General features: G+C 67.9%; 108 protein-coding genes (2 of these 108 running past the window's edge). 51 read left to right on the forward strand and 57 right to left on the reverse strand.

Going from position 1 to position 112,600, the window contains the following annotated elements:
• The 3 genes from parC to DA69_RS06490 all read right to left on the reverse strand — a co-directional run.
• Window positions 1–786: the start of a DNA topoisomerase IV subunit A gene (gene parC, locus DA69_RS06480; RefSeq protein ID WP_025976767.1), read on the reverse strand. 1,428 nt of this gene lie to the left of the window's left edge; only the first 786 of its 2,214 coding nucleotides appear in the window; the start codon lies at window positions 784–786; its stop codon lies off the left edge, out of view.
• 116 nt (window positions 787–902) lie between these two features.
• Window positions 903–1,634 (reverse strand): DNA repair protein RecO, encoded by a 732-nt coding sequence (gene recO / locus DA69_RS06485; RefSeq protein WP_025976766.1) that lies wholly within the window; start codon window positions 1,632–1,634, stop codon window positions 903–905.
• Window positions 1,634–2,089, reverse strand: coding sequence for a nuclear transport factor 2 family protein (locus DA69_RS06490; protein ID WP_025976765.1), 456 nt, complete (start codon window positions 2,087–2,089; stop codon window positions 1,634–1,636). The genes recO and DA69_RS06490 overlap by 1 nt, the downstream gene beginning before the upstream one ends.
• A gap of 194 nt (window positions 2,090–2,283) precedes the next feature.
• Between DA69_RS06490 and DA69_RS06495 the strand changes: the two genes are divergently transcribed.
• The gene (locus DA69_RS06495; protein ID WP_025976764.1) at window positions 2,284–3,792 is read left to right on the forward strand and encodes an acetyl-CoA hydrolase/transferase family protein; all 1,509 of its coding nucleotides are present in this window, start codon (window positions 2,284–2,286) and stop codon (window positions 3,790–3,792) included.
• 144 nt (window positions 3,793–3,936) lie between these two features.
• Here the strand turns inward: DA69_RS06495 and DA69_RS06500 are convergent, their stop codons facing one another.
• From DA69_RS06500 to folK, 11 genes are all read right to left on the reverse strand, one after another.
• Entirely contained in the window at window positions 3,937–5,175 is a 1,239-nt protein-coding gene (locus tag DA69_RS06500; RefSeq protein WP_025976763.1) for a serine hydrolase domain-containing protein, read from the reverse strand.
• A gap of 4 nt (window positions 5,176–5,179) precedes the next feature.
• Window positions 5,180–6,145, reverse strand: coding sequence for a GTPase Era (gene era, locus DA69_RS06505; protein ID WP_025976762.1), 966 nt, complete (start codon window positions 6,143–6,145; stop codon window positions 5,180–5,182).
• Window positions 6,142–6,858: a ribonuclease III gene (rnc, locus tag DA69_RS06510; RefSeq protein ID WP_025976761.1), complete on the reverse strand. Its 717-nt coding sequence runs from the start codon at window positions 6,856–6,858 to the stop codon at window positions 6,142–6,144. Before rnc ends, era begins: the two co-directional genes overlap by 4 nt.
• The gene (gene lepB / locus DA69_RS06515; protein ID WP_025976760.1) at window positions 6,858–7,784 is read right to left on the reverse strand and encodes a signal peptidase I; all 927 of its coding nucleotides are present in this window, start codon (window positions 7,782–7,784) and stop codon (window positions 6,858–6,860) included. Before lepB ends, rnc begins: the two co-directional genes overlap by 1 nt.
• A 112-nt stretch (window positions 7,785–7,896) precedes the next feature.
• Window positions 7,897–8,298: a holo-ACP synthase gene (gene acpS, locus DA69_RS06520; protein ID WP_025976759.1), complete on the reverse strand. Its 402-nt coding sequence runs from the start codon at window positions 8,296–8,298 to the stop codon at window positions 7,897–7,899.
• A complete protein-coding gene (locus tag DA69_RS06525) occupies window positions 8,295–9,065 on the reverse strand; it encodes a pyridoxine 5'-phosphate synthase (protein WP_025976758.1) in 771 nt (256 codons plus the stop codon). The genes acpS and DA69_RS06525 overlap by 4 nt, the downstream gene beginning before the upstream one ends.
• Window positions 9,066–9,081: 16 nt before the next feature.
• Window positions 9,082–9,666: an orotate phosphoribosyltransferase gene (gene pyrE / locus DA69_RS06530; protein WP_025976757.1), complete on the reverse strand. Its 585-nt coding sequence runs from the start codon at window positions 9,664–9,666 to the stop codon at window positions 9,082–9,084.
• A gap of 45 nt (window positions 9,667–9,711) precedes the next feature.
• Window positions 9,712–10,491 (reverse strand): TIGR00730 family Rossman fold protein, encoded by a 780-nt coding sequence (locus DA69_RS06535; protein ID WP_025976756.1) that lies wholly within the window; start codon window positions 10,489–10,491, stop codon window positions 9,712–9,714.
• Between the two features lie 36 nt (window positions 10,492–10,527).
• Window positions 10,528–12,681, reverse strand: coding sequence for a RelA/SpoT family protein (locus DA69_RS06540; protein WP_167349656.1), 2,154 nt, complete (start codon window positions 12,679–12,681; stop codon window positions 10,528–10,530).
• A gap of 170 nt (window positions 12,682–12,851) precedes the next feature.
• The gene (gene rpoZ, locus DA69_RS06545; protein ID WP_003168108.1) at window positions 12,852–13,211 is read right to left on the reverse strand and encodes a DNA-directed RNA polymerase subunit omega; all 360 of its coding nucleotides are present in this window, start codon (window positions 13,209–13,211) and stop codon (window positions 12,852–12,854) included.
• Between the two features lie 130 nt (window positions 13,212–13,341).
• Window positions 13,342–13,896, reverse strand: coding sequence for a 2-amino-4-hydroxy-6-hydroxymethyldihydropteridine diphosphokinase (folK, locus tag DA69_RS06550; protein ID WP_029972400.1), 555 nt, complete (start codon window positions 13,894–13,896; stop codon window positions 13,342–13,344).
• 21 nt (window positions 13,897–13,917) lie between these two features.
• Here folK and DA69_RS06555 point away from each other — a divergent pair, with 21 nt between their 5' ends.
• The gene (locus DA69_RS06555) at window positions 13,918–14,499 is read left to right on the forward strand and encodes an NYN domain-containing protein (protein WP_025976753.1); all 582 of its coding nucleotides are present in this window, start codon (window positions 13,918–13,920) and stop codon (window positions 14,497–14,499) included.
• Entirely contained in the window at window positions 14,496–15,140 is a 645-nt protein-coding gene (locus DA69_RS06560; protein WP_025976752.1) for a uracil-DNA glycosylase, read from the forward strand. Before DA69_RS06555 ends, DA69_RS06560 begins: the two co-directional genes overlap by 4 nt.
• Window positions 15,141–15,177: 37 nt before the next feature.
• On the opposite strand, the gene DA69_RS06565 is transcribed toward DA69_RS06560, so the two are convergent.
• Window positions 15,178–16,386: an N-acetylmuramoyl-L-alanine amidase family protein gene (locus DA69_RS06565; RefSeq protein WP_025976751.1), complete on the reverse strand. Its 1,209-nt coding sequence runs from the start codon at window positions 16,384–16,386 to the stop codon at window positions 15,178–15,180.
• A 449-nt stretch (window positions 16,387–16,835) separates the two neighbouring features.
• Here DA69_RS06565 and DA69_RS06570 point away from each other — a divergent pair, with 449 nt between their 5' ends.
• From DA69_RS06570 to DA69_RS06580, 3 genes are read left to right on the forward strand one after another with little or no spacing between them, the layout of a single operon-like run.
• A complete protein-coding gene (locus DA69_RS06570) occupies window positions 16,836–19,550 on the forward strand; it encodes an Rne/Rng family ribonuclease (RefSeq protein ID WP_025976750.1) in 2,715 nt (904 codons plus the stop codon).
• Between the two features lie 54 nt (window positions 19,551–19,604).
• Window positions 19,605–21,029, forward strand: a complete 1,425-nt coding sequence (locus DA69_RS06575; protein ID WP_025976749.1) for a M48 family metalloprotease — start codon at window positions 19,605–19,607, stop codon at window positions 21,027–21,029.
• Between the two features lie 43 nt (window positions 21,030–21,072).
• Complete coding sequence (locus DA69_RS06580; RefSeq protein WP_025976748.1) at window positions 21,073–21,870, forward strand: thioredoxin domain-containing protein; 798 nt, start codon at window positions 21,073–21,075, stop codon at window positions 21,868–21,870.
• A gap of 134 nt (window positions 21,871–22,004) precedes the next feature.
• Here DA69_RS06580 and DA69_RS06585 read toward each other — a convergent pair whose 3' ends face one another.
• Both DA69_RS06585 and thiS read right to left on the reverse strand, forming a co-directional pair.
• A complete protein-coding gene (locus tag DA69_RS06585) occupies window positions 22,005–22,793 on the reverse strand; it encodes a thiazole synthase (protein WP_025976747.1) in 789 nt (262 codons plus the stop codon).
• 182 nt (window positions 22,794–22,975) lie between these two features.
• Complete coding sequence (gene thiS / locus DA69_RS06590) at window positions 22,976–23,173, reverse strand: sulfur carrier protein ThiS (RefSeq protein ID WP_003165397.1); 198 nt, start codon at window positions 23,171–23,173, stop codon at window positions 22,976–22,978.
• A gap of 684 nt (window positions 23,174–23,857) precedes the next feature.
• Between thiS and aroQ the strand changes: the two genes are divergently transcribed.
• The 4 genes from aroQ to aat are packed head-to-tail and all read left to right on the forward strand — an operon-like array spanning window position 23,858 to window position 26,900.
• Window positions 23,858–24,313 carry a type II 3-dehydroquinate dehydratase gene (gene aroQ, locus DA69_RS06595; RefSeq protein ID WP_025976746.1) on the forward strand — a complete coding sequence of 152 codons (456 nt, stop codon included), beginning with the start codon at window positions 23,858–23,860 and terminating at the stop codon, window positions 24,311–24,313.
• A gap of 40 nt (window positions 24,314–24,353) precedes the next feature.
• On the forward strand, window positions 24,354–24,839 hold the full coding sequence (accB, locus tag DA69_RS06600) for an acetyl-CoA carboxylase biotin carboxyl carrier protein (protein WP_025976745.1): 486 nt from the start codon (window positions 24,354–24,356) through the stop codon (window positions 24,837–24,839).
• Between the two features lie 5 nt (window positions 24,840–24,844).
• Complete coding sequence (gene accC / locus DA69_RS06605) at window positions 24,845–26,197, forward strand: acetyl-CoA carboxylase biotin carboxylase subunit (protein ID WP_025976744.1); 1,353 nt, start codon at window positions 24,845–24,847, stop codon at window positions 26,195–26,197.
• A gap of 7 nt (window positions 26,198–26,204) precedes the next feature.
• Entirely contained in the window at window positions 26,205–26,900 is a 696-nt protein-coding gene (aat, locus tag DA69_RS06610; RefSeq protein WP_025976743.1) for a leucyl/phenylalanyl-tRNA--protein transferase, read from the forward strand.
• Here aat and DA69_RS06615 read toward each other — a convergent pair.
• Entirely contained in the window at window positions 26,867–27,565 is a 699-nt protein-coding gene (locus tag DA69_RS06615) for a DUF2155 domain-containing protein (protein WP_025976742.1), read from the reverse strand. The two genes, aat and DA69_RS06615, sit on opposite strands and share 34 nt — an antisense overlap.
• The gene (locus DA69_RS06620) at window positions 27,562–27,954 is read right to left on the reverse strand and encodes an NADH:ubiquinone oxidoreductase subunit NDUFA12 (protein ID WP_025976741.1); all 393 of its coding nucleotides are present in this window, start codon (window positions 27,952–27,954) and stop codon (window positions 27,562–27,564) included. Before DA69_RS06620 ends, DA69_RS06615 begins: the two co-directional genes overlap by 4 nt.
• A gap of 219 nt (window positions 27,955–28,173) precedes the next feature.
• Between DA69_RS06620 and DA69_RS06625 the strand changes: the two genes are divergently transcribed.
• The 3 genes from DA69_RS06625 (at window position 28,174) to DA69_RS06635 (ending at window position 32,338) form a co-directional block, all read left to right on the forward strand.
• A complete protein-coding gene (locus tag DA69_RS06625; RefSeq protein ID WP_025976740.1) occupies window positions 28,174–30,795 on the forward strand; it encodes a hypothetical protein in 2,622 nt (873 codons plus the stop codon).
• A gap of 71 nt (window positions 30,796–30,866) precedes the next feature.
• Entirely contained in the window at window positions 30,867–31,361 is a 495-nt protein-coding gene (locus DA69_RS06630) for a pentapeptide repeat-containing protein (protein WP_029972396.1), read from the forward strand.
• Window positions 31,362–31,426: 65 nt separating this feature from the next.
• Window positions 31,427–32,338, forward strand: a complete 912-nt coding sequence (locus DA69_RS06635) for a pentapeptide repeat-containing protein (RefSeq protein ID WP_025976738.1) — start codon at window positions 31,427–31,429, stop codon at window positions 32,336–32,338.
• 62 nt (window positions 32,339–32,400) lie between these two features.
• Here DA69_RS06635 and aspS read toward each other — a convergent pair whose 3' ends face one another.
• Window positions 32,401–34,233 carry an aspartate--tRNA ligase gene (gene aspS, locus DA69_RS06640; RefSeq protein WP_025976737.1) on the reverse strand — a complete coding sequence of 611 codons (1,833 nt, stop codon included), beginning with the start codon at window positions 34,231–34,233 and terminating at the stop codon, window positions 32,401–32,403.
• Window positions 34,234–34,429: 196 nt separating this feature from the next.
• On the opposite strand from aspS, the gene DA69_RS06645 reads away from it, so the two are divergent.
• From DA69_RS06645 to DA69_RS06655, 3 genes are all read left to right on the forward strand, one after another.
• On the forward strand, window positions 34,430–35,089 hold the full coding sequence (locus DA69_RS06645) for a DnaA ATPase domain-containing protein (RefSeq protein ID WP_025976736.1): 660 nt from the start codon (window positions 34,430–34,432) through the stop codon (window positions 35,087–35,089).
• A gap of 223 nt (window positions 35,090–35,312) precedes the next feature.
• Window positions 35,313–37,544: an RNA degradosome polyphosphate kinase gene (locus DA69_RS06650; protein ID WP_025976735.1), complete on the forward strand. Its 2,232-nt coding sequence runs from the start codon at window positions 35,313–35,315 to the stop codon at window positions 37,542–37,544.
• Window positions 37,544–39,034 carry a Ppx/GppA phosphatase family protein gene (locus tag DA69_RS06655; RefSeq protein ID WP_025976734.1) on the forward strand — a complete coding sequence of 497 codons (1,491 nt, stop codon included), beginning with the start codon at window positions 37,544–37,546 and terminating at the stop codon, window positions 39,032–39,034. Before DA69_RS06650 ends, DA69_RS06655 begins: the two co-directional genes overlap by 1 nt.
• Before the next feature lie 161 nt (window positions 39,035–39,195).
• Here DA69_RS06655 and rnd read toward each other — a convergent pair whose 3' ends face one another.
• Window positions 39,196–40,350 (reverse strand): ribonuclease D, encoded by a 1,155-nt coding sequence (gene rnd, locus DA69_RS06660; protein ID WP_025976733.1) that lies wholly within the window; start codon window positions 40,348–40,350, stop codon window positions 39,196–39,198.
• Window positions 40,351–40,431: 81 nt separating this feature from the next.
• On the opposite strand from rnd, the gene purM reads away from it, so the two are divergent.
• Entirely contained in the window at window positions 40,432–41,469 is a 1,038-nt protein-coding gene (gene purM / locus DA69_RS06665; protein ID WP_025976732.1) for a phosphoribosylformylglycinamidine cyclo-ligase, read from the forward strand.
• 157 nt (window positions 41,470–41,626) lie between these two features.
• Here the strand turns inward: purM and DA69_RS06670 are convergent, their stop codons facing one another.
• Window positions 41,627–43,219 carry a S10 family peptidase gene (locus DA69_RS06670; protein ID WP_025976731.1) on the reverse strand — a complete coding sequence of 531 codons (1,593 nt, stop codon included), beginning with the start codon at window positions 43,217–43,219 and terminating at the stop codon, window positions 41,627–41,629.
• 205 nt (window positions 43,220–43,424) lie between these two features.
• Here DA69_RS06670 and purN point away from each other — a divergent pair, with 205 nt between their 5' ends.
• Window positions 43,425–44,015, forward strand: a complete 591-nt coding sequence (gene purN, locus DA69_RS06675) for a phosphoribosylglycinamide formyltransferase (RefSeq protein WP_025976730.1) — start codon at window positions 43,425–43,427, stop codon at window positions 44,013–44,015.
• Between the two features lie 109 nt (window positions 44,016–44,124).
• The gene (locus tag DA69_RS06680) at window positions 44,125–46,182 is read left to right on the forward strand and encodes a M13 family metallopeptidase (RefSeq protein WP_025976729.1); all 2,058 of its coding nucleotides are present in this window, start codon (window positions 44,125–44,127) and stop codon (window positions 46,180–46,182) included.
• A gap of 213 nt (window positions 46,183–46,395) precedes the next feature.
• Here DA69_RS06680 and DA69_RS06685 read toward each other — a convergent pair whose 3' ends face one another.
• Complete coding sequence (locus DA69_RS06685) at window positions 46,396–46,608, reverse strand: hypothetical protein (protein ID WP_025976728.1); 213 nt, start codon at window positions 46,606–46,608, stop codon at window positions 46,396–46,398.
• A 218-nt stretch (window positions 46,609–46,826) separates the two neighbouring features.
• Entirely contained in the window at window positions 46,827–47,246 is a 420-nt protein-coding gene (gene ndk / locus DA69_RS06690; RefSeq protein ID WP_025976727.1) for a nucleoside-diphosphate kinase, read from the reverse strand.
• 103 nt (window positions 47,247–47,349) lie between these two features.
• Between ndk and DA69_RS06695 the strand changes: the two genes are divergently transcribed.
• From DA69_RS06695 to DA69_RS06705, 3 genes are all read left to right on the forward strand, one after another.
• On the forward strand, window positions 47,350–49,236 hold the full coding sequence (locus DA69_RS06695; RefSeq protein WP_025976726.1) for an ABC-F family ATP-binding cassette domain-containing protein: 1,887 nt from the start codon (window positions 47,350–47,352) through the stop codon (window positions 49,234–49,236).
• Complete coding sequence (locus DA69_RS06700; RefSeq protein WP_025976725.1) at window positions 49,236–49,478, forward strand: DUF2164 family protein; 243 nt, start codon at window positions 49,236–49,238, stop codon at window positions 49,476–49,478. The genes DA69_RS06695 and DA69_RS06700 overlap by 1 nt, the downstream gene beginning before the upstream one ends.
• Before the next feature lie 196 nt (window positions 49,479–49,674).
• Complete coding sequence (locus tag DA69_RS06705; RefSeq protein WP_025976724.1) at window positions 49,675–50,067, forward strand: hypothetical protein; 393 nt, start codon at window positions 49,675–49,677, stop codon at window positions 50,065–50,067.
• 6 nt (window positions 50,068–50,073) lie between these two features.
• On the opposite strand, the gene DA69_RS06710 is transcribed toward DA69_RS06705, so the two are convergent.
• Genes DA69_RS06710 through DA69_RS06725 form a run of 4 tightly spaced genes read right to left on the reverse strand, consistent with a single transcriptional unit; the run spans window position 50,074 to window position 52,724 of the window.
• Complete coding sequence (locus DA69_RS06710; protein WP_025976723.1) at window positions 50,074–50,376, reverse strand: hemolysin; 303 nt, start codon at window positions 50,374–50,376, stop codon at window positions 50,074–50,076.
• A gap of 17 nt (window positions 50,377–50,393) precedes the next feature.
• Entirely contained in the window at window positions 50,394–50,804 is a 411-nt protein-coding gene (locus tag DA69_RS14885) for a hypothetical protein (RefSeq protein ID WP_235599232.1), read from the reverse strand.
• Entirely contained in the window at window positions 50,762–51,223 is a 462-nt protein-coding gene (locus DA69_RS06720) for a DNA polymerase III subunit chi (RefSeq protein ID WP_025976722.1), read from the reverse strand. Before DA69_RS06720 ends, DA69_RS14885 begins: the two co-directional genes overlap by 43 nt.
• Window positions 51,224–51,248: 25 nt before the next feature.
• Window positions 51,249–52,724, reverse strand: a complete 1,476-nt coding sequence (locus tag DA69_RS06725) for a leucyl aminopeptidase (protein ID WP_025976721.1) — start codon at window positions 52,722–52,724, stop codon at window positions 51,249–51,251.
• Between the two features lie 158 nt (window positions 52,725–52,882).
• Between DA69_RS06725 and DA69_RS06730 the strand changes: the two genes are divergently transcribed.
• From DA69_RS06730 to DA69_RS06765, 8 genes are all read left to right on the forward strand, one after another.
• Complete coding sequence (locus DA69_RS06730) at window positions 52,883–54,016, forward strand: LptF/LptG family permease (protein ID WP_025976720.1); 1,134 nt, start codon at window positions 52,883–52,885, stop codon at window positions 54,014–54,016.
• Window positions 54,013–55,116 (forward strand): LPS export ABC transporter permease LptG, encoded by a 1,104-nt coding sequence (lptG, locus tag DA69_RS06735; RefSeq protein WP_025976719.1) that lies wholly within the window; start codon window positions 54,013–54,015, stop codon window positions 55,114–55,116. Before DA69_RS06730 ends, lptG begins: the two co-directional genes overlap by 4 nt.
• Before the next feature lie 40 nt (window positions 55,117–55,156).
• Window positions 55,157–57,649 carry an LPS-assembly protein LptD gene (locus DA69_RS06740; RefSeq protein WP_235599233.1) on the forward strand — a complete coding sequence of 831 codons (2,493 nt, stop codon included), beginning with the start codon at window positions 55,157–55,159 and terminating at the stop codon, window positions 57,647–57,649.
• Between the two features lie 112 nt (window positions 57,650–57,761).
• Window positions 57,762–59,135 carry a peptidylprolyl isomerase gene (locus DA69_RS06745; RefSeq protein WP_025976717.1) on the forward strand — a complete coding sequence of 458 codons (1,374 nt, stop codon included), beginning with the start codon at window positions 57,762–57,764 and terminating at the stop codon, window positions 59,133–59,135.
• Window positions 59,132–60,151, forward strand: a complete 1,020-nt coding sequence (gene pdxA / locus DA69_RS06750; RefSeq protein ID WP_025976716.1) for a 4-hydroxythreonine-4-phosphate dehydrogenase PdxA — start codon at window positions 59,132–59,134, stop codon at window positions 60,149–60,151. Before DA69_RS06745 ends, pdxA begins: the two co-directional genes overlap by 4 nt.
• Window positions 60,152–60,159: 8 nt before the next feature.
• Window positions 60,160–60,972: a 16S rRNA (adenine(1518)-N(6)/adenine(1519)-N(6))-dimethyltransferase RsmA gene (gene rsmA / locus DA69_RS06755; protein ID WP_025976715.1), complete on the forward strand. Its 813-nt coding sequence runs from the start codon at window positions 60,160–60,162 to the stop codon at window positions 60,970–60,972.
• Entirely contained in the window at window positions 60,969–62,126 is a 1,158-nt protein-coding gene (locus DA69_RS06760; protein WP_025976714.1) for a pyridoxal phosphate-dependent aminotransferase, read from the forward strand. The genes rsmA and DA69_RS06760 overlap by 4 nt, the downstream gene beginning before the upstream one ends.
• Window positions 62,127–62,162: 36 nt before the next feature.
• Window positions 62,163–63,209 carry a L,D-transpeptidase family protein gene (locus tag DA69_RS06765; RefSeq protein ID WP_025976713.1) on the forward strand — a complete coding sequence of 349 codons (1,047 nt, stop codon included), beginning with the start codon at window positions 62,163–62,165 and terminating at the stop codon, window positions 63,207–63,209.
• Here DA69_RS06765 and DA69_RS06770 read toward each other — a convergent pair.
• From DA69_RS06770 to fabD, 8 genes are all read right to left on the reverse strand, one after another.
• The gene (locus DA69_RS06770) at window positions 63,206–63,658 is read right to left on the reverse strand and encodes a nucleoside deaminase (RefSeq protein WP_025976712.1); all 453 of its coding nucleotides are present in this window, start codon (window positions 63,656–63,658) and stop codon (window positions 63,206–63,208) included. The genes DA69_RS06765 and DA69_RS06770 overlap by 4 nt on opposite strands.
• Before the next feature lie 5 nt (window positions 63,659–63,663).
• Entirely contained in the window at window positions 63,664–64,305 is a 642-nt protein-coding gene (gene gmk, locus DA69_RS06775; RefSeq protein ID WP_025976711.1) for a guanylate kinase, read from the reverse strand.
• The gene (locus DA69_RS06780) at window positions 64,295–65,185 is read right to left on the reverse strand and encodes a YicC/YloC family endoribonuclease (protein WP_029972393.1); all 891 of its coding nucleotides are present in this window, start codon (window positions 65,183–65,185) and stop codon (window positions 64,295–64,297) included. The genes gmk and DA69_RS06780 overlap by 11 nt, the downstream gene beginning before the upstream one ends.
• Window positions 65,182–66,387, reverse strand: a complete 1,206-nt coding sequence (gene mltG, locus DA69_RS06785; RefSeq protein WP_025976709.1) for an endolytic transglycosylase MltG — start codon at window positions 66,385–66,387, stop codon at window positions 65,182–65,184. Before mltG ends, DA69_RS06780 begins: the two co-directional genes overlap by 4 nt.
• Before the next feature lies 1 nt (window position 66,388).
• The gene (gene fabF, locus DA69_RS06790) at window positions 66,389–67,669 is read right to left on the reverse strand and encodes a beta-ketoacyl-ACP synthase II (RefSeq protein ID WP_025976708.1); all 1,281 of its coding nucleotides are present in this window, start codon (window positions 67,667–67,669) and stop codon (window positions 66,389–66,391) included.
• Window positions 67,670–67,787: 118 nt separating this feature from the next.
• Window positions 67,788–68,027 (reverse strand): acyl carrier protein, encoded by a 240-nt coding sequence (locus DA69_RS06795; RefSeq protein ID WP_003165440.1) that lies wholly within the window; start codon window positions 68,025–68,027, stop codon window positions 67,788–67,790.
• Window positions 68,028–68,213: 186 nt separating this feature from the next.
• Window positions 68,214–68,954 carry a 3-oxoacyl-[acyl-carrier-protein] reductase gene (gene fabG, locus DA69_RS06800; RefSeq protein ID WP_025976707.1) on the reverse strand — a complete coding sequence of 247 codons (741 nt, stop codon included), beginning with the start codon at window positions 68,952–68,954 and terminating at the stop codon, window positions 68,214–68,216.
• Between the two features lie 107 nt (window positions 68,955–69,061).
• On the reverse strand, window positions 69,062–70,006 hold the full coding sequence (fabD, locus tag DA69_RS06805) for an ACP S-malonyltransferase (protein ID WP_025976706.1): 945 nt from the start codon (window positions 70,004–70,006) through the stop codon (window positions 69,062–69,064).
• Between the two features lie 269 nt (window positions 70,007–70,275).
• On the opposite strand from fabD, the gene rpsF reads away from it, so the two are divergent.
• From rpsF to alr, 8 genes are all read left to right on the forward strand, one after another.
• Entirely contained in the window at window positions 70,276–70,653 is a 378-nt protein-coding gene (gene rpsF, locus DA69_RS06810; RefSeq protein ID WP_024353035.1) for a 30S ribosomal protein S6, read from the forward strand.
• Window positions 70,654–70,664: 11 nt separating this feature from the next.
• Window positions 70,665–70,940: a 30S ribosomal protein S18 gene (gene rpsR, locus DA69_RS06815; protein WP_003167100.1), complete on the forward strand. Its 276-nt coding sequence runs from the start codon at window positions 70,665–70,667 to the stop codon at window positions 70,938–70,940.
• 1 nt (window position 70,941) lies between these two features.
• Window positions 70,942–71,526 (forward strand): 50S ribosomal protein L9, encoded by a 585-nt coding sequence (gene rplI, locus DA69_RS06820; protein ID WP_025976705.1) that lies wholly within the window; start codon window positions 70,942–70,944, stop codon window positions 71,524–71,526.
• Between the two features lie 387 nt (window positions 71,527–71,913).
• Window positions 71,914–74,364, forward strand: a complete 2,451-nt coding sequence (locus DA69_RS06825; protein WP_025976704.1) for a TonB-dependent receptor plug domain-containing protein — start codon at window positions 71,914–71,916, stop codon at window positions 74,362–74,364.
• Window positions 74,365–74,544: 180 nt separating this feature from the next.
• Window positions 74,545–74,919: a hypothetical protein gene (locus DA69_RS06830; RefSeq protein WP_025976703.1), complete on the forward strand. Its 375-nt coding sequence runs from the start codon at window positions 74,545–74,547 to the stop codon at window positions 74,917–74,919.
• 49 nt (window positions 74,920–74,968) lie between these two features.
• Entirely contained in the window at window positions 74,969–75,370 is a 402-nt protein-coding gene (locus DA69_RS06835; protein WP_025976702.1) for a hypothetical protein, read from the forward strand.
• Window positions 75,371–75,490: 120 nt separating this feature from the next.
• Window positions 75,491–76,993, forward strand: coding sequence for a replicative DNA helicase (locus tag DA69_RS06840; RefSeq protein ID WP_025976701.1), 1,503 nt, complete (start codon window positions 75,491–75,493; stop codon window positions 76,991–76,993).
• A gap of 220 nt (window positions 76,994–77,213) precedes the next feature.
• Window positions 77,214–78,263: an alanine racemase gene (alr, locus tag DA69_RS06845; RefSeq protein ID WP_025976700.1), complete on the forward strand. Its 1,050-nt coding sequence runs from the start codon at window positions 77,214–77,216 to the stop codon at window positions 78,261–78,263.
• Between the two features lie 28 nt (window positions 78,264–78,291).
• On the opposite strand, the gene DA69_RS06850 is transcribed toward alr, so the two are convergent.
• Window positions 78,292–78,909, reverse strand: coding sequence for a Yip1 family protein (locus DA69_RS06850; RefSeq protein ID WP_025976699.1), 618 nt, complete (start codon window positions 78,907–78,909; stop codon window positions 78,292–78,294).
• A 161-nt stretch (window positions 78,910–79,070) separates the two neighbouring features.
• On the opposite strand from DA69_RS06850, the gene radA reads away from it, so the two are divergent.
• From radA to DA69_RS06880, 6 genes are all read left to right on the forward strand, one after another.
• Window positions 79,071–80,444, forward strand: coding sequence for a DNA repair protein RadA (gene radA / locus DA69_RS06855; RefSeq protein WP_025976698.1), 1,374 nt, complete (start codon window positions 79,071–79,073; stop codon window positions 80,442–80,444).
• A 37-nt stretch (window positions 80,445–80,481) separates the two neighbouring features.
• Window positions 80,482–81,018, forward strand: coding sequence for a CvpA family protein (locus DA69_RS06860; RefSeq protein ID WP_025976697.1), 537 nt, complete (start codon window positions 80,482–80,484; stop codon window positions 81,016–81,018).
• Between the two features lie 81 nt (window positions 81,019–81,099).
• On the forward strand, window positions 81,100–82,605 hold the full coding sequence (gene purF / locus DA69_RS06865) for an amidophosphoribosyltransferase (RefSeq protein ID WP_025976696.1): 1,506 nt from the start codon (window positions 81,100–81,102) through the stop codon (window positions 82,603–82,605).
• 6 nt (window positions 82,606–82,611) lie between these two features.
• Window positions 82,612–82,953: a VOC family protein gene (locus DA69_RS06870; protein WP_025976695.1), complete on the forward strand. Its 342-nt coding sequence runs from the start codon at window positions 82,612–82,614 to the stop codon at window positions 82,951–82,953.
• Between the two features lie 38 nt (window positions 82,954–82,991).
• Window positions 82,992–83,753 (forward strand): SDR family NAD(P)-dependent oxidoreductase, encoded by a 762-nt coding sequence (locus DA69_RS06875; RefSeq protein WP_025976694.1) that lies wholly within the window; start codon window positions 82,992–82,994, stop codon window positions 83,751–83,753.
• 7 nt (window positions 83,754–83,760) lie between these two features.
• On the forward strand, window positions 83,761–85,071 hold the full coding sequence (locus DA69_RS06880; RefSeq protein WP_025976693.1) for an O-antigen ligase family protein: 1,311 nt from the start codon (window positions 83,761–83,763) through the stop codon (window positions 85,069–85,071).
• Window positions 85,072–85,249: 178 nt separating this feature from the next.
• Here DA69_RS06880 and der read toward each other — a convergent pair whose 3' ends face one another.
• The 6 genes from der to DA69_RS06910 form a co-directional block, all read right to left on the reverse strand.
• The gene (der, locus tag DA69_RS06885) at window positions 85,250–86,875 is read right to left on the reverse strand and encodes a ribosome biogenesis GTPase Der (protein WP_064108280.1); all 1,626 of its coding nucleotides are present in this window, start codon (window positions 86,873–86,875) and stop codon (window positions 85,250–85,252) included.
• A 31-nt stretch (window positions 86,876–86,906) separates the two neighbouring features.
• Complete coding sequence (locus DA69_RS06890; protein WP_025976691.1) at window positions 86,907–88,328, reverse strand: PQQ-like beta-propeller repeat protein; 1,422 nt, start codon at window positions 88,326–88,328, stop codon at window positions 86,907–86,909.
• Between the two features lie 24 nt (window positions 88,329–88,352).
• Window positions 88,353–89,117, reverse strand: coding sequence for a tetratricopeptide repeat protein (locus tag DA69_RS06895; RefSeq protein ID WP_025976690.1), 765 nt, complete (start codon window positions 89,115–89,117; stop codon window positions 88,353–88,355).
• Window positions 89,118–89,263: 146 nt separating this feature from the next.
• Window positions 89,264–89,686 carry a hypothetical protein gene (locus DA69_RS06900; RefSeq protein ID WP_025976689.1) on the reverse strand — a complete coding sequence of 141 codons (423 nt, stop codon included), beginning with the start codon at window positions 89,684–89,686 and terminating at the stop codon, window positions 89,264–89,266.
• Window positions 89,676–90,233, reverse strand: a complete 558-nt coding sequence (locus DA69_RS06905; protein ID WP_025976688.1) for an RNA polymerase sigma factor — start codon at window positions 90,231–90,233, stop codon at window positions 89,676–89,678. The genes DA69_RS06900 and DA69_RS06905 overlap by 11 nt, the downstream gene beginning before the upstream one ends.
• A gap of 25 nt (window positions 90,234–90,258) precedes the next feature.
• Window positions 90,259–90,639 carry a DUF6249 domain-containing protein gene (locus DA69_RS06910; RefSeq protein WP_025976687.1) on the reverse strand — a complete coding sequence of 127 codons (381 nt, stop codon included), beginning with the start codon at window positions 90,637–90,639 and terminating at the stop codon, window positions 90,259–90,261.
• Window positions 90,640–90,825: 186 nt separating this feature from the next.
• Here DA69_RS06910 and DA69_RS06915 point away from each other — a divergent pair, with 186 nt between their 5' ends.
• Window positions 90,826–91,062 (forward strand): DUF2188 domain-containing protein, encoded by a 237-nt coding sequence (locus DA69_RS06915; RefSeq protein ID WP_025976686.1) that lies wholly within the window; start codon window positions 90,826–90,828, stop codon window positions 91,060–91,062.
• Between the two features lie 14 nt (window positions 91,063–91,076).
• Here the strand turns inward: DA69_RS06915 and DA69_RS06920 are convergent, their stop codons facing one another.
• The 3 genes from DA69_RS06920 to DA69_RS06930 form a co-directional block, all read right to left on the reverse strand.
• Window positions 91,077–91,430 carry an ArsC family reductase gene (locus DA69_RS06920; RefSeq protein ID WP_025976685.1) on the reverse strand — a complete coding sequence of 118 codons (354 nt, stop codon included), beginning with the start codon at window positions 91,428–91,430 and terminating at the stop codon, window positions 91,077–91,079.
• Between the two features lie 372 nt (window positions 91,431–91,802).
• Entirely contained in the window at window positions 91,803–92,144 is a 342-nt protein-coding gene (locus DA69_RS06925) for an ArsC/Spx/MgsR family protein (protein WP_025976684.1), read from the reverse strand.
• 27 nt (window positions 92,145–92,171) lie between these two features.
• Window positions 92,172–92,630, reverse strand: a complete 459-nt coding sequence (locus DA69_RS06930) for a hypothetical protein (RefSeq protein WP_025976683.1) — start codon at window positions 92,628–92,630, stop codon at window positions 92,172–92,174.
• 117 nt (window positions 92,631–92,747) lie between these two features.
• On the opposite strand from DA69_RS06930, the gene DA69_RS06935 reads away from it, so the two are divergent.
• The 4 genes from DA69_RS06935 (at window position 92,748) to astB (ending at window position 97,954) form a co-directional block, all read left to right on the forward strand.
• Window positions 92,748–94,007 (forward strand): hydrolase, encoded by a 1,260-nt coding sequence (locus DA69_RS06935; protein WP_025976682.1) that lies wholly within the window; start codon window positions 92,748–92,750, stop codon window positions 94,005–94,007.
• 4 nt (window positions 94,008–94,011) lie between these two features.
• Window positions 94,012–95,019 carry an arginine N-succinyltransferase gene (locus DA69_RS06940; protein ID WP_025976681.1) on the forward strand — a complete coding sequence of 336 codons (1,008 nt, stop codon included), beginning with the start codon at window positions 94,012–94,014 and terminating at the stop codon, window positions 95,017–95,019.
• A gap of 14 nt (window positions 95,020–95,033) precedes the next feature.
• Window positions 95,034–96,449: a succinylglutamate-semialdehyde dehydrogenase gene (astD, locus tag DA69_RS06945; RefSeq protein ID WP_025976680.1), complete on the forward strand. Its 1,416-nt coding sequence runs from the start codon at window positions 95,034–95,036 to the stop codon at window positions 96,447–96,449.
• A 173-nt stretch (window positions 96,450–96,622) separates the two neighbouring features.
• A complete protein-coding gene (gene astB, locus DA69_RS06950; RefSeq protein WP_025976679.1) occupies window positions 96,623–97,954 on the forward strand; it encodes an N-succinylarginine dihydrolase in 1,332 nt (443 codons plus the stop codon).
• A gap of 339 nt (window positions 97,955–98,293) precedes the next feature.
• On the opposite strand, the gene phhA is transcribed toward astB, so the two are convergent.
• The gene (gene phhA / locus DA69_RS06955; RefSeq protein ID WP_025976678.1) at window positions 98,294–99,169 is read right to left on the reverse strand and encodes a phenylalanine 4-monooxygenase; all 876 of its coding nucleotides are present in this window, start codon (window positions 99,167–99,169) and stop codon (window positions 98,294–98,296) included.
• A 201-nt stretch (window positions 99,170–99,370) separates the two neighbouring features.
• On the opposite strand from phhA, the gene DA69_RS06960 reads away from it, so the two are divergent.
• Window positions 99,371–100,471 carry a Ppx/GppA phosphatase family protein gene (locus DA69_RS06960; protein WP_025976677.1) on the forward strand — a complete coding sequence of 367 codons (1,101 nt, stop codon included), beginning with the start codon at window positions 99,371–99,373 and terminating at the stop codon, window positions 100,469–100,471.
• A 168-nt stretch (window positions 100,472–100,639) separates the two neighbouring features.
• Here DA69_RS06960 and DA69_RS06965 read toward each other — a convergent pair whose 3' ends face one another.
• From DA69_RS06965 to gyrA, 5 genes are read right to left on the reverse strand one after another with little or no spacing between them, the layout of a single operon-like run.
• The gene (locus DA69_RS06965; RefSeq protein WP_025976676.1) at window positions 100,640–101,524 is read right to left on the reverse strand and encodes a peptidylprolyl isomerase; all 885 of its coding nucleotides are present in this window, start codon (window positions 101,522–101,524) and stop codon (window positions 100,640–100,642) included.
• Window positions 101,525–101,556: 32 nt separating this feature from the next.
• Window positions 101,557–102,378 carry a peptidylprolyl isomerase gene (locus DA69_RS06970; RefSeq protein ID WP_035302124.1) on the reverse strand — a complete coding sequence of 274 codons (822 nt, stop codon included), beginning with the start codon at window positions 102,376–102,378 and terminating at the stop codon, window positions 101,557–101,559.
• A 26-nt stretch (window positions 102,379–102,404) separates the two neighbouring features.
• Window positions 102,405–102,890, reverse strand: coding sequence for a pantetheine-phosphate adenylyltransferase (gene coaD / locus DA69_RS06975; protein WP_025976674.1), 486 nt, complete (start codon window positions 102,888–102,890; stop codon window positions 102,405–102,407).
• 54 nt (window positions 102,891–102,944) lie between these two features.
• Window positions 102,945–103,748, reverse strand: a complete 804-nt coding sequence (locus DA69_RS06980; protein ID WP_025976673.1) for an aminotransferase class IV — start codon at window positions 103,746–103,748, stop codon at window positions 102,945–102,947.
• A 6-nt stretch (window positions 103,749–103,754) separates the two neighbouring features.
• Window positions 103,755–106,529 carry a DNA gyrase subunit A gene (gene gyrA / locus DA69_RS06985; protein WP_025976672.1) on the reverse strand — a complete coding sequence of 925 codons (2,775 nt, stop codon included), beginning with the start codon at window positions 106,527–106,529 and terminating at the stop codon, window positions 103,755–103,757.
• 123 nt (window positions 106,530–106,652) lie between these two features.
• On the opposite strand from gyrA, the gene DA69_RS06990 reads away from it, so the two are divergent.
• Window positions 106,653–107,264 (forward strand): superoxide dismutase family protein, encoded by a 612-nt coding sequence (locus tag DA69_RS06990; protein ID WP_025976671.1) that lies wholly within the window; start codon window positions 106,653–106,655, stop codon window positions 107,262–107,264.
• A 6-nt stretch (window positions 107,265–107,270) separates the two neighbouring features.
• Here DA69_RS06990 and DA69_RS06995 read toward each other — a convergent pair whose 3' ends face one another.
• The 5 genes from DA69_RS06995 to DA69_RS07015 form a co-directional block, all read right to left on the reverse strand.
• Window positions 107,271–108,227 (reverse strand): DMT family transporter, encoded by a 957-nt coding sequence (locus DA69_RS06995; protein WP_051582061.1) that lies wholly within the window; start codon window positions 108,225–108,227, stop codon window positions 107,271–107,273.
• Between the two features lie 90 nt (window positions 108,228–108,317).
• A complete protein-coding gene (gene ssb, locus DA69_RS07000) occupies window positions 108,318–108,812 on the reverse strand; it encodes a single-stranded DNA-binding protein (RefSeq protein ID WP_025976669.1) in 495 nt (164 codons plus the stop codon).
• Between the two features lie 91 nt (window positions 108,813–108,903).
• The gene (locus DA69_RS07005) at window positions 108,904–109,326 is read right to left on the reverse strand and encodes a hypothetical protein (RefSeq protein ID WP_025976668.1); all 423 of its coding nucleotides are present in this window, start codon (window positions 109,324–109,326) and stop codon (window positions 108,904–108,906) included.
• A gap of 2 nt (window positions 109,327–109,328) precedes the next feature.
• Window positions 109,329–109,997 (reverse strand): hypothetical protein, encoded by a 669-nt coding sequence (locus DA69_RS07010; RefSeq protein WP_025976667.1) that lies wholly within the window; start codon window positions 109,995–109,997, stop codon window positions 109,329–109,331.
• 81 nt (window positions 109,998–110,078) lie between these two features.
• Window positions 110,079–112,600, reverse strand: the 3' portion of a protein-coding gene (locus tag DA69_RS07015; protein ID WP_167349644.1) for a transcriptional regulator. The gene runs 190 nt beyond the window's last position; 2,522 of the gene's 2,712 nt are visible here — the last part of the coding sequence; its start codon lies off the right edge, out of view; the stop codon is at window positions 110,079–110,081.

Genomic DNA, 112,600 nt, shown 5'->3' on the forward strand with positions numbered 1-112,600 from the left:
ATAGGCGCCGCGATCAAGCTTTTCCTCGACCCATTTAGCGCGCAGGCGCACCCCGCCGCGGCCCGTCTCATAGGCGTCCAGAATGGCGGCCTGGCTCTCCACCGAGACGCCGCCGGTGGGAAAGTCCGGTCCCGGCACGATCTGCATCAGGTCGACCGTCGTCGCGTCCGGCCGCTCCAGCAGCAACTGGCAGGCGTCGATCAGTTCGCCGACGTTGTGCGGCGGAATCGAGGTCGCCATGCCCACGGCGATGCCCGACGAGCCGTTGGCCAGCAGGTTGGGGAAGCCCGCCGGCAGAACCACCGGCTCTTCGTCCTGATCATCATAGGTGGGGCGGAAGTCGACGGCGTCCTGATCGATGCCGTCCAGCAGCAGGACGGCGGCGGGCGTCAGCTTGCACTCGGTATAGCGCATGGCCGCCGCGCTATCGCCGTCGATGTTGCCGAAGTTCCCCTGCCCGTCCACCAGCGGATAGCGCTGGGCGAAGTCCTGGGCCAGGCGGACCAGGGCCTCATAGATGGAGGCGTCGCCGTGCGGGTGATAGCCGCCCATGACCTCGCCGACGACCTTGGCGCATTTACGCGCCGCCGCCTGCGGGTTCAGCCGCATCTGGTGCATGGCGTACATGATGCGCCGATGCACCGGCTTGAAGCCGTCGCGCACGTCGGGCAACGCCCGGTTGGTGATGGTCGACAGGGCGTAGGCCAGATAGCGGCGCGACAGCGCCTCGCCCATCGGTTCTTCGACGATGCGGCCGCCGTCGGGCGTCGGGGTGTGGATGGTCATACGACTTCGAATCAATGATCGGACGAGGAAAGTCTAGCGCAGCGGAGGCCTGACGCCGGGATTGTCCGCGCCTAACTGTGCAGAAACGCGCGAAGGGGCTTTGAGGCGGGCAGGCGCTACAGCCGCCCCGCCTCGCCCAGCTTGTCGATCATCCAGACCCGCGCGGGCGGCAGCGGGCGGTTCAGGGCGTGGAAGACGAACTGCTCGAGGAAATGCCCGGTCAGCTCCAGCCCCGCCTTCACGTCGCCCGCGCCCAGCCCAGCCTGCGCGCCCAGCATGAAGGGCGGCAGGGCCAGCAGCTTGTCGGCATAGGGCGCGCCCGCCTCGCGGCTGACGGCGCGGCCGGTGCGGGGGCTGACCCAGACCAGATCGTCCATCGACCCCGTGGAGGCGCACCGCGACAGATCGAGACCAAAGCCCAAATCCTCCAGCAATCCGGCCTCGAACCGCACGAAAATGGCGGGCCAGACCTCGGGCATGGCGAAGGCCGTCATCAGCGCCTCGAAAGCATAGAAGGCGCCGGGATGCGGCTCTCGTTCCGGCAGGGCGCCCTGAGCCACCGCAGCGGCGGCGCTGAGCCCGGTCAGGGCCAGCGGATCGTCGAACAGGGCGGCCGGCCCCTCCCCCACGGGCTCCAACCGCGCCGAACCCAGTTGATCCGAGGTTCGCGACCTCAGGTCCGCCACGACCCGCGCGCCGGGCTGAAGGAAGGGCCGCATCTTGCGCGAGGCCCCGCCTGCGACATAGGCGGCGCGGCGGCCATGCCGCTCGGTCAGCAGATCGACCACGGCCCCCGTGTCGCCATGCGCCCGCGCCGACAGCACGAAGGCGTCGTCCTGAACCTCCATCAGTCGGCCTTGATGGCGTCGACGACGGCGCGCGCCCGGTCGTTCGGCACGGCGAAGCTGAGGACGTACTGCTCGATCTTCCAGCCGTCGTCGGTCAGACGCAGCACGCCCGAGCCGCGCGTGGTTCCATAAGCGTCGTTGTCCAGCACCTCGTCGAACCAGGCGACGCAGCGGCAATCGATCGGAGCGATGGTCACGGTTCGCGCGGTTGGGCGATAGGTCCAGCCACGCCCTTGCGAGAAGTAGGGCATGGCGTAGGCGCGGAACTCCGACAAGCTCCAGCGCTCAGCCGCATCCGTGCCGATGAAGCGCGCGTCCGGCGTGAAGGTCGCGAAGTAGGCCTCGCCGTCCGCGACGGAGGCGGCGGCGTGCATAGCGTCCAGCGTCCGCTCGATCGGCGCGGTCTCGGCAGGCGCGGCGGACAGTTGAAGCATCATCAGGGCGGCGGTGATCATGGCTTTGTTCTAGTCCTGTTCCGCCTGCGGGGGAAGCGCGGCCCGCCTCGTCGCATTCCTGATCCATCCCCGCCTGCTGACGCCTTTGTGATCACAGACTGTTACGACCAAAGCCGTATTGGAATCAGGGTGATGCGGCGCCTATGTCCGCTTCGTTTTCCGAGCCCTTCCCGGCTCCAGTCGTCAGGTTTGCGATGTCCCGCGTCCGTAACGCCGCCCTCAAGTCGAAGATCATGTCCGCGCAGGACGCCGCCGCCCTGATCCCGGCGAACTCGACCGTGGGCATGAGCGGCTTTACCGGCTCGGGCTATCCCAAGGTCGTGCCGATGGCGCTGGCCGAGCGGATCGAGGCCGAGCACGCGACCGGCAATCCGTTCCGCCTCAAGGTCTGGACCGGCGCCTCGACCGGGCCTGAGCTGGACGGCGCCCTGGCCAAGGCGGACGGCATCGAGTTCCGCCTGCCCTACAACTCAGACCCCATCGCCCGCGAGAAGATCAACAAGGGCGAGATGGAATACCTCGACATGCACCTGTCGCAGGTGGCGCCTGTGGCCTGGCAGGGCTTCCTCGGGCCGCTGGAGACGGCGGTGGTCGAGGTGTCGGGCATCCGTGAAGATGGCGCCCTGATCCCCTCCTCCTCCATCGGCAACAACAAGACCTGGCTGGACCGCGCCGACCGCATCATCCTTGAGGTCAACAGCTGGCAGAATGCGGCGCTGGAAGGGATGCACGACATCTACTACGGCACCGCCCTGCCGCCGAACCGGGTGCCGATCCCTCTGACCAAGCCGACCGACCTGATCGGCGAGACCGTCTTCCGCGTCGATCCGTCCAAGATCGCCGCCATCGTCGAGACCGACAGCCCCGACCGCAACCTGCCCTTCGCCGCGCCGGACGCCAGCGCCACAGCCATCGCCGGCCACCTGATCGAGTTCCTGCAGCATGAGGTGAAGCTGGGCCGCCTGCCCGCCCATCTGCTGCCGCTGCAATCGGGCGTCGGCAATGTCGCCAACGCCGTGCTGGCCGGCCTTCAGGACAGCCCCTTCGAGAACCTGACCGCCTATACCGAGGTGCTGCAGGACGGGATGCTGGACCTGCTGGACTCGGGCAAGCTGACCGTAGCCTCGGCCACCGCCTTCTCGCTCAGCCCCGAGGCCGCCGCCGATCTGAACAGCCGCATGGAGCAGTTCCGCGGCAAGATCATCCTGCGACCGCAGGAAATCTCGAACCACCCGGAGATCATCCGCCGCCTGGGCTGCATCGCCATGAACGGCCTGATCGAGGCCGACATCTACGGCAACGTCAACTCGACCCACGTCATGGGCTCGCGCATCCAGAACGGCATCGGCGGCTCGGGGGACTTTGCGCGCAACGCCTACATCTCCTGCTTCGTCACGCCGTCGACGGCCAAGGGCGGCAAGATTTCCGCTATCGTCCCCATGGCCAGCCACGTCGACCACATCACCCAGGACGTGCAGGTCATCGTCACCGAACAGGGACTGGCCGACCTGCGCGGCCTGTCGCCCAAGCAGCGCGCGAAGGTCATCATCGCCAACTGCGCCCACCCCGACTATCGCGACGCGCTGGCCGACTACTACGCCCGCGCGATGAAGGGGTCGTACGGCCTGCAGTCGCCGCACCTGCTGACCGAGGCCTTGTCGTGGCACCAGCGCTATATCGAAACGGGGTCGATGAAGCCGTGACCGCCTCTCCTCCCCACTTCGTGGGGAGGGGGACCGCGTAGCGGTGGAGGGGCTTAATCACGGCGCAACCATGCGGCCCCTCCGTCTCGGCGGCTATCGCCGCCGATCCACCTCCCCATGAAATGGGGAGGAGAAACCCGCGCCTCAGCGGCTCAGCGCGGCCGGGACCGGACGACCGAGGGCCTCGGCCATCGCCTGCTGATTGATCAGCAGCACCAGATCGCGCAGGTGGTAGTTGTTGGACAGCACCACCACCGTCACCTGCTCATCCGGCTGATAGGACACCAGGTTGCGGAAACCCGCCCAGCTGCCGGTGTGATAGATCTGGCGATCGCTGAACGGCGCCGAGGTCCGTTCGCCCAGGGCGCTGACATAGAGGCCATAGCCATAGGCCCGGTGCGGTCCGCGCCGCTCAGGCATGTCGTCGGGCGCGTGGTCCGCGATCAGGTCGGCATAGGCCTTACGGCTCAGCACATGGCCCTGATGCAGGCCGCGGTTCCAGGCCAGCATATCGTCCAGCGTCGAATACAGCGCCCCTGCCCCCGCCACGATGCTGACGTTGGCGATCGGCTGCGGCGTCAGCCCGGCCGGGAACAGGCCGTAGCCCATGGCCAGGCCCTGAGCATCGTCGTGCACGTCAGAGCCGGTGTCCTTCATGCCCAGAGGCCGGAGGATGGACTGCTCCAGATAGTCTTCGAACGTCTGGCCGCTGGCCTTGGCCACGATTACGGCGGCCAGATTGAAGGCGGCGTTGTTGTAGCGGACCTTGGTCCCCGGCTCGAACTGCAGGCCATAGCGGGCCGACGCCTCGGTCAGCTCCTGCGGCGTGCGATGGGTGACGCGAATGCGCCCCCATTCGGCCTGAGCCATCAGGTCCGGAATGCCCGAGGTGTGCGACAGCAGGTGGTGAATGCGCAGCGGCGCCCATGCGGCGGGGCACGGCTCAATCCATTTGCAGACGGGATCGTCAACCGACAGCTTGCCCTCGTCCTGAAGCTTCAGGACAGCGACGGCGGTGAACTGCTTGGACACCGAGGCCAAACGGAAACGGGTGTCCAGGCCGAATGGCGTGTCCTGCTCATAGTTCGCCTTGCCGTAGACCTGGCGGAACAGCACCTGATCGCCCTTGGACACCAGCACGGCGCCGGTGAACTGCTTGGCCGCGGCCAGGCGATCCAGTCGTTCCTTCAACTGCGGCAGGGCCTCGACCACCTCGACCGGCGGGCGCTTCGGCGCAGCCGGTTGGTTGACGACCGCCGCCTGGGTCTCAGGCGCGACGGCGTTGAGGAACCACGCGCCCGCCCCGGCCGATATCAGGCCGGCCGCGACGAGCGAACCGAGAAACCAGGGCCTGCCGCCCGCAGTCTTGGGAACGATGAACACGAGACTAGACGTCAAACTCCAGGCCGAACTGGGCGTACAATGCCTTTGAGTCTTGCCATTTGGGATCGACTTTGACGGTCAAAAACAGGTGAACGGGCCGATCCAGGATCTCGATCAGCTCCTCGCGCGCCTTCTGACCGATCCATTTCAGAGTCTGGCCGCCCTTGCCCAGGACGATCGGGCGCTGGCTTTCCCGTTCGACATAAATGGTCTGTTCGATGCGGGCCGAACCGTCGGCGCGGTCCTCGAAGCTGGTCGTCTCGACCGCCGCCGAATAGGGCAGCTCCTCGTGGACGCGCAGATAGACCTTCTCGCGCGTGATCTCGGCGGCCAGCACGCGCAGGGGCACGTCCGCCGACTGGTCTTCGGGATAGAGCCACGGCCCCTCGGGCATGGCCATCGCCAGCCGCGTCATCAGATCGTCGACGCCGTCGCCGCTAAGGGCCGAGATCATGAAGACCTCGGAATAGACGCCCGTCTCGAACAGGCGCTGCGACAGGGCCAGCAGCGTATCGCGGCGCATCCCGTCAATCTTGTTCAGCGCCAGGATGACCTTGGTGTCCGTCGCCTGCAGGTTGGCGATGATAGTCTCGGTGTCCTCGGCCGAGCGACGGTCAGCAGGTGTGCCTTCACGTCCTTCCGCGTCGATATGCGACTGGGCGTCGATCAGGTGCACGACCACATCGGCGTCCTGCGCTCCGCCCCAGGCCGAGGCGACCATGGCGCGATCCAGACGGCGGCGCGGCGTGAAGATGCCGGGCGTGTCCACCAGAACGATCTGGGCGTCGCCCTTGATGGCGATGCCGCGCACAGGAAAGCGCGTGGTTTGCACCTTCTGGGTGACGATCGAGACCTTGGAGCCCGTCAACCGGTTCACCAGCGTCGATTTGCCCGCATTGGGCGCGCCGATGATGGCGGCGAAGCCCGCGCGCTGGTTGCTGATCTCGGTGGTTTCGGGGGTCTCGGTCAAATCACGCCTTCACGTTTCAAAAGAGCGACGGCGGCGGCCTTTTCCGCCTCCTGTCGCGAACGCCCTTGAGCTCGGGCGGGTTCATATCCTGTCACCGTCGCCTCGACCGTAAAGGTCGGCGCGTGGTCCGAACCGGTGCGCTGGACCACCGCATAGGTCGGCAGCGGACGGCCCTGGCCTTGCGCCCATTCCTGCAGGGCGGACTTGGGATTGGTGATGGCCGGCGCCGGGGGCGCAGCCAGTTCCTCGGCCCAGGCGCGCTCGAACACGGCCTGCGCCGCGATCAGGCCGCCGTCGCGATAGACGGCCGCCAAGATCGCTTCAACAGCATCGGCGATGACTCCGGCCTTTCTGCGGCCGCCGGTCTTGGTCTCGCCGGGCGACAGGCGCAGGGCGTCGCCGACGCCCAGTCGCTCGCCTACGCGGGCGCAGGCGGTCTTATCCACCAGAGCGTGCAGACGGGCGGACAACTGCCCCTCGTCCGCCGCCGGAAACTCGTGCACCAGCCGGTCCGCGACCAGCAGGCCCAGCACCCGGTCGCCCAGGAATTCCAGACGCTCATTGTCGGCCGGAACCTGCGGCCCCGCGCCCTCGCCCACGCTGGAGTGGGTCAGGGCGCGTTCCAGAAGCTCAGGCTCGGCGAAAGCATGGCCAAGCCGACGACGCAGAGCCGCCACGGCCTCGGCGCGCACATTCGTGCGTCCGCCCGCCATCAGTCGAGGATCTTGAAGAACCGGCTGAAGCGCACGTTGGCGAACCAGCTGACCGGGTTGAACAACGAGGCTCCCGGCGTCCACGAGAACATGATGATCTCGGCCTTGCCGACCAGGTTCTCGGCCGGAACCATGCCCACGCCCGACGACATCTCGACGCGGCTGTCGATCGAGTTGTCGCGGTTGTCGCCCATCATGAAGTAGTGGCCGGCCGGGACCTCATACAGCGGCGTGTCGTCCAGTTCGTTGCCGGGGCCGAAGTCCTGGGTCATGAAGCTCTTGCCGCCGGGCAGGGTCTCGCGGACCTGGGTCACGGCGCGCGGGCCGAACATGTCCGCCATCTCGGCGCGGGTGACCACCACGTCCTGCACCGGCGCGCCGTTGATGTAGAGCTTGTTGGCGATCATCTGCACCTTGTCGCCCGGCAGGCCGATCACGCGCTTGATGTAGTCGGTCTTGTTGTCGCGCGGCAGCTTGAACACGGCGATGTCGCCGCGCGCGGGCTCGCGCCCCAGGATGCGGCCGTTGAACACCGGCGGGCTGAACGGGATCGAGTGCTTGGAATAGCCGTACGACCACTTCGACACGACGATGTAGTCGCCTTCGTACAGGTTCGGCTCCATCGAGGCCGACGGGATGGTGAAGGGCTGGAACAGCAGCACCCGCAGCACCAGCGCGATCAGCAGGGCGAAAACGACGGTCTTGATGATCTCGACCGTTTCGTTGCTCGCGGACTTTTCTTTCTTCACTCGCTTGGCCTTCCTGGAGCGCCGAGGCGCATAGATCGGGGTCTCGCTATCGAGAGCCTCGGGGTCGTCCCCGATGTCGAATGGCGCGTCGCCGTCATCGCTCCAGATCGGCCGTTGTTCAGCCGGATGAAGAGCTGGGTTGGCCGCTCCGCCGTTCGCCTTGGGGTCGTCGCTCATCGTCTGCTCGAATCCCCCGCCGAACGCGGGGTTTGAAGGTCGAGGCGTAGTCTCTGAAACGGCCGCGAGCAAGACTTTGGATGATGAAGGAACCGCAACCTTCGCGGCGGCGTCAGCCCTTGGGCAGGGCCTCGATCACCACGAAGGCGAGCGCATAGGGATGCTCGTCGCTGAGCGTCAGATGGATGCGCGCCTCATGACCTGGCGGCGTCAGACGGGCCAGGTGCTCGGCCGCGTGGCCGGTCAGGGCCAAGGTCGGCTGGCCGGACGGCAGATTCACCACCCCCATGTCGCGCCAGTAGACGTCAGAGCGCATCCCCGTGCCCAGCGCCTTGGCGCAGGCTTCCTTGGCGGCGAACCGCTTGGCGTAGCTCCACGCCGGGTCGGCCTTGCGGTCCGAGCGGGTGCGCTCCAGCTCGGTGAAGACCCGCTGTTTGAAACGGTCGCCGAACCGGTCCAGCGAGGCCTGAATGCGCCGAATGTCCGACAGATCGGCGCCGACGCCGATAATCACGACCCGGCTCCGGAAGTCGCCCCGAACGAGGCCTCGTCCATCGCCGCCCGCATCCGGCGGATGGCGGCGTCCAGCCCGACGAAGACCGCCTCGCCGATCAGGAAGTGGCCGATGTTCAGCTCGACGATCTCGGGAATGGCCAGGATCGACCCCGCCGTGGCGTAGTTCAGACCGTGGCCCGCATGGACCTCCAGCCCCAGAATATCCGCCTGAGCGGCGGCGGCGGCCAGGCGCTCGAACTCGGCTTCACGCTCGGCCGGATCGCCCAGCAGGCAATAGCGGCCGGTGTGGAACTCGACCACCTGGGCGCCGACGGCGGCGGCGGCCTCGACCTGGTCCTCGGACGGTTCGATGAACAGGCTGACGCGGATGCCGGCGTCCGACAGGGCCTTCACCACCGGGGCGATGCGGGCCTCATGACCGGCGACGGCCAGGCCGCCCTCGGTCGTCACTTCCTCGCGGCGTTCAGGCACCAGACAGGCGGCGTGCGGCGTGTGGCGCAGGGCGATGGCCAGCATCTCCTCGGTCACAGCCATCTCGAAGTTGAGCGGCTTGTCCGCGCGGCGGCACAGGGCCGTCAGCACGTCGATGTCGGCGTCGGTGATGTGGCGGCGATCCTCGCGCAGATGGGCGGTGATGCCGTCGGCTCCGGCCGCCAGCGCGGCATCGGCCGCGCGGGCCGGATCGGGATGAGCGCCGCCGCGCGCGTTACGAACCGTGGCGACGTGGTCGATATTGACGCCCAGACGAACCCGCTGACGCTTCATCCCGTTCTCTCTCTTGCTACTTGGACAGGCGGCGGCTGCCCGGATCCTCGACCGGCAGGGCGGCCAGTTCCGGCGGCAGGGCGTCGGCCGGATAGGCCGGCACCTCCATCGAGGCCAGCGCGATCAGGGGCACGCCCACATCGACCTTGCCGCCCGAACGGTCGACGATGCAGGCGGCTGCGACGACTTCGCCGCCCGCCTTCTGGATCGCGGCGATGCATTCACGCGACGACAGCCCCGTGGTGACGATGTCCTCGACCATGACGACCTTCTCGCCCGGCTCGACCGAGAAGCCGCGACGCAGTTTGAACTCGCCGCCCTCGCGCTCGACGTACATCGAGCGGACCTTCAGGTGCTTGGCGGTCTCATAGCCGGGAATGATGCCGCCCACTGCGGGCGAGATCGCCGCGTCGACCGGGCCGACCGTGGCGACGATCTTTTCCGCCAGCGCCTTGCACAGGCGCTCGCAGCGAGCCCCGTCCATGAAGACCAGGTTCTTCTGCAGGAAGACCGGGCTGTGCAGGCCGGACGAGAGGACGAAATGGCCTTCGCGCAGGGCGCCGGCGTCGCGGAATTCGTTGAGGACGTCTTCAGTGTTCATGAACGCCGTCCTTAGACCCTGTGACGACCGCCCTCAACCCGCGCCCTATTTGATCTCGGCGTTGGGCTTCAGCCCGCCTTCCAGCAGCTTGGCCCAAACCGTCTCGGCGTCGTCGGCGAAGGCGAACAGGTCCATGTCTGAGGCCTTGACCATGCCGTGCTCGATCAGGGTGTCGAAGTTGACGACCGAGCGCCAGTAAGCCTCGTCGAATAGGACGATGGGGATCGGCGGCGCCTTGCCGGTCTGGCGCAGAGTCAGGATCTCGAACAACTCGTCCAGAGTGCCGAAGCCGCCGGGGAAGACCACCAGCGCATTGGCCCGCATGGCCAGGTGCATCTTGCGCATGGCGAAGTAGTGGAATTGGAACGTCAGTTCGGGCGTCGACCACGGGTTCGGGAACTGCTCGTGCGGCAGGGTGACGTTGAAGCCGATGGACGGCGCCCCGGCCTCGTGCGCGCCCTGGTTGGCGGCCTGCATGATGCCCGGTCCGCCGCCCGTGGCGATGACGTTGTCGCGCACCTCGCCCGGTTCGCCCCGGAAGGCGCCGCCGCGTTCGGAGGCGATGCGGCCGAACTCGCGCGCCTGCTCGTACCAATAGGCGTGGCGGCCGTCGCCGTTCACGCCGACACGGGCGCTGCCGAAGACCACGATGGTCGAACGCACGCCCCAGGCCTTCAGCGCCTGCTCGGCCTTCTCATACTCCATCAGGAAGCGCACGCCGCGCATGGATTCGCCCAGCAGGAAGTCCTGATCCAGGGCGGCCAGACGATAGGAGGGCGAGGCCACCTGGGCCTCGTTGGCGAGTCTTTGTTGTTCGGGAGACATTTCGACCTTTGAGAAAATGGATGGCGTCGGCGCGGCTCAGCCGCGCGCGCGATCGACCGTATCGACGTAAGGATTGGCCCTCAGCGCCGCAATGATCATGGTGGCGTGGCGGGCGTCCTCGACCTCCACGTCGATGTCGACGTCGTAGAAGTCGTGCTGACGATGGGCCATCGACAGGTTCAGGATGTTGCCGCCCGCCTCGCCGATGATGGAGGCCACCTGTCCCAGCACGCCGCGCGTATTGGTCAGGGTGGCGTGCAGCTTGACCGATCCGACGGCGCTGCGCTCGGCCTGCGGCGTCCATTGCAGGTCCTGCCAGACCGAGTCGTCATCGGCGAAATCGGCCAGGGTCTGGCAGTCGATGGTGTGGACCGTCAGCCCCTTGTCCGGCTCAAGGATGCCGACGATGCGGTCGCCCGGCACCGGCGAGCAACACTGGCCGAAATGGATGCTGACGCCGGGCGTCAGCCCGCCGCCGCGCACGAACAGACGCGGCGATTCCTCGCCGATGCGCTTGCGCTCCGGCCCCGCCTTCAGCTGACCCTTCAGCGCCGGGAACAGGGTCTCGGCCACGCGCGTCGCGGCCAGTCGGCCGCGACCGATGGCGTCGAACATGTCCTCTTCGGACGGCATGGCGAAGGTCTTCAGCACCTCCGTCAGCTTGACCTCGGCCAGCGACTTGCCCGCCCGCTCCAGCGTCTGCTCCAGCGTCGTCTTGCCCAGACGCACGAACTCTTCACGCTCGGAAGTGCGGATGTGGCGGCGAATGGCCGAGCGGGCCCGGCCCGTGACCGTCAGACTGCGCCAGTCGGTGGGGACTTCCCGCTTGGTCCCGCGAATGATCTCGACCACGTCGCCGTTCTGAAGCGCGGTGCGCATAGGCTTCAACTCGCCGTTGATCTTCACACCGACGGCGGTGTCGCCGACTTCGGTGTGGACAGCATAGGCGAAGTCCAGCGGCATCCCGCCGCGCGGCAGAGTGATCAGCGTGCCCTTGGGCGTAAAGACGAAGACCTGATCCAGGTACATTTCGAGCTTGGCGTGCTCGACCCAGTCTTCGCCCCCCTCTCCGTGTTCGATGACCTGAACAAGATGGCGCAGGTTCAGCAGGGGGTCGCGGCCGCCGTCAGCCTCCATCGCCTCGCGGTCGAAGCCATAGGACGAGTTCTTGTAGCGCCAGTGCGCCGCCACCCCGTCCTCGGCCACCCGGTCCATCGCCTCGGTGCGGATCTGCATCTCGATGCGCAGGCCGCCGGGCCCGACCACCGTGGTGTGCAGCGAGCGGTAGTTGTTCGACTTGGGCGTCGAGATGAAGTCCTTGAACCGCTCCGGCACCATCGGCCAGGCGCGGTGGATGACGCCCAGGGCGCGGTAACAGTCGTCCTCGCTCTCCACGATGACGCGGAAGCCGTAGATGTCCGACAGGGACGAAAAGCCGACCGTCTTGCGCTGCAGCTTGCGCCAGATGGAATAGGGCGTCTTTTCCCGTCCCTTGACCCGCGCCTGCACGCCAGCTTCGGCCAGAACGCGCTCGATCTCGGGCGAGACGGCCTCGATGGCGCTGCCGTTCTCAAGCTTCAGGGCCTCCAGACGACGCTGGATGGCGACGCGGGCCGTGGCGTTCAGATGCTCGAACGCCAGTTCCTCCAGCTCGGCGGCGATGGAGTGGATGCCGATAGAACGGCCCAAAGGCGCATAGACTTCCAGCGTTTCGCGGCTGATGCGCTCGCGCTTCTCCGGCTTCACGAAGTGAAGGGTGCGCATGTTGTGCAGACGGTCGGCCAACTTGACCAGCAGCACCCGCACGTCCTTGGAGATGGCCAGGATGAATTTGCGCAGGTTCTCGGCCTGGCGCGTGTGTTCGGCCTGAAGCTCCAGCCGCGACAGCTTGGTCACGCCCTCGACCAGGACGGCGATCTCCTCGCCGAACATGGCGGCGATGTCGTCGCGGGTGGCGGAAGTGTCCTCGACCACGTCATGCAGCAGGGCGGTGACGATGGTCGCCGTGTCCAGCCGATAGTCGGTCAGGATGCCCGCGACCTGGATCGGATGGGCGAAATAGGGATCGCCCGAGGCCCGCAGCTGCGAGCCGTGCATCTTCATCGCATAGACATAGGCGCGGTTCAGCAGCGCCTCGTCGGCGGTCGGGTCATAGGCCTTGACCGCCTCGATCAGTTCGAACTGGCGCATGATCGGTGCGCGCTTGGTATCAGACAATGCAGGGCCTTCAGACGACTTCGGCGCCGCCTCGGGAAGAGACGACGCCGATGTGTTGTCTTGCAGATTCGCGGCGGGGTCCATCGGCGTGTCCATCTGAGGCCGCGCCGTGCGCCTGGCTACCTTGGTGACCGGGTCGGTCGTCAGTAGCGCTCCTCCTGGCCCCCGTCGCGGTCGCTTTGCAGCGCACGGATCAGTTCGGCTTCGGCCATGTTCATGTGCTGCGGCTCGGCCAGCAGGGCCACGACTTCGGCTTCGTCCTCAGCCTCGGTGCGCTCATCGACGCGTTGCAGGGTGGTGATGATGTTCTCGCGCAGTTCTTCCGGCACGACGGTTTCGTCGGCCAGTTCGCGCAGGGCCACGACCGGGTTCTTGTCGTTGTCGCGGTCCAGCGTCAGCGCGGCGCCGTTGGCGATGTTGCGGGCGCGGTGGCCGGCCAGCAGAACCAGACCAAAGCGGTTCGGCACCTTTTCGATGCAGTCTTCGACAGTGACGCGGGCCATGAAAATCCTCTGGCGGCAGGGAGAACCGCACAAAATATAGGTTGAAAGCCGATTGTGCAACGCCGCGAAGGCGTCATTGAGGCGGATCGGCGTCCGTCATCTCTCCCCTCGCCCGACAGCCCGCCCCGCGTCAAGCCCTGTGCAGAGGGAAGGCGTCGCGCCCGACCGGCGCCGCCGCCGCCAGATCGCGCGCCATGCGGCCGCACACGGGGTGCCTCCACTCGGGCGCCAGCTCGGCCAGCGGTCCCATGACGAACAGCCGTTCGGCCGCGCGCGGGTGCGGCAGGATCAGCCCATCCAGGTCGCCGCTCAGCCGTCCATAGGCGATCAGATCCAGATCCAGGGTGCGCGGCGCGTTGCGCGTCGTGCGCACCCGCCCGCAGACATCCTCGATCCGCGCCAGGGTCCACATCAGGGTCCGGGCGTCCTGGGCGGTGCTGACGATCGCCACGCCGTTCAGGAACGGCGGATCGGTCGGATCGGGCCAGGCCTGCGACGACCACCAGGAGGACCGCGCCAGCACGTCGATCCCCTCGGCGCGAAATCGGGCCAGGCCCGCCTCCAGCGCCTCGACGCAGGACGACCATGCGCCCTTGTCATTGCAGCCCAGGGCGACGATGACTGCGTCATCCAGACCAGACGCCGTTTCGGCCGCGTCGTTCCGGGCGTTCATTTTCTCGATCATTCCGACGGACTCATTTTCTTCATGACCGACCATCCCGACGACCGCATCGCCCTGTTCATCGACGGCGCCAACCTCTATTCGGCGGCTCGCGCCCTGAACTGCGATCTGGACTTCAAGAAACTGTCTCAGCGCTTCACCGGCGAGGGCCGGCTGATCCGCGCATATTATTACACAGCGGTGATCGAGGGCGAGGAATTCTCGCCGATCCGCCCCCTGGTCGACTGGCTCGACTACAACGGCTTCACCGTCGTGACCAAGCCGGTCAAACGCTATGTCGATGCCCAAGGCCACAGCCGCACCAAGGGCAATATGGACATAGAGATCGCGGTCGACATGCTGGAACTGGCGCCGCGCCTCGACCACGCCGTGCTGTTCTCCGGCGACGGCGACTTCCGCCGTCTGGTGCAGGCCATGCAGGCCAAGGGCGTGCGCGTCACCGTCGTCTCGACGGTCAAGAGCCAGCCGCCCCAGATTTCGGACGACCTGCGCCGTCAGGCGGACGCCTTCATCGACCTGGCCGACATCGTCAATGAGGTGGGCAAGCCCAAGGCTCCGATGAATCAGGGCGTGACCCGCACCCTGGATCGGAACGACCGCGCGTGAGCGTTCCTCTGACCCCGGAGCCGTCCCGCGACTGCCCCCTGTGCCCGCGGCTGGTCGCCTATCGGGCCGAGAACGCGCGCCAGAACCCGGACTGGTGGAACGGCCCCGCGCCCTCGTTCGGCGACCCGAACGCGCGCCTGCTGATCGCAGGTCTGGCGCCCGGCCGCACCGGCGCCAACCGCACCGGCCGCCCCTTCACCGGGGACCACGCAGGCTGGCTGCTGTACGACACGCTGAAGAAGACCGGCTTCGCTGAAGGCCGATATGATCCGAACGGCGACGACGACCTGCGGCTGATCGACTGCATGATCACCAACGCCGTGCGCTGCGCCCCGCCGCAGAACAAGCCGACGGCGACGGAGGAGAACACCTGCCGGCCCTTCCTGGTGGACCGGCTGGCCGCCCTGCCCCGCCTGAAGGTGATCGTCACGCTGGGCGACGTGTCCCGGCGCAGCATCCTGCGGACGCTGGGCTATCCCGGCTCGGCCATTCCGGCCGGACATGGGGTCGAGGGCAAGGTCGGCGACTATACGCTGATCAACAGTTATCATTGCTCGCGGCTGAACACGAACACCGGCCGACTGACCGCCGAGATGTTCGAGGACATCTTCCGGCGCGCGAAAGCGGCGCTGGAGGAATAACGCAAAGCCTTCCCCTCCCCATTGCATGGGGAGGACATCAGCCCCCGGCGATCTCGCCTGCGACCATCACCGGGGCGGCGGGTTCGCGGAAATAGCGGTCGATGCCCTCGGCGACCGAGCGCATCAGGCGGCGGCGGGCGCGTTCGTCGGTCAGGACGCGCTCGTCTTCCGGATTGGTGATGAAGCCCATCTCCAGCAGCACGGCGGGCACGTCGGGCGCCAGCAGCACCGCCAGACCCGCGTCGCGGTGGCTGCGGCGCAGCAGGGGATGGTTGTCGCCCTCGATATGGGTCAGCAGCACCCGCGCGAACTGGGCCGAGCGGTTCTGGGTGGCGCGCTGGGTCATGTCCAGCAGGATGCGGTCGACCGAGGGATCGCGCCCCGGCAGGCGCAGGTCGCGCTGCCAGTCTTCGCCCTTGGTGAACTCGCGCACGGCCCGTCCGGCGCCCTGTTCGGACAGGGTGTAGACGCTGGCGCCGCGCAGGGCCGGATCAGAACCGGCGTCGGCGTGCAGCGAGATGAACAGGTCCGCGCCCGCATCGCGCGCCACCTGAACCCGGCGGCCGTGAGCGACATAGACGTCGCCGTCTCGCGTCAGCCGCACGCGATAACGGCCGGTGCGCTCCAGCGCGGCCTTCAACTCCTGAGCGGCGGCCAGGGTGACGGCCTTTTCCTGAACATGCTGGCCTTGCGCGCCCGGATCGCGGCCGCCGTGGCCTGCGTCGATGACGATGAGGGGCTTTTCAGCCCGAACCTGTTCGCGCCGCGGGGCGACGGCGGGCGCAGCGGCCGCGCCGGTCGCCTTCAGGTCGATGACATAGCGATAGTGAGCCACCCCATCGCCGGGCGGCAGCAGGAAACGGCGCTCGATCTCCGCGCCGCGCGCCAGGTCCAACCGCACGCGCGACGAAGAGCCCGAAGCCGACACCTCATAGCCGCGCACCAGCCCAGAGCCTGAACCGTCCAGCCCACGCCCCGGCTGAACGCCCGACAGCGCCAGGATCACCCGCCCCGACGACCCGTCCTCAATCACCTGACCGCGCGTGCTGCGGCCCAGATCGACGACGATGCGGGTGCGCTGGGCGTCGCCGCCGAAGCGCAGGCGCATGACCTCTCCGTCCGGCCCGAAAGCCAGCCCGCGTCCCGCCGCCAGCACGACGACGCACACGACGACAACGGCCACGGCCGTCATCGCCCATTCGCGGACGCCCCAAAGGGCGAGATTGTCACGCCACCGACCGGCCATGAACCGAAGTTACCCTGTAGTTTGTCCTTGCAGGATGCCGCCGCAGTTTAAGGATTTCGTTAAGACCTCTTATCGTCGCGGTTCTTTTATTTTCCGCCGCATGTGCCTATTATGAGTTCCGCATGCGACTGATCGCGCCGCCCGCAGTTCTGCGGGACCGGCCGCGCCCTCCTCGCGGCGTTGACTTTCACCTATTCCGAGGATCGCCCGGCCTGGCCGACGATCCGGAGAACGGGTTCAGGACGCAGCCTTGATCGGCGCGTTCGGGCCCAGGACCGACAACCTTATGGGCCACTACGCCTGCGATCCTCTTCGGCAAGACCTTGCCGCACTCGCTTTCTGCGAGGGGATGACGCGCGCCCCGGCCCCCATTTCCATTCGGCGAGCCGCCCCCATTCCCGCGATTGAACTCGCGGCGCACGGCCTGGCGCGCCTGAGAGAGACCCTTCATGTCAAAAACCATGTTGATCGACGCGGCGCACGCGGAAGAAACGCGCGTCGCGATCGTAGACGGCCGCCAGGTTGAGGAATTCGATTTCGAATCCCGCGCGCGTCGCCAGCTTCGCGGGAACATCTATCTCGCCAAGGTCACACGCGTAGAGCCAAGCCTGCAGGCCGCCTTCGTCGAGTACGGCGGCAACCGCCACGGCTTCCTCGCCTTCAACGAAATTCACCCCGACTACTATCAGATCCCGGTCGCCGACCGCGAAGCCATCATGGCCGAAGCGCAGTCGGACGACGACGACGATCACGATGATCTGGGCCGCGAGAGCGACGACGGCGAATCGGAAGGCGGCCTGGCCGACGAGGAGCGCCTGAAGCGTCGCCTGATGCGCCGCTACAAGATCCAGGACGTCATCAAGCGCCGTCAGATCCTGCTGGTGCAGGTCGTCAAGGACGAGCGCGGCGCCAAGGGCGCGGCGCTGACCACCTGGCTGTCGCTGGCCGGCCGCTACTGCGTGCTGATGCCCAACACCGGCAAGGGCGGCGGCATCTCGCGCAAGATCACCAACACCTCGGACCGTCGCCGCCTGAAGGCCGCCGCCGCCGCGCTGAAGGTGCCGCAGGGCATGGGCCTGATCATCCGCACGGCGGGCGCCAAGCGCACCCGCGCCGAGATCAAGCGCGACTATGAATATCTGCTGCGCCTTTGGTCGACGATCCGCGAGACGACGCTGAGCTCCAACGCGCCGGCGATGATCTACGAGGAAGAAAACCTGGTCCGTCGCGCCGTGCGCGACATGTACGACAAGGACTTCGACGGCATTCAGGTCGAGGGCGTCGAGGGCTTCAAACAGGCGCGCGATTTCATGCGCGTGCTGATGCCCTCCCAGGCCAAGAAAATTCATCTCTATCAAGGCTCGCGCCCGCTGTTCGCCGCGAACGGCATCGAAGAGGTGCTGGCCCAGATTCACCAGCCGGTCGTGCCGCTGAAGTCGGGCGGCTATCTGGTCATCAACCAGACCGAGGCCCTGGTGGCCATCGACGTGAACTCGGGCCGCTCCACCAAGGAGCGCAACGTCGAGGCCACGGCCACCAAGACCAACATGGAAGCCGCCGTCGAGGCCGCCCGCCAGCTGCGCCTGCGCGACCTGGCCGGTCTGATCGTCATCGACTTCATCGACATGGACGAGGGCAAGAACAACCGCGCGGTTGAGAAGGCCGTCAAGGACGCCCTGGCCAAGGACCGCGCCCGCATCCAGATGGGCCGCATCTCGGGCTTCGGCCTGATGGAGATCAGCCGTCAGCGCCGCCGTCTGGGCGTGATCGAAGGCGCCACCGAGGTCTGCGAATGCTGCCAGGGCGCCGGACGCGTCCGCTCGGCCGAATCGGCGGCCCTGACCACCCTGCGCGCCGTCGACATCGAGGCCGGCAAGAACGGCGCGGGTTCGGTGAACCTGCGCGTCTCGACCGCCGTGGCGCTGTACATCCTGAACCACAAGCGCGCCTATCTGCAGTCCCTGCTGGAACAGCGCGGGTTGAACGTCGTCATCCAGATCGACGACAGCCTGGCTCAGGGCGAGCACTCGATCGAGCGCACCGAAACCAACGAGGACTTCGTCACGCCGGAAAGCCACATCGACCTGGCCGACCTGGACGACGGCTTCGACGACAGCGCCTTCGACGATGAAGACGAGGATCACGACGAGGACGAGGACTTCGGCGACGATCAGAACGAGGCCGAACTGGAGTCTGAAGACGAGGACGACGACGAAAGCCGCGCTCGTCAGGAACAGGACGATGACGGCCGTGGCGGCCGTCGCCGCCGTCGCCGTCGCGGCGGAGGTCGGGAGGATGAAGCCGAAGCCGTCGTCGCAGAAGACGATGACGACGGGCGCGGCGGTCGCCGTCGCCGGGGCCGCCGCGGCGGTCGCCGGGTTCGCGAGGAAGGCGAACGCGACGTCTTCACCTGGGTGCGCGGCCGTACGCCGTCGCTGCAGGATCCCTATGTCTGGTTCGACCCGATCAACCCGGCGCCGGTGCGCGCCGAACGCGTCGCCGAGGATGACGCCGAGCGCAGCCACGAGCCGCGCGATGTTCACGCCGAACAGGCGACCGAGGGCGAAGGCCGCAACGGCCGCTCGCGCCGTCGTCGCGGTCGTGGTCGCGGCCGGGGCGAGGTGACGCATGAGGCCAAGGTCGAGGATCGCGCCGTCAACGAAGGCCTGCCGCCTGTCGGCTCGCCCGACACGCCCATCGCCGTGGTGATCGACGACGAAACGTCGAACGCTTCGCCCGAAACGGCGACCGAGGCCGCCCCGGTGCTGGAGCCGGTCGAGGCGCCCAAGCGTCGCCGCGTGCGCCGCAAGGTCACCTCGGCCATCGCCGAGGAGCTGAACGAGGTCGCCGCCGAGGAGCTGAACGAGGTCGCCGCCGAGCAACAGGCCGAAGCCGCCGCCCCCGAGGCGATCGCTGCCGAGGCTGAGGCTGCCGCAGAGGCCGAGCAATCGACCCCGGTCCCGGCCGAGCTGGACGTCACGCCCGCCGTGGCCGCCCGCATCGAGCAGGCGATCGAAGAGGTTCTGGCCGAGGAAGCCGTCGTCCTGGCCGAACCGGTCACGGCGCCGACGCCCGAAGTCGATATCGCCGCCATCATCGCCGAGGATCCGAACCAGATCGTCGCCCCGCCGACCAAGCCGAAACGCGGCTGGTGGCGCCGTTGATCGGACACGATTAGGCTGGAAGCTGCGGGGGAGACGATCGCTCTGGAGTTCTTCATGACCAGGACGCCCCCCGCCGCACCCCGCTTCCGGCGCTATTTGGCCGCCGGGGTCGGCGCCCTTGCGGTGCTGGCCTCGGCCGCTGCGGCCCAGGCCCAGAGCCTGATCCGCGACACCGAGATCGAAGGGATCATCCACGACTGGTCCGAGCCTGTGCTGGACGCGATGGGCCTTGACCCGAACGAGGTCGAGATCCTGCTGGTCAACGACAACGACCTGAACGCCTTCGCCACGCGCGGGCGGATCATGGGGTTGAACACCGGCCTGATCCTGCGGACCAAGAGCCCCAATCAGCTTCTGGGCGTGATCGCTCACGAAGCCGGCCACATCAAGAACCGCCACACCCTGCGCGACGGCGCCCAGAACGCCGGCATGCAGCCGATGATCATGACCATGGCCCTGGGCGCCCTGGCCGCGATCGCGGGCGCGCCGGACGCGGGCGCAGCGCTTTTGGCCTCAAGCCAGTATTTCGGCACGCTGGGCGCCCTGCGCTACATGCAGAGCCAGGAGGGCGAAGCCGACATCACCGGGGCCCGCGCTCTGGAACGCGCCGGGGAATCCGGGCGCGGCATGGTCGAGTTCTTCGAGAACTTCCGCTCGCAGGAAATCTTCTCGGATCAGCGCCGCTATCCCTATTTCCGCAGCCACCCCCTGTCGTCACAGCGGATCGAGGCCCTGCGCCCCGCCGTCGAGGCCGCCTCCCACTACGACAAGCGCGACAGCACGCAGCGCATGGCTGAGCACGCCTTGGTCGTGGCCAAAATCCGCGCCTTCATGGACGCGCCCAACGCCACCTTGCGCGACTATCCGTCCAGCGACGCCTCCCTGCCCGCCCGCTACGCCCGCGCCATCGCCTGGTACCGGGATGGCCAGACGCAGAAGGCGCTGGACGCGGTCGATGTCCTGCTGACCGAACAGCCCGAAAACCCCTACTTCTGGGAGCTCAAGGGCCAGATCCTGTTCGAGGAAGGCCGACCAGCCGAGGCCATCGGCGCCCATGAACGCTCCGTCGAGCTGAAGCCGGACGCGCCGCTGCTGCGCATCAACCTGGCCCACGCCCTGATCGAAACCAACGACACGGCCCGGCTGACCGAGGCGGAAGACCAGTTGAAGCGCGCCCTGGCGCTGGAAGCCGACAACAACCTGGCCTGGCGCCTGCTGTCTCAGGCCTATTCCAGCCAGGGCAAGGAGGGCGAGGCGCGCCTGGCTTCGGCCGAATACTGGTTCGCCCTGCGTCGCCCGGATCAGGCGGCCCAGTTCGCCATGCGCGCGCGCGACATGCTGGACCGCAACTCCATCGAATGGCGCCGCGCCACCGACATCGTCCTGGCCTCGGGCGCGACCGAGAAGGACATCACCGACGCCGAGCGCCGCAACGAACAGCGCAGCCGCTCGGGCGTCATCCCGCCCGGCGGGGAATGATCCCGGCCCGCCCTACCGCCCTGACACCTGAGACGAGATGCTGATGACCGACGACGCGCGCCCCGAACCGACTCCGACCGCCACGCCGAAGAAGGCGCGGCTGGGCCTGTCGGGCACGACGTTGGGCTGGGCCGCCGCAGGCATGTCGGCTGTCGCCCTGGCCCTGTCGGCTGCGCCCTATCTGACCGGCGGTTTCGGCGAGCGGGTGCGGGCCTATCTGATCCAGAACCCGCAGGTGCTGGACGAAGTGCTGGCTGCGCGTGAGGCGGCCGAATCCCAGTCGCGCGTGCAGAGCATCAACGCCGCCGCCGCCGCCAATCCGACCCTGCTGGCCGCCGATCCGCGCGACCCGGCGTTCGGCCCTGAGAACGCCAAGGTGACGGTGATCGAGTTCTTCGACTTCCGCTGCCCCGGCTGCAAGGCGGTTGCCCCCGAATACCGCGCCCTGATGGCCGCCCACCCCGAGGTGCGCTTCGTCTTTAAGGATTGGCCGATCCTGGACCGGGGCGAGGATGTGACGTCCCAATACGCCGCGCGCGCCGCCCTGGCCGCGCATCAACAGGGCAAGTATCTGGCCGTCTATGACGCCCTGATGGCCGAGCGCGCGCTGGACCGCGGCGCCATCGACCGCATCCTGACCGACAACGGCGTCGACATGGCCAAGGCGAACGCCGCCATCTCGGCCCCCGAGATGACGCGCCACGTCACCGACATCCACACGGCGGCGGCGGCGCTGGGCCTGCAGGGCACGCCGACCTTCTTCATCAACGGCGTCGCCAGCCCCGGCATCGACCCCCGCGAAGTCGGCGCCCTGATCGAGGCCGCCAAGAAAAAGGGCTGACGCCTTTCCTCGCCATTTCATGGGGAGGAGGACCGCGAAGCGGTGGAGGGGCTCAGCAACGGCTGAACCAAGCGGCCCCCCTTGTCACGACGCTTATCGGCTCCGCACCACCTCCCCACGTCGTGGGGAGGCGATCAGATCAGCCCCGCCAGCGGCGAGGACGGGTCGGCGTAGAGCCGCTTCTTCATCCGCCCGGCCAGATAGGCTTCCCGCCCGGCGATGACCGCGTGCTTCATCGCGCTGGCCATCAGGATGGGATCGCGCGCCTCGGCGATGGCGGTGTTCATCAGCACGCCGTCGCAGCCCAGCTCCATCGCCACCGCCGCGTCCGACGCCGTGCCGACGCCCGCGTCGACCAGAACCGGCACCTTGGACTGTTCCACGATCAGGCGGATGTTGATCGGGTTCTGCACCCCCAGCCCCGAGCCGATCGGCGCGCCCAGCGGCATGATGGCCACCGCGCCTGCGTCTTCCAGCTTGCGCGCATAGACCGGGTCGTCGGTGCAATAGACCATGACTTCAAACCCCTCGGCGGTTAGCAGCTTCAGCGACCGCAGGGTCTCTTCCATGTCGGGGAACAGGGTCTTGGGGTCCGACAGGACCTCCAGCTTGACCAGGGTCCAGCCGCCCGCCTCGCGCGCCAGACGCAGGGTCCGCACGGCGTCCTCGCCGGTGAAGCAGCCCGCCGTGTTCGGCAGATAGGTGTATTTCTTCGGGTCGATGAAGTCCGTCAGAACCGGCTGGTTCGGATCGGTCAGGTTGACCCGGCGCACGGCCACGGTGACCATCTCGGCGCCCGACGCCTCGGCCGCCGCCGCGTTCTGGGCGTAGTCGCGATACTTGCCGGTGCCCACGATCAGGCGCGAGTTGAAGGTGCGGCCGGCGACGGTCCAGCTGTCGGTGCGGGGAGCGGTGTCAGTCATGCCTAGGGAAGTAGCGCCGCCCGCCGCCGGGGGGAAGCGCCGTTGCGGGATTTGATGAGCTGTCCCCCCTCCCGCTCCTCCCGGCGGACGCCGGGATCCAGTAAGAGCCTCACGCGCAACCTTTGAAGGGCGAACCTGTCGCCAAGGACTGGATCCCGGCGTCCGCCGGGAGGAGTGTAGGGTCAGCCCCCGCCCACGAACTGCACCAGTTCGATCTTGTCGCCCTCTGCCAGCGCCGTCTCGCCATGCAGCGAGCGCGGCACGATCTCCAGATTGCGCTCGACCGCCACCTTCTTGGGGTCCAGCGACAGCTCCTGAACCAGACCCAGAATGGTCGTGGCGGCGGTGTCCCGCGCCTCGCCGTTGACTTCGATACGCAAACTGTTCGCTCCAGAGGATGCAGGGTGGGCGTCAGATATGGGGGTTTAGGCGCGAGACATCAAATGCACGGCCTCAGCCGCTTTCGACCCTTCGCAGACATCAAGAAACATGGTTCTTTAAGTTGATGGCATCTAGGCTGATCACGGCGGCTGCGCTTGGACTAGCACTTTCTGCGTGCTCGGACTTCAGGATAGAGGGCCGCTCACGTGAGTTCTCTGGCGTCTGGCTGTACGAGTTCGAAGGGTCTACATTTGTGGAAGGCGCAACCACGGTGCCAACACAACGTCCACCGTATAAAGCGACGGATTGGCTGGACCACCCGGCGGAACAAGAAATCCGCGTAGGAGAACCGGCCGATGAAAGCCTAAACTGCTATCCAGTCCAGCCATTTTTGGTCACCTTCGTCGGATACAGGACACGCTACCTGTTCGGGTCGGGTCATCTGGGGCTGTGGCGCTCAGAGATCACTGTACAAAAGCCGATCTCAATTGAATCGCTCGGTCCCGCTTTTTGCTACACTAGCTGAGTCCGCTTTCTCCCCTTGGCGGACTTCCCCAAGGTCCGCTCCCAGTCTCAATCCTCCCCCTACGTCACCCTTTTTCCTCGCCCGCTTTGCGCCGCGCGCCACCTGGGCTACAACGCGCGCTCGATTCCGCGCGGCGGCGCGCCTGTTTTGCGAGCGAATGCCCGAAACCCTCATCCTGTATGTCCTGAACGGGCCGAACCTGAACCTGCTGGGGGTTCGGGAGCCGGACATCTATGGCCGCGAGACGCTGGCCGACGTTCAGGCCATGTGCGAGGCGGCGGCCGTCGGCGCGCGCGTGGTGTTCCGCCAGTCGAATCATGAAGGCCAGCTGGTCGACTGGATCCAGGAAGCCAGGACCGAGGCCGACGCCCTGGTCATTAATCCTGCCGCCTTCACCCATACCTCGGTGGCCCTGCTCGACGCGCTGAAGACGCTGAGCATCCCCGTGGTCGAATGCCACCTGTCGAACCCCGCCGCGCGCGAGGCGTTTCGGCATCACTCCTATGTGTCCCTGGCCGCGACCGGCGTGATCGCCGGCTTTGGCCCCCACAGCTATGAATTGGCCGTCCGGGCCGCTCTGGACCTGGCGCGTCGCGCCGGGGCCAAGGGCTGACCGCCGCGCGCCGTCAGAAGATAAAGTAGAAGAGACCCTCATGTCCGACGACAAGAACAAGCACATCGACGCCGAACTGGTCCGCAGCCTGGCCGACATCCTGAACGATACCGATCTGACCGAGATCGAGGTCGAGCGCGGCGATCTGAAGATCAAGGTCAAGCGCGAAGTCACCGTCGCCGCCGCCCCGATCCAGTACGCCGCCGCCCCGGCTCCGGTCGCGCACGCCGCCCCGGCCGCCGCCCCGGCCTCCATGCCGTCGGACCCGGCCACGATCGTCGCCCGCGCCGGCGAAGAGGTGAAGTCTCCGATGGTCGGCACCGCCTATCTGCAGCCCGCGCCGGGCTCGGATCCCTTCATCAAGGCCGGCGACAAGGTCAAGAAGGGCCAGACCCTGCTGATCGTCGAGGCCATGAAGACCATGAACCCGATCCAGGCGCCGCGCGACGGCGTGGTTGCTGAGATCCTGGTGGGCGACGCCCAGCCGGTCGAGTTCGGCGAAGCCCTGGTCGTGCTGGAAGCCTGAGCCCCATGTTCACCAAGGTCCTGATCGCCAACCGGGGCGAGATCGCGCTGCGCATCCACCGCGCATGCAAGGAGATGGGAATCTCCACCGTCGCCGTTCACTCCGAGGCCGACCGCGGCGCCATGTGGGTGCGCCTGGCCGACGAGAGCGTCTGCATCGGCCCTGCGCCGGCGGCCAAGTCCTATCTGAACATCCCCTCGATCATCGCGGCGGCCGAGATCACCGGCGCCCAGGCGATCCACCCGGGCTACGGCTTCCTGGCCGAGAACGCCCGCTTCGCCGAGATCATCGAAGCCCACGGCATGACCTTCATCGGCCCCAAGCCGGAGCATATCCGCGTCATGGGCGACAAGATCACCGCCAAGCAGGCCGTCAAGGACGCGGGCATTCCCGTCGTCCCCGGCTCTGACGGCGAGGTCGAGACGGTCGAACAGGCCATCGAGGCGTCCAAGGCCATCGGCTTCCCCCTGATCGTCAAGGCGGCCGCCGGCGGCGGCGGTCGCGGCATGAAGGTGGCCCAGACGGCCGACGATCTGGTCGAAGCCGTGCAGACGGCCCAGGCTGAGGCCTTGGCCGCCTTCGGCAACGGCGCCGTCTATATGGAGCGCTATCTCCAGAAGCCGCGCCACATCGAGATTCAGGTCATCGCCGACAGCCACGGCAACGTCGTCCACCTGGGCGAACGCGACTGCTCGCTGCAGCGCCGCCACCAGAAGGTGCTGGAAGAGGCCCCCTCTCCCGCCCTGTCGGCCGAAGGCCGGGTCAAGATCGGCGAGACGGTCAACAAGGCCATCGCCGCCATCGGCTATCTGGGCGCCGGGACCATCGAGTTCCTGTGGGAGGACGGCGAGTTCTTCTTCATCGAGATGAACACCCGCCTGCAGGTCGAACACCCGGTCACGGAAATGATCACGGGCGTCGATCTGGTGCGCGAACAGATCCGCATCGCCGCGGGCCTGCCGCTGTCGTTCAAGCAGGAAGACATCACCTTCGAGGGCCACGCCATCGAGGTGCGGATCAACGCCGAGAACGCCGAGACCTTCACCCCTTCCCCGGGCACGATCACCGAGTTCCACGCCCCAGGCGGCCTGGGCGTGCGTCTGGATAGCGCCATCTACGCCGGCTATTCGATCCCGCCCTATTACGACAGCCTGATCGGCAAGCTGATCGTCCACGGCCGCGACCGCGAGGAAGCGCTGGCCCGCCTGAAACGCTCGCTGGGCGAGACGGTCATCAGCGGCGTCGACACCACCATCCCCCTGTTCCAGAAGCTGTTGCAGGAGCCGGACATCCTGTCGGGCGACTACGACATCCACTGGCTGGAGAAGTGGGCGGCGGCGCAGAAGGCCAAGGCCTAACCCCCCCTTGGACGAACCCGGCTTCAGCGCGAGCGGCGCCTCTGACGTCTTCGGACCGGAGGCGCTGCTCGCCTGCTACGCGCGGGGCGTCTTTCCCATGGCCGAGGCGCACGACGATCCGCGCGTCTTTCTGGTCGAGCCGGACCAGCGCGGCCTGATACCGCTGGATCGCTTTCACATCCCCTCGCGCCTGCGCCGCACCGTGCGGGGCGAGCCGTTCGAGGTGCGGGTGAACACGGCCTTCGCCGCCGTGCTGGACGCCTGCGCCGCCTCAGCGCCGGGCCGCGAAGACACCTGGATCAACGCCCCGATCCGCCGCCTCTATGTCGAACTGCATCAGCGCGGCTTCGCCCACAGCATCGAATGCTGGCGCGACGAGGCGCTGGTGGGCGGGCTTTACGGCGTGACGCTGGGCGGCGCCTTCTTCGGCGAGAGCATGTTCAGCCGGGCGACCGATGCATCAAAGGTGGCGCTGGTCCATCTGGTCGCGCGCCTGAAAAAGGGCGGCTGGCGGCTGCTGGACACCCAGTTCCTGACCGAGCACCTGGGCCAGTTCGGCGCCGTGGAGACGCCGCAGGAGGCCTATTTGCGTATGCTGCCCTGGGCTCTGCAGGCGGCGCCCGACATGGACGCCTTTACGGCGCCCCTCAGCGGGGCCGAGGCCGTGGCCTACGCCTTACAACCCACCACCCAGGCGTCATAGACCGGGTGCTGCAGGCCGCTGACGCTGGGCGATGATGCGAACATCCAGCCCTTGAACACCTGACGCGCCTCGGTCGGCGCCGCCAGACCGCGCGGTTGAACGCCGACCTCCAGATAGGCGATGGCGTCCTCGGTCATTTCGTCAGAAGCCGAGACCTCGCAGGCCCGGGCCTTGAACAGCAGGGTCCTGCCGAACCGCACCGGACGGCCGCCCACCTCGACCTCGAACCGCATCGTCTCGGCCGTGGTCTTGTCCACCGCCTGGATGACGGCGATGCGGCGACGCTGACGGACTCCCGGCGGCGAGGCCGGTTCCGTGGGCGCAGGCGCGACCTCTTCGACCGGAATTTCGTCCGGCGCCTCTTCCTGAACCGCCACTTCCTCGCCCGGCGTGACGATAACGGGCGTCGCGGGCGTCGCGGCGGGCGCGGTCGGCATCACAATGGCCGGGCTATTGGACGACGCCGGTTGCTGCGCTTGCGTCGCCGGGCCCTGCGGATTCTGCAGCGGCGTGCGGTTGGTGTCGCGCAGCATGTCCCCGACAGGATCAGCCGGAGCGGGCGTCGCGTCCTGCGGCAGGTCCATCAGGACGCTGGCCACGCCGGCGCCCGATATCGCCAGTCCCGCGACGACCACCCCGGCCAGCAGGACATGGCGAAGGCTCATTCCGGGCTCCAGGCCTGATAGTCGCCGGTGGCGGCCGGGCGTTGGCCCAGGGCGGCCAGCGACCCTTGCGGACGACGCGCCATCGGCGTGCCCGTCATGTTCGGAAGGTGATCCTTTTCCCACGCCTGACGCGGCAGCGGGCGCTCAGTCGGCGTCTCGTCATAGGTGTAGCGCAGCCAGCCCTGCCATTCCGGCGGCACCTTGGTCGCCTCGGCATAGCCGTCATAGATGACCCAGCGGCGCTTGCGACCGTCATAGCTGACGGTGTCGCGGGATTCGTAGTAGCGGTTGCCGAACTCGTCCGTGCCGACCTGCTGGCCGCGTTTGCCAATGGTGAACAGGGTGCCGATCGTGGCGCCGTTCCACCAGGTGAAGATCTTGCTCAGCACGTCGTTGAACTCACTCGAATCCACCGCCCCGGGGAGGTCCGGCGGCGCGGGCCGATCATAGAAACCGCGACGCCTTACGTCCAGCGTCGAGCGCATCGGAAACACCTCAACATCTTGTGGGCAACACCCACGACAGCCGCAACATCTATTGAACGCCGTCATGATCGCCCGATAGGTTGTCTTCAGGACACGCTCCACCTCCAGCGTGGGAGACGCCTGATGCGCTTCAAGCCCCTGTTTGCTTCCCTGGCCGCCGCCGTCCCCGTCGCGCTGCGCGAGATCGAGCGCCCCGACGTCGTCGACAGGGTGCTGGCGCCCGACGCCTGGACCGATGTGCAGGTCGAGGCCTGGCTGGACTGGGCCGCCGCGTCCTCCTCTCGCCCCGACCTGCCCCTGAACGGCGCCGTGCAAAGCTGGGCGGCGCGTCTCGCCGCCGCCGGGCAAAACAGCGCGGTCTTCGCCAACGCCGCCGAGGGCGCCCGATTCGAGGCGGAACTGACGGGCGCGGTCCTGCTGGGTCTGGCCGCCGTCAGCGATGCGGATACGCCCGCCGTAACCGCCCTTCGTCTGGACCTGTCCGAGCCCGAGGCCGAGCGCCGTCTGGCGCAGCAGGCCGCCGCCTGGCGCCGCGAGCGGCTGGCCGGTCAAGCAGCCGAGGCGCTGGCTCAAGCGCTGACCAACGTCGCCGACGCCGTGGCGCGGTGCGAGGGCGACGCCGCCGCCTGCGCCGACCCCGCCTCCAACCCCGCCCTGACCCGCGCCGCCCATGTCGCGCGACAGGGCGGCGCCGCTGATGCGGACATCCTTCGCGCCATCAAGGGCGATGGTCTATCGGCGACCGCCGCGCCGTCGGCGGACGCCCCGCAGGCGCCCCTGATCGTGCTGGTCCAGCCAGACACGGCCGCCGCCGGCGGACCTCTGGCGCTCGCCGTGGCCGAGGCGGCCCTGGAAGGCCCTGTCGCCGCCGCCTTCACACCCGCTGACGCAGACGCCGCCGCCGATGCAGCCGTGGCCGCACGCGCGGCGATCAACCTGCCCGCGCTGGCCGCCGCCTTCCCGCAAGCGTTCGACTCGGCCCTGGCCGCCCTGGCCGAACTGCTGGTCACGGCGCTGGACCTGACGCTGGACGTCCAGGAGCGCCGCGCCGCCGCGCGCCCCATCGCCCTTGGTCTGAGCGGTCTGGCCGACTGGGCCGTGTCGCAGGACGCCGCTGAACCGGCCTTGCCCGCCGCCGCCCTGGCCGCTCAGGTTGCGCGCCTCGCCAACGCCGCCTCGGCCGATCTGGCCGCCCGCCTTGGCCCCTGCGCCGAGTGGGAAGCGGTGAAGGACGAAACCCTCGCCGCCCTGACCGAACGCGGCGAGCCGGTCGATGCCCTGCACGCCCAAGGGCGGCGCCATGCGGCCATCAGCCTGTTCGCCGACGACGCCGAACTGGCCTTGCGCCTCGGCCTCTCGCCCTTCACGGCGACGGACGTCTGGCAGACGGCGGACGGCGAGGTCGAACGTCGCCTGCGCCCGGCGCTGGCCGTCGCCCTGACCCGCGCGGGCGCTGATGTCGAGGCCGCCGAGCGCCACCTGTTCGGCCGCCGCACCCTGGCCGAGGCGCCCGGCGTCAACCACGCCCGCCTGCGCGAACTGGGCTTCACCGACCTGGAGCTCGAAGGGATCGAGCGCGCCCTGTCCTCGGTCGAGAATTTCGCCGCCGCCTTCGCTCCGCCTGTGCTGGACGAGGGGTTCATCGGCGACGTGCTGGGCCTGACTTTGGCGCCGGGCGAAGCCCTGCTGCCGCGCCTGGGCTTTGACGAGGCGGCGATCAGGGCTGCGGCGGACTATGTCTTCGGCCGCCCCGACCTGTCCGACTGGGCTGAAGCGCCCGAGGCTCTGCGGCAGCTGCTTTCGCAATCCGGCAAGGCGCTGGAAGCCGGCCTGCGCCGCGCCATTGAGCCGTTCAGCGACGCGCCCGACCTGGCGCCCGTCACGCTGGACTGGCGCGCTGATCGTCTGGATCTGGCCCGCGCCCTGGCCGATGCCGCGCTGGACGGTCGTCGCGCCGCAGTCCTGCGCCGCGCCCAGCCCCCTGCCGATTTCCGCCTGCGCCTGCCCGAGGTCGAGGCTCCACGCCGCGCCGAAGCGGCCCCCGCCCCAGAGCCCGCGCCCCGCACCGTCGAGCGCGTGGTCGAAAAGGTGATCGAGCGCGACCGCACCCGCCGCCGCCTGCCCGATCGCCGCAAGGGCTATATCCAGAAGGCCTCAGTGGGCGGCCACAAAGTCTACATCCACACCGGCGAATACGAAGACGGCGAACTGGGCGAGATCTTCATCGACATGCATAAGGAAGGCGCCGCCTTCCGCTCGATGATGAACAACTTCGCCATCGCCATCTCCATCGGCCTGCAATACGGCGTGCCGCTGGACGAGTTCGTCGACGCCTTCGTCTTCACCCGGTTCGAGCCGTCGGGGCGGGTCACGGGCAATGATTCCATCCGCTCGGCGACCTCCATCCTCGACTATGTGTTCCGCGAGCTGGGCGTCTCCTATCTGGACCGGCGCGAACTGGCCCAGGTCACGCCCGAGGCCGCCAATCTGGACGGCATGGACGGCGTTCCGGCTGAGACGCCCCAGCCCGTGCCCGCCGCCCGCTTCATCTCCAAGGGCTTCGCGCGGGGCGCAGCGCCCGACAACCTGATCGTCGCCCCGTTCGGCCGCAAGGAGCCGTCGCCGCGCGCCACGCCGCAGGTTCAGGCCGGCCCCTGCCCTGAGTGCGGCGACCTGATGCTGACGGATCGGAGCGGGACGCCCGCGTGCGGTTCCTGCGGCGCGGCGCCCAAGGTTCAGGGTTGAAACGGGACGCACTGTCCCGAAACGGCGGCCCGCTTCTTGCTGCAACAGGCGCAAAGCCTGGAGCCATTCGCATGATCCGTCCCGCAATCGCCCTTCTCGCCGCCGTCGGCCTGACCCTGACGGCCCTGCCGACCTCGGCGCAGAACGCCTCGCAGATCGCCCAGGTGCGTCGCGGCGCCTCCTGCCCCGGCTGCAACCTGTTTCAGGGCGACTTTTCCGGCATGGAGCGCACCGGCCTGAACCTGTCCGGCGCGCGCATCCGTCAAGCCGACATCAGCCTGTCGGTGATGAACCGCACCAACTTCAGCCGCTCTGACCTGCGCGATGTCGAGGCCTATGGCGCGGTCCTGTCCAGTTCGAACTTCAACGGCGCCGACCTGACCAACGCCAGCTTCGTGGGGACCTTTCTGGAAGGCGCCTCCTTCACCGGGGCCAAGCTGAACGGGACCAATCTGTCGGGCGCCGAAATGGCGCGCGCGCGCGGCCTGACCCAGTCGCAGCTCAATCAGGCCTGCGGCGACCAGAACACGGTTCTGCCTTCTGGCCTACGCATTCCCGCCTGTTGAGCGTCGCCTTCGTTACCGCGATTTAAGTAGGGTTTTTACCGACTAAGGCGCATTCAATAAGGGTGATGAAACGCTCGATTTCTCCCCTGCGCCGTCTGGCCCTCGCCGCCTCAGCCCTCACGGGACTGATGGCGGCCGCCCCCGCCTTGGCCGGCGCCGTGGAGATGACCTGGGCCCAGGATCGCGACGTGGCCCGCATGGTGTCGCTGGGCGGAAGCTGCACGCGTTGCGAACTGTCGGGCCGCGACCTGTCGGGCGCCACCCTGACCGGCGCCAACTTCGCCCAGGCCACTCTTGTCGGCGCCAATCTGCGCGGCGCTGAACTGGTCGGCTCCAACTTCACAGGGGCGGACTTCAGCCGGGCCGACATGCGCGGCATTGAAATGGTCGGCTCGAACTTCACCAACGCCAAGATGACCGGCGTCCAGTTGATGGGCGCCGAAGCGACGGGCGCCGTGCTGATCCGCGTCGACCTGAGCGGCGCCAATCTGAGCGGGGCCGAGCTTCAGGGCGTGAACATGAACAGCGCCAACCTGACCCGCGCCCGCCTCAACGACGCCGAGATTTTCGGCGCCACCCTGGCCAACGTCAACGCCAGCGGCGCCGACTTCGGAAACGCCGACATCAAGGCCTCGAACCTGACCGGCGGCAACTTCAGCGGGGCCTCCTTCCGGGGCGCCGATCTGGACAGCGCCCGCCTGTCCGGCGGCGACTTCACCCGCGCCGATTTTCGCGGCGCCTCCATGCGCCGCACGGACATTCGCGGTCTGGACCTGACCCGGGCGCGCGGGCTCAGCGCCGATCAGGTGTCCGAAGCCTGCGGCGACGCCGCCACCCGCTTGCCCGGCGACATGACGGCCCGCAACTGCCGCATCGGCGGCGTGCGCGTCATCCGCACGCCAGCGGCCCCTCCGGCTCCGCCATCGCCCACTATTCCGCCGCGCCAGCGCAACCTGGTGATCGTTTCCGGCAACTGAAGCCGGGATGCAAAAAAGGGAGGGGTCGCCCCCTCCCTTTTCCAATTCGGCGCTCGCCTGGATCAGACCTTGATCGGCAGCTGAGTGCGGATCGACAGCTCCTTCAGCTGACGCTCCTCGACTTCGGCCGGAGCGTTCATCATCAGGTCCTGACCCTGCTGGTTCAGCGGGAAGGCGATGACCTCGCGGATCGCCTGTTCGCCCGCCAGCAGCATGACGATGCGGTCGATGCCCGGCGCTAGGCCGCCGTGCGGCGGCGCGCCGTAGCGGAAGGCGTTCAGCATGCCGCCGAACTGCTCCTCGACCACCGAGGCGTCGTAGCCGGCGATCTCGAAGGCCTTCAGCATGATCTCGGCCTTGTGGTTCCGGATCGCGCCCGAGCACAGCTCATAGCCGTTACAGACGATGTCGTACTGATAGGCGCGGATGGTCAGCGGATCCTGAGTCTCCAGCGCCTCCATGCCGCCCTGCGGCATCGAGAAGGGGTTGTGGCTGAAGTCGACCTTCTTCTCTTCTTCCGACCATTCGAACATCGGGAAGTCGACGATCCAGCAGAATTTGAACTGATCCTCGTCGACCAGCTTCAGCTCGGTGCCGACGCGGGTGCGCGCCAGGCCGGCGAACTTGGCGAAGACGGCCGGGTCGCCGGCGGTGAAGAAGGCGGCGTCGCCCTGGCCCAGGCCCAGCGAGGTCATCAGGGCCTGCGTCGGCTCCTGACCCAGGTTCTTGGCGATCGGGCCGCCCCACGACTGCTGATCGTCCGACCAGAAGATGTAGCCCAGGCCCGGCTGGCCCTCGCCCTGCGCCCAGGAGTTCATGCGGTCGCAGAAGGCGCGCGAACCGCCCGTGGGCGCCGGGATGGCCCAGACGGCGTTCTTTTCGTCCGCGCCCAGGATCTTGGCGAACAGGCCGAAACCGCCATCGCGGAAATGGTCCGACACGTCCTGCATCTTGATCGGGTTGCGCAGGTCCGGCTTGTCGCTGCCGTACCACTTCATCGACTGGGCGAACGTCAGGCGCTCGAAGCCCTTGTGCTCCATCGTCTGACCGAAGTCGTTGGTGAAGGTCTTCACGTCGTCGATCGGCGAGACCGGCTTGCCCTCGCCGAACTCGGTGAACAGGCCGTGCATCAGCGGCTCGATCGCCTGGAAGACGTCTTCCTGCGTGACGAAGCTCATTTCCACGTCCAGCTGGTAGAACTCCAGCGAACGGTCAGCGCGCAGATCCTCGTCGCGGAAGCAGGGCGCGATCTGGAAGTAGCGGTCGAAGCCCGACACCATCAGCAGTTGCTTGAACTGCTGCGGGGCCTGCGGCAGGGCGTAGAACTTGCCCGGGTGCATCCGGCTCGGCACCAGGAAGTCGCGCGCGCCTTCGGGCGACGAGGCCGTCAGGATCGGCGTCTGATATTCAAGGAAGCCCTGGGCCACCATGCGGGTGCGGATCGACTGGATGACGCGCGAACGCAGGACGATGTTCTTGTGCAGACGCTCGCGACGCAGGTCCAGGAAACGGTTGCTCAGGCGAATCTCTTCCGGATACTCCTGCTCGCCGAAGACCGGCATCGGCAGTTCGGCCGCTTCCGACAGGACTTCCAGAGACAGGACGCGCACCTCGACCTCGCCGGTCGGCAGGTTGGCGTTGACAGTCGAGCCTTCGCGCAGGACCACTTCGCCGTCGATCTTGATGACGCTCTCGGCGCGCAGGCGCTCGACCATGTCAAAGCCCGGCGTTTCGGGGTGCAGCACCAGCTGGGTCAGGCCGTAGTGGTCGCGCAGGTCGATGAACAGCAGACCGCCGTGGTCGCGCTTGCGGTGGACCCAGCCCGACAGACGAACATTCGCGCCGGCATCCGTCGAACGGAGGGCGCCGCAGGTGTGGGTGCGATAGGCGTGCATGATCGGATTTCGTCTGAAAACGGCTGTCGAACAGCGTGAATTAGGAGCGGGGAAAGGCCCATCATCGCCCCCGAAAGTCAAGGCTGACGCCTCAAACGCCCCTGATACGCCATCCACAGGGCGAGGCCGGTTGTCCCCGAGATCCCGCCCTATCAACAGAGACGCCCGCATCCCCGCCCGGCTAGGGTTCATCGTCATGAACGCCCCAGCCGCCGAGATCCGTCAACTGCGCCTGCCGCTGCAGCAGGAGACGCCCCAGCGCGCCTCCGACCTGGCGATCTCGGAAGCCAACGCTGGAGGCGTGGCGACCCTGGCCGTCTGGCCCGAAGCGCCCGGCGCCATGCTGGCCCTGTTCGGGCCGGCGGGCTGCGGCAAGAGCCACCTGGCCGCCGCCTGGGTCGAGCGCACCGGCGCCATCGCCCTGCACGGCGCCGAGGCGGCCCTGGTCGACCCGCTGGAGCTGGAAGGCCGCCCCGTCCTGCTGGACGACGCCCAGGACGCCGATGACGAGAGCTTGTTCCACCTTATCAACCTGACGCAGTCGGGCGGCGGCGCCCTGCTGCTGGTGTCGCGCGATCCGCCGGGCGCCTGGGCGACGGACCTGCCCGACCTGCGCTCGCGCCTGAACGCCATCCGCACCGTCGGGATCGAGGCGCCCGACGACGTCGTCTTCGCCGCCATGCTGCGCCGCGCCTTCGCCAGCCGGAACATTACCCCGGCCGATGAACTGATCGAGTATCTGGTCCGCCGGATCGACCGCTCGGCCGACGCCGCCGAGGCCGTGGTCGACCGCCTGGACGCCCTGCACCGTCCCGTAACGCGCGTTTTGGCTCGCCAGGTGCTGGACGGGGAATAAGCGCCCCTCCACCACCGCTCATCCCGGCGGACGCCGGGATCCAGTAAGAGCCTCAGACGCCCCACTAAAAAACCTGCTCACCAATACACGCGTGAGTTTGTAGCCAAAGCACTGGGTCCCGGCGTCCGCCGGGATGAGCGGAATTGCAGGTAGCGTTCCAAAGTCCGCCCGCCGCGACACAATCGCGGTTGCAGCCGTCACAGGCGCGCGCGACAACGGAATCATGACCGATATCGCGCCCATCGCCGTCGACACCACCGGTGAGGAAGTCCCCTCCTCGCGCGCGCCGCAACTTAAGCTGTCCGAGGCGCTGATGGCCTCGCCCGAGCGCTTCATCAACCGCGAGCTGTCGTGGCTGGCTTTCAACGGCCGGGTGCTGGAAGAGGCCGCCAACGAGGGCCACCCCCTGCTGGAGCGCGTGCGCTTCCTGTCCATCTCGGCCAACAACCTGGACGAGTTCTTCATGACCCGCGTGGCTGGCCTGAAGGGTCAGGTCCGTGAGCGCATCCGCGTCGTCTCGCCCGACGGCCTGACGCCGGCCGAGCAGTTAGAGCAGGTCAATGCGGCGGCGGGCGGCCTGATGGCCGAACAGCAGCGCCAGTGGCGCGTCCTGCGCAAGGAGATGGCCGCCGCCGGGATCGAGATCGTCGAGCGCGCCCGCATCACCAAGACCGAGCGCGAGCGGCTTGAGCCGGAGTTCCTGAACCAGCTCTTCGCCGTCTTGACGCCGATGGCGATCGACCCTGCGCACCCCTTCCCCTTCCTGCCGAACCTGGGCTTCTCCCTGGCGCTGAAGCTGCGCCGCAACAGCGACAACCGCGTCCTCTACGCCCTGGTGCCGGTGCCGACGCAGGTGCGGCGCTTCTGGGCGCTGGCGACGGACGGGCGTTCGACGCCGGGACGGACGCGCTACGTCTCGCTGGAAAACCTGCTGCTGCTGTTCATCGACCACATGTTCCCGGGCTGCGAGATCCTGGAAAAGGGCCTGTTCCGCCTGATCCGCGATTCCGACATCGAGATCGAGGAAGAAGCCGAAGACCTGGTCATGGAGTTCGAAGAGGCGCTGAAGCAGCGCCGCATGGGCTCGGTCGTCCGCATCAAGATTCAGGCGGACATGCCCGACGACCTGCGCGACTTCATCATCGCCCAGCTGCACGCCCAGCCGCAGGACGTGGTGCTGGTCGACGGCATGCTCGGCCTGGCCCAGCTCTCCGAACTGATCCCCGGCGGCCATCCCGACCTGAAGTTCAAGGGCTATGAGCCCCGCTATCCCGAGCGGGTGCGCGATAACGGCGGCGACATCTTCGCGGCGGTGCGCGAAAAGGACATGCTGATCCACCACCCGTTCGAGAGCTTCGACGTGGTGGTGCAGTTCCTGCGTCAGGCGGCGCGCGACCCGCACGTCATCGCCATCAAGCAGACCCTGTATCGCACCTCCAAGGACAGCCCCATCGTCGCCGCCCTGATCGAGGCGGCCGAGAACGGCAAGAACGTCACCGCCCTGGTGGAGCTGAAGGCCCGCTTCGACGAAGAAGCCAACCTGCGCTGGGCGCGCCAGATGGAGCGGGCGGGCGTCCACGTCGTCTTCGGCTTCGTCGAGTACAAGACCCACGCCAAGATGAGCGTCGTCGTGAGGCGGGAGGGCGAATCCTTGCGCACCTACTGCCACTTCGGCACCGGCAACTATCACCCGGTCACGGCCAAGATTTACACCGACCTCAGCCTGTTCACCTGCGATCCCGCGCTGGGCCGGGACGCCACGCGGGTGTTCAACTACATCACCGGCTATGCCGCGCCGGACGAGTTGGAGGCTCTGGTCGTCTCCCCGCTGAACATGAAGACCAGCCTGATCGAGATGATCGGCAAGGAGATGTCGGCCGCCGCCAAGGGCAAGCCCGCCGCCATCTGGGCCAAGATGAACGCCCTGGTCGATCCCGAGATCATCGACGCCCTTTATCGCGCCAGCCAATGGGGCGTGCGCATCGAACTGGTCATCCGCGGCATCTGTTGCCTGCGCCCCGGGGTGCCGGGCCTGTCGGAGAACATCCGGGTCAAGTCGATCGTCGGCCGCTTCCTGGAGCACAGCCGCATCGTCGCCTTCGCCAACGGCCACGACCTGCCCAGCAACCGGGCGCGGGTCTACATCTCCTCGGCCGATTGGATGCCGCGCAACCTGGAACGCCGCGTCGAGGTGATGACGCCGATCCTGAACGCCACCGTTCACGACCAGGTGCTCGACCAGATCATGGTCGCCAACCTGAAAGACGACGCCCAGAGCTGGGTGCTGGAGCCTGACGGCTCCTATCGACGGGTGGTCCCCAGCGGGTCCGAACGGCCCTTCTCGGCGCACAAATACTTCATGACCAACCCCAGCCTGTCGGGGCGCGGCCGCAAGGTGAAGACCCTCCCCGGCGCCCTGTCCTATCCGGGCCTCAAGCCGCGGAAGCGCCGCTGATGAGTCCCGAGCGCGAATACGAATCGAAGCAAATCGCCGTCATCGACATCGGCTCCAACTCGGTGCGTCTGGTGCTGTACCGACTGGAAGGCCGGGCCGTCTGGACCATGTTCAACGAAAAGGTTCTGGCGGGTCTGGGTCGCGACCTGGCGGCCACCCGGCGCCTGTCTGAGCCAGGCGTGGTCATGGCCATGACGGCGCTGCGCCGCTTCGCCGCCGTGATCGAGGGCGTCCAGCCCGATCAGGTGCTGGTCGCCGCCACCGCCGCCGTGCGTCAGGCCGAGGACGGCCCCGAATTCTGCGAGCGCGTAGCCGCCGAGACGGGCTTGCGCATCCGCGTCCTCAACGGCGAGGAAGAGGCGAAATATTCGGCGCTGGGCGTGTTGGCAGGCGACCCCGGCGCGCGCGGCGTGGCCGCCGACATGGGCGGCGCCAGTCTGGAGCTGACGCGGATCGGCGACGGTCCGCGCGGCCCGGGCGTGACCCTGCCGCTGGGGCCCTTCGCCCTGCTGGACGACAGGGGCTTCGACGCCGACCGCCTGCGCGGCCGCATCGCCAAGCGGCTGGAGCCGATCGAGGACCATTACGCCACGCCGACGCTCTACGCCGTCGGCGGCGCCTGGCGCAGCCTGGCTCAGATGCATATGGCGATGGTCGAGCATCCGATCCGCATCGTCCACCAATACGCCATGAGCGCAGCCGACGCCCGCGACATGGCCCGGCTGGTCGCGCGCCAGTCCCGCGCCTCGCTGGAGAAGCTGCCCGGCCTGTCCAAGCGCCGCGCCGAGACCCTGCCCTACGCCGCCCTGGTGCTGGAGGGGCTGATCGACCGCCTGGGGCTGACCTCGGTCAGCTTCTCGGCCTGGGGCGTTCGCGAGGGACTGCTGTATCACGGCATGGACCCCGCCATGCGCGTGGTCGATCCCCTGCTGGCCGGGTGTTCGGCCTGGGGCGGCCGTCAGGGCGTGGACCCGGCCCTGCCCCGCGCCCTGGACGGCTGGCTGCAGTCCGTGGTCTCCGCCCTGCCCGAAGTGTTCGGAGAGGAGCGCGACGCCCTGCTGACCTCCTCGGTGTGCCGTCTGGCGGACCTGGGCGCGCGTCTGCACCCCGACCACCGCGTCAGCCTGGTGTTCGATCAGGTTCTATGGTCGCCCATTCCCGGCCAGACCCACGCCGAGCGCGCCTTCATGGCCGTGGCGATGAACGCCCGCTACGGCGGCGAGGCGCGCACGCCGGCGCCCGAAACGGTCGAGCGCCTGCTGTCGGAAAAGGGCCAGAAGCGCGCGCGAGCCCTGGGGCTGGCTATGCGGCTGGCCTGCGACCTGTCGGGCCGCTCGCCGCAATTGCTGGCCAACGCCGCCGCCACGGTCGAGAAAGGCGCCCTGCGCGTCACCGCCGCCAACGGCTACGCCGACATGCTGCTGGGCGAACAGACGAAACGGCGCGCCAAGGCGCTGGCGGAAGCGATGGATCTGACGCTGAAGATCTAGCGCAACGCATCTCCCTCCCCTTCATGGGGAGGGTGGCTGAGCCTGAAAGGCGAAGCCGGGTGGGGGCGGCAAGGCTATTCAAGCGCTGAGGGCCGATCACCCAGCCCTCCCCACCCGGTCGCTTCGCGACCACCCTCCCCTTGAAGGGGAGGGAGAAAGGGCTACCCCTCGATCTCGACCACTTCGACGCGGGCGCCGTTCAGCACCAGGGCGATCTCGCCCTTTTTCAGCTTCAGAGCGTCTTCGCCGAACAGTTCGCGGCGCCAGCCCTTCATGGCCTCGATGTCCGCATTGTCGTTCAGGGCGATCTTTTCGAGGTCCGACACCGTGGCGATCAGCTTGGCGGCCACGCCGGCGTTGTCGCTCTTGGCCTTCAGCAGCACCTTCAGCAGCTCCACCACCGAGGGCGGCGCGGGCTGGCTGTTGGCCGGGCGCTCCAGCTTGGGCGCATGAGCTTCCGGGTCGGCCAGGACGCGCTTCAGTTCCGCCGCCAGCTCCAGCCCCAGACGCGAGCCGCCGAAGCCCTTGGGCACCGAACGCAGACGATTGAAGGCGTCCGGGTCGGTCGGCGTCTGGACGGCGATCTCGTCGATGGCCTCGTCCTTCAGGATGCGGCCGCGCGGCTGATCGCGCTCCTGCGCCGCGCGCTCGCGCCACACGGCCGTGGCGACGAAACCCGCCAGGTATTTGGCGTTGAACTTCTTCGGCTTCAGACGCTTCCAGGCGTTCTCGGGCGAGGTGTCGTACAGCGCCGGGTCGGTGACCGCGCCCATTTCCGACATGACCCAGTCCAGGCGGCCTTCCTTCTGCAACCGGTCGCGCAGTTTGGGATACAGCGCCGACAGGTGCGTCACGTCTCCCAGCGCATAGGTCAGTTGCGCCTCCGACAGCGGGCGGCGCGCCCAGTCGGTGAAGCGGCTGCCCTTGTCCAGCTCCTGGCGCAGCATCTGGCGGACCAGCTGTTCATAGCTGACCTGATCGCCAAACCCGGCGGCCATGGCGGCGACCTGGGTGTCGAACAGCGGACGCGGCATGGCGCCCAGCTTGTTGAAGATCTCCACGTCCTGCCGGGCCGCGTGGAAGACCTTCAGAATCGATTCGTCGCGCAGGATGTCGAGGAAGGGCTCAAGATCCAGCCCCTCGGCCATCGGGTCGATGATGGCGGCGTCGGACGGCGAGACCGCCGCCTGAATCAGGCACAGCTTGGGCCAGTAGGTGGTTTCCCGCATGAATTCCGTATCGACGGTGATGTACGGGGCCTTGGCCAGACGATCGCAGAAGGCGATCAGCGCGTCATTGGTGGTGATTAGCGTCATTCCGATGCTATAGCCCCGCGCGACGCCGTCGTGGCAAGAGCGCCGCGACATATTTTCGCCCCCGATTTCGAGCCGTGACCGATGAGCGACACCCCTGAGGCCCAAAAAAGCGGTCTGACCTACGCCGACGCAGGTGTGGACATCGACGCCGGCGAGCAGCTGGTCGACGCCATCAAGCCGCTGGCCAAGTCCACCCGCCGCCCCGGCGCAGAGGCCTCTCTGGGCGGTTTCGGCGCCTTGTTCGACCTGAAGGCCGCCGGTTTCGAAGATCCGCTGATCGTCACGACGACGGACGGCGTGGGCACCAAGCTGAAGATCGCCATCGAGACCGGCCGTCACGACGGCGTGGGCGTCGATCTGGTCGCCATGTGCGTCAACGACCTGCTGGCGCAGGGCGCCGAGCCGCTGATGTTCCTGGACTACTACGCCACGGGCAGGCTGGACGTGGACGCCGCGCGCCGCGTCGTGGCCGGCATCGCCGAGGGCTGCCGCCAGTCGGGCAGCGCCCTGGTCGGCGGCGAGACGGCCGAAATGCCGGGCATGTATTCGGGCGGCGACTATGATCTGGCCGGTTTCTCGGTCGGCGCGGTCGAGCGCGGCAAGGTCCTGCCCTATCTGGACCAGCAGAAGGCCGGCGACGTCATCATCGGCCTGGCCTCCTCAGGGCCGCACTCGAACGGCTATTCCCTGATCCGCAAGGTGGTCGAGAAGTCCGGTCTGGCCTGGGGCGACGACGCCCCCTTCGCCAAGGACCTGTCCCTGGCCCAGGCGCTGATGGAGCCGACCCGCATCTATGTGAAGCCGGTCCTGCCGCTGATGAAGGCCGACCTGATCAAGGGCGCGGCCCACATCACGGGCGGCGGCCTGATCGAAAACCCGCCGCGCTGCATCGCCGATGGCCTTGAGGCCAGCTTCGACTGGGACGCCTGGCCCATGCCCGACGTCTTCCAATGGCTGGCTGAGACGGGCGGCATTTCGGACCACGAGATGCGCCGCACCTTCAACTGCGGCGTCGGCTTCATCCTGATCGTCGCGCCCGAGAACGTCGAGCCGGTGCTGGCCGCCCTGCTGAACGCGGGCGAGACGGCCTTCGTCTGCGGGCAGCTTCAGGCGGCCTGATCCACACGCGCTCACCGGTCTTTCATCCTCCGTCATCCTCGGGTCAAGCCCGAGGATGACGGCGTGGAGACGGGGATAAGAGCGAAAACCCAGACCCATCGAATAAGGCCCCGGTCGCGCTGACCGGGGCCTTCTTCATTTCAGACTGTCGCCGGGATCAGCGCAGGCCGCCGTTGACCGTCTCGTCGTAGAATTTGGCCATGTCGGTGTAGAGCTGCTCCAGCGCCGGGCGGGCCGTGTACATCATGTGGCCGCCTTCATAGTAGGTGAACTCCAGGTTCCGGCGCAGGTGCGGCTCCAGCATCATCTGGGCCAGGTCGTATTCCGTGCTGAAGAACGGCGTGGCGGCGTCGTAATAGCCGTTCAGCGCCAGCACCTTCATGTGCGGATTGCGGCGGATGGCGGTGGCCAGGTCGACGGCCGTGTTCGGCGTGGTCTGCGGACCGCCGACCGGCGGACGGTGGCTCCAGTCCCAGTTGAAGCCCGGCAGGCCGCGTGCCGACTGGCGGTAATCCACATCGGTGCGGTAGTTCAGCGTCGTGGCGATGTAGTCGCGGAAGATGCTGAAATAGGCCCCGGTGATGGCGCTGCTGGACGGGTCTTCCTCGGGCGAGCCGCCCACAGCACTGGCGTCCATGCCCAGGTAACGCGTGTCCAGACGGCCGATCGTCTGGCGACGGTCGCGCAGCAGTTCCTTGCGGAAGGGGCTGAGCTCAAGGCGCAGGTTGGCCTGATCCAGCACCGTCGGCGAAATGCCGATCAGGGCGCTCATCTGCTGGGCGATCTGAGCGCGCTCGGCGTCCGAGATCAGGTGTCCCTTCGACAGGGCCGCCGCATAGGGGCCGATGGCGAATTCGCGGGCGCGCTGGACGTGTTCTTCCAGGCTGGGCTTGTTCGGGATCTTGTTGTGATACCAGGCCGTGGCCGCATAGGTCGGCAGCAGGGTGACGAAGTTCTGCGGATAGCCCGGCTGGCGCACGCCGTAGTTCATGATCGACGACAGCAGCACCACGCCGTTCAGCGACATGCCGCGATCTTCCAACTGGTGCACCAGGGCGCCGGCGCGCAGGGTGCCGTAGCTTTCGCCCAGAACGTATTTCGGGCTGGACCAGCGGTCGAACTTGGTCGTGTAACGCATGATGGCGCGGGCGAAGGTGTCCGCATCCTGATCCACGCCCCAGAAGGCCGAACCCGGCGTCTCGCCCAGCGGACGCGAATAGCCGGCGCCGACCATGTCGATGAAGACCAGGTCGGTCTTGTCCAGCAGGGTCATGTCGTTGGGCGCGAGGTTGAACGGCGCCGGGCGTTCGACCACCGGCTCATCGGTCTGGACCCGCATCGGGCCGAACGCGCCCATGTGCAGCCACACCGTCGGCGAACCCGGCCCGCCGTTGAACATATAGGTGATCGGACGACGACCGACCGGCTGCCCGTCCAGCGTATAGGCCACATAGAAGAGGCTGGCCGTCGGCATGCCCGCGTCATTGCGGACCGTCAGCGTGCCCGCCGTCGCCTTGTAGCGCAGGGTGCGGCCGTGGGCGTTGATCGAGTGGCTGGTGGTCACTTCCGATTCATCGGCCGTGGCGCGCGCCCAGTTCTTTTCGATCTGTTCGGCGGTGACGTTGCGCAGGCGATCAGAGGCCGAGCGGACCGGCCCCGAGCCGCCGCTGGACGCGGCTTCCTGAGCCATGGAAACGGCCGGCGCGGCCAACAGGGCCGCTGCGCAGGCGGCGGTCAACAGACGACGCATATAGGATACTCCCCCCTTGGATGCCGGACTCCCCCGGCGCATGGACGCTAACGCCGCTGTTTCCGAAGAAGCAACGGAGTTTACGTCGGTTCAGCAACAATGGTTCGGCGGCGCTGCGCCCTTCCCCTCGACCCTGCCGCCCCTCTTGCTAAGTCGCCTTCGGGGCCGCATGGCAGTCACGCCATCTTCCACGCGTGAGCCGCCCATGTCCGTCGCCAAAACCCGTGTCGCCGTCCTGATCTCCGGGACCGGATCGAACATGGTCAGCCTGATCGAGGCGGGACAGGCGCCGGATGCGCCGTATGAAGTCGTGCTGGCGGTCTCCAACATCGCGGACGCCGCCGGTCTGGACAAGGCGCGGGCGCTGGGCGTTCAGGCGGTCGCCGTCGAACACGCCCCCTTCGGCAAGAATAGAGAGGCGCACGAACGCGCCGTGGACGCCCTGCTGCGCGAACATGGCGTTCAGGTCGTGGCCCTGGCCGGTTATATGCGCCTGCTGACGCCGTGGCTGGTGCGCGGGTGGGCGGGCCGGATGCTCAACATCCACCCGTCGCTGCTGCCGCTCTATCCCGGCCTGAACACCCACGCCCGCGCCCTAGAAGCGGGCGACCAGGAGGCGGGCTGCACCGTCCACATCGTCACCGAGGGCGTGGACGAAGGCCCCGCCCTGGGCCAGGCGCGCGTGCCCATCCTGCCCGGCGATACGGCTGAAATTCTGTCCGAGCGGGTCAAGGCGGCGGAACATCAGCTTTACCCCCAAATTCTGATGAAATTTCTGAACGCTCCGAAACCTTAACGATTTTTAATGCGACAGCCGGTCGCACGCAGGCGCAGTTTGCCCGCAAGCACGAACGCGCCTTCCTGACCGCGCTATCGCGCACGTCTGCACCACTGGGAAAGACCCGATGATGAAAACCCGCCTGATGGGCGCCGCCGCCATGGCCGTCGCCCTCGCCTTCACGGCTCAACCGACCCTCGCTCAACACGCCCACGCCTCGACGGCGGCCTCCACCGCGCCCGAGATCAAGCCCTGGGGCTTCGACCTGGACGGCCGCGACCTGACGGTGAAGCCGGGCGACGACTTCAACGCCTACGCCAACGGCGTCTATCTGAAGAACACCGAGATTCCGTCCGACAAGGCCCGCTTCGGTCCTTTCGACGTCCTGTATGAGAACTCGCAGGCCCAGCTGCGCGCCATCATCGAGGCCAGCGCCGCCAACCCGACCAACGCCAACGCCCAGAAGGTCGGCGCCCTGTACGCCAGCTTCATGGACGAGGCCCGCGTCAACCAGCTGGGCGCCCAGCCCCTGGCCGCCGACCTGGCCGCCATCCGCGCCGTGGCGAACCACAGCGACATGGCCCGCCTGATGGGCGCCAGCCACGAAGGCTTCGGCGGCTCCCTGTTCGGGGTGGCCGTGTTCGAGGATCTGCAGGACCCGAACGTCAACTCGGCCTATCTGGGTCAGGGCGGCCTGGGCCTGCCGGACCGCGACTATTACCTGAAACCGGACTTCGCCCCCCAGCGTGAAGCCTACGTCGCCTATGTCACGCGCGCTCTGACCGCCGCAGGCTGGGACAACCCGGCGCAGGCCGCCGCCGACATCCTGGCCTTCGAGACCAAGGTCGCAGAGAAGCACTGGACCACGGTCGAGCGTCGTCAGATCGACAAGATCTACAACCCGACCCCGGCTGCGCAACTGGCGACCTTCGCGCCGGGCTTCGACTGGGCCGCCTTCCTGCAGGCGTCCAAGGTCGAGACCGTGCCGACCCTGGTGCTGATGGAGAACACCGCCGTCCCAGGCATCGCCCAGGTGTTCGCCGATGCGCCGATCGAGACGCTGAAGGCCTGGCAGGCCTTCCAGACCGTCGATCAGGCCAGCCCCTATCTGTCCGACGCCTTCGTCGACTCACGCTTCGAGTTCCGCGGCAAGACCCTGCGCGGCCAGCCTGAGAACCGTCCGCGCTGGAACCGCGGCGTGGTCCTGGTCGACGGCCAGCTGGGCGAGGTTCTGGGCCAGGAATACGTCCGCCTGCACTTCCCCGCCTCGTCCAAGACGCAGATGGAGCAGTTGGTCGCCAATCTCAGCGCCGCCATGACCGAGCGCCTGAAGGCCCTCGACTGGATGAGCGACGCCACCCGCGAGCAGGCCCTGCTGAAGATGTCCAAGTTCGGCGTGAAGATCGGCTATCCCGAGAAGTGGCGCAGCTATGACGGGCTGGAGCTGACGGCGGGCGACCTCTACGGCAACGTCGAGCGCGCCTCCGCCTTCGACTGGGCCTGGAACCGCAGCAAGATCGGCCAGCCGGTCGATCCGCTGGAATGGGGCATGACGCCCCAGACGGTGAACGCCTATTACAACCCGCCGCGCAACGAGATCGTCTTCCCGGCCGCCATCCTGCAGGCGCCCTTCTTCGATCCGAACGCCGATCCGGCGGTCAACTACGGCGGCATCGGCGCCGTGATCGGCCATGAGATCACCCACGGCTTCGACGATCAGGGCCGCAAGACCGACGCCAACGGCGTGCTGCGCGACTGGTGGACGCCGGAGGACGCCGCCCGCTTCGAGGAGCGCGCCAAGACCCTGGGCGCCATCTACGCCGCCCAGGAGCCGGTCCCCGGCACGCACATCAACGGCGAGCTGACCATGGGGGAGAACATCGCCGACCTGGGCGGCCTGCTGATGGCGCTGGACGCCTATAAGCGCAGCCTGAACGGTCAACCGGCCCCGGTGATCGACGGACTGACCGGCGAACAGCGCGTCTTCCTGGGCTGGGCCCAGGTGTGGCGCGAGAAGTCGCGTGAAGAGGCTCTGAAAGAGCAGCTGACCACCGATCCCCACTCGCCCGGCATGGCCCGCGCCGCCACTCCGCCGCGCAACATCGACGCCTGGTACGCCGCCTTCGGCGTCACCCCGGATCAGGCGCAATACATCGCCCCCGAAAAGCGCGCCCGGATCTGGTAGCCGGCGCGCCCGGCGACGGACAAAGGAAAGGGCGTCGGCCGCAAAGCCGACGCCCTTTTTTCTCCTCCCCATTCCATGGGGAAGTGGATCGGCGCCGAAGGTGGCGAGACGGAGGGGCCGCTTGTTTCCGCTGAGCTGGGATTAATCGCCCGCCCCAGCTCGCCCCTCCACCACTTCGTGGTCCCCCTCCCCACTTTGTGGGGAGGAAAGCGGTTACTCGTTGGGCTTCTTCGGCGTGGTGGCCGCGCCGGCCACGGCGCCGATGACGCCCCCGGCGACGGTCGCGCCGGTGTTGCCGCCGATCGCCTGACCAGCGACCGCACCGCCCAGGGCGCCCGTGGCGGCGCGTTGTTCCGTGGTGGTGCCGCAGGCGGCAAGCAGAGCCGTCAGGCCCAGCACAGGGGCAAGCTTCAGCATCGTCTTCATGGCGGTCATCCTTATTGTTGCGAGCGAGCGTAACGAGACCGTGAAAACGAAACGGCCCGCCCCCGGTTCCGGGAGCGGGCCGAATTGTCACACAGCTTGACCGCAAACGATCAAGCCGCGTCGGGTCGAAAGGGCGAAGCCTTTTGACTGCGGCTCAGAAAACCAAACCGCGTCGGGTCGGGAGGTCCCGAAGGGCCGACGAGCGCGGCCCTTCAGCATCAGCCGACGATGTCGGCGTCCGTGAAGAACTGCTCGATCTCGATCTTGGCGTTCTCCAGCGAGTCCGAACCGTGGACCGAGTTCTCGCCGATCGACAGGGCGAACAGCTTGCGGATGGTGCCTTCAGCGGCGTCGTTCGGGTTGGTGGCGCCCATGACTTCGCGGTATTTGGCGACGGCGTTGTCGCCTTCCAGCACCTGCACGACCACCGGCTCGGCGATCATCTGCGACACCAGTTCGCCGTAGAAGGGACGCTCGGCGTGCACTTCATAGAATTTCTTGGCTTGGGCTTCGGTCAGCTTGATGCGGCGCTGGCCGACGATGCGCAGGCCGGCGCCTTCGATGACGGCGTTGATGGCGCCCGTCAGGTTGCGGCGCGTGGCGTCGGGCTTGATGATCGAGAACGTGCGTTCGGTCATGGGAGTGACTTCTTGTTTGGGTGTTTGAGGGTCGGCGGCTTATAGCGAGCGCCGCACATCTTTCCAATATCCCCGCTTGTAAGCCTTTTTCGTTCCGGATCCCATGCTGCAGATCAAAAACCTGACCTACAACGCTTGGGGCCGAGAGTTCCTGGACGACGCCTCCGTCAGCCTGCCGCCGGGGTCCAAGGTCGGGCTGGTCGGCCGCAACGGCATCGGCAAGTCGACCCTGTTCAAGCTGATCCTGGGCGAGCTGGCCGCCAACGGCGACGAAATCTCCCTGCCCAAGACCGCCCGCATCGGCTCGGTCGATCAGGAACACCCCGCCACGCCGGTCAGCGTTCTGGACACCATCCTGGAAGCCGACGTCGAGCGCCACGACCTGCTGACCCGGCTGGAAACCGCCGAACCCGAGGAAATGGGCGAGATCTGGGGCCGTCTGATCGAGATCGACGCCGACAGCGCCCCTGCGCGTGCGTCCGAAATCCTGGCCGGTCTCGGCTTCAGCCACGAAGACATCCTGCGCCCGATGGCCGAGTTCTCGGGCGGCTGGCGGATGCGCGTCGCCCTGGCCGCCGCCCTGTTCGCCGAGCCGGACATGCTGCTGCTGGACGAACCGACCAACTACCTCGACCTGGAAGGCGCCCTGTGGCTGGAGCAGCGGCTGAAGCGCTATCCGCACACGGCCCTGATCATCAGCCACGACCGCGAGCTGCTGAACGGCGTCTGCACCCACATCCTGCAACTGTCGAACCGCAAGCTGGACCTCTACACCGGCAACTACGACACCTTCGAAAAGACGCGGGCCGAGAAGCTGCGCCTGATGGAGGCCAACAAGTCCAAGCAGGACGCCGAACGCGCCCACCTGCAGAAGTTCATCGACCGCTTCAAGGCCAAGGCGTCCAAGGCCACCCAGGCCCAGTCGCGCGTCAAGCGGCTGGAGAAGATGCAGCGCATCGAACTGCCGCCCGAAGAGCGCGTCGCCCCCTTCACCCTGCCCTCGCCCGAACGCCCCCTGCCCCCGCCCCTGATCCGGCTGGAAAAGGCCAATGTCGGCTATGAGCCGGGCAAGCCCATCTTGCGGAACCTGAACCTGCGGATGGACCTGGACGACCGCATCGGCCTGCTGGGCGTCAACGGGGCGGGCAAGTCCACCTTCGCCAAGCTGATCGCCAAGGCGCTGACCATCGAGACGGGCGAGTTCCACCGCGACGGGAAGATGCGCGTGGGCTGGTTCCACCAGCACCAGATCGAGGCGATGGACCCGACCGACACGCCGCTGGAGATCATCCGCCGCGCCATGCCGGACGCCTCGGAAAGCAGCCGCCGCAGCCGTCTGGCCCAGTTCGGCCTGCCCTTCGAGAAGCAGGAGACCACCGTCGGCTCCCTGTCGGGCGGCGAGCGGGCGCGTCTGCTGCTGAACCTGGTGGCGATGGATGCGCCGCACATCCTGATCCTGGACGAACCGACCAACCACCTGGACATCGACAGCCGCCGCGCCCTGCTGGACGCGCTGAACGAATATACCGGCGCGGTCATCCTGATCACCCACGACCGCTCGCTGATGGAGCTGGTGGCCGACCGCCTGTGGCTGGCCGCCGACGGCACGGTGAAGCCGTTCGACGGCGACATGGACGACTATCAGAAGTTCGTCCTGGACCGCGCCAAGCAGGCCGGCATGAAGCCGAGCCAGGTCAAGCACGAGGAAGCCGTGGCCGAGGCCCCCGCGCCCTCCGCCGCGCCCAAGGCCGAGAAGAAGAAGGGACCGTCCCCGTCCACCCTTCGCCATGCGGTGAAGAAGGCCGAGGACCGAATGGCCCAGCTGACCGCCGATCTGGCGCGTCTGGACGACGATTTGGCCAACGCCGCCGTCAGTGACCCCAAGAAGCTGGAAGGCCTGACCCGCGCTCGCGCCAAGGCCCAGGCCGATCTGGATCAGGCCGAGGCCGACTGGATCGCCGCCGAGGAAGCTCTGGCCGAGGTGTCGTAATGAGCAAGGCTCCGCCCCTGTTGACCAAGGACGAGATGCAGGAGGCGGCCGCCCGCCTGCAGACCTATCTGCGCGACGAAATGGAGGTCGAGGTCGGCCGCCTGCCCGCCGAAATGCTGGTCGAGTTCATCGGTCGGGACATCGGCGGCCTGTTCTACAACCGCGGCCTGCGCGACGCGGAAACCGTGGTGCGCCAGAAGGTCGAGGACGTCGCCGACGCCCTCTACGGCCTGGAACGATAAGTCCCCCTCCGTCATCCCCGCCGTAGCGCAGCGCAGAGCCGGCACCGCCCAAGTCTCGACGGACGGCGTATTTTGCGGTCACTGATAGCGGTTGCGCCGCTTCCGGGGTGCCGATGAGAATTGCCCCCACCATAACATATCGAAGTTATGTCAGCGTCATGCTACCCGTAGCCTCGCCACTTGAAAGGACGCCGACATGCACCGCCTGTTCGCAGCGATCACGCTCGCATCCGCCCTGATCGCCCTTCCCTCTCTGGCTCAGGACGCGACGCCTCAGCGTTACGCGGTCGAACTCCAGTTCATTGAGGCAGGCAAGGACGTGGTTCAGGCCACGACCTTTGTCGCGGTCGGCGGCTCGGCGAAAGTGACGCTGATCGGCGACCAGGATCAGTTCGAGTTCAACGCCAGCCTCGACGCCCAGCAAGGCGACGGCGCAGACGACCTATTGATCAGCGAGATCAATCTGGTCCGCAACGGCGAAGAGATCGCCTCCCCTCGCCTGATGATGCGGCGCACCGGCACGGCCCGCTATGAAGTGGGGGCCGAAGGGGCGGAGGTGGTCCGGGTCACGATCAAGCCCGCCCCCTGATCCCGATCAGCCGCAGCTGACGCGGGTCACGATGTCCGTCTTGTCGTCGTAGGTGAAGGTCACGCGGTTGTCGCGATAGTCCATCGTCGCCGCGCAACTGCTGCACAGGACGCGGAAGATGCGGCCTTCTGGTGCGGCCGGAATGGTCGAGCGATTGCGGCCGACATACTCCTGATAGTCGCTGGCCTTGCAGGCCACCGGCGTCGCCTCGCCGCCCGGCGCGGTCGTCGTCCCGCCCCCTTGCGTCGGCGCACAGGCCGCCAGGACCAGGAAGCCTGCGGCGGCGCTCAGCGTCAGAAATGACTTCATAACGTCGTCCCTCATGATCATCCGCAGCGGACCTGTTCGATCAGGCCTGTGCGCTGGTTGTAGAAGATGTTGAGCCGATAGGGCGAATAGTCCTCGGTGATCGGGCAGGTCGTGCAGGCGACCCGACGGTTCACCACATCCACCGGAACGGGGATTTCAGTCCGAGGTTTCCCGATCAGCCACTGAAACTCATCCGCCTTGCACATGGCGACGCCCGAAGCGTTGCGGATGCCCGGCTCGGAGAGATAGGGGCGCTCGGTCGGCGATGCGGGCGCGGCCGGCGTGACCGGCGGATAGTTCGAATGGGCCGCCGTCCGCGTCGTAGTCGTGGCGTTCGGGGGCGGCGCAGCGCAGGCCGCGACAGCCAGCGCGCCAAGCGTCAGGATCAGGCCGCCTTTTCCCAGCGCCCTTCGTCCGACTGTTTCCAATAGGCCAGGTCGGCGCCGTCCGCCTTCAGCGTCCGCCAGCGCCCGCGCGCATGGTTCAGCGCCTGCTCGTCCCGACCGTCGAAGATGATGAAGCAACGTGCGAACTCCTGCGTGGCCCCAAGCTCTGAATCATCGACGATGAACAGCGCCTGAGCGCCATTCAGATTCTCGCCCGATTCGGACAGAAGCACAGGCTGGCGCGCGGCGTGGTCGCCGTCGGACCGTCCGTGAGGCAGGAAGCTGTCGTCGCGATAGGTCCACAACAGCTCGTCGATATCGTCGAGCCGATGCGAGGTCGCCCCCCGGATCAGGGCGCGCCAGCCCCGCTGAAGCGTGCGCTCCAGCAGGGTCGGCAGCACCTGTTCCAGCGTCGACCGCTCCAGGTGGTAGAACCAGATTTCCGGCTTGGCGTCAGACACCCGGCCCTACCCTCCTGAACAAAACTCAGCCTTCGTAGTGGTCGGCGACCATGCGGTCGAGCAGACGCACGCCATAGCCCACGGCGCCGTCCGGCACGGTCGGGTTCTTGGAGTCCTTCACCCAGGCGGTCGAGGCGATGTCGATGTGCGCCCACGGCACGCCGTTGGTGAAGCGTTGCAGGAACAGGGCGGCGGTGATCGAGCCGCCGGCGCGGCCGTTGCCCATGTTCTTCACATCGGCGATCGGGCTGTCGATGTGGCGGTCGTATTCCGCCGGGATCGGCATGCGCCAGGACTTCTCGCCCACCTTCGGACCGGCGTCGGCGATGTTGGCCGCCAGTTCGTCGCTGTTGGTGAAGACGCCCGCATATTCCAGGCCCAGCGAGATGATGATGGCGCCCGTCAGGGTGGCCAGGTCGATCATGAACTTCGGCTTGAAGCGGTCCTGCGTGTACCAGAGGGCGTCGGCCAGAACGAGGCGGCCTTCGGCGTCGGTGTTCAGCACTTCGATGGTCTGGCCCGACATGGAGGTGACGACGTCGCCCGGACGCTGGGCGTTTCCGTCCGGCATGTTCTCGACCAGGCCCAGGACGCCGACGGCGTTCACCTTGGCCTTGCGGCCGGCCAGGGCGTGCATCAGACCGGCCACGGCGGCGGCGCCGCCCATGTCCCACTTCATCTCTTCCATGCCCTCGGCGGGCTTCAGGCTGATGCCGCCGGTGTCGAAGCAGACGCCCTTGCCGACGAAGGCGATGGGGGCCTCGCCCTCCTTGCCGCCGTTCCACTGGATGACGGCCAGCTGGCTTTCACGCACCGAGCCCATGCCGACGCCAAGCAGCGAGCCCATGCCCAGCTTCTCCATCTCGGCCTCGCCCAGGATCTCGACCTTGGCGCCCAGGGCCTCCAGCTCCTTCACGCGGCGCGCGAACTCGACCGGGTGCAGGATGTTGGCGGGCTCCGACACCAGATCGCGCGCGAACAGCACGGCGTCGGCCACGGCCGACAGCGGGCCGAAGGCGGCCTCGGCGGCCTTCACGTCCGAGGTCACGACGCGCACCGTCGTCACCGACGGAATCTTGTCGGCCTTCTGCTTGGTCAGATATTTGGCGAAGCGATAGGCGGCCAGGCGAACGGCGAAACCGGCGCGGGCGGCGAGCTCCGGCGACAGGTGCGACGCCTCGATGGTCAGGACTTCGGCGCCCGACATCTTGGTCGCCTGATAGGCGGCGGCGGCGGCCGTTTCGACCGCCAGATCGGCCTGCTTGTCCGCGGCGCCCGCGCCGACCAGCAGCACGGCGTTCGCATCGATCCCAGCGGGAGCCGCGACGTTCAGGCTGCTGTTGGCGGCGCCGTTGAAACGGCTGTTCTTCATCGCCTTGGTCAGGGCGCCCGAGGCCGCCTGATCCAGCGCCGAACCGGCGCCGGCGAGGGCTCGTCCTTCATGCACCAGCACGGCGAGAATTTCTGCGGCGCCGGGCGAAGCGACGAATTCGATTTTCATGAAACTGACTCCAGACCGGAAGAACCTGTCCCGATCACGCTTGAATTTGCCATGGTCGCGGCGACGGTTTCGTCGGGGCGGCCGGATGTGTATTACATGGCTCGCATCGCCCCGGGCTGCAACACGTTCGCAGCCGATTATACGACCTTTCCGGCCTTATGACCCTGATCCAGAGGTATCTTTTCCGCCAGATCGGCCTGCCCGTCGTGGCGGCGGTCGCGGCGCTGGCCGGCATCGGCCTGCTGAGCCAGAGCCTGGATCAGCTGGAAGTCATAGTCGAGCGCGGACAGAGCGTCTGGGTCATGGTCAAGCTGACCCTGCTGGCCCTGCCGCAGTTGATCGCCGTCATCCTGCCCATCGGCCTGTTCGTCGGCGCCCTGATCGCCCTGACGCGCCTGCAGCGCGAGCAGGAGCTGACCGCCGCCTACGCCGCCGGGGTCAGCCGCTGGGCCCTGATCCGGCCCGCCCTGCAGATCGCCTTGATCGTCACCGTCATCGCCCTTTTGGTGAACGTCTTTGTCCAGCCGTGGGCCCAGCGCGAAGGCCGTCGTCAGGCCTTCGCCATCCGCACCGACCTGGCCGCCCTGCTGGTCGAGGAGGGCCAGTTCGTCCAGGGCCCCGACGGCCTGACCGTCTACGTCCAGCAGATCGAGCAGAACGGGCTGATGAAGAACCTCTTCGTCTACCTGGACAACGGCAAGACGGTCACCACCTGGGACGCCGAAACCGCCCGATTCGGCCGCGTCGACGGCCTGCCTGTGCTGACCATGCAGAACGGGTCGATGCAGCGCTATTCCTCGCGCGAGGTGTTGAACCAGCTGTCGTTCGACCAGCAGGTGTTCGACCTGTCGCCCTACGCCAAGACCACCGAGCGCATCCGTTTCAAGCCCTCGGACCTGTGGCTGACCGACCTGTTCGACCCGACGCCCGTCCTGCTTGAGACCGCCGGAACGCGCGGCGAGCTGGCGGCCGAGGGCCATTCGCGCCTCGCTTCGCCCTTCTACGCCCTGGCGGCGATGGCCTTTGCCCTGGCGGCCATTCTGGGCGGCGCCTTCAGCCGGACAGGCTACACCGGCCGCATCGCCAAGGCGGCGGGCGCCTTCCTGCTGCTGCGCGTCATCGGCTACGGTCTGGTCGCGGCCAGCGCCTGGAACGGCGCCCTGAACATCCTGCAATATGTCGTGCCGCTGGCCGCCACGGCCCTGGCCCTGCGCGTCCTGTTCCGCGCGCTCAAGCCGCGCCGTCGCCGCGCCGGATCGCCGCTGGCCCGCGTGAAGGCGAGGCTCGCATGAAATTCCGTCTCGGCCGCATCGAACGCTATGTCCTGATCCAGCAGATGAAGTCGCTGGGCGTAGCCTTCGCCGTCATCGCCGCCCTGGTCATGCTGATCGACTTCGTCGAGGTCTCGCGCGGGCTGAACTCTTCAGGCGAGCTGTCCAGCGCGCGGATTTTCGGCCTGGTGCTGGTCAAGTCGCCCTCGGTCATCCTCCAGCTCCTGCCCTTCGTCTTCCTGTTCGGGACCCTGGGCGCCTTTGTCAGCCTGAACCGGCGCAGCGAGCTGATCGCCATGCGGGCGGCGGGCGTGTCGGCCTGGCGCTTCGTCCTGCCCGCGGCGGGCGCCGCCGTGCTGCTGGGCGCCCTGACCGTCACCGTTCTGGGCCCTATGGCCGCCGCAGGCGACGGGGTCTGGCAGCGCGAGCGCGGCCGCATCTCCGGCTCGACGCCCGGCGGCGACTCGCGCGAATCCGTCTGGCTGCGCGAAGGCGACGAGAACCGCCAGATGATCATTCGCGGCGGCCGGCAAGACCCGGCCACCGGCCGCCTGCTGGACGCGACCTTCTTCATCTACACCACCACCTCCGGCGGCCATCGCGTCTTCACCGAGCGGGTCGATGCGGCCACGGCCACCCTGAACGCCGGGCGCTGGCGCCTGACCGACGCCTCGGGCGCGCAGACGGGCCAGCGCGCGGTCCGCTACGCCACCCTGGATCTGCCGTCCAACCTGGCCGACAAGGAAGCCTTCCAGCGCTTCGCCCGGCCCCAGTCCACGCCCTTCTGGTCCCTGCCCAACCAGATTCGCCGCATTGAAGACGCCGGCTTCGCCTCCACCGCCTATCGCTTGCGGTTGCAGCAGCTGCTGGCCACGCCGCTGGTCTTCGGCGCCATGTCGATCCTGGCGGCGGCCTTCTCGCTGCGGCTGATGCGTCTGGGCGATCTGGCGCGGATGACGGTGGCGGCCGTGGTGCTGGGCTTCGCCTTCTTCTTCCTGAATCAGTTCTCCTCGGCCATGGGTTCGGCTGAGGTCGTGCCGCCGGTCATCGCCGCCTGGCTGCCGCCCATATTGACGGCTCTCGCCGCCTTTACCTTGCTGTTCTATACCGAAGACGGCTAATCGGGCGGTTTCCGCCCGGCCGGTAATGAGTGGACTCCGCATGACCCATCGCCGCCTCCCCCGTATGGGAGCCCTGCGCCTTCGGCTGTTGACCGGCGCGGCGTTGGTCATAGGCGCGCCCCTCTCATCGCTGGCGTTCGCCTCGGCCGCACAGGCCCAGACGGCGCCCGTCCCCGTTCAGGCCCCTGCGCAGACCGCGCCCCAGACCACGACCGAGGCCGCCCCCGGCGCCGACGGCCTGACGCCCGACGCCGTCTTCGTGGACGCCGATTCCGCTCAGCGTCAGGGCGACGTCATCTCGGCCCAGGGCTCGGCCGAGGATCGGGTCATGGCCCGCTTTCAGGACCACAGCCTGCGCGCTCAGGACCTCACCTATGACCTCCAGAACCGCGTGGCCACGGCCTCGGGCGACGCCGAACTGACGGCGCCGGACGGTTCGGTCGTCCACGCCCAACGGATCGAACTGGATTCCGACCTCAAGGCGGGCGTCGCCGTCGACCTGGCCACGCGCCTATCCAACGGCTCCAGCCTGATGGCCGCCACCGCCGTGCGCCGCTCCGAGACGGTTAGCGAGCTGAACAACGTCATCTTCACCCCCTGCCCGATCTGCACCGTGGACGGCGCGGCCAAGACGCCCAGCGTCTCCATCCAGGCGTCCAAGGCGGTGCAGAACGAAGAGCTGCGCGCAATCCTGTATCGCGACGTGGTGTTCCGGCTGGGCGGGGTGCCCATCTTCTATCTGCCGGTCTTCTCGCATCCTGATCCGACCGTGGATCGCGCGTCGGGTTTCCTGGTGCCGTGGGGCGACTATCAGGCGGGACGCGGGGTCTCGCTGGAGATTCCCTATCTGCACGTCATCTCGCCCTCTGAAGACGTGCTGGTCAGCCCCCAGTTCAACACCAAGGTCGCCCCGCTGCTGAACCTGCAGTGGCGCAAGCGATTCACCGACGGGATGATCGTCGCGCGCGGCGGCGCCACCTACGGCCGCAGCTTCGGCGACTTCGACCTGGACGGCGACGGCCAGGCGGAAAGCAACGTCCGTTTCGGCGACACGACGACGCGCAGCTATCTGCTGGCTCACGGCAAATTCGATCCCGACGGCCCGTGGCGCTGGGGCTTCACCGCCGAGCGGGTTTCGGACAAGACCCTGTTCGACCGCTACGACATCCGCGACGCCTATCAGGACAACGGCCTCTACTACGGCGACAGCCGCCGCCTGATCAGCCAGATCTACGCCGAGCGCCAGACCGAGCGGTCCTATCTGTCGGTCGCGGCCTTCACCTTGCAGAGCCTGCGGGTGGCCGAGTTCAACCCGATCACCCCGGCCCTGAACGTCTTTGAAGACGACAACACCCTGCCGCTGGTCGCGCCGCTGATCGAGGCGCGCTGGGAGCCTGAAGGCCCCGTGCTGGGCGGTCGTCTGCGCCTGCGCGGCTCGGCCGTGGCGCTGACGCGCGACGCCTATGTCGGCTTCCCGACCCTGGCGCCCGAACTGATTCCCGGCGGGCCGACGGACGGCCTGCCCGGCGTCGACAGCCGCCGCATCACCGGCCAGGCCGAGTGGCGCCGGGTGCTGACCTCGCCCATCGGCTTGCGGTGGGAGCCCTTCGTGGACCTGCGCGCCGACGTCTATTCGGTCGATGATCTGCCGCCCGCCCTCGGCGTAGAGGACGAGACCCATTTCCGCGCGCGGACCAGCGCCGGGGTCGATGTCAGCTATCCGCTGTATCGCCGCCTCAGCGCCTCGTCCGACCTGATCCTGGAGCCGATGGCCCAGCTGTCGATTTCCAACAAGGCGGACCTCGACCCGCGCATCCCGAACGAAGACAGCCAGATCACCGAACTGGATCACCTGTCCCTGTTCCGCATGGACCGCTTCCCCGGCTACGACCTGCTGGAGGGCGGCCTGCGCTTCACGGCGGGCGCCCGCGCCACCTTGCGCTGGGACGAGGTGCGCTCGGCCAGCCTGTTCATCGGCCGCAGCATGCGCGCCGACGACCAGGACGAATATCTGACGCCGATCCCGGACGATCCGGCCCGCCTCTATGACCCGTCGGGTCTAGCCAGCCGGACCTCGGACTGGGTGGTTCAAGGGACGTTCAATCCGTCGGACCGGATGCGCGGCTGGTTCCACGCCACCGTCGACGGCAATGGCGAGATTCGCCGCGCCGAAGCGACGGTCGACGGCCGCTGGGGTCGCCGCAACCTGGCCAGCGTCAGCTACATTGTCGACCGCTCCAATCCGCTGGACGGACCCGAGAACCGCAACTACGAATTCGTCCAGCTGTCGGCCAACCAGTTCGTCTATGGCAACTGGGGCGTGGCGGTGACCGGCATCGCCGATCTGGAACGCGACATCATCACCCGCTCGGAGGTCGGCCTGTTGTTTGACGACGACTGTTTCCGCATCGAGCTGGGCTGGCGCCGCGACAACACCCGGGTACGCCCCACCGGCCCGGCCGAGGGCGTCTATATCCGTCTTAACCTCGCCACTTTTGGAGGTTCAGGCTATGATCGCGGCAATATGCGGTAGGCATGGCGTGGATTGCGGCTTACGGGGACGTGCGCCCTGGCGCGGCGGCGCGGACAGCGTCGCTTACCGGATTGGGCCGGATTGGGACCGCTTTAGGGAATCAGGACTGACGATGCGTTTGAAGCGTTACTCTACGGGAGCCGCCCTGGCCGCCCTCATGGTCGTGGCGGCCGTGGAGCCTTCATGGGCCCAGACGGCGCCGGCGGCTCAGGCTCAGGCTCAGCCCGCCGCCCCGCCCGCAGCCGGCGCCCTGAATCCGGCGGCGGAAGAAGCGCCTCAGCGCGCGACGCCGGCGCCTCAGTTCCGCATGGCCGACGGCATCATCGCTACGGTCAACGACCGCATCATCACGGGCTTCGACCTGCGCCAGAGGATGCTGGTCGTCATGGCCATGTCCCAGTTGCAGCCGACCGAAGAAAACATCGCCGCCATCCAGCAGCAGGCGCTCAACGACCTGATCGAACAGCATCTCCAGGCGCAGGAAATCGCCAAGTTCGACCAGTTGAAGATCACCGACGACGAGGTTGATCGCGAAATCGCCGACATGGCCCGCCAGGCCGGCGCCAGCCCCGAATCCTTCCTCGCCTTCCTGCAACAGGGCGGCATCGCCCTTCCCGCCTTCCGCGAACAGATCCGCACCGAGGTGGGCTGGCGCGAACTGGTTGGCGGCCGCTTCCGCGACCGCGCCCGCGTCAGCAAGAGCCAGGTCGACCAGGCCGTGCGCCAGCTGACGGAATCCGCCACCAAGCCCCAGTATCTGGTCGGGGAGATCTACCTCGAAGCGGCCCGCGTCGGCGGGATGCAGGAAGCCATGAACGGCGCGCGCCAGTTGGTGCAGCAGATGATCCAGGGCGCCCCCTTCATGGCCGTGGCGCGCCAGTTCTCGGCCGCTCCTTCAGCCGCGCGCGGCGGCGACGCCGGGTGGATCGTCAAGGGCGCCGCCCAGCCCGCCCTGGAAACGGTCATGGAGACCCTGGAAGTCGGTCAGCTGTCCAACCCGATCCCCGTCGATGGCGGCGTCTACATCCTGTACATGCGCGACAAGCGCTCGGGCGCCTCGACCAGCATGGTCAAGATGAAGCAGGTCATGATCGAACTGCCCGAGACCGCCGACGAGGCTCAGGTCGCCGCCGCGACCCAGCGTCTCGAGGCCCTGCGCGGCCAACTGACGTGCGACAATATCCTGACCCGCGCTCGCTCTGAGACGGGCCTGCTCGGCGCCGACCTGGGCGAAAGCGACGTCGACGATCTGGCGCCGCAGTTCCAGCAGGTCGCCCGCTCGGCCGAGATCGGCTCGGTCAGCACGGCGGTGCGTACGCCTCTGGGCGTCCACCTGCTGGCTGTCTGCGACCGCCGCCTGGGCGGCCCCGAAGCCCCCTCGCCGCAACAGGTCGAAGCGCGTCTGCAGAATCAGAACTACGCCATGCTGGGCCGCCGCTATCTGCGCGACCTGCGTGAAGACGCCCTGATCGAAATCAAGCAATGACGATGCTCCGGCCGCTCATCGTCACGATGGGCGACCCCGCCGGGGTCGGGCCGGAGATCATCGCCCGCGCCTGGTCGGCGCTGTCGTCGCCGCCCGGCCCTGTGGCCCCGATCACGCCCTTCGTCGTGGTCGGCGACGCGCAGGTGCTGAAGGCCCAGGGCCAGCCGGTCGAGGCGGTGCTCAGCCCGTCGGACGCAGCCTCCGTCTTCGGCCGCGCCGTCCCTGTCCTGCACCATCCGGCGCCCGCGCCCGTGACGCCCGGCCAGCCCGAACCCGCCAACGCCGTCGCCGTGGCCGACTGGATCGAGCGCGGCGTCGATCTGGTGCTGTCGGGCGAAGGCTCCGGTCTGGTGACGGCGCCCATCGCCAAGGCGCCCATGTACGCCTCGGGCTTCCGCTTTCCGGGCCACACCGAGTTCATCGCCGAACTGACCGCCGACGTTCCGTTCAGCGGCACGCGCGGCCCGGTGATGATGCTGACGGCGAAAGACCTGCGCGCCTGCCTCGTCACCATTCATGTGCCGATCGACCAGCTGCCCGAGCTGGTGACCGGCGAGCGCGTCGCCCGGGTCGCCCGCGTCGTCCACGAATCGATGAAGCGCGATTTCGGCGTCCACGACCCGCGCCTGGCCATGGCCGCTCTGAACCCCCACGCGGGCGAAGGCGGCGCTATCGGCCTGCAGGAGACGACGGTGCTGCGCCCCGCCGCCGAGGCTCTACGCGCCGAGGGATTGAACATCACCGACCCCCTGCCCGCCGACACCCTGTTCCACGAAGAGGCGCGGGCGCGCTACGACGCCGTGGTCTGCCTCTATCACGACCAGGCGCTGATCCCGGTGAAGACGCTGGACTTCTGGGGCGGAGTGAACGCCACCCTGGGCCTGCCCCTCGTCCGCACCTCGCCCGACCACGGCACCGGCTTCGACATCGCGGGCAAGGGCGTGGCTCGCGCCGACAGCTTCATCGCCGCCGTCCGCCTGGCTTCCGAGATGGCGTCCGCCCGCGCGAACCGCTAACAGGCCTCGTGACCGATCATCTGCCCTCCCTGCGTGAAACGCTCGACGCCCACGGCCTGTCGGCCAAGAAGAGCTTCGGCCAGCACTTCCTGCTGGACCTCAACGTCACGCGCAAGATCGTCCGCTACGCCGGACCGTTCGACGGCCGCGCCGTCATCGAGGTCGGCCCCGGCCCCGGCGGCCTGACCCGCGCCCTGCTGGAGAGCGACGCGGGCAAGGTAGTCCTGGTCGAGAAGGATCCGCGTTTCATCCCCCTGTTGTCCGAACTGGACGACGGCTCGGGCCGCCTGACCATCGTCGAGGCCGACGCGCTGAAGGTGCGGGAAGCCGAACTGGTCGAGGGACCGGCGCATCTGGTCTCCAACCTGCCCTACAACGTCGGCACGCCGCTGTTGATCAAATGGCTGACGGGGCCGTGGACGCCGTGCGCCCTCACCCTGATGTTCCAGAAGGAAGTGGCCGAGCGCGTGGTGGCCCAGCCCGGCGAGGACGCCTATGGCCGTCTGGCCGTCATCACCCAGGCCGTGGCCGAGGCGCGCATCGTCATGCACCTGCCCGCCGCCGCCTTCACCCCGCCGCCCAAGGTGGCCTCGGCCGTGGTGCATCTGATACCCTTGGCGGAGCGCCCCGCCCCCGACCGCCTGAAGCGGCTGGAACGGGTCACGGCGGCCGCCTTTGGCCAGCGTCGCAAGATGCTGCGCTCCAGCCTGAAACAACTCGGCGGCGCCGCCCTGTGCGAAGCCGCTGGAATCGAACCCGACGCCCGCGCCGAGACCATCGACGTGGCGGGCTTCCTCAGATTGGCCGACGCTTTGACATGACAGTAGAAATCCAACCCTTCCGCGCCATCGCCATCAGCCGCATCGCCCATGAGATGAAGGCCCAAGGCCAGTCGGTCATCCACATGGAGTTCGGCCAGCCCTCGACCGGGGCGCCTGCGCCCGCCCTGGCTGAGGCGCACCGCGTGATCGACGCCGAAGCCGGCGGCTATTGGGAAAGCCCCCTGCTGCGCGCCCGTGTGGCCAAGCTGTACAAGGATCGCTACGGCGTCGAGATCGACCCCGAGCGCGTCATCATGACGGCCGGCGCCTCGCCCGCCCTGGTGGTGGCGCTGAACATGCGCTTCGCCCCCGGCGACCGCGTGGCCATCGCCCGCCCCGGCTATGTCGCCTATCGCAACACGATGAAGGCCCTGCACATCGTCCCGCAGGAGATCGACTGCGGCGCCGACGTGCGCTTCCAGCTGACGGCCAAGGCCCTGCGCGACCTGGACCCGGCGCCCCAGGGCGTCATCATCGCCAGCCCCGCCAACCCGACCGGCACCGTCATCGCCGAGGACGAGCTGAAGGCCATCGTCGAGGTCTGCCGCGAGCGCGACATCAGCATCATCTCGGACGAGATCTATCACGGCATCACCTACGGCCACGACACGCCCTGTATGCTGCAGTTCGACGACAAGGCCATGATCGTGAACAGCTTCTCCAAATACTGGAGCATGGCGGGCTGGCGCCTGGGCTGGCTGATCCTGCCGGAAGAAGAGGTCCAGCAGGCCCGCGCGCGCATGGGCAACATGTTCCTGACGCCGCCGACGCTCAGCCAGTTCGCAGGTCTGGCCGCCATGGACTGCGAAGACGAGCTGGAAGCCAATATCGACGTCTATCGCGCCAACCGCGAGCTGATGCTGAAGGCCCTGCCCGCCATGGGCCTGCGCTCGATCGCGCCGCCGGACGGCGCCTTCTACATCTATGCGGACATCGGCCACCTGACTAACGACAGCATGGCCTTCTGCGAGAAGCTGGTGCGCGAAACCGGCGTGGCCACGGCGCCGGGCGTCGACTTCGATCCGGTCAACGGCCACCGCTTCATCCGCTTCAGCTTCGCCGTCTCCACGCCTGAGATCGAGGACGCGCTCAGCCGCCTGAAGCCCTTCTTCGCCGCCCGCACCGAAGAGGCGCAGGAACAGCAGCCAGCGTAAGGACGTTCGACAAGCCCCGGACCCTTCGGAGCTTTCATGTCGAAATCGCGCCTCGCCGCCTCTGCCCTGCCCTTCATCGCGGCCGCCCTGGCGGCCTGCGGCTCTCCGGCCGAAACGCCCAAGCCGCAGCAGCCGCCGGCGCCGGCCCAACCCCCGGCGCCCGCCGCCCTGACCCGCGACGCCGTCGAAAGCGCCGCCTTCGAGACGGCCCCCGCTCCCGTCGAGGGCCAGCCCGCCCGTCCCGACCCGGCGACGGCGCGCGCGCAAATCCTGCTGGACCGCGCCAACTTCTCGCCGGGCGTCATCGACGGTCTGGGCGGCGACAACACCCGCCAAGCCATCGCCGCCTTCGAGAAGGCCGCCGGCCTGCCGCAGGACGGGGTGCTGGACGCCGAGGTCTTCCGCCGCCTGACGGCAGGCGACGACGGCCGCGTCCTGACCGACTACACCATCACCGCCGCTGATCTCAGCGGCCCCTTCATCGGACAGGTTCCGGCGAATCTGGCCGACATGGCCAAGCTGAAGACCGTCGGCTACGCCACCCCGCTGGAGATGCTGGCCGAGAAGTTCCACATGACCGAGGGCCTGCTGCAGGCGCTCAACCCCGGCGTCGACTTCGCCAAGGCGGGTCAGACCATCGTCGTCGCCGCTGTCGCCCAGACTGATCTGGCGGCCGAGGTGGCCCATATCGTCGTGGACAAGGCCGAGCGCTCGGTGCGGGTCTATGACGCGGCGGACAAGCTGCTGGCCTTCTATCCCGCCACCATCGGCAGTTCGGCGCGCCCGGCGCCCTCGGGCGAAGTGACGGTCGTCGGCGTCGCGCCCGAGCCGAACTACACCTACGACCCCGACCGGGTCAGCTATGACCGGGGCGACCGCAAGGTCATCGTGCCGCCGGGGCCGAACAATCCGGTCGGCTCGGTCTGGATCGACCTGTCGCGCGACACCTACGGCATCCACGGCACGCCAGACCCGTCCAAGGTCGGCAAGACCTTCTCCAGCGGCTGCGTGCGCCTGACCAACTGGGACGCCGAGCAACTGGCCTCAAAGGTCAAGCCGGGCGTGCGGGTGACCTTCCGCTAGGCGCCGTAAAGCTCCGCCGCCGTCCGCTCCGGCACGTTCAGTTGCGTCAGCGGCAGCGGCGGCGGGTCCAGCCTCACCCCCAGCGTCTGATAGGTCGCCGCGCTGGAGAAGCCGTAGGGCTCGGCGTCCGCATTGCTGAAGGCGTAGTAGACGGCGCTGACCCGCGTCATCACTGCCGCCGCCAGGCACATCGGGCAAGGGTGGCCGCTGGCGTAGAGGACCGCGCCCGACAGGTCCACGCCGCCCAGCGCCGGTCCCGCCTGACGCAGGGCCTCCATTTCGGCGTGTGAGCTGGGATCGTTCGTCGCCAGCATCCGGTTGACGCCGCTGGCGACCAGCGCCCCGTCCTTGACCAGCACCGCGCCGAACGGCCGCCCGCCCGCCCGGACGTTCTCCAGCGCCAGATCGACGGCCTGGGCCAGCCAGCGGCGGTGTTCGGCCTCGTTCATGGGCGTCAGACCACTTCCTTCAACAGGGCCGCCTTATAGCCGTCGACCCACAGGTTGCGGCGCCGGCAGCTGCGCTCGGCGTGGTAGATGTGGGCCAGCTCGGCGTAGGATCGGTCGAAGTCCTCATTGACCAGCACATAGTCGAACTCGTCGCAGTGCTCGATCTCGCCCTTGGCGTTGGCGACGCGGCGCTCGATCACGTCCTCGGCGTCCTGAGAACGCGTCACCAGGCGGCGGCGCAGTTCCTCAAGGCTGGGCGGCAGGATGAAGACCCGCACGGCGTCGCCGGGGCATTTGGCGGCCACGTCGCGGGCGCCCTGCCAGTCGATGTCGAACAGGACGTCGCGGCCCTCGGCCAGCGCGCGCTCGACCGGGGCGCTGGGGCTGCCGTAGCGGTTGCCGTGCACATCGGCCCATTCCAGGAAGGCGTCGGCGTCGATCAGACGCTGGAATTCCTCGGCGGAGACGAAGTTGTAGTCGCGCCCGTCCACCTCGCCCGGACGGATGTCGCGGGTCGTCATGGAGACCGACAGTTCCAGCCCCTTGTGGTCAGCCATCAGGCGGCGGCACAGCGAGGTCTTTCCGGCCCCCGACGGGCTGGCCACGATCAACAGGACGCCACGGCGGGGAGTGCGGTTATTCGACATTCTGAACTTGTTCTCGAAGCTGTTCGATGACGGCCTTCAACTCCAGGCCGATTCCGGTGAGCGCGGTCGTAGCGGATTTCGAACAGAGGGTGTTCGCCTCACGCATGAATTCCTGCATCAGGAAGTCGAGTTTTCGACCGGCGGGGGGTTGCTGCAACAGTGCGCGGGCCGAGGCGACGTGGGCCGTCAGCCGGTCCAGCTCCTCGCGCACGTCGGCCTTGGTCGCCAATGCGGCCGCCTCAAGGAAGACCCGCTCGTCCAGACCGGGCGCATCGGGCGCCAGTTCGCTGATCCGGCGGGTGAAGCGGTCGCGGATGGCCTCGACCTGGGCCGACGCCTCAAGCTCGGCGCGCGCGACCAGGGCCTCGATGGTTCCGACGAAGTCGTGGATCACCGGCGTTAGTTGCTCGCCCTCGCGCTGGCGCGACGCTTTCAGCGCATCCAGCGCCTGCTCGACCGTGGCGGCCATGGCGCTTTCCAAGGCGGCGCGGCCTTCCGCGTCCTCATCCTCTTCAGCGACCTCGATGACGCCGCGCAGAGCCAGCAGGCCGTCAGCGGAGGGCGGGGTCGCCCCCTCCTGCGCCAACTGGTTGGCCAGCCGCAGATAGGTCGCCAGCACCGCCTCATTGACGCGCGGCGCGGGCTCGAACCCCTCGGCGCGCTTGGCCTGCAGGCCCAGCGTCACCTGGCCCCGGTTCAGGCGCGCCTGCGCCGCCGCCTTGGCCAGCCGCTCCAGATTGTCGAAGCCGCCGGGCCCGCGAAAGCGCGTCTCCAACGTCCGCCCGTTGACCGAGCGCGCCTCGACCGTCCAGGTCCAGCCGTCCAGCCCGCCGTCGGCCCGGCCGAAGCCGGTCATGCCGCAGATGTGACTTCCGCTCATCGTCCGGCCTCCGTCGGCACGCGAATGACCTTGGCGCCGGGCGGGATGGCGATGGCCGGGGCGGCCTCGTCCGTCATCGGCGCGGGCGAGGTTTCCGGCGCGCCTTGGCCCGGCGCCAGGCCGGCCTTGCGCCGCTCGATCTCGCGCCAGCGGGCCACGTTCAGCAGATGCTCCTGATAGGTGCGGGCGAAGACGTGGCCGCCCGTGCCGTCAGCGACGAAGAAGATGTATTCCGAACGCGGCGGGTTCAGCACGGCCTTCAGCGCCTCTTCGCCCGGATTGGCGATGGGCGTCGGCGGCAGGCCGTCGATCAAATAGGTGTTCCACGGCGTCGGCTTGCGCAGCTCCGACAGCAGGATGCCCCGCCCCAGCGGCCGCCCCTTGGTCACGCCGTAAACGATGGTCGGGTCGCTCTCCAGCCGCATCCCCAGCCGCAGCCGGTTGGTGAAGACGGCCGCCACCTGGGGCCGTTCGGAGGCGATGCCCGTCTCCTTCTCGACGATGGAGGCCAGAATGACCGCCTCTTCGGGCGTCGTCACCACCGTGGCGGGCGAGCGGGCGGCCCACAGGGTCTCCAGCTTGGTCTTGGCGGCGCGCTGCATCCGGGCGACCACGGCGGCGCGGGTTTCGCCGCGCGTGACTTCATAGGTCTCGGGCCACAGGCTGCCCTCGGGCGGAACCTCGACCTCGCCGGTCAGGACCGGCTGCTTCATCAGGATGTCGACCGCCTGGGCGCTCGACCAGCCTTCCGGCAGGGTCACGTAGTGGCGCACCGACTTGCCGTCGACCAGCAGGCCCACCACCGTCGCCAGAGAGGCGCCCGACGGCACCTCATATTCGCCCGCGCGGATCTTGCGGTCGGCGCCGGTCAGGCTGACCGCCGCACGGAACAGGTCGGTCGAGCGGATCACCCCCGCCGATTTCAGATTGGCCGCAATGGCAGGCACGCCCGCCCCGGACGGCAGGGTGACGATGGTCGCCTCCCCTTGCGCCGCCCTCGGTCCCGGCCCCCAGTAGATGGCCCAGAACGCCACCAGCGCCGCGACCAGAAACAGGCCCAGCGTCCCGGCGGCGGTGATCAGGCCGACGCCCAATCCTGTCTTGGGGCGGGAACGACCGCCTCCGCCCCCGCTTCCCTTTTTCGGAACGCGCGACTTGGGAATGCGAACCTTGGGGGTGCGGCGGGACGGAGCCTTGGCCAAGTCAGTCGACCTTCTTGAAGATCACAGAGGCGTTGGTGCCGCCGAAGCCGAAGCTGTTGGACATGGCGACATCGATCTTCCTGGCCTTGCCCTTGTGCGGGACCAGGTCGATCGGCGTCTCCATCTCCGGATCGTCCAGGTTGATGGTCGGCGGCGCCATCTGGTCGCGGATGGCCAGGACCGAGAAGATGCTCTCGATCGCCCCGGCGGCGCCCAGCAGGTGCCCCGTCATCGACTTGGTCGAAGACACGGCCAGGTCCTTGGCGTGGTCGCCGACCAGCCGCTCGACGGCCTTCAGCTCGATCCAGTCGGCCATGGTCGAGGTGCCGTGGGCGTTGACGTAGTCCAGGTCGGACGGCTGCATGCCGGCGCGCTTCAGCGCCGCCTTCATGGCCCGCAGGCCGCCATCGCCGTCTTCCGACGGGGCGGTGATGTGATAGGCGTCGCCGCTCATGCCGTAGCCGACGACCTCGGCGTAGATCTTGGCCCCGCGCGCCTTGGCGTGTTCGTATTCCTCCAGAACCATGACGCCCGCGCCCTCGCCCATGACGAAGCCCGCATGACCCCGGTCATAGGGGCGCGAGGCCTTCTCCGGCGTGTCGTTATAGGCGGTGCACAGGGCCTTGCAGGCCAGGAAGCCGGCGATGCCGATCGGCACGACCGAGCTTTCGGCCCCGCCCGCCACCATGACGTCCGCGTCGCCCAGGGCGATCATCCGGGCCGCGTCGCCGATGGCGTGGGCGCCGGTGGCGCAGGCGGTGACGACCGAGTGGTTCGGTCCCTTCAGGCCGTGGCGGATCGAAATCTGGCCCGACGCCAGGTTGATCAGGGCCGAGGGGATGAAGAAGGGGCTGACGCGGCGGACGCCCTGTTCCTTCAGGATGATGGCCGTGTCCGCGATGGGGCCAAGGCCGCCGATGCCCGAACCGACCATGACGCCGGTCGCTTCCTTGTCGTCTTCGGATTCCGGCTTCCAGTTCGCATCGGCCAACGCCTCGTCGGCGGCGGCGATGGCGTACAGGATGAAGTCGTCCACGCGCTTGCGGTCCTTGGCGGACATCACCTGATCAGGATCAAAGACGCCCGGCTGACCAGGCTCGCCGCCGCCGCGCCCGTCGACGCTGGGCACCTCGCCCGCGATGGTGCAGCCGTAGCCCTCGGTGTCGAAGGCGGTGATCGGACGGATGCCCGAGCGGCCTTCCAGGATGCCCTTCCAGACGTGCTCGACGCCCGTGCCCAGAGGCGTGACCAGGCCGAGGCCCGTGATGACGACGCGGCGCATGGTTCGCGCTCCTTCTTGGTCAGAATCGTAACCAGAAACACTAATGGCCGCCGGACGGTCCCGCTAGGGGTCCGTCACGGCGGCCATCAGCTGGTAAGTGCGACGAATCGCAGCCGGATCAGGCGGCCAGCTTCTCGTCGATGAACTTCACCGCGTCGCCGACGGTCTGGATGTGCTCAGCGGCGTCATCCGGGATTTCGACGTCGAATTCTTCTTCGAAGGCCATGACCAGTTCGACGTTGTCGAGCGAGTCAGCGCCCAGGTCGTCGATGAAGGAAGCCTTCTCGGTGACCTTGTCCGGATCGGCGTCCAGGTGGTCGATCACGATCTTGCGGACGCGTTCGAGGGTGTCGGACATGAGTGTCTCTCTTGCCTGTTTGAAATCGCCGTGATGGCGGGTCGTGGGTTGTTTCGCCGTGTCACGGCTGCCTGCCGGGATCAAGCCTCAATGAGACTCACCCCCGAAAGACGTCCGTGCCCTTTAGCACAGGGTGCGGAAGTGGAAATAGTCTGTTGCGCGTCGTGATGGCACTTCACGCTGCGATCAAATCATCGCCATGCCGCCGTTAACGTGCAGCGTCTGGCCCGTCACATAGCCCGCTTCATCCGACGCCAGATAGACGGCGGCCGAGGCGATTTCGTCGCCTTCGCCCAGGCGCCCGGCCGGAATCTTGGTCAGGATGGCCTCGCGCTGCTGGTCGTTCAGCACGTCGGTCATCGGCGAGGCGATGAAGCCCGGCGCGATGCAGTTGACCGTGATCCCGCGCGAGCCGACTTCCTGAGCCAGCGACTTGGAAAAGCCGATCATCCCGGCCTTGGAGGCGCAATAGTTGGTCTGGCCGGGGTTGCCGGTGACGCCGACCACCGAGGTGATGCCGATGATGCGGCCCGAACGGCGCTTCATCATCCCCTTCACCGCCGCGCGGGTCAGGCGGAAATAGCTCTCGAGGTTGATCTGGATGACGGACTGGAAGTCCTCGTCCTTCATCCGCATCAGCAGGCCGTCCTTGGTGATGCCGGCGTTGGCGACCAGGATGTCCAGCGGCGCGCCGGCGGCTTCCTCGGCGCGCGCGACCAGACCGTCGACCGATTCCGCGTCCGACAGGTTGGCGGCGGCGAAGAAGGCGCGCTCGCCCAGCTCCTTGGCCAAATCAGCCAGCACGGCTTCGCGCGTGCCGGACAGGACGACGGTCGCGCCTTGCGCGTGCAGGGCGCGGGCGATGGCCCCGCCGATGCCGCCGGTCGCGCCGGTCACGAGGGCGGTCTTTCCCGAAAGATTGAACATTGAAATCTCCGCTCATCCCCGCGGAGGCGGGGACCTAGGCTTTAGCTTCAAGCGCCGCATCTCGTTCCCAAAGAACTGGGTCCCCGCCTCCGCGGGGATGAGCGGCTTCAGATGGATTTCGCGAAGGCTTCCAGCTCTTCGGCCGTGTTCAGCGCCAGGGCCTCGGCGTTGGGGGCGATGCGCTTGGCCATGCCGGTCAGCACCTTGCCCGAGCCGACCTCGACGAAGCGGGTCACGCCGCCTTCAGTCGCCATCCACTCCATGCTCTCGCGCCAGCGTACGCGGCCCGTGACCTGCTCGACCAGCAGGCGGCGGATGACCTCGGCGTCGGTTTCCGGGCGAGCGGTGACGTTGGCGACCACCGGCACGACGGGCGCCACGATCTTCGCGTCGGCCAGAGCGGCGGCCATCTCGTCGGCGGCGGGCTGCATCAGCGGGCAGTGGAAGGGCGCCGAGACGTTCAGCGGAATGGCGCGCGCGCCCAGCTCCTTGGCTTTCTCGATGGCCAGATCGACAGCGGCCTTGTCGCCCGAGATGACGACATTGCCCTTGTTGTTGTCGTTGGCGACGACGCAGACGCCCGCCGCCGAACCGGCCTTGGCGGCCTCTTCAGCCAACGCCAGATCGGTCTTGGGGCCGATCAGCGAAGCCATCGCGCCCTTGCCCACCGGCACGGCGCGCTGCATGGCCTGACCGCGCAGCTTCAGCAGGCGGGCGGTGTCCGACAGGCTGATCGCGCCCGCCGCCGCCAGGGCCGAATATTCGCCCAGCGAGTGACCGGCGACAAAGGCGGCGCGCGCCACGTCGACGCCGAACTCGACCTTCAGCACCCGCGCCGTAGCGACCGACACGGCCATCAGGGCCGGCTGGGCGTTCTCGGTCAGGGTCAGCTGATCGTCCGGCCCTTCGCGCATCAGCTCGAACAGCTTCTGGTTCAGGGCGTCGTCCACCTCGGCGAAGACCTCGCGCGCGCTGGCGAAGGCCTCCGACAGGGCGACGCCCATGCCCACCGACTGGCTGCCCTGACCGGGAAAGAGAAGCGCGAGGCTCATCCGGGATCGTCCGTCATCCGTTGAATCAAGCCGCGAGGGGTAGGCGAATCCCTCCCCTACGGCAAGAAGAAGGGCGGACGGACGCGCCGCTCGCCGCGCCCGCGCCTTGCCCTTTCACAGGTTTTCCCGTATAGGCGCGCCCTTTCCAGGGCTTCGGTCCTGCTGCGGAACGTCAAAGGGCCGGGAAACTCCCGTCCGCCGCATCAGGAGCCATCGTGGACGAACTCCCCGGTTCGCTCGCGCCGATGTCCGCCAAGGGAGAATACCGCATGGCTCTTTACGAGCACACGGTCATGACGCGCCAGGATATCTCGGCGCAACAGGCCGAAGCGCTGAACGACACCATCAAGGCTCTGATCGAAGAAGGCGGCGGTTCCGTCGCCAAGATCGAGTACTGGGGTCTGCGCAACCTGACCTACCGGGTCAAGAAGAACCGCAAGGCTCACTATTCGCTGATGGCCGTCGACTGCCCGCCGGCCGCCATGGCCGAAGTCGAGCGCCAGCTGTCGATCAACGAAGACGTGCTGCGCTGGCTGACCATCCGCGTCGAGGAACTCGACCTGGAGCTGTCGCCCCTGCTGGCTCGCCGCGAACGCGAGCGTGACCGCAGCGCCCCGCGCGGCGAAGACGCCGCGGCTTCGGAATAAGGAACCGGATCATGACCGATACGACTGCCCCCATCCCGGGCGCTCCGGCCGGCTCCGGCCCGGCCCGTCGCCCCTTCTATCGTCGCCGCAAGGTGTGCCCGTTCTCGGGCGCCAACGCGCCGAAGATCGACTACAAGGACGTGAAGCTGCTGCAGCGTTACGTCTCCGAACGCGGCAAGATCGTGCCCTCGCGCATCACCGCCGTTTCCGCCAAGAAGCAACGCGAACTGGCCAAGGCCATCAAGCGCGCCCGCTACCTGGCCCTCCTGCCGTACGTGGTGAAGTAAGATGAAGGTCGTTCTGCTGGAACGCGTCGAGAACCTCGGCGCCATCGGCGACGTCGTCACCGTCAAGGACGGCTTCGCCCGTAACTACCTTCTGCCGCGCGACAAGGCTCGTCGCGCCACCGAAGCCAACCTGAAGGCCTTCGAAATCGAGCGCGTCGCCATCGAGCAGCGCAACGAGAAGAACAAGGCCGACGCTCAGAAGATCGCCGACAAGATCGACGGTCAGAGCTACGTCATGATCCGTCAGGCTGGCGAAACCGGCCAGCTGTACGGCTCGGTCGCCGGCCGGGACGTCGCTGAGGCCGTTCGCGCCGAAGGCGGCAAGGTCGAGCGTTCGCAGGTCGTGCTGAACACGGCGATCAAGACGCTGGGCGTCCACGAGGTGCTGGTCCGCCTGCACCCCGAGGTCTCGGCCACCGTCAAGATCAACATCGCCCGTTCGGCCGACGAAGCCGAGCGTCAGGCCAAGGGCGAGGACGTGATCCGCAGCCAGTTCGACGACGAGCGTCAAGCTGCTGATCAGGCCGCTCAGGAGCTGCTGGAAGGCGGCGCCGGCCAACAGGAAGGCTTCGGCGACGAAGCCTGATCCTGTCGCTTCGGCGAGATGATCCAGGGGCGCTTCCGCAAGGAAGCGCCCCTTTTTCTTTGCCCGGGCCCTGCCCTGCCGACAGGACGAGGCCGCCGCCTACCTTTAGCTTTTCTAACTAAGCCGTGAAGTAATCTCGATACCCGACGCCGTCTTCGCGCCGCAGTATCGCCGCGCCTCGCCACATTCGACGCGCCGGAGCCGCCATGCCTTCAGTCCAGCCCCGCCCGACCCGGGAGCCGCGTTCGCAGGTCGCTCCCTGTCGCCGATGTGACTGATTTCGCCCCCCGGAAACTTCTCGTTAGTCTTACCGACGCAGGCTTGGACCGTCGCGCTTTCAGTATGCGGCGCATTCCCCGCGTCCAACCAGAAAAGCTGATCTCTCCCATGCCCATCGCCTCGTTCCGTCGCCCCGCCCTTTTGGCCGCCGCGTCCGGCGCCGTCCTTCTGGTCGCCGGCGCGGGCGCCGCACAGGCCCAGAACGCGCCCGGCAGCGCCACCTCGGTGGACGACATCGTGGTCACCGGCACCCGCGTCGCCAACCGCTCCCGCCTGGACACGGTCGCGCCTGTCGATGTCGTCACCGCCGAGGCGCTGGAACAGCGCGGCACCACCGAACTGGCGGCCCAGTTGGCGGCGACGGTTCCGGCCCTGAACTTCCCCCGCCCGTCGGCGACCGACGGCACGGACTCCATCCGCCCGGCCACCCTGCGCGGTCAGGGTCCCGACCAGACCCTGGTCCTGGTCAACGGCCTGCGTCGTCACCAGACCGCCCTGGTCAACCTGAACGGCTCGGTCGGGCGCGGCTCGTCCGCCGTCGATCTCAACGCCATTCCGTCCACGGCTGTCGAGCGGATCGAGGTCCTGCGCGACGGCGCTGCGGCCCAATACGGCTCGGACGCCATCGCCGGGGTCATCAACCTGCGCCTGCGCGAGGCCCGCGAAGGCGGCGGCGCCAGCGTGACCTACGGCTCCTATGTCACCGACTTCACCGGCTTCTATGGCCGCGAAGGGGACATCCGCGACGGCGACACCGTCACCGTCTCGGCCTGGCAGGGCTTCGGCCTGGGTCAGGACGGCTTCCTGACCGCCTCGGTGGAATACCGCGACCGCGACAGCACGAACCGCTCCGACATCAACCCCACGCTGGGTCGCGTCACCGGCGGCCAGGGCGACGCGGCGGTCGAGGATCTCTCGGCCTATCTGAATGCAGGCCTGCCGCTGGGCAATGGCTGGGAGGCCTACGGCTGGGCCGGGTATCAACAGCGCGACGCCTCGGCGGCCGCCTTCTACCGCACCCCCACCGACAACGCCCAGAACCCGGACTACGGCTCCGGGCGCAAATATCCGAACGGCTACCTGCCCTACATCCTGACCGACACCACCGACTGGACCGCCGCAGGCGGCCTGCGCGGCGAAGCGGGGGGCTGGGCCATCGACGTCAACCTGGGCTACGGCTCGAACAAGATCGAGTTCGGCGCCGAAAACACCATGAACCCGACTTATGGGATCAACGGCCAGACCTCGTTCGACGCCGGTTCGCTGGAATACGGCCAACTGGTGTTCGGCGCCGACGCCGCGCGCCAGTTCGATCTGGGCTGGGCCGGTCCGCTGAACGTCGCTGTCGGTCTGGAAGCGCGCCGCGAAACCTACAAGATCGGCGCGGGCGAAGAAGCCTCCTATGCCCGCGGCCCGGTCCTGACGGCCGGCGGCACGGCCCTGAGCTGGGGCTCGCGCGGCTTCACCGGCTTCACGCCCAGCAATGAAATCGACGAGGACCGCAGCAACGTCGGCGTCTATCTGGATCTGGAAGGCGAGGTCGTCGAAAACCTGACCCTGTCCGGCGCCCTGCGTTACGAGAACTATTCGGACTTCGGCGACAACGTCTCGGGCAAGATCGCCGGCCGCTACGACTTCAACCCGCACTTCGCCATCCGGGGCGCCCTGTCGACAGGCTTCCGCGCGCCCAGCCTGCAACAGCAGTATTACACCCAGACCGCCGTCCTCTACATCAACAACGTCCCCTATGAGACCGGCACCTATCCCTCTGTCAGCGACGTGGGTCTGGCGCTGGGCGGCACGGCGCTGGAGGCCGAAACCTCGGTCAACTATTCGCTGGGCTTCGTCGTGCGCAACGGCCCGTTCGAGCTGACGGCCGACGCCTACCGCATCGACATCGACGACCGGATCATCCTGTCCGAGACCCTGACCGGCAGCAACACCGCTGCGCCGGGGAGCAACGCCAAGACCATCTTCGACCTGTTGGCCCCCTATGGCGCCACGGCGGCGCGCTTCTTCATCAACGGGGTCGACACCGAGACGACCGGCCTGGATGTCGTGGCCCGTTATCGCGCCGAAACCTCGGTCGGCCACCGCCTGGACTTCACGCTGGCGGGCAACGTCAACGACTTCAAGGTGACCAAGACGCCGATGACGCAGACGGGCGTCCTGCCGACGCCGACCTCCCTGTTCGGGCGTCAGGCGGTCACCCGTTTCGAAGAAGGCACGCCGCCGTGGAAGGTCGTCTTCCAGACCGACTGGGAGGCGCAACGTCTGGGCGGCACCTTCCGCCTGACCGGCTATGGCGACGTTCTGGCCGCCGGCGCGACCGAAGCCACCGACCTGCAACTGGGCGACGCCCTGGTGGCCGATGTCGAGGCCCGCTACCGCTTCAATGATCGCGTCACCGTTTCGGTCGGCGCCGACAACATCCTGGACCAGTATCCGCGCCAGAGCCTGCGGGAGAACAATACCACCAGCGCCTTCCCCTTCTCCAACTTCTCGCCGTACGGCTTCAACGGCCGCTTCGTTTACGGGCGACTGGCGGTGAAGTGGTGATCGCTGCACAGCGCGCGCCCGAAGGCTTCCCCTCCAGCCTTTGAGCCTGCCTGTCTCGTCGGGCGCGGCGTGCATCGCCGCCGCCGCGCCTGACAAAAACTTAATGCACGACGGCGTTCGACGGGCATGGTTCCGCCGCAAGCGGCACGTTAGGCTTCATCGTCTCTCGAGAGGAAAGCCATGAAAGCCGCTGCATTCGCCGTCGTCGCCGCCCTGGCTCTGTCCGCCCTGCCGGGAGCCGCCGCCGCCATGTCGGTTCAGGAGTTCCTGACCTCGGCCAACCGTATCCCGCGCAATCCGACCGCCCTGCTGCGGTCGGACACGCGGCGGCTGATGAATGAGATAGGCGGGGCCTTCAAGGCCGTGCGCGATGATCAGGCCGCCGCCAGGGCCGCCGGCCGTCGCCCCGCGACCTGCATCCCCGAAGGCAAGATCAGCCTGTCGGCAGAGCAGATCCTGGCCCGCTTCAACGCCATCCCCGCCCAGCGGCGCAACATCAGCGTCAATCAGGCCGTCCGCGAATGGATGGGCGAACGTTATCCCTGCCCGGCCTGACAGGCGCCCGCACTTGCACGGCGGCGTCGGCGAGCGCATTTATCGCCCCATGTCGCGTTTCGTTCCCGCCCTCATCGCCGCGCCCCTGGCTTCGGCGGCGCTGTTCGCCACCGCTCCCACGGCCCAGGCCCAGTCGTCCGACATGACGGTCCAGCAGTTTCTGACCATCGGCCAGAACATCCCGCGCAACCGCGCCGTGGCCATGATGCGGCCGGACACCCGTCGGCTGATCCGCGAAGTCACCGGCGCCGTCAGCACGGTGAAGGCCGAGCAGGCCTCGGCCGTCTCGGCGGGGCGCCGCCCGGCCCACTGCATCCCCGCCTCCGGCACCGGCATCACGCCTGAGACGCTCGTCGCCCGCTTCGAGACCATGCCCGAGACGCGGCGTCGCGTCACCGTGACCCAGGCCGTGCGCGACTGGATGGTCGAGCGCTACCCCTGCCGCAACTGACGACCCCTCACTGATCCGACAGCGGTTTTCCGCGCCCGTCCACAGGCGCAGGCGACTGTCCACGACCACGACCGCGCCCGTGTCTGACGCAGGGCGCGCCTATGGCTATTGATGATGTCGATGAACGCGTTCGCCCCCCTGCCCTATGATTCCGCCCACGACCCCGTGCAGGTGTCGTCCATGCCCCACAACCTGGAGGCGGAACAGGCCCTGCTGGGCTCGCTGATGTTCGACAACGCCGTGTTCGAGCGCCTGTCGGACCGACTGCGCGGCAGCCATTTCTACGAGCCCTTCCACCAGCGCCTGTTCGACGCGATCGAGGACCATATCCGGCAGGGCCTGCTGGCCGAGCCGACCATCCTGATGGAGCGGTTCAAGCAGGACCCGGCTTTTCAGGAGTTCGGCGGTCTGCGCTATCTCGCCGACCTGGTGGACCGTGCCCCGCCCGCGGCCAACGCCCCCGACTACGCCCGCGTCGTCTATGATCTGGCTTTGCGCCGCGAGCTGATCCGCATCGGCGGCGAGATCATCAAGGAGGCGCCCAACCCCGAGACGCCCGCCGACGAACAAATCGAACAGGCCGAACAGACGCTGTATTCCCTGGCCGAGACGGGCAAGCCGTCGTCGGGCTTCGTGTCCTTCTCGCAGGCGCTGTCGGGCGCCGTCGAAATGGCGGGCGAGGCCTATCAGCGCGAGGGCAAGCTGGCGGGCCTGGCCACCCGTCTGGACGATCTGGACCAGAAGCTGGGCGGCCTGCACCCCTCCGACCTTCTGATCCTCGCGGGCCGTCCGTCGATGGGTAAGACGGCGCTGGCGACCAACATCGCCTTCAACGTCGCCCGCAACTATCGCTGGGAGCCGACGCCGGACGGCGGGCGCAAGACCGTCGACGGCGGCGTCGTCGCCTTCTACTCGCTGGAAATGAGCGCCGAACAGCTGGCCATGCGTATCCTGGCCGATGCGTCGGGCGTGTCCTCGGACAAGCTGCGTAAGGGCGAGATCGACGCCTCGGACTTCGGCAAGATTCGCGACGCCGCCATCGAGATCGGCGAAAGCCCGCTCTACATCGACGCCACCGGCGGCCTGTCCATCTCCAAGCTGGCGGCGCGCGCGCGCCGGCTGAAGCGGATGGAAAACGGTCTGGACCTGATCGTGGTCGACTACCTCCAGCTCGTCACCACCGGCGACAACAGCCAGAAAAACCGGGTGCAGGAAGTCTCCGAGATCACCGGCGGCCTGAAGGCGCTGGCCAAGGAGCTGAACGTCCCCATCATCGCCCTGTCGCAGCTATCGCGTCAGGTCGAGCAGCGCGAGGACAAGCGGCCGCAACTGTCCGACCTGCGGGAATCGGGCTCGATCGAGCAGGACGCCGACTGCGTCATGTTCGTCTATCGCGAAAGCTACTACCTGGGCCGCGCCGAGCCGCGCGAAGGCACCGAAGAACACCTGAAGTGGCAGGAAGACATGGACCGCCTGCAGCACCAGGCCGAGGTGGTCATCGGCAAGCAACGTCACGGCCCCATCGGCATCGTCAAGCTGGCGTTCGATTCCAACACCACCCGCTTCGGCAACCTGGCCCACGACGGCCGCTACGGCGGCGCCTATGCGGATATCCCGGAGTAGGGCGAGGCGTCGCCCCTCGCCCCTACGCGCGCCATCTCGCCCCCCCAATCTCCGTCATCCTCGGGCTTGACCCGAGGATCGAGCGCAGGGCGCGCTCGGCCTTTTCCAATGTCGCGCAGGCGGACAGCCCGATCCTCGGGTCAAGCCCGAGGATGACGATGTGGAAGCCTTGAAGCAAAACCCGGTAGCGCCGCCTGAGCAGCGGCCTATAACCCTTTTCATGACCTCCCCCGCCCTTGCTCCCGCCGTCCTCAACGTCGATCTGGACGCGCTCGCCCGCAACTATCGCACGCTTGAAACCGTGACCGGCCGTCCCGTCAATCCGGTCGTGAAGGCCGACGGCTACGGCTTGGGCGCCGCCGCCGTGGCGCGTCGACTGATGGCCGAGGGCGCGCGCACCTTCTTCGTCGCCCGCGCGGCCGAGGGCGTGCGTCTGCGCGAGGCCATCGGGCCCGAGCCGATCATCTACATTCTGGACGGTTGCCACGGCGATGGGGCCGCCATGCTCAAGGCCTCGAACCTGCGGCCCGTCATCAACCACCCGACCCAGCTTCAGACCTGGCAGGCGGCGGGCGGCGGCGCCTGCGCCCTGCAACTGGACACCGGCATGAACCGGCTGGGCTTCCGCGTCGAGGACGCGCCTGAACCGTTCGAGGGCCTCGAACTGGTGATGACCCACCTGGCCTGCGCCGACGAACCGTCTAACCCGCTGAACCGCGCCCAGCGCGACGCCTTCGCCGCGGCGGTCCAGCGCTATCCCGGCGTGACGCGCTCCTTCGCCAACTCGGGGGGCTGCTTCCTGGGCCCGGACTTCGCCTTCGACGTGGTGCGGCCGGGCATCTGCCTGTACGGCGGCGGGCCGGAAGGCCGACCGCATGAGAAGATCGCCCCCGTCGCCAGCCTGATCGCCCAGGCGGTGCAGGTGCGCGACGTGCCGGCAGGCGAAACGGTCGGCTATTCGCAGGGCTACAAGGCGGAAAGGCCCATGCGCGTGGCGACCTGCGGCGCCGGCTACGCCGACGGCGTGCTGCGGTCCTACAGCCCCAGGGGACAGGTCTTCATCGCGGGCGAGATGCGGCCGATCATCGGCCGGGTGTCGATGGACGTGCTGGCCGTCGACGTGACCGGCCTGGACGTCACGGCGGGCGATCCGGTCGAGATCTACGGCGCCAACCGCCTGATCGACGACGCGGCTGCGGCGGCCGGGACCATCAGCTATGAGTTGCTGACCTCGATCACCCCGCGAGTGCCTCGCGTCTACAAGGGCTGAGGCGCACCGCCCCAGCCCTCTCTCTGACTCAGCTCAGCGCGAAAGCGGCGGCGCCCAGGCCGACGATGGCGAAGCTGGCGATCACCGCCGCGACCAGCGACCAGACGATCGCCCACAGGATGATGGCCGCCACGACCACGACGATGGTGTAGCCCAGCGCCTTTTCGGCCGTCGTCTTCATCAGCACCGGCAGGCCCAGATACATCAGGTAGAAGCCGTAAAGGCCGATCAGCAAGGCTAGCCAGCCCAGCGTCGGGATGATGTTCAGCACGCCCGCCACCCACATAGGCGTCATGGAATAGACAGCGACCTGCATCGCCTTCACCGGGTTCTTGGTCCCGCCGAAGGTCGGCGCCAGCGCGTCGATGATCATGCCCAGAATGTAGACGCTGATCAGGCTCAGCACATAGCTGAGCGCACCCGCCAGCAGCGGTCCGACCAGACCGCGATGACCGAAGGCGATCTGGCCCACCACGGTCGCCACCGCCGGAATAGCCGCCAGGACGACGGCGTAGTTCGTGAACAGCCCCTTGATGGTGGCGCTCTCAGCGTCGATCACCGGCCATTCGAACTTCGGCCGGGTCAGGATGTATTTGACCCGCGCGACAAGCGACGGATCGACGGCGGGGGGATTTTCCAGGGTCATTCGATTTGCCTTCCAGGCGTTGAGTCGGATCACGGCCGTATCATGGCAGAATGACGGCCCTGTGGACGCCAGCGCAACCCCGCCGTCGCCCTATGACAAATTGGGACGCAGCGTGGTCCAACCCGCCTGCCCTCGCCCGTCTGATCTGCTAGGTCTGACACATGGCGCGCGACTCTCTTCTCTTCGTCTGCAAATCCTGCGGGGCGGTTCATTCCAAATGGGCGGGGCAATGCTCGGCCTGCGGCGAGTGGAATGCGCTGGTCGAGGAAACCAAGGCCGCCCCGCCGGGCGCCATGAAGCCCGCCTCGACCGCGCGCGGGCGCGGGGTGCAGTTCGAGACGTTGCAATCCGACACGCCTGAGCCGCCGCGCATCGTCACCGGCGTGACCGAGTTCGACCGCGTCTGCGGCGGCGGCGTGGTGCCCGGCTCGGCCATCCTGCTGGGCGGCGACCCGGGCGTCGGCAAGTCGACCCTGCTGCTGGAAGTCACGGCCAAGGCCGCCCGCAACGGCGCCAAGGTCGCCTATATCTCGGGCGAAGAAGCGATCGAGCAGATCCGCGCCCGCGCCAAGCGCATGGGCGTGGCCGACGCCGAGGTGTCGCTGGCCTCCGCCACGGCGCTGCGCGACATCCTGACGACGCTGAAGCGCGATCCGTTCGACATCGTCATCATCGATTCCATCCAGACGCTGTGGAGCGACGCGCACGACGCCGGTCCCGGCTCCATCACCCAGGTGCGCGCCTGCGCCGCCGAACTGGTGCGGCTGGCCAAGAACGGCGGCCCGGCCATCGTCCTGGTCGGCCACGTCACCAAGGACGGCCAGATCGCCGGGCCGCGCGTGGTCGAGCACATGGTCGACGCCGTGCTCAGCTTCGAGGGCGAGCGCGGCTATCCGTTCCGCATCCTGCGCGCGGGCAAGAACCGTTTCGGCGCCACCGACGAGATCGGCGTGTTCGAGATGGGCGACGCCGGCCTGCGCGAAGTGCCCAACCCCTCGGCCCTGTTTCTGGGCGAAGGCAAGGACCGGGCGCCCGGCGCCGCCGTCTTCGCCGGCATCGAGGGGTCGCGCCCTGTTCTGGTGGAAATACAGGCCCTTGTCGCCCCTTCTGCATACGGCACGCCAAGACGCGCCGTCGTCGGCTGGGACTCCGGCCGCCTGGCCATGCTGCTGGCGGTGCTGGAGGCGCGCTGCGGCCTCGGGTTCGGCGACAAGGACGTCTATCTGAACGTCGCGGGGGGGATGCGGATCAACGAACCCGCCGCCGATCTGGCCGCCGCCGCCGCCCTGATCTCCTCCGCCCTCGACATGCCCCTGCCGCAGGGCTGCGTCGTCTTCGGCGAGATCGGCCTGTCCGGCGAGGTTCGCGCCGTCGGCCGCGCCGAGGCCCGCCTGCGCGAAGCCCAGAAGCTGGGCTTCGAGCGCGCCCTCGCCCCGCCACAAGCCAACGGCAAGGTGAAGAAGGGCGATGTCGCCCTGACCGTCGTCACCCGCCTGACCGATGCGGTCGAGCGAATCTCCCAGAACCGCTACTAAGGCGCGTTCCCCATCCTCCTTGAGGCCCACAGCGCGCGTGACCGGCTACGACGTCTTCGTGATCCTGGCCCTGCTGGCCTCGGGCGCCGCCGGATGGTTCCGCGGCGGCATGCGCGAGATCACGTCTCTGTTCAGCTTCCTGCTGGCGGCGCTGCTGGCGCTGATCACCCTGCCGTGGACGGCGCCGGTCGGACGTTCTCTGGTCGATCCCGACTGGGCCGGATCTGTGCTGGCCGTGGGTCTGGTCTTCGTCCTCCTCTATTTCGGCCTGCGCTTAATCGGTTCAGCCATTTCTCAAGGCGCGCGCGGCCATGCGCTGGGCGTGCTGGACCAGACGCTGGGCCTAGGCGTCGGTCTGGTTCGCGCCCTGGGACTGATCGGCGCCGTGCACCTGATCATCATGGGCGCCATGCAGGACAATCCGCCGCGCTGGCTGTCCGAGGCCGCGACCGCCCCCGTCAGCGAAGGCGCCGCGCGCGCCATCCAGATCGTTTTGCCTACCCTCGGAAAGGGCGCCGACGCCCTCACCCCCGTGGTCGGTTCTTCCGTCCGCGAAGGGTTTTCCACCCCTTAAGCCTTGCCCCCGACGCATTCGCAGACTACGTGCGCGTCGCCGCCCATTGAGTTATCTTCCCCCGGTCATCGGAGCCTGACGATGCGCCACCATATCGCCGAACCCGTCGTTCACCGTGAGCATTGGCGTGAGCCGGAGGACGACCAGCTTCGTCTGGAATGCGGCGTCTGCGGGGTCTGGGGGGCGCCGAAAAACGAAGCCTCGTCCATCGTCGCCCTGGGCCTGCACGCCCTGCAGCATCGCGGCCAGGAAGCCTGCGGCATCGCCAGCGTCCACGACGAACTCTTCTATACCGAGCGGCATCAGGGTCTGGTTGGCGAAGCCTTCGGCAACGCCGAGCTGAGCAAGCGCCTGCCCGGCACGGCCGCCATCGGCCACACTCGTTACTCGACCGCAGGCGGCAGCTTCCTGCGCAACATCCAGCCGATGTTCGCCGACCTGGACCAGGGCGGCATCGCCATCGCTCACAATGGCAACCTGACCAATTTCAAATACTTGCACGCGCAACTTGTGCAGGAAGGCGCGATCTTCCAGTCGACCTCGGACTCCGAGGCCATCCTCCACCTGATCGCCCGCAGCCGGAAGGCCAAGATTGTCGACCGCTTCATCGACGCCCTCAGCCGCATCGAGGGCGGTTACGCCCTGATCGCTCAGACGCGGCTGAAGCTGATCGGCGCGCGCGACCCGCTGGGCATCCGCCCGCTGGTGCTGGGCAAGGTCGGCGAGGCCTGGGTGCTGGCGTCCGAAACCTGCGCGCTGGACCTGATCGGCGCCACCTTCGTACGCGATGTCGAGCACGGCGAGGTCGTGGTCATCGACGATGACGGCCTGACCTCGATCAAGCCCTTCGCCGCCCGCGCCGCCCGTCCCTGCCTGTTCGAATACGTCTATTTCGCCCGCCCCGACTCGGTCGTGAACGGCCGCGCCGTCTATGAGGTCCGCAAGGAGATGGGCCGTCGTCTGGCGCGCGAACACGTGGTCGAGGCCGACGTGGTGGTGCCGGTGCCCGATTCCGGCGTTCCCGCCGCCCTCGGCTACGCTCAGGAAAGCGGCCTGCCCTATGAGATGGGCATCATACGCAGCCACTATCTGGGCCGCACCTTCATCCAGCCCAGCCAGGGCGCCCGTCAGAAGGGCGTGCGGATGAAGCACAGCCCCAACCGCGCCGCCCTGGAAGGCAAGCGCGTCGTGCTGATCGACGATTCCATCGTGCGCGGCACCACCTCGCTGAAGCTGGTCCGCGCCGTGCGCGCGGCGGGCGCCAAGGAGGTGCACCTGCGCTCCGCCAGCCCTCAGATCCTCTATCCCGACTTCTATGGCATCGACATGCCCGAGCGGTCGCAACTGATGGCCGCCACCCACAGCATGGAAGAGATGCGCGCGGTGCTGGAGGTCGATTCCCTCGGTTTCCTGTCCATCGACGGCCTGTACGACGCCCTCGGCGCCGGGCCGCGCGATCCCGCCAACCCGCAGTTCACCGACCACTACTTCACCGGCGACTATCCGACCCGCCTGCTGGACCGTGAGATCGAGGAAGGCGGCCGCGATCCGCGCGGGAAGCAACTTTCTCTGCTGGTGACCGCTTAAGGCTGGATGATCCAGCTCGGCTACTTCACGCTCGACACGCCTGACGTCGACAAGGCCCGCGCCTTCTATGCGGGCCTGTTCGGCTGGCGCTTCGACGACGCCTCGTCCAGCCCGACCTACGCCCATGTGGCGGAGGGGACCCCGCCGTTCGGCCTCACCAAGGGCGAGCACAAGGCCTTCCCCAACCTCTATTTCCGCGTCGACGACATAGAGGCGGCCTGCGCCCGGGTGGTCGAACTGGGCGGCCGCGCCGCCGTGCCGGCCGAAAGCCCGTCCGGCCTGTCCGCGGTCGTCAGCGACGACCAAGGCGTCAGCTTCAGCCTGTGGCAGCCCGCGCCGGGTTACTGAGCCTTTCGCCGGACGGCCTGCCGCGCTATCAGCGGGCCATGTCCGAGAACGCTTCCCTCCCCCTCGCCAATCGCGTCGCCCTGGTCGTCGGCGCCTCGCGCGGCATCGGCCGCGAGGCCGCCCTCGCCCTGGCCAAGGCCGGCGCCCACGTCATCGCCGCCGCCCGCACCCAGGGCGCGCTTGAGGAGTTGGACGACGAGATCTTCGCCGCTACCGGCCAGCACGCCAGCCTGGTCCCCTTCGACCTGGTGGATGGCGGCGCCATCGACCGTCTCGGCGGCGCCCTGTTCGAGCGGTTCGGCAAACTGGACATCTGGGTTCAGGCCGCCGCCACCATGGGCCCGTCGGGCCTGACTCCGGTCGCCCACGCCGAGCCGCGCGAGTTCGCCAAGGTCGAGAAGATCAACTTCACCGGCGTCTATCGCCTGATCCGCTCGCTGGAGCCTCTGCTGCGCGCTTCGGACGCGGGTCGCGCCATCCACCTGACCACCAGCGTCGCCAGCCACCCGCGCGCCTTCTGGGGCATGTACGCCGCGACCAAGGCGGGCGCCGAGGCCCTGGTCAAATGCTGGGCGGACGAGATCGAGAGCACCCCGGTTCGCGCCTGCATCGTCGATCCGGGCCGGATGCGAACCCAGTTGCGCGCCCAGGCCTTTCCGGGCGAAGATCCCGAAACCCTGCCTCATCCTTCGGAGATCGGCCCCCTGATCGTCGAACTGGCCCGCCCCGACTTCACCCCGCCCCTGACGGTCAGCTTCAAGGAATGGAAGCAGGGTCTGTCGGCGGACGCGCTGATCTGACGTCACCATGTTCAGGGAGGCGGGCGCAGACGAACAGGTGATCCCGCCCTTGGCGGCGAAGCGCCCGGCGCTGCCCCTGGCGCGCGCCGCCCCTCTGGCCGACATCGTGGCGGTCATCGCCTCGATCGGACTGGTCCTGACCTATGTCGGCTTCTGGAGCGCCCCGCTGACGGGCTATGGCGCGCGCTCGGCCGACTTTCTGCGCAACTTCTACTATCCGGCCTATCTGCTGGCCCTGGTGCTGGTCTGCATGCGCCCCGGCCGTGCGTTGAAGGGGATGCTACGCTCGCCGCTGCTGATCGCCCTGCTGCTGCTCACGGCGGCGACCTATTTCTGGTCGATCATGCCGGACCTGACGGCGCGGCGCATTCCGGCTCTGGTCTTCACCACTCTGGCCGGGGTGGCGCTGGCGTCGCGCTGGAGCTGGAAAAGCCTGACCGAGATCATCGCCGGGACGCTGGCGGTGCTGGCGGTGATTTCCTTCCTGTTGGGCCTGTTGCTGCCCGACATGGGCCGGATGCAGGAACTGTTCCCCGGCGCCTGGCGCGGCCTGTGGCTGGAAAAGAACTCGCTCGGCAACGTCATGGTGAAGTCGACCGTTTTCATGATCGCCGCGGGCATGATGGCGCCGGAACGACGCAAGCTCTGGTTCGGCCTGGCGCTGCTGCCTGTCCTGCTCATCTTCCTGTCGACATCGAAAACCGCCCTAGTGGTGCTGTTCCTGTCGATGGCCGCCATGGGCTTCGTGGCGATCGTGAAGTCCGGCCCGCTGCGCGCCGTCATCGCCACCTGGCTGGCGGTCGTGGTGGTGATCGGGGCGGGTCTGCTGATGGCGACGGAGACGGACACGTTCTTCGCCCTCCTGGGCAAGGACGCCACCCTGACCGGCCGGACGGAGATCTGGTCCGGCATCATGCAGCAGATGTCCGAGCATCCGTGGCGCGGCTTCGGCTATGGCGCGGTGTGGGACGACCCCAGCTTCACCGGCCCCAAGGCGTGGATCGGCTATCAGGCCCACTTCATTCCCGCCGACGCCCACAGCGGCTGGCTGGAGCTCTACATCGCCCTGGGGCTGGGCGGCGTCATCCTGTTCGCCCTCTTCCTGCTGCAGATCTGGGCTCAGTCCTTCTGGGCGGCCTATACCAGCCCGGCGGGATGGCTGGTCCTGCCGATGATGACCTCCTACATCATCACCATGATGACCGAGAGCATCGCCATGAACTGGCATGAGCTGCGCTGGGTGGTCGTCGTCGCCATCGCGCTCAAGCTGGCCCTCGGCGACGAGCCCGAGGCCCCGAACGCGCCAAGACGGCTATAGCGCAGGCGGATTCAACAGGGCGTCAGCCCTGTATCAGCCCCTCTGACCCAGCCAGCTTACGTTTGCATATCGAATAGCGGCTGGCGGCCGCCGCATAGCCCGCGCCTCATCGACACAGGACCGCGTCGCAACCCTGCAGGCGCCGACCTGACGACGCCCGCATGAAAGAAGCGGCGCCTTAGCGCTTGGCGCCGCCCTTCTGGCCCGTACGGACGCGGCCCGAGCGTGACACTTGCCGCGCGCCGCCCCGGGCGCCCTTGCCGATGAAGGCGTTGGAGCCCGACTTCTTGGACGCGCTGGCCTTCAGCCCGCCCAGCGGCTTCACCTTGGGCTTGATGCCGGCCTTGGCCTTCTGCTCCAGCGCCTTGCCGGGCAGGTTGGACAGCTTCTCGGCCTTCTCGGCCTTGATGACCCGACGCGGCGCGGTCTTGGCGTCGCCCTTGAAGCGTTCCGGCCCCGACTTGGCGCCGCCCGCGGCATAGGGGTTGGCCGAGCCCGACTTGACGTTCAGGCGGATGGGCGTGCCCTGCAGGTCGAAGCTCTCGCGGATCGAGTTGACCAGATAGCGCTTGTAGTGGTCCGGCATCGCCTCGGCCCGGCTGGCCATCATCACGAACGTCGGAGGGCGGGCCTTGGTCTGGGCGATGTATTTGGGCTTGATGCGCTTGCCGTCCACGGCGGGCGGCGGGTGCCTCTGCGTCGCCAGGGACAGCCAGTCGTTCAGGTCCTTGGTCTTCACCTTGACCGACCAGGTGTCATAGGCCTGAAGCACGGCGGGCATCAGGCGCTCGACGCCGCGCCCATTGAACGAGGACAGGGCGACAAACGGCGAGCCGCGCAGCTGCGGCAGCTTTTCGTCGGCCAGACGCTTCAGCTCGGCCAGACGCGACTGGGGCTCTTCTTCCAGGTCCCATTTGGCGGCGACATAGACCAGCGCCCGCCCTTCCCGCTCGACCAGATCGGCCAGCTGCAGGTCCTGGGTGTCGAAGGCGTCGTCCTTGTCCATCACCATGATCACCACCTCGGCGAAGGTGATGGCGCGGATGGTGTCGGCGACCGACAGCTTTTCCAGCTTCTCCTGGACGCGGGCCTTTCGGCGCATCCCGGCGGTGTCGATCAGGCGGATGTTGCGGCCTTCCCAGACCCAGTCCACCGAGATGGAGTCGCGCGTGATCCCCGCTTCCGGCCCGGTCAGCAGGCGGTCGTCGCCGATCAGGCGGTTGATCAGGGTCGACTTGCCCGCGTTCGGGCGTCCGATCACGGCGATGCGGATCGGCTTTTCAGGCTCGTCGACTTCCTCGATGAAGATGTCCGCCGAGGCCGCCAGAACCGCCTGATACAGATCGGCCATGCCTTCGCCGTGCTCGGCCGAGATCGGCACCGGCTCACCGAAGCCCAGGCCGTGCGCCTCGCCCACGCCCCCGCCGCTCTCGCGGCTTTCGGACTTGTTGGCCAGCAGGATGATCGGCTTGTGCACCTTGCGCAGGCGATCGGCGAAGATGCGGTCCAGCGAGGTCACGCCTTCGCGCGCGTCCATCATGAACAGGATCAGGTCCGCGTCGTCGATCGCCGCCTCGGTCTGCTCGCGCATCCGGGCTTCCAGGCTTTCGTCGGTGACGTCCTCATACCCCGCCGTGTCGATCAGGGTCAGATCCATGTCGCCGATCACGCCGTCGGCGTAGCGGCGGTCGCGGGTCACGCCGGGGCGATCATCGACCAGCGCAAGGCGCTTGCCGACGAGGCGGTTGAACAGTGTCGACTTGCCCACATTGGGGCGGCCGACGATGGCGACCTTCAGAGCCATGTCGGCCTTCTAGCTTAAATCGAGGAAAAGGTCAGCGGATGCTGACCAGCTGACCCTTGTCGGTCAGAACGTAAAGCGCGCCGTTATAGGCGGCCGGGGCGATATAGGCGGCCGAACCCAGCTTCAGGCTGGCGGTCTGCGCGCCGGTCTTCGGATCAAAGGCCACCGCCTCGCCGTCCGAGTTGACCAGAACCAGACGGTTGGACGCCATGATCGGACCCGACCAGACCGGGCGCACGGTGCGCTTGCCGAAGCCCAGGAAGCCGCCTTCCTTGCGCACGCGGCCTTCGTTCAAGTCGCGGGTCCAGTAGACCTGCCCCGTCTCGCGGTTGACCACGGTCAGCTCGCCCGACTTGGACACCACATAGAGCACGTCGCCGACCGGCAGGGGCTGGTTCACGCCCGCCACCGGCAAGGACCACTTCGGCTGGCCGCTGCGCAGATCCATCGACTGCAGCACGCCCGACTGGCTGACGGCGTAGACCTGGCCGCGGCTGACCACCGGGCGACCGGCGATGTCGCGCAGTTCAGACAGGGCGCTGGTGCGGCTGGTGCGCGACAGCACCTGCTCCCACACCGGCTGGCCGTTCGAGGCCTGCAGGGCCACGATCTGACCCGAGGAGAAGGGCGCCACCACCGTGCCGCCGCTGACCGCCGGGCTGGAGGCGCGCATGATGCGGGCCGGCTCGGTGATGCCGCGATAGGACCAGTCCTGCTGGCCGTTGGCCACGTTGAAGGCCATCAACTGGTTGTCGACGTCGACGACATAGACCCGCTGGCCCGACACCGTCGGCGCGCCGTGGATCGGCAGATCCACCGAGGTGCGCCACAGCTCGGCGCCCGTATTGGCGTCGAACGCCGTCATGACGCGATAGCCGGACGAGACGAAGACCTTGCCGTCGCTGACTGCGAGACCGCCGCCGAAACCGCCGCCGCCCGCGCCGCCGCCGAAGCCGACGCCCAGGATGCGGCGACCGCGGTCGGCCTCGTCGACCTTGACGCTGGCCTTCCACGCCACCTGGCCGGTGCCGGCGTCAACGGCCGTCACGCCCGCCTCGCCGTCCAGCACGAAAATCTTGCCGCCGTCGGCGACGACCGGCGACATCACCTGATTGGTCCGCCCCGATCCGGCGCCGATGTCGCGCCGCCAGGCGACGGCGAAGTCCGGCGCGGCGATGACGTGCTCGACGGCGTTCTCGGCGTTGCCGCCCGGCTGGCTCCAGCTGGTGGCCGCCTGCGGTCCGGGCAGAAAGAAATCGCGGCCCGACAGAGCGGCCGACGGCGTCAGCTGCTGTTCGAACTCAAGAATGGATATCCGTTGGCCTTCGCTGGCGGTCGCCACCGGCTCCTTGTCGCCGCCCAGGCCGAACGGCAGGACCTTGCGAACGGTGCCGCAGGAGGCGACGGTCATCGCCAGGCCGCACAGCAGAGCGACTTTCAGGGTTTTGTTCATGCGAATCATCCCGAAGGCGTCAAATCAAGGGCGAGCGGCCGGGGCCGCAGCGGCGGGAGCGGCGTCGGCCGCGACCGCAGGAGCCGCCGTCGCGGCGGGCGTCGGCAGGGCCGCAGCGGCCTTGACGATGGCGGGCAGGCTGGCCGCCGTGCCGGTGTCGATCGCCTGAACGGCGGCCTGGGCGCGCTGACGCACCGGGTCGGGCACGTCCTGTCCCAGTTGCAGCTGAACGAAGGCCTGACGCGCCTCGGCGGTCTTGCCGTGCTGCAGCTGCGCCATCGCCAGCGCCTCCTGGGCGAACGGTTGCAGCGGGCGCTTGTCGCCGGCCAGCGGCTCCAGACGCTTCTGCACGTCTTCCAGCGAACCGGTGTCCATGACCAGGAAGGCGGCCTTCAGCGCGGCCATGTCCGACAGGATCGGATCGCGCGTCGCCTTGGCGGCTTCGTCGAACAGGGCGACGGCTTCAGTCGTCTTCTTGTCGGCCAGCGCCAGTCCGCCCTGTTGCATCAGGGCCAGGACCTTATAGCCGCCCCCGGCCTTGACGGCCTCGGCGAAGGCGGCGTCGGCTTCGGCCGACTTGCCCGACTGCAGGGCTTCGACGCCCTTTTCATAGGCGGCCGAGGCCTTGTCGGCCTGCGAGGTCACATAGGACTGCCAGCCCCACCAGGCCAGGGCCGCGACCAGGGCGACCGCCAGAACGCCGCCCAGAACGGGCAGCCAGGTGCGGGCCAGACGCCGATAGCGTTCGGAGCGAAGCTCCTCCTCGACTTGTTCGAAGACATCAACCACGAAGCGTCGCCCCAAAAAATGCAGCCAAGGCCGAACATTAAAAACGCCGCGACCCTAGAGGTTCGGCGTCATCGCCGCAACGCAGGCATTGGGCGCGAAACGGCTTTTTCCAGCCCTAAGCCGGGACTGGGGCGGGAAAACGGCGCTCAGATCTGTTGCGACAGCTTCACCGCCCCCGCCGCCAGCAGGGCGACCAGCACCCCGGCCGTGGCCCAGAACATCTGCATCCCGCCCATTGAGCCCATCGCGCTGAGCGCTGCATCGCCCAGCCCGGACCGCTCCAGCAGCGACTGAATCGCCACCCCGCCCTGAGCGCCGGCCGAATCGAGCGACCCGGCGGCGGCCTCGGCGGCGAAGCCTTCCGGGCCCAGATGGAAGTTGACGTTCAGCAGTTCGCGCACCGCGATGACCCCGCCCGCCAGCCCCGCCACGGACAGGGCCATCGAGCGGAACCGCGACGCCTTGTTCAGCCGCGCCGCCACATCGGCTTCAAAGAAGACCGAATCGGGGAACTGCGGCGCCTGGGCGAACAGGCGCTCGATCGCAGGGTCGAATTCATCAGCCGACATGGGATGCGCTCCCGAGTGCAACCGGCCCCGGCTGGAGCCGGGCCCGAAGTTTATCCAGACCACGCTTGACATGAGATTTCACCGTTCCAAGCGGCAAATTCATGGCCGCGGCGATTTCCGGGTGCGACAGCCCCGCGCCATGGCACAGAGAGACGCACAGGCGTTCAGCCTCGCTGAGGCCCTTGAGCGCCTCGTCCAGATCGACGCGGCCGGCGCTGTCGACCGCGGGCGCGGCGTCTTCTGTTTCCGTTTCAGCCACATACCGCGCCTCCTTCGAGATACGCTTTAGGTACAGGCGCGCGGCGATGCGCTTGATCCAGGCGGCGAAGGTGCCCTCGCCCCTGAACTCGGCGCATTTCTCGAACGCGAGCAGAAAGGCGTCCTGAGCCACGTCGTCGGCCAGCGCCGGCTGGGCGCCCATGCGGCGCAGCAGGCCCCGCACCGTCGAGCCGTGCCGACGAACCAGCTCGCCGAACTCGCGGCGGCCGCCCGCAGCCGCCAGCCCGGCCAGCTCGACATCGTGCAGATCGCGTAAAGGTTTAGCCATGACGGCATCCCTGCCCCGATCCGCCTTAGCCCCTGTTCTTGTTGAAGATGCTCAGGATGATGAAGGCCAGACCGATCATGCCCGGAATCGCCGCCCCGCCCGCGATGGGATAGAAGGCGTCGCCGGCCTTGAAGCTGATCATATAGCCCATCAGACCGATGCCGATCGCCACCGACAGCAGGATCACCCCCGTCCGCAGATCGCGCATCGCCGTGGCGGGCGGCTTCACGTTCTCCTTGCTGATGGCTTCAATCACCTCCGGCGGCAAAGACTGACCTTTTTCGATCGAAGCGCGCAGCGTGGCCTGCATCTCTCGCCGTTCCTTGCTCTTGAGCCACGTCGGCACAATGACAATGGCGGCGATCATCGCAAACAACGTGAGAGGGATGAGGATTTCATTGTCCATGATGTCGACCTTTTGGATCCCTGTTCGGCCGAGCCTGGTACGGCGGCCTTCTGATCACAAGAGGCGGCGATGATGGCCTACGGATGCAGCCCCGCGCATGAACTCTTCGTAATGCGTCACCACAGCGTGACTCGACACGCTCCGGGCCGCGTTCAACGGTGTCGCTAGACCCTTCGGAGGCGCCGAATGAACATCACCTATCGCATCGTGCAGCACGACGGCGGCTGGGCCTATCAACTGGGCGACAGCTATTCCGAGACCTTCCCCAGCCATGCGGCGGCGCTGGCGTCGGCCTCGGCGGCGGCGCGCGAACAGCGCGTGCCGGACCGCACCTCCTGGATCGAGTATGAAGACGCCTCGGGCCAATGGATCACCGAACGCGCCGATGGCCGCGACCGCCCCGACGCCGTCGTCGAGGACTGAGCCCCAGCCGCGTCTCAGCGCTTCAGCGCCTCGGCGTAGATGTCCGGCTTGAAGCCCAGCAGCGTCCGCCCGTCGCCCAGATCCAGCACCGGCCGCTTGATCATCGACGGCTGGGCCAGCATCAGGTCCACCGCCTTGGCCGCGTCGATATCGGCCTTGTCGGCGTCGGGCAGCTTGCGGAAGGTCGTGCCCGCCCGGTTCAGCACCTTCTCCCAGCCATGCTCGGCCACCCACCGCTCCACCTCGGCGCGATTTGCCCCTGCGGCCTTATAGTCATGGAAGTCATAGTCCACGCCGTTCTGATCCAGCCAGACGCGCGCCTTCTTCATCGTGTCGCAGGCCTTGATGCCATACAGGGTGCGGGTCATGGGCGAACTCCAAGCGTGACAGACAGCCGGGGTCTGGCATCGAAGCGCGGAGGGGTCAATTTTCTCGTCACATGAAGAAATCTTCACTCGACGGACCAACGCTTACTTGAAAGAGTCAAGTTATCAAACGGATCCGGAGGAAGAGATGAAGCTTGCGGCGGCCTTAACGACCCTAATGCTCATATCGGCCTGCTCCGAGCCCCGTCATGAAGTCAGTGTAAAGGTGACGACGCCTGTTGAGGCGGGCAAGGTCGCAGGCGTCCAACAATCTGTCGAAGCTCGCGCCGAAGTCCCCGCAGAAGCGACAGAAGCCATTGAATCCCATCTTCGAGCGCAAGCGCGGGAATCTGAAGCTCAGAAGCCCGCACGCCCCTAAAGCACCTCCAGCACCGCCTCCACCGGCCGCCCGATCGCTGCGCCCTTAGGCGTCTCGACGAGGGGACGCTCGACGATGACCGGGCTTTCGATCATCGCGGCCAGGATCGTCGCCTCATCCGCGTCCTCGGCCAGAAGCTCTGCGGCCTTCGCCTCCTTCTTGCGCAGCAGGCCCTTCAGCCCCCCACCCGTCCCGCGCGCCAGACGGTTCAGCGTCTCGGCGTCCCAGCCGGTCTTCAGATACTCGACCACCGTCGGCTCGAGTCCCCGCTCGCGCAGCAGCTCCAGCGCCTTGCGCGAGGTCGAGCATTTCGGGTTGTGATAGAGGGTGACGGTCATGGACGAACTCCTGTCTGTGCTTTGGACCTAGGCCGTGGGGCCGTCTTTCGCCAGCGCCGTCGCCCCGCGCAGGCCGCCGATGTGCAGCAGCAGGCACAGGACCATCGCCGCCCCCGCCACGCCGAAGCTCCAGCCCGGCAGGCCCGCCGCGCCCAGCGGCGCGCCGACCATCAGGCTGACCGACAGGGCGCTGAGTTCATAGATGGCCCACACCATGCCGAAGCCCGGCAGCAGCCGGTTCGGACGGCGCCATTGCACCCATCCCAAGCCAAAGGCGATGGCGGCGAAGACGACCGCGAATCCCGCCGTCGTGCCGCGCATGGCTTCATGCTCCGGCGCTCCCATGAACCAGACCAGGGCCGCCTGCAGCAGGCCGACCGCGCCCCAGATCCAGAAGGCGATGGCGCTGCCGCGCGCCAGCGCCGCCGCCGTCTCGGCCGAATCGACCGGGGCGAAGGGTTGGGGCGGTGCGATCCGACGGTTCATGCGCGACTCCCTGACTGAGGCGGCGAAACTATCCCGCCGGACGCCGAAATCCCAAGGGCGTGAGAGAGATATCGCCCCGCCTTCACCTTTTTCCCGCGCCCGTCTAGGGTCGCCGCCATGCGGATCGAACCTCAGGATCAGGCCGTGCTGGACCACGTCGCGGCCCGTGGCGACGCCATTGTTCAACGCGCCATCGACTGGTCCGACATCAACTCTGGTAGCCGCCACGCCGAAGGGCTGGCGCGGGTTCTCGACGTTCTGGACGCCACGGCGCGCGCCGCGTTCGGCGCGGCGGCGACGGTCGAGCGCGTCCCGACCCAGGGCTCCACCACCGTCGCCGACAGCGGCGCGGTGATCGCCGAGAGCTATGCCGATTGCTTGAAGATCACCGCCCGGCCCGAGGCGCCGCTTCAGGTCGTGCTGACCGGCCACTATGACACCGTCTTCCCCGCCGACAGCGCCTTCCAGCGCGTCGTCACGCGCGACGACGGCGCCCTGAACGGCCCCGGCATCGCCGATATGAAGGGCGGGATCAGCGTCATGCTGGCGGCGCTGGAAGCCTTCGAGACCCATCCTGACAAGGCCCGCGTCGGCTGGACCGTGCTGCTGTCACCGGACGAAGAGATCGGCTCGCCCGCCTCGGCCCCCCTGCTGGCTGAGCTGGGCGCGCGCGGCCACGTCGGCCTGACCTATGAGCCCGCCCTGTCGGACGGAACCCTGGCGGGCGAGCGCAAGGGCAGCGGCAACTTCCACCTGATCGTCACCGGCAAGGCCGCCCACGCGGGCCGCGCCTTCCACGAGGGCGCCAACGCCGTCGCCGGCGCCGCCATCATCGCCGCCCGCCTGCACGGCCTGAACGGCCAGCGCCAGGGCGTCACCGTCAATGTCGCCAAGATCGCCGGCGGCGGCCCCCTGAACGTCGTGGCCGACAACGCCGTGGTCCGCTTCAACGTCCGCGTGCCGGACGCGCAAGCCGCCGCCTGGATCGACCAGACGGTGCGCGCCATCACAGCCGAGCCGCCCTTCCCCGGCCTGACGCTGGACCTGCACGGCGGCATGACCCGCGCGCCCAAGCCGATGGACGCGTCGCAGACCGCCCTGTTCCACGCCGTGCGCGACGCAGGCGAACTGCTGGGCCAGACCATCGCCTGGAAACCGTCGGGCGGCGTCTGCGAAGGCAACAACCTGCACGCTGCGGGCCTGCCCAACGTCGACACCCTGGGCGTCGTCGGCGGCGACATCCATTCGGATCAGGAGTTCGCCTTGCCCGCCAGCTTCGTCGAACGGGCGCAGCTATCCGCCCTGATCCTGTGCAAGATCGCCTCGGGCGAGATCGACGCCCTCAAACTGAAACAGCTCCGACTGGAGACGATGTAACCGCATGCTCGTTGTTCGCCCCGCCGGCCCCGCCGACCTTCACCACCTGCTCGAACTGGCCATCCTGTCGGGCCCCGGCTTCACCAGCCTGCCCGAGGACGCCGATGTCCTGAGCGAGCGGCTGGAGGTCTCGGCGGCCAGCTTCGCCGGAAAGCTAGGTCCCGAGGCGGCGTGGTACACGCTGATGCTCGAAGACGGCGACACGGGCGACATCGACGGCGTCGGCTCGGTCAAGGCCACGGTCGGCCTGAACCGGCCGTTCTTCTCGTTCCGCGTGGTCAACAACACCGTGCAGTCGCCGTCCCTGAACGTGAAGCTGAACCATCAGACCCTGGTGCTGGTCAACGAATGCACCGGCTGGACCGAAGTCGGCTCCCTGTTCCTCAAGGCCGACCGGCGCAAGGGCGGCGCCGGGCGCCTGCTCAGCCAGTCGCGCTATATGCTGATCGGCGCCCAGCCGGACCTGTTCGCCGACAATGTGCTGGCCGAACTGCGCGGCGTCTTCACGCCCGACGGCTACTGCCCCTTCTGGGACCATGTGGCGCACAAATTCTTCCCAATGGACTTTGACGACGCAGATCGCATGACCGGCTCGACCGACAAGCAGTTCATCCTCGACCTGGCGCCGCGCCACCCCATCTACATCGACCTGCTGCCCGAACCGGCCCGCGCCGTGATCGGCAAGGTCCACCCGCAGGGCGTGCCCGCCATGGCCCTGCTGGAAAGCGAAGGCTTCCGCCCCAACGGTCTGGTCGACATCTTCGACGCCGGGCCGACGGTGGCCTGCGGCCGCGACAACATCCGCACGGTCCGCGACGCCCGCGTCCTGACCGCCCGCATTGAGAACGAGGTCGAGGTCGACCTGCCCTCCCTCGTCTCGACCGACAGCGTCGCCGCCTTCCGCGCCGTGCGCGCTCGCGTCCTGGTCGACGGCGACCTGGCCCGCATGACCCCCGACGTCGCCGCAGCCCTGAAGATCAAGGACGGCGCTGTCGTCCGCGTGAAATCCTGAATCGAGTACCCGCCATGACCCGTTTCACCTCCACCAACCCCGCCACCGGCGAAACCGTCTGGGAAGGCGAAGCCGCCTCCCAAGCCCAGGTCGGCGCCGCCGTCGAGGCCGCCCGCGCCGCCTTCCCCGACTGGGCCGACCGCCCGCGTCAGGACCGCATCGACGCGGTGAAACGCTATCAGGCCGTCCTGAAAGCGCGCGCCCCCGAAATGGCCGAAGCCATCGCCAGAGAGACCGGCAAGGCCCTGTGGGAGACGAAAACCGAACTGGCCTCCATGCAAGGCAAGGTCGACATCTCGATCCGCGCCTATGACGAGCGCACCGGCGAGCGCACCACCGACACCGCCTTCGGCCGCGCTGTCCTGCGTCACCGCCCGCACGGCGCCTCGGCGGTGCTCGGCCCATTCAACTTCCCCGGCCACCTGCCCAACGGCCACATCGTCCCGGCCCTGCTGGCGGGCGACACCGTGGTGTTCAAGCCCTCCGAGGAAACGCCCCTGACCGGCCAGTTGATGGCCGAATGCCTTGAGGCCGCCGACCTGCCCAAGGGCGTGTTCAACATGGTGCAGGGCGGGCGCGACACGGGCGCGGCCCTGCTGGACCAGCGCATCGACGCCCTGATGTTCACCGGCTCGGGCGCGGCGGGCGCGCACTTCCGGCGCAAGTTCGCCGACGATCCCCACGTCATCCTGGCGCTCGAGCTGGGCGGCAACAACCCGCTGGTCGTCTGGGACGCCGCGGACGCCGAGGCGGTCGCCGGCATCGTGGTCCAGTCCGCCTTCGTCACCACCGGCCAGCGCTGCTCGTGCGCGCGCCGCCTGATCGTGCCGGAAGGCGGCCAGGGCGACGCCATCGTCGAGGCCGTGGCGGCCATGTCGGACCGCCTGAACTTCGCCCCTTGGGACAGCGACCCCGAACCCTACGCCGGGCCGCTGATCTCGGAGAAGGCCGCCGGCAACGCCCTCGCCGCCCTGCAACAGCGCATCGACGCGGGCGCGCGCGTTATCCGCTCCTCGGGTCCGGTCGACAACCTGCCGGGCGCCTTCGTCAAACCTGCGATCATCGACGTCACCGGCGTCGCGGTCGAGGACGAAGAGATGTTCGCTCCCTTCCTGCAGGTCATCCGCGTGCCGACCTTCGACGCCGCCATCGCCGCCGCCAACGCCACCAAATACGGCCTGTCCGCCGGTCTGGTCAGCGACGACGCCAAGCTCTGGGACCGCTTCATCAACCGCATCCGCGCGGGCGTGGTGAACTTCAACCGTCCGACCACGGGCGCGGCGGGCGACATGCCCTTCGGCGGCCTGGGCGCCTCCGGCAACCACCGCCCCAGCGCCTACTACGCCGCCGACTACTGCGCCTATCCGGTCGCCAGCTTCGAGGCCGGCTCGGTTAAGAACATCGAAAGCGAGATCAAGGGCTTGCGCTAATGCCTTCTCCCCTTGTGGGAGAAGGTGGCTCGCGGAGCGAGACGGATGAGGGGTGTCAGCGCCATGTTGGATAGTTCAAACTCAAGGTCCCGGATGATCGGAAGCGGCGCCGCCGTCACCCCTCATCCGAGCGCCTCCGGCGCCCACCTTCTCCCACAAGGGGCGAAGGAAGCATGACCGCCATCGAAGCCAACGCCGACGGCCTGATCGGGCCGACGCACTCCTATGCGGGCCTGTCGCCGGGCAACCTCGCCTCCAGCCTGAACAAGGGCGAGGCGTCGAACCCGCGCGCGGCGGTGCTGCAGGGCCTCGACAAGATGAAGACCCTGGCCGACCTGGGCCTGCCCCAGTTCGTCCTGCCCCCGCATGAGCGGCCGAACATCCCCTTCCTGCGCGACCTCGGCTTCTCGGGCTCCGACGCCCAGGTGCTGGAACGCGCATGGAAGGAAGCCCCCTCCTTCGCCGCCGCCGCCTGTTCGGCCTCGCCCATGTGGGCCGCCAACGCCGCCGCGGTGACGCCCAGCGCCGACGCACGTGACGGCCGCGTCCACTTCACCCCCGCCAACCTGATCACCAACCTGCACCGCAGCCTGGAGCATGATCAGACCAGGCGCGCGCTGGACGCCCTCTTCCCCGACGCCAGCCGCTTCGCCGTCCACGACGCCCTGCCCTGCGTCGCCCATCTGGCGGACGAGGGCGCGGCCAACCACGTCCGCCTGTGCCGCGACCACGGCGAGGCGGGCGTCAATCTGATGGTCTGGGGCCGCGAGGCCTGGGAGCACTGGGACGGCCCCTACCCCGCCCGCCAGACGCGCGAGGCGTCGGAAGCCGTCATGCGCCGCCACGGCGCGTCCGGCGCCGTCCTGGCGCGTCAGGGCAAGGCCGCCATCACGGGGGGCGCCTTCCACAACGACGTGGTCTGCGTCGGCGCCCTGGACACCCTCTTCTTCCATGAGCTGGCGTTCGAGGACACGGACGCGACCAAGGCCGCCATCCGCGCCGCCGCCGTCGGTTTCGAGCCCCAGTTCGTCGAGGTCTCGACCGCCGACCTGCCGCTGGACGACGCCATCAGCTCCTATCTGTTCAACTCCATGCTGATCCGGGTTCCGGGCCAGGACCGCCTGACCCTGATCTGCCCGACCGAAACGCGCGACAACCCGCGCAGCCATGCGGTGGCGCAGAGCCTCGCCGCCTCCAACGGGCCGATCGGCCAGGTCGAATACGTCGATGTGCGCCAGTCGATGCGCAACGGCGGCGGCCCGGCCTGCCTGCGTCTGCGCGTCGTCCTGACCGAGGCCGAACTGGCGGCGACCAACCCGGCCATGCGCCTGACCGAGGCGGTTCACGCCCGCCTCAGCGACTGGGGCCGCCGCTGGTATCGCGACAGCCTGACCGCCCGCGACCTGGCCGACCCCGCCCTGCTGGACGAGACGCGCGGCGCGCTCGACGAACTGACGCAGATCCTGAACCTGGGCGGCGGCTTCTACCCGTTCCAGCGCGCTTAGGCCCTTCTCCCCTTGTGGGAGAAGGTGTCAGGCGACAGCCTGACGGATGAGGGGGAAGCGCCGTCGCTCACCGATCACCCGCGCCGTCTCTGTCGCACGCCCCCTCATCCGACCCGCTACGCGGGCCACCTTCTCCCACAGGGGGAGAAGGAAGAAGCTACGGCATCGCCGACCATCCTAGTTCGATCTCCCAATCCCGGAAAAACATGGGCTCTGCGAGCGCCCGGCAGGCTTTCACCCGCCCGCCCTTCGCCGCGCGCCATCATCGCCTCCCGCCCGCGCCGCGATGGAGATTTCAGACGATTCAGACGAATTGGACTCTGTTTTTCGTCAGCCCCGTCAGGCCGCGAACCGCCCGCCCTTCCTGGCGTAGGCCTGGGTGCCCTGCGTGAAGACCTTGTCCGTCGGCAGCACAGCCTCGATCGGCAAGGCCTCGGCGCCCTTCAGCCGCTCATAGACCGGGCCGAAGTCCTGCAGCGTCACCGTCTTCAGCGCCTCGATGCTGTCGATGACGAAATAGACCTGCTGGAAGTCGTCGATCCGATAGAGGGTCTTCATCACGCGCTCCAGGTCGAAGCCCAGCCGGTTCGGCGAGGGGTCTTCTAGGCTGAAGACGCTCTCGGTCGCCGACGACACGATGCCCGCGCCATAGATGCGAAGGCCGCCCGCCTCCCGCATCAGGCCGAACTCGACCGTGTACCAGTACAGGCGCGCCAGATTCGGCAGCATTCCCAGCGCCGCCGCCCGCTGCCCGCCCTTGCCGTAGGCCTCCATATAGGCGGCGAAGTCGGGGTCGGTCAGCATGGGCACGTGGCCGAACACGTCGTGGAAGATGTCCGGCTCCTGCAGATAGTCCAGTTGGTCCGGCTTGCGGATGAACTGGCCCGAGACGAAGCGGCGGTTGGCCAGGTGGTCGAAGAAGACCTCGTCCGGCACCAGGCCCGGCACGCAGACCACGGTCCAGCCGGTCAGGGCCTGAAGCTTGGGGTTGATGACGTCGAAGTCGGGGATGCCGCCGGCGTTCAGGTCCAGCGCGTCCAGGCCGCGCAGGAAGGCCTCGCTGGCGCGGCTGGGCAGGATCTTCATCTGCCGCTCGTAAAGCGTGTTCCAGGTCTGGTGCTCGACCTCGGTATAGGCCGACCAGTTCTGGGGGATAGTCCAGTCGGCGGCGGCGCCTTCCGGCGGCTGCTCGAAAACGTGCTCGAAGTCGGACATGGAACGCTCCTCACGGCTCTGATGGCCTTTCGGGGCAGATTAGCGCGGCGGTTCGCCGTCGTCACGCATGACTGTTGCAACGCTGGGCCGAGGCCTCTCATTCGTCACCGCATGCGACGACGGACTGGCGCGACAGGGAGTCGCGGTCTAACCTGTCAGGGACGGGCGCCGCTTCGGACCGCCCACATGAAAGCTCGGCCCATGCCGGAGACCCCTGGCGCGCCTGAACGGCGCGACGCGCGGTCCCTGCCTCGGCGTTCCCGCAGCGGCGGGAGCATCGATCGAGACGCCCCTCTGTACGGCGCGCTCGACCTGGGGACCAATAACTGCCGCCTGCTTATCGCGCGTCCGGCGCGTGACGGATTTCGCGTGGTGGATTCCTTCAGCCGCATCGTGCGCCTGGGCGAAAGCCTGTCGCGCACCGGCCGGCTGGACGACCGGGCGATGGACCGGGCCTATGACGCCCTGGCCCTGTGCGCCGAGCGCGTGGTGCGCAAGGGCGTCGATCCCAAGCGCCTGACCGCCGTCGCCACCCAGGCCTGCCGCATGGCCGAAAACGGGCCTGCCTTCGTCGAGCGCGTGCGGCGCGGCACCGGCCTTCGCCTGCGCATCATCGACCCTTCCGAAGAGGCCGCCCTGTCGGTCGCGGGCTGTCTGAACCTGTTCGATCCGCGCGCCGAGGCTGTGCTGGTGATCGACGTGGGCGGCGGCTCGACGGAACTGTCCTGGCTGATGAAGGGCGCGCGCGGGATTGAAACCGTGGCGTGGATGTCGGCGCCGCTGGGCGTCGTCAGCCTGGCCGAGCGCCACCCGGAACCCGAGGGCGAAACCAGCCAATGGTATGAGGCTATGGTCGCCGACTTCGGCGCGGCCATCGCCTCTGGCGGACCGGGCCCGGAATTCCTGGCCCGTATCGAGGCGGGGCGCGGCCATATGGTCGGCACCTCGGGCGCCATCACCAGTCTGGCCGGGATTCATCTTGGGCTGAGGCGTTATCAGCGCGATCTGGTCGACGGTCTGTGGATGACGCGCAGCGACTGCGAAAGAGCGGCCGACCGCCTCATCGCGCTCGGTCCCGCGGGACGGGCGGCGGAAAGCTGTATCGGGCCGGACCGGGCCGACCTCGTGCTGGCCGGGGCCGCTATTCTGGAAGCCGTCCAGCGCGCTTGGCCGTGCGAGCGGGTCCGCGTCGCCGACCGCGGCCTGCGCGAAGGGCTTCTGTTGCAGAAAATGCGCGAGGATCGGCAGCCGAAGCCGCGCCGGCGCAGGCGGCGCAAGCGCGGCGGCGGCGGAGCAGAATAGATGTGCCTTCTCCCTCCCCGTCCCGGGGAGGGTGGTCGGCGCGAAGCGGAGACCGGGTGGGGAGGGCCAGGTGATTAGGGCGGGCTTGAATAGCCTTGCCGCCCCCACCCGGCTTCGGCCCGACGGCCTCAGCCACCCTCCCCGGGACGGGGAGGGAGAGGTTGTGCGTCAGTCCACCTCGACCGGCAGTTCGATGTCGCAGGCCGAGAAGTCCGCCCCTCTGGCTGCTCGGGTCCTCTCGACCAGAGTGCGGAACCCGGCGCTGTCCGGGCTCAGCACCCGCACGGTCGGCCGCTCGCCCTCCGCCAGGTCGCCCGCCACGCGCACCCGCGTCATCCGGTCAGGACCCGTGACGATGCCATCCGGATTGGGGCTGAACTTCAGGGCGCGCACCACATCCAGCCCCGACACGACCCGGCCCCAGATGGTGTAGCGCTTCTCCAGCGCCGGATAGGGCTGGCGCATCAGGAAGAACTGGCTGTTGGCGCTGTCGGGCGCGTCGTCGCGGGCCATGCCCGCCACGCCCGGACAATACAGGCCCCAGGCGTGAACCTTGCGATCCGCCGTCGTCGCCATCACGACGTCGGGCTGAGTCTGGACCGGCAGCGACTGCATAAAGCCGATCAGCGCGCCCGCCGGCGCAGCTATGGGAGCGAAGGGCGTCTGGGCGTCGCGGCGGAAGGTGAACTCGGCCTTGAGGTCGGGATGCCAGCTCTGGCCCTCGCCCGTGCCCAGCGGATCGCCGGTCTGCGCCATGAAGCCGTCGATGACCCGATGCCAGGGTATGCCGTCATAGAAGCCCGCCTTGGCCAGCAGGCGAATGCGGGCGACATGGCCGGGCGCCGCCTCGGGCGTCATCTCGACCAAGATGCGGCCCTTGTTGGTGTCGATGATCAGCAGATTGTCCGGGGCAACGGGGCGCCAGTCGCGGGCGGCGATGGCCGCCGCCCGGTCTTGCTCATCCGCTATCGCGGCGGCGTCCTGAGCCACGGCCGAACCGGCCAGCATGGCGGCCAGCAAGGCCGCCCCGATCGCGTGAAGTTCCCGCTTCATGTCCCCGCCCCTCCCCGAGCGCGGCGCGCGTCTCAGCCGCCCTGCACAGGCGGCTGGACGTCGCAGATGTTGAAGGTCGCGCCCTTCTCAGCACGCGCCGCCTCGACGGCGGCGTTGAACGGCGCCGAACCGGGCACGGCCACGCGGATCGTCGGCCGTTCGGCCTCCGGCATGGCCGAGGCCAGACGCACGCGGCCCATCGCGTCCGCATCCGGACCGACGGCGCCGTCGCCGGCTTCATTGCCCTTCTTGAGCGACTTCACCACGTCCAGCCCTTGAAGCACGCGCCCGAAGACCGTGTAGGAGCCGTTCAGATTATCGTTCTGGCCGGTCATCAGGAAGAACTGGCTGTTGGCGCTGTCGGGCGAGCCGGCGCGCGCCATGCCCGCCACGCCAGGGCAGAACAGCCCTTGCGCCGAGGTCTTGAAGTCGGCGGTCACGAACATCTGGGCGTCCGGCTGGGTCACGATGGGAATAGAGCCCATGACGCCGCGCAGGCCCGGCCCGCTGTTCTCGACCGGCGCGAAGCCGCTGTCGCGCCCGCGCCGGAAGGTGAACTCGCCCTTCAGATCGGGCAGTTCGCTGCCGCCCTCGCCCGTGCCCTTGGGGTCGCCGGTCTGGGCCATGAAGTCGGGAATGACGCGGTGAAATTTCAGCCCGTCATAGAAGCCCTGATTGGTCAGGGTGCGGATGCGCTCGATATGGTTCGGAGCCGCGCGCGGCTCCAACTCCACCAGGATGCGTCCCTTGGCCGTGTCGATCACCCACAGGTTCTCGGGCGACACCGTGCGCCAGTCACTCGACTGGGCGACCGCTCCGCCAGCCAGCAGGGCCACGCCCGTCGCCAGCGCCATCACAGACTTGATCTTCAAACCCGACCTCAAACCTTCTTGACCTTGGCCAACACGCTCGCGGCGACGGCAGGGCTGACGAAGCTGTCGATCCGGCCGTCCAGCCGGGCGATTTCCTTCACCAGTCGCGAGGCGATCGCCTGATGCCGCGGATCGGCCATCAGGAACACCGTCTCGATGTCGCTGTTGAGGCGCTGATTCATCGCCGTCATCTGGAACTCATACTCGAAATCGGCGACCGCGCGCAGGCCGCGCACGATGACGCTGGCGTTCAGTTCCTCAGCGAAGTGCATCAGTAGGCTCGAGAACGGCCGCACCTCGATGTCGGCGTTGAAGCGCGCGACCTCGGCCTTGATCATTTCGACCCGCTCGGCGGTCGAGAACAGCGGGCCCTTGTCGTCGTTCTGAGCCACGCCGATGACCAGACGGTCCACCAGCTTGACCGCCCGCCCGATAATATCGAGGTGACCGTTGGTGACCGGATCGAAGGTGCCCGGATAAAGTCCGATACGCATGGCCAGCGGCCTCCCCATCGTTTGGGCCCGTTTAGCAGGTGCGAAATGAACGGCCTAGATTTTCTGACGCGGCTGTGATCGCCAAAGCGCGTTTAAATGCTGCACTGCATCAGTCGCGGCGGTGAAAACATGGTCGTCGATGGCCGCGATCCCGGCCACGGGCGTGGCGCTGTTGCACGCGAAGGCACCGTTGAAGCGCGGCAGGTCCGACAGGCGCACCACCTCGGTTCGTTGCGGCGACCCGGCGCGATCCAGCGCCTCGCGGATCAGGGTCTGCGTTACGCCGTCCAGCATGAGCGCATCGGGCCAGACCACCGTATCGCCCTGAATAAAGACGACATTCCACAACGAGCCTTCGCAAATCCGGCCCTCAATGTCGGTGAAAAGGGCGTCGTCATAGCCCGCCAGCCGCGCCATGCGCCGCGCCCTCAGCAGGCCCATCGCGGCGACATGCTTCAGATGCGGCGCCTCGCGGGCGTACGTCTGGCTTTGCAGGCGCACCCCGTCGGCCAGCGGCGATGGCGGCGGCGAAACGCTGATCATCACCTGCGGCGCGCCGATCCAGTCCGGCTGACGCAGGGACAGTTCGCGGGAGAACAGGCTGACCCGCAGCCAGGCTTCGGTTCGCCCGCCTAGAGCCGCTCGCATCTGAGCACGCAGGCGTTCCTCGGCGACAGCCTCGCCGAACAGTTCCAGCGCCCAGCGGTCGAGGCGGTCCAGATGTCGGTCTAGCCCGCGCACGCCGCCCTGCTCCACAACGAAGGAGGTCAGGGCGCCGTAGTTGATCAGGGCCTGATGACCCAGGTCCTCAAGCCCGGCAGGACGGCCGTCGATCCAGAGTTCAGGAGCGACGGCCATACAGGATCAGGCCTCGCCGCCCTCGACCGCCGGGGCCTCGCCCGCGTCGCCGTCTTCATCGTCGCCGCCGGAGTCCGCCAGACGCTCGACCGAAACGACCTTCTCGTCCTTGCCGGTGCGGAAGATGGTCACGCCCTGGCTCGAGCGACCGACGATGCGGACCTGGCTGACCGGGGTGCGGATCATCTGACCGCCGTCGGTGACCAGCATCAGATCGTCCGACTCCTCGACCGGGAAGGCGGCGGCCAGGCGCGTGCCCGCGCGGCCGCCCAGGCCGTGGGCCGTCAGCCCCTGCCCGCCGCGACCGGTGCGGCGATACTCATAGGCCGAGGACCGCTTGCCGAAGCCGGTTTCCGTGACCGTCAGAATGAACTGCTCGGCCGCGCCCAACGCGGCGATGCGTTCGGGCGAGATCGGAGCGTCGCCGGCCTCTTCGTCGTCCGCCTCGACCGGGACGCCTTCGTCCTCTGCATCGGCCCCGGCCAGCGCCTTGCGCATGGCGTTGGCGTGTTTGACATAGGCGGCGCGTTCTTCCGGCGTCGCATCGACGCGACCGAGGATAGCCATCGAGATGACCTCGTCGCCGTCCTGCAGGCGGATGCCCCGCACGCCGGTCGAATCGCGGCCCTTGAACACCCGCACATCGTCGGCCTTGAAGCGGATGGCCCGGCCCAGCGCCGTGGTCAGCAGCACATCGTCTTCAGCCGTGCACAGGCCGACGCCGACCATGCCGTCGCCGTCTTCCAGCTTCATGGCGATCTTGCCCGCGCGGTTCACTGTGGCGAAGTCGCTGAGCTTGTTGCGGCGCACGTCGCCCGACTTGGTGGCGAACATGATGTCGTAGTCGCCCCAGGTCGCCTCATCCTCGGGCAGGGGCAGAACGTTCATGATGCTGTCGCCCGGCTCGATCGGCAGCAGGTTGACGAAGGCCTTGCCGCGCGACTGCGGATTGCCCAGCGGCAGTCGCCACGTCTTGAGCTTATAGGCCTTGCCGTTGGTGGCGAAGAACAGCACCGGCGTGTGGGTCGAGGCGCTGAACACGCCGGTGATGGCGTCCTCATCCTTCATCGACATGCCGCTGCGGCCCTTGCCGCCGCGATGCTGGGTCCGATAGGCGTTCAGCGCCACGCGCTTGACGTAGCCCGAGTGGGTGACGGTGACGACCATGTCCTCGCGCGGGATCAGGTCTTCGTCTTCCATCTCGGCGTCGCCCTCGCCGATGAGGGTGCGGCGGTCCACGCCGAACTGATCCTTCACCAGCAGCAGGTCTTCGCGGATGATGGCCAGGACGTTCTTGCGGTCCGACAGGATCGTCAGATGGCCCTGAATGGTGTCGGCCAGGCTGCGCGCCTCGCCGAAGATGTCGTCGCGGCCCAGGCCGGTCAGGCGCGACAGAGTCAGGGCCAGGATGGCGCGGGCCTGCTCGTCGGTCAGACTGATCTTGTCGCCTTCAACCAGCACGGTGCGCGGGTCGGCGATCAGCTCGACCAGGGCCATCATGTCCCCGACCGGCCAGGCCTTGGCCTGCAGCCGCTCGCGCGCCTCAGCCGGGTCGGCCGAGCTGCGGATGATGTGGATCACCTCGTCGATATTGGCGACGGCGACGGCCAGACCGACCAGGACGTGGCCGCGATCGCGAGCCTTGGCTAGCTCGAACTTCACGCGGCGGACCACCACCTCCTCGCGGAACTCGAGGAAGGCCTCCAACAGGGCGCGCAGGCCCATCTGCTCGGGCCGCCCGTGGTTCAGCGCCAGCATGTTGACGCCGAACGAGGATTGCAGCGCCGTATAGCGATACAGCTGGTTCAGGATCACATCGCCCGAGGCGTCGCGCTTCAGCTCGATGACGATGCGCATGCCCGCGCGGTCCGACTCGTCGCGGACGTCGGCGATGCCTTCCAGACGCTTCTCGCGCACCATTTCGGCGATGCGCTCGATCAGGGTCTGCTTGTTCACCTGGAACGGCAGTTCGGTGATGATGATGGCGTCGCGATCCTTGCGGATCTCTTCGATCGAGGCCTTGCCGCGCACGATGACCGAACCGCGCCCGTCGCGCAGGGCGTTGCGCGGGGCCGTGCGGCCCATGATCTCGCCGCCCGTGGGGAAGTCAGGCCCCGGAACGATATCCAGCAGGGCGTCATCCGAGACGTTAGGATCGTCCAGCAGGGCGACCGAGGCGTCGATCACTTCGCGCAGGTTGTGCGGCGGGATGTTGGTGGCCATGCCGACGGCGATGCCGCCCGCGCCGTTGACCAGCAGGTTCGGAATCCGCGCCGGCAGGACGACAGGCTCCAGCTCCTTCTCGTCGTAGTTCGGCTGGAAGTCGACCGTGTCCTTATCGATGTCGGTCAGCAAGGCCACGGCGGCCGGGGCCATCTTGGCCTCGGTGTAACGCATGGAGGCCGGCATATCGCCGTCGACCGAGCCGAAGTTGCCCTGGCCGTCGACCAGCATCAGCCCCATGGAGAAGTCCTGGGCCATGCGCACCAGGGCCATATAGACCGAAGCGTCGCCGTGCGGGTGGAACCGGCCCAGCACGTCGCCGACCACGCGGGCGCACTTCGAATACGACCGCTCGGGCGTCATGTTCAGATCGTGCATCGAATACAGGATGCGGCGATGCACAGGCTTCAGACCGTCGCGCGCGTCCGGCAGAGCCCGGCTGACGATCACGCTCATGGCGTAGTCGAGATAGGAGCGCTTCAGCTCCTCCTCGATGGTGATGGTCGAGATATCGCCCGGCGCCGAAGGGGCGGCGTTTTGGTAGCTGTCGTCGGTCAAGGAAATCAGGCTTTAAATGGCCGGAATCGGAACGTGATCCGCTGTTCCGGTTTCTATCATCCGGGGGGCCTGCTGGCAAAGAAACGCCGCTGAAATCCCCATGCCGAAAAGGACAGGAAAGCCATGCGTCTAGCCGCTTCGAAACTGATCGCTCCCAGCGCTCTCGCCATCACCCTGATCGCCGGGGCCGCTTGCAGCCAGAGCCCGGCCGCGCCGCCGGCTTCCGACGCCGCTCCTGCAGCTTCCACCGAGGCCGCCGCCCGCGCGACGCCGGGTCAGACGGCGCAGGTGGCCATCATCAACGGGCAAGGCGCCGAAGCGGGCAAGGCGACGTTGACGCAAGGCGCCACGGGCCTGCTGATCAAGGTCGAAGCTGCCGGCCTGACGCCCGGCTGGCACGGCATCCACATCCACGCCACGGGCCAGTGCGAGGCGCCCTTCACCTCGGCCGGCGCCCATATCAACCACGGCGATCCGAAGCAGCCGCACGGCCTGCTGAACGCCGACGGGCCCGACGACGGCGACCTGCCCAACGTCTTCGCCGACACGACAGGCGCGGTGAACGCCGAAGTCTTCACCACCCGCGCTCGCCTGGCCGACGCCGGTCCGGGCCAGTGGCTGCTGGACGACGACGGCTCGGCCCTGGTGATCCACGCCAACGCCGACGACCATTCCAGCCAGCCGATCGGCGGCGCGGGCGACCGCGTGGCGTGCGCCGTCATCAAGGCGCAGTAAGCGGGTTCAAACCTTGGCGGGGGCGCCGGCGCGCAGGCCGCGCTCCCCCAGGGCCACCGTCACTACGCCCAGCAAGGAAATGGCGACGCCTATCAGGATCTGCGGCGTCAGCACGTCGCCCATGAACAGGCCGCCGATCATGATGGACACCAGGGGCGACCCGAGCAGATAGGGCGTCACCCGCCCGGCCTCGCGCCGCTGGACCAGCCAGAACATCAGGCTGGTGGCGAACACGGACGAGATCACCCCCGCCCAGATCAACGTGCCCCACACCAGCGGCGTTGCAGCCTTGGCGGCTTCCCACTGCCCGTTCTCGAACAGCGCCGACCCCAGCGTCAGCACCGGAAACGCCATCAGAGCCAGGAGCCCCTGCATCTTCAGGGGCGGGATGGAGGTCGTCCGGCGCGCGATCACCGTTGTCAACGCCCAGGCCGATGCGCCCAGCGCGCCCACCAGAATGGCCTTCCAGTCGTTCAGCGCGTGGGGATCCAGCGTCATCCACGCCACGCCTGCGAAGGCGATCACAAGACCCACCGTCGCCATCCTCGAAATCCGCTCGCCCAGCATCAGAAAGGCGAACAGGGAGGTCAGGGGGATCCACAGCTGGGTGGCGACCGTCACCGGGCTGACGTCATGGGCCAGCCAGAAGGCCAGATAGATCAAGCCATAGTGGATCGGGCCGCCCACCACGGCGATGATCAGCAGGCTCTTCCAGTTCGGGAACGGCGGCCGCACGAACCAGACCAGACAGGCCGCGGCGATGGCGAAACGCAGCGCGCCCGTCATCAGCGGCGGCAGCATTTCGGTGGCGACCTTGGCGGCGGCGTTGTTCACGCCCCAGATGACCAGAACGGCCACGATAGCCGCGATTTCAAGCGGCGTCAGCGCGTGCGGGGAGGAGGAGGAGCTGGACACGCCCTCATGCTTGCCACAAGGCGCGACCTTTCGCCTCTCACGAAGCATGAGCGGAGGTTACCCCTCCCCTCGCATCACAACGAAAAGGCCGCGCCCCCAGCGGAGGCGCGGCCTTCATTTTTCGATCCCGCTGAACCTTTAGAACGGAATGTCGTCGTTCAGATCGTAGCTTTCCTTCGGGCCCGAGGGTTTGTTGGCGCCGCCGGTGGAGAAGCCCGAGGAATAGTCGTCGTCGCGACCGCCGCCGTAGCCGCCGCGATCACCGCCGCCCTGGCTGTCGCCACGGCCGCCCAGCATGGTCAGCTGGCCGTTGAAGCGCTGGATGACGATCTCGGTCGAATACTTCTCGACGCCCTGCTGATCCGTCCATTTGCGGGTCTGCAGCGAACCTTCGATGTAAACGGTCGAGCCCTTCTTCAGATAGTTCTCTACCACCTTGACGATGTTGTCGTTGAAGATGACCACCGAGTGCCACTCGGTCTTTTCCTTGCGCTCGCCGGTCGACTTGTCGCGCCAGGTTTCCGAGGTGGCGATGCGCAGGTTGGCGACGCGGTCGCCGTTGTTCAGCGAACGGATTTCCGGATCGCGGCCCAGATTGCCGATGAGGATGACCTTGTTGACGCTGCCCGCCATGACGAATGTCCTTTTATCTTCTTGCGTCGAGTCCTAGCGGATTTCGACGAGATGTTCCAGTTTTGTTCACGCCCAATTCCGGGCGCTGAAATCAGTTCGGAGCGACCGCGACCGGGCGTCCGTCGATCTGGCGCTGGATCGCGCCCGGAATGGCCAAGCGGCCGTCCCCCGTGCGCGCCAGGGCGAAGAAGCGCGGGCCGTCCAGGGACTTGCCGAACTTGACCCCCGCGCGATCGATGAAGATGAACTGCCCCTGATAGGCGCCGACCATCTCGGTCTTGCTGCCGCCCAGACGCAGGAAGCGCAGACGCATCTCTTCCAGCCGCGCGGCGCAGAACTCGATCTGCGGCTGGTCGCGGGCGACGACGTTGAAGCGCACGCCCCCGCCCTCAGCGTCCTGGCCCATGTGGTAGCAGACGCCCGTCCCGCCCGGCGCCTCCGCCTTCTTGGCGCAGGCGCCCAGAGCCGCAGACGCCGCGACAATCGCCAGCAGGGTGATCGAAGCGCGGCTCATGCTCACAGCTCCGGGAACTGACATTGGCGGTCCTGCTGGGCCAGGGTGCGGAAACGATTGTTGTCGGTCGACTGCTCCACGCGGCGCGGGACCAGACGCAGGGTCGTGTCGCCCCACCGGCCATAACGCGCCTCGCCCGGCGCGACGCAGGTTCCCGAATAGAGAGCCTGAACACAGGCCGCCAGGCTCATATTGCCCGACACCTGGCGCCATTCCGAACCGGTGTGACGCAGGCAGGCCGTGCCCGAGGTCGAAGGCGCCGCGCGCGTATCCTCGACGGCGCCCGGCTGGCCCGCAGGGGCGATCTCGACCGCCGGGGTCGAAGGCAGTTCCGGCGGCGGCGCGAAGGACGCGGTCGGCGCCGCGACGAGCGAGCCCGAAGCATCCAGCCCCACGTCCAGGGCGCTGGTGGCCACGCCGTTGCGCTGGGCGCAGTCAGCCAGGGTCGCCAGGCCGACGAACTGGCCATCCACGAAGCAGCGCAGTTCGCGCGTCGGCTCCAGCGTAGGGGCCTCGGCCACGTCGATGGTCAGGCCGCCCTTGGACGCAGGCGGCGGCTCGGACGGCGCATCCTTGCCCCCGCTGAAGACCAGGGCGGCGGCCACGGCGCCGACGACGGCCAGGCCGGCGCCGACGATCAGAACCGTACGATTGTCTTTCGAAAGGGCCATGCAGCTCTCAACGCGCCAAAGAAGGCCCCACTAACCCCGAGCGCCCCACAGCCGTCAACCGAAAGCGCCCTCAACCCCGGCTTAGCCTGTGAGTCTCGCCAGGGCGGCCTGGTAGTTGGCCAGCTGCGCCTGCAGATAGGCCGGGGCCTGACCCGTCACCTTGGGTTTGTCGCTTGCCGGGTCCAGGGCGCGATAGGCGTCGCGCATGGCCTTGATCGCCAGTTGCACCTGATCGCGCGACTTGGCGATGGCCTCTGCGCTGGACAGGTTCAGCAGCGGCGACAGGTCGATGCCGAAGGTCTTGGTCTTGTCCTGCGTCTTGCCGATGAAGCCGGGCGTCAGGCCCAGTCCCGCCAGGGCGTCCCTCCCCGCTTCGCCTGGCGTCAGAACCGCCCCGGCCCGCCCGTCGGCGCTGGTGATGGAAAGGCGCTGGACCCCGCCGCTGGTCACCCGCGCGTCGCCGTCCATGCCGGTGACATAGTCGCGATCGGTCTTCACCGTGACCTTCAGATAACGGCCCGACGCCATTTCGATCTTGCGCGCCAGCGACTGCAAGGTGTCCTTGGCGTCGATCGTCACCGCCGTTTTGCGGCCTGTCGCCGGGTTCTGCACATAGAAACGGTCGCCCGCACGCACCGCCGTCGCATCCACCAGGGTCTTGGACTGGCTCTGGCTGATCTCGCCCTGCGGCAGGCCCAGCCGGTCCAGCACGCTGGCGCCGCCCGAAGACACCGTCAGGGCCAGGGGCTTGGCCTGGCCGTCCGCCGCCGTCCAGGTCTGGCTCCACTCAACCTGCCCCGTCTGCACGTCCAGTCGCGCCAGATAGCCGCGCGATGGGTCTTCGGCCTTGGCCCCGATGGCGCGATCCGACACCCCGGTCAGCCAGACCTTGCCCTCATGCACCTTGACGTCGGCGGCGGTGTCGTCGCCCGCGCCGCCGTAATAGGTCACCCGATCCGCGCCCGATGCGGCCAGGTCCGTGGACAGGACGGCGACAAAGGCGTCCTGACCGCCGGCATGAGCATTGGCGACCTGACCCGCGTTCAGGGCGCCGTTGCCGGACGCGCCCGAGAGGATCAGCCGCCCGTCCGCCACCGCAAGACCAGCGATCTCGCCGCCCGAAGAGGAGCCCAGATTGCGCACGCTCAGAAGCTCGGGCGCGCCCGTCGCGCCGATACGGAAATGACGCACGACAAAGGCGCCGTTCTCAACGCCCGCTGTGTAAAGATTGTCGCCGTCGACGGTCATGGCCTGGACGTTGTCGTCGCCGGCCGTGCCGAACTGGGTCGCCCCGGTCGCCGTCGCCGTGATCGGCGCCAGACTGTGGACCTGGCTTTCGCTGAAGGCCTGAACATAGCCGTCCCAGCCGCCTACGGCCAAGGTCCCCGGCATGGCCGACTTGGCCCGCCCCGCCACATAGACCCGCCCGTCGGCGCCGAAGGAGACGGCGGTCGCTTCATCCTCGGCCTTGGCGCCGCGCCTCTGGGTCCACTGTTCGCGGCCTTGGGCGTCGAAGACGGTGACGAAACTGTCGGCGGTCGTGGCGGAGGCGCCGGCCTCGCCGGGCACAAGGGCGCCGATCACTGACCCGGCCACGGCCACCCGCCCGTCCGCATCCACGGCGATGGCGTAGCCGCTGGCCTTGGACGCCGCGCCCAGAGCGCGACTGACGACCACATTGCCCGCCGAATCCAGCTTCATCAAAACGACGTCGCCCTGCCCCTTGATCGGCTGGGTCGAGGCGCCGGTGCTGACATCGGCCACGATCCACATCGAACCGTCCGGCCCGGCCGCGCTGGCCCGCACCGTCTCGACGCCGTCCGGCAGGGACGAGACGCCGCTGCGGCCCTCGACCCAGAACCCGCCGCCGGCGCCCGCTACCGGATTGCCGTCCGGGTCGAACTTCAGCACCTCATGGGCGCCCTTGCTGCCTGCGCCCTGTACGACCTGAATCGAATCCCGCGCCTCGGCGGGGGTGAAGCTGATCGTCTCCAGCGAGACGCCGGCGACCGTCAGCCCCCAGCGCGCCGGGCCGGCCGGAAGGGTTATAGTCTTGTCGCCCGCCTTGACCGTGCGCGGCTCGGCCTCGATCATCTGACGGTGGATGCGGGTCTGGACGCCCGCCTCTTCCAGCTTGCCGTTGATGTGCTGCACCACCGCATCCATCGTGCGCGGCGTCGCCCCCATCTCCGCCAGGTCGATATCGACCGTCTGGCTTCCGGTCGTGGTTTTCACCGTAATCCCGAACCGCACATCGCCCTGGAAGGCGGCGACCTCGTCGGTCAGGGCGCCGTCGTGGATCGGGCCGGTCAGATATTTGGGATTGTCGCGTGGTACGGCCGCGGTCGACTGGCTCTGCGAGGCCGAGACGCCCTGAATCACGCGCACGCCTTCGAACTGAGCGGAATTGAGGAAATCCATCACCTCCGTCATGCCGGAAGCGAACCGCCGCGACAGTTGCTCGGTCTCCATGCGGGTGACCCCGCGTTCGCCCGCGCGATTCGTCAGGGCCTCAAGCATGGTCAGCCCCTGATACAGGGCGAAAATCTTGCGGTAGTCGCTGGAGGAGACGCCCTTGACGTCAAGAACGGCATTGTCCTCGT

The organism is Brevundimonas naejangsanensis (assembly GCF_000635915.2).
GTDB classification, from domain to species: Bacteria; Pseudomonadota; Alphaproteobacteria; order Caulobacterales; family Caulobacteraceae; genus Brevundimonas; species Brevundimonas sanguinis.

Excerpts from the sequence above, each read along its gene's own strand:
- DA69_RS06555 (WP_025976753.1), top strand. The coding sequence starts at position 13,918 with ATGACCGACCATCCCGACGACCGCATCGCCCTGTTCATCGACGGCGCC.
- DA69_RS06890 (WP_025976691.1), bottom strand. The coding sequence starts at position 88,328 with ATGAACAAAACCCTGAAAGTCGCTCTGCTGTGCGGCCTGGCGATGACC.
- DA69_RS06710 (WP_025976723.1), bottom strand. The coding sequence starts at position 50,376 with ATGAAGTCATTTCTGACGCTGAGCGCCGCCGCAGGCTTCCTGGTCCTG.
- DA69_RS06585 (WP_025976747.1), bottom strand. The coding sequence starts at position 22,793 with ATGACTGACACCGCTCCCCGCACCGACAGCTGGACCGTCGCCGGCCGC.
- purM (WP_025976732.1), top strand. The coding sequence starts at position 40,432 with ATGAGCGACACCCCTGAGGCCCAAAAAAGCGGTCTGACCTACGCCGAC.
- ndk (WP_025976727.1), bottom strand. The coding sequence starts at position 47,246 with ATGACCGAACGCACGTTCTCGATCATCAAGCCCGACGCCACGCGCCGC.
- DA69_RS06635 (WP_025976738.1), top strand. The coding sequence starts at position 31,427 with ATGAAACGCTCGATTTCTCCCCTGCGCCGTCTGGCCCTCGCCGCCTCA.
- DA69_RS06695 (WP_025976726.1), top strand. The coding sequence starts at position 47,350 with ATGCTGCAGATCAAAAACCTGACCTACAACGCTTGGGGCCGAGAGTTC.
- DA69_RS06900 (WP_025976689.1), bottom strand. The coding sequence starts at position 89,686 with ATGTCGGCTGATGAATTCGACCCTGCGATCGAGCGCCTGTTCGCCCAG.
- DA69_RS06925 (WP_025976684.1), bottom strand. The coding sequence starts at position 92,144 with ATGACCGTCACCCTCTATCACAACCCGAAATGCTCGACCTCGCGCAAG.
- aspS (WP_025976737.1), bottom strand. The coding sequence starts at position 34,233 with ATGCACGCCTATCGCACCCACACCTGCGGCGCCCTCCGTTCGACGGAT.
- DA69_RS06875 (WP_025976694.1), top strand. The coding sequence starts at position 82,992 with ATGTCCGAGAACGCTTCCCTCCCCCTCGCCAATCGCGTCGCCCTGGTC.
- DA69_RS06940 (WP_025976681.1), top strand. The coding sequence starts at position 94,012 with ATGCTCGTTGTTCGCCCCGCCGGCCCCGCCGACCTTCACCACCTGCTC.
- DA69_RS06905 (WP_025976688.1), bottom strand. The coding sequence starts at position 90,233 with ATGGCTAAACCTTTACGCGATCTGCACGATGTCGAGCTGGCCGGGCTG.
- DA69_RS06840 (WP_025976701.1), top strand. The coding sequence starts at position 75,491 with ATGAACGCGTTCGCCCCCCTGCCCTATGATTCCGCCCACGACCCCGTG.
- DA69_RS06880 (WP_025976693.1), top strand. The coding sequence starts at position 83,761 with ATGTTCAGGGAGGCGGGCGCAGACGAACAGGTGATCCCGCCCTTGGCG.
- astD (WP_025976680.1), top strand. The coding sequence starts at position 95,034 with ATGACCCGTTTCACCTCCACCAACCCCGCCACCGGCGAAACCGTCTGG.
- DA69_RS06765 (WP_025976713.1), top strand. The coding sequence starts at position 62,163 with ATGTCGAAATCGCGCCTCGCCGCCTCTGCCCTGCCCTTCATCGCGGCC.
- coaD (WP_025976674.1), bottom strand. The coding sequence starts at position 102,890 with ATGCGTATCGGACTTTATCCGGGCACCTTCGATCCGGTCACCAACGGT.
- DA69_RS06670 (WP_025976731.1), bottom strand. The coding sequence starts at position 43,219 with ATGCGTCGTCTGTTGACCGCCGCCTGCGCAGCGGCCCTGTTGGCCGCG.
- DA69_RS06570 (WP_025976750.1), top strand. The coding sequence starts at position 16,836 with ATGTCAAAAACCATGTTGATCGACGCGGCGCACGCGGAAGAAACGCGC.
- DA69_RS06580 (WP_025976748.1), top strand. The coding sequence starts at position 21,073 with ATGACCGACGACGCGCGCCCCGAACCGACTCCGACCGCCACGCCGAAG.
- DA69_RS06770 (WP_025976712.1), bottom strand. The coding sequence starts at position 63,658 with ATGAACGAGGCCGAACACCGCCGCTGGCTGGCCCAGGCCGTCGATCTG.
- DA69_RS06920 (WP_025976685.1), bottom strand. The coding sequence starts at position 91,430 with ATGACCCGCACCCTGTATGGCATCAAGGCCTGCGACACGATGAAGAAG.
- rpsF (WP_024353035.1), top strand. The coding sequence starts at position 70,276 with ATGGCTCTTTACGAGCACACGGTCATGACGCGCCAGGATATCTCGGCG.
- DA69_RS06915 (WP_025976686.1), top strand. The coding sequence starts at position 90,826 with ATGAACATCACCTATCGCATCGTGCAGCACGACGGCGGCTGGGCCTAT.
- recO (WP_025976766.1), bottom strand. The coding sequence starts at position 1,634 with ATGGAGGTTCAGGACGACGCCTTCGTGCTGTCGGCGCGGGCGCATGGC.
- DA69_RS06540 (WP_167349656.1), bottom strand. The coding sequence starts at position 12,681 with ATGCGCCAGTTCGAACTGATCGAGGCGGTCAAGGCCTATGACCCGACC.
- accC (WP_025976744.1), top strand. The coding sequence starts at position 24,845 with ATGTTCACCAAGGTCCTGATCGCCAACCGGGGCGAGATCGCGCTGCGC.
- DA69_RS06830 (WP_025976703.1), top strand. The coding sequence starts at position 74,545 with ATGAAAGCCGCTGCATTCGCCGTCGTCGCCGCCCTGGCTCTGTCCGCC.
- purF (WP_025976696.1), top strand. The coding sequence starts at position 81,100 with ATGCGCCACCATATCGCCGAACCCGTCGTTCACCGTGAGCATTGGCGT.
- DA69_RS06990 (WP_025976671.1), top strand. The coding sequence starts at position 106,653 with ATGCGTCTAGCCGCTTCGAAACTGATCGCTCCCAGCGCTCTCGCCATC.
- rpsR (WP_003167100.1), top strand. The coding sequence starts at position 70,665 with ATGACCGATACGACTGCCCCCATCCCGGGCGCTCCGGCCGGCTCCGGC.
- accB (WP_025976745.1), top strand. The coding sequence starts at position 24,354 with ATGTCCGACGACAAGAACAAGCACATCGACGCCGAACTGGTCCGCAGC.
- DA69_RS06630 (WP_029972396.1), top strand. The coding sequence starts at position 30,867 with ATGATCCGTCCCGCAATCGCCCTTCTCGCCGCCGTCGGCCTGACCCTG.
- DA69_RS06705 (WP_025976724.1), top strand. The coding sequence starts at position 49,675 with ATGCACCGCCTGTTCGCAGCGATCACGCTCGCATCCGCCCTGATCGCC.
- DA69_RS06780 (WP_029972393.1), bottom strand. The coding sequence starts at position 65,185 with ATGAGCGGAAGTCACATCTGCGGCATGACCGGCTTCGGCCGGGCCGAC.
- DA69_RS06680 (WP_025976729.1), top strand. The coding sequence starts at position 44,125 with ATGATGAAAACCCGCCTGATGGGCGCCGCCGCCATGGCCGTCGCCCTC.
- DA69_RS07005 (WP_025976668.1), bottom strand. The coding sequence starts at position 109,326 with ATGAGCCGCGCTTCGATCACCCTGCTGGCGATTGTCGCGGCGTCTGCG.
- DA69_RS06870 (WP_025976695.1), top strand. The coding sequence starts at position 82,612 with ATGATCCAGCTCGGCTACTTCACGCTCGACACGCCTGACGTCGACAAG.
- DA69_RS06935 (WP_025976682.1), top strand. The coding sequence starts at position 92,748 with ATGCGGATCGAACCTCAGGATCAGGCCGTGCTGGACCACGTCGCGGCC.
- rnd (WP_025976733.1), bottom strand. The coding sequence starts at position 40,350 with ATGACGCTAATCACCACCAATGACGCGCTGATCGCCTTCTGCGATCGT.
- der (WP_064108280.1), bottom strand. The coding sequence starts at position 86,875 with ATGGCTCTGAAGGTCGCCATCGTCGGCCGCCCCAATGTGGGCAAGTCG.
- DA69_RS06965 (WP_025976676.1), bottom strand. The coding sequence starts at position 101,524 with ATGAAGCGGGAACTTCACGCGATCGGGGCGGCCTTGCTGGCCGCCATG.
- purN (WP_025976730.1), top strand. The coding sequence starts at position 43,425 with ATGTCCGTCGCCAAAACCCGTGTCGCCGTCCTGATCTCCGGGACCGGA.
- DA69_RS06995 (WP_051582061.1), bottom strand. The coding sequence starts at position 108,227 with ATGCTTCGTGAGAGGCGAAAGGTCGCGCCTTGTGGCAAGCATGAGGGC.
- DA69_RS07010 (WP_025976667.1), bottom strand. The coding sequence starts at position 109,997 with ATGGCCCTTTCGAAAGACAATCGTACGGTTCTGATCGTCGGCGCCGGC.
- DA69_RS06835 (WP_025976702.1), top strand. The coding sequence starts at position 74,969 with ATGTCGCGTTTCGTTCCCGCCCTCATCGCCGCGCCCCTGGCTTCGGCG.
- fabG (WP_025976707.1), bottom strand. The coding sequence starts at position 68,954 with ATGTTCAATCTTTCGGGAAAGACCGCCCTCGTGACCGGCGCGACCGGC.
- DA69_RS06825 (WP_025976704.1), top strand. The coding sequence starts at position 71,914 with ATGCCCATCGCCTCGTTCCGTCGCCCCGCCCTTTTGGCCGCCGCGTCC.
- DA69_RS06970 (WP_035302124.1), bottom strand. The coding sequence starts at position 102,378 with ATGGCGCTGGCGACGGGCGTGGCCCTGCTGGCTGGCGGAGCGGTCGCC.
- fabD (WP_025976706.1), bottom strand. The coding sequence starts at position 70,006 with ATGAGCCTCGCGCTTCTCTTTCCCGGTCAGGGCAGCCAGTCGGTGGGC.
- radA (WP_025976698.1), top strand. The coding sequence starts at position 79,071 with ATGGCGCGCGACTCTCTTCTCTTCGTCTGCAAATCCTGCGGGGCGGTT.
- alr (WP_025976700.1), top strand. The coding sequence starts at position 77,214 with ATGACCTCCCCCGCCCTTGCTCCCGCCGTCCTCAACGTCGATCTGGAC.
- DA69_RS06645 (WP_025976736.1), top strand. The coding sequence starts at position 34,430 with ATGAACGCCCCAGCCGCCGAGATCCGTCAACTGCGCCTGCCGCTGCAG.
- rpoZ (WP_003168108.1), bottom strand. The coding sequence starts at position 13,211 with ATGGCCCGCGTCACTGTCGAAGACTGCATCGAAAAGGTGCCGAACCGC.
- DA69_RS06490 (WP_025976765.1), bottom strand. The coding sequence starts at position 2,089 with ATGATCACCGCCGCCCTGATGATGCTTCAACTGTCCGCCGCGCCTGCC.
- DA69_RS06850 (WP_025976699.1), bottom strand. The coding sequence starts at position 78,909 with ATGACCCTGGAAAATCCCCCCGCCGTCGATCCGTCGCTTGTCGCGCGG.
- DA69_RS06980 (WP_025976673.1), bottom strand. The coding sequence starts at position 103,748 with ATGGCCGTCGCTCCTGAACTCTGGATCGACGGCCGTCCTGCCGGGCTT.
- DA69_RS06495 (WP_025976764.1), top strand. The coding sequence starts at position 2,284 with ATGTCCCGCGTCCGTAACGCCGCCCTCAAGTCGAAGATCATGTCCGCG.
- DA69_RS06725 (WP_025976721.1), bottom strand. The coding sequence starts at position 52,724 with ATGAAAATCGAATTCGTCGCTTCGCCCGGCGCCGCAGAAATTCTCGCC.
- DA69_RS06910 (WP_025976687.1), bottom strand. The coding sequence starts at position 90,639 with ATGGACAATGAAATCCTCATCCCTCTCACGTTGTTTGCGATGATCGCC.
- DA69_RS06525 (WP_025976758.1), bottom strand. The coding sequence starts at position 9,065 with ATGAAGCGTCAGCGGGTTCGTCTGGGCGTCAATATCGACCACGTCGCC.
- lptG (WP_025976719.1), top strand. The coding sequence starts at position 54,013 with ATGAAATTCCGTCTCGGCCGCATCGAACGCTATGTCCTGATCCAGCAG.
- lepB (WP_025976760.1), bottom strand. The coding sequence starts at position 7,784 with ATGAGCGACGACCCCAAGGCGAACGGCGGAGCGGCCAACCCAGCTCTT.
- pyrE (WP_025976757.1), bottom strand. The coding sequence starts at position 9,666 with ATGAACACTGAAGACGTCCTCAACGAATTCCGCGACGCCGGCGCCCTG.
- DA69_RS06535 (WP_025976756.1), bottom strand. The coding sequence starts at position 10,491 with ATGTCTCCCGAACAACAAAGACTCGCCAACGAGGCCCAGGTGGCCTCG.
- DA69_RS06730 (WP_025976720.1), top strand. The coding sequence starts at position 52,883 with ATGACCCTGATCCAGAGGTATCTTTTCCGCCAGATCGGCCTGCCCGTC.
- astB (WP_025976679.1), top strand. The coding sequence starts at position 96,623 with ATGACCGCCATCGAAGCCAACGCCGACGGCCTGATCGGGCCGACGCAC.
- aroQ (WP_025976746.1), top strand. The coding sequence starts at position 23,858 with ATGCCCGAAACCCTCATCCTGTATGTCCTGAACGGGCCGAACCTGAAC.
- folK (WP_029972400.1), bottom strand. The coding sequence starts at position 13,896 with ATGATCGAGAAAATGAACGCCCGGAACGACGCGGCCGAAACGGCGTCT.
- DA69_RS06650 (WP_025976735.1), top strand. The coding sequence starts at position 35,313 with ATGACCGATATCGCGCCCATCGCCGTCGACACCACCGGTGAGGAAGTC.
- phhA (WP_025976678.1), bottom strand. The coding sequence starts at position 99,169 with ATGTCCGACTTCGAGCACGTTTTCGAGCAGCCGCCGGAAGGCGCCGCC.
- rnc (WP_025976761.1), bottom strand. The coding sequence starts at position 6,858 with ATGGCGGGCGGACGCACGAATGTGCGCGCCGAGGCCGTGGCGGCTCTG.
- DA69_RS06625 (WP_025976740.1), top strand. The coding sequence starts at position 28,174 with ATGCGCTTCAAGCCCCTGTTTGCTTCCCTGGCCGCCGCCGTCCCCGTC.
- DA69_RS06960 (WP_025976677.1), top strand. The coding sequence starts at position 99,371 with ATGCCGGAGACCCCTGGCGCGCCTGAACGGCGCGACGCGCGGTCCCTG.
- DA69_RS06740 (WP_235599233.1), top strand. The coding sequence starts at position 55,157 with ATGACCCATCGCCGCCTCCCCCGTATGGGAGCCCTGCGCCTTCGGCTG.
- DA69_RS06565 (WP_025976751.1), bottom strand. The coding sequence starts at position 16,386 with ATGGCCGGTCGGTGGCGTGACAATCTCGCCCTTTGGGGCGTCCGCGAA.
- rplI (WP_025976705.1), top strand. The coding sequence starts at position 70,942 with ATGAAGGTCGTTCTGCTGGAACGCGTCGAGAACCTCGGCGCCATCGGC.
- ssb (WP_025976669.1), bottom strand. The coding sequence starts at position 108,812 with ATGGCGGGCAGCGTCAACAAGGTCATCCTCATCGGCAATCTGGGCCGC.
- DA69_RS06795 (WP_003165440.1), bottom strand. The coding sequence starts at position 68,027 with ATGTCCGACACCCTCGAACGCGTCCGCAAGATCGTGATCGACCACCTG.
- DA69_RS06700 (WP_025976725.1), top strand. The coding sequence starts at position 49,236 with ATGAGCAAGGCTCCGCCCCTGTTGACCAAGGACGAGATGCAGGAGGCG.
- DA69_RS06655 (WP_025976734.1), top strand. The coding sequence starts at position 37,544 with ATGAGTCCCGAGCGCGAATACGAATCGAAGCAAATCGCCGTCATCGAC.
- pdxA (WP_025976716.1), top strand. The coding sequence starts at position 59,132 with ATGACGATGCTCCGGCCGCTCATCGTCACGATGGGCGACCCCGCCGGG.
- DA69_RS06930 (WP_025976683.1), bottom strand. The coding sequence starts at position 92,630 with ATGAACCGTCGGATCGCACCGCCCCAACCCTTCGCCCCGGTCGATTCG.
- DA69_RS06575 (WP_025976749.1), top strand. The coding sequence starts at position 19,605 with ATGACCAGGACGCCCCCCGCCGCACCCCGCTTCCGGCGCTATTTGGCC.
- DA69_RS06745 (WP_025976717.1), top strand. The coding sequence starts at position 57,762 with ATGCGTTTGAAGCGTTACTCTACGGGAGCCGCCCTGGCCGCCCTCATG.
- gmk (WP_025976711.1), bottom strand. The coding sequence starts at position 64,305 with ATGTCGAATAACCGCACTCCCCGCCGTGGCGTCCTGTTGATCGTGGCC.
- DA69_RS06760 (WP_025976714.1), top strand. The coding sequence starts at position 60,969 with ATGACAGTAGAAATCCAACCCTTCCGCGCCATCGCCATCAGCCGCATC.
- fabF (WP_025976708.1), bottom strand. The coding sequence starts at position 67,669 with ATGCGCCGCGTCGTCATCACGGGCCTCGGCCTGGTCACGCCTCTGGGC.
- DA69_RS06685 (WP_025976728.1), bottom strand. The coding sequence starts at position 46,608 with ATGAAGACGATGCTGAAGCTTGCCCCTGTGCTGGGCCTGACGGCTCTG.
- DA69_RS06615 (WP_025976742.1), bottom strand. The coding sequence starts at position 27,565 with ATGAGCCTTCGCCATGTCCTGCTGGCCGGGGTGGTCGTCGCGGGACTG.